The following is a 111500-nucleotide window of genomic DNA, read 5'->3' as shown; positions in this document are numbered from 1 at the left end:
AGCTGCAACAGCAGCCGGTCCAATCCCAGCTCCGGCCAGCGGGCCACGCGGCCGGCGTCGCCGCCGCGCAAGGCGATCCGCGCTTCCCGCAGCGACCGGTGCACGCCGGACAGCGGCGCGTGCGCTCCGCCGGCCCCGGCGTGCAGACCGGAAAAGGCGGGCTGTGCGAGGAGGGCCGACAGTCGCTCGGTGTCGATTTCGTAGGGCACCAGCAAGACGGCTTCGCTGCCGAGCACCGCGCCGACGGCTTTCAAGGTGGGGAAGACCGGGATGCTCGACAGCGCCCGGTCCAGCACGAGCCGGAGCGTCGCCGAACTGGGCTCGGCGCGCGGCGGGGTCGCGATCGAGATGACCGTGTAGTGCGGGACGGGGGAGAGCAGGCCGCTCGTGAGCAGTTCGTCGGCGGCCCGGACGCGCTGGCCGTCGTTGCCTTCGAGCAGCGCGGCGAGCAGGCGTCGCGCGCGGTCCTCGTCCTCCCGGTTGCCCAGTGCCATCGCCGCCAGCAGCAATCCGATCTGTGCCCGGCGCTCGCGCAGTTCGTCGTCGTCCGCGTAGGCGGATTCGTCGTCCTCGGGGATTGTCGAGGAGAGGTAGCCGACGAGCCGCCCCTCGTGCCGGACCGGTGCGACGAGCCGGGACTGCCCGCCCTCGAGCGGCGGAATCCGGACCGGGTCCCGCGCCTGGCCGACCCGGTAGTCCCGGATGGACTCCCGGGCGCGCGAAGATCCTTTGTGGGACAAGATGATCGCCAGCCGGGCGTGGTCGACGTCCTGGTCGTGCACGCTGAACGCGATCACCGTGAAGTCGGCGTCGAACACGATGATCGGCCGCCCGAGCCGGTCGGCGTAGGCCTGCACCTGTCCTTCGAGAGTCATGCTCGCCTCTTCCGTTGCCAGCTGCCGGAGATTTGATCTATATTCATTATAGACATTTGACGAGAGGGATCCGCATGGCACAGATGACAGGCGGTGACGCGCTCGCCAGGGCGCTCATCAGCGAGGGCGCCGACACGGTCTTCGGCATTCCCGGGGTCCAGCTGGACGGGCTCACCGACGGCATGTACCGCAAGCGCGACGAGCTGGAACTGGTCGTCCCCCGGCACGAGCAGGCGACCAGCTACATGGCGGACGGCTACTACCGCGCGTCCGGGCGGCCGGGGGTGGCGATGGTGGTGCCGGGCCCGGGCGTGCTGAACGCTGGTGCGGGGATGGCGACGGCGTATGCCTGTTCGTCGCAGGTGATGCTGCTGGCGGGGACGATCCCGTCGCCGCTCGTCGGGGCCGGGCTCGGGGCGCTGCATGAGATTCCCCGGCAGACGGACACGGTTCAGGGGCTGACCAAGTGGTCGGCGCGGCCCAAGCGGGTCGAGGAGATCCCGGATCTGGTGCACGAGGGGTTCCGGCAGATGCGGACCGGGCGGCCTCGGCCGGTCGCGCTGGAACTGGGGCCGGATCTTCTGCACGCGGTCGCGGATCTCATGCCGGGGGAGCCGTTCGGAGTGCGGGAGCCGGAGGCTCCGGAGCGGGAGGTCGCCGACCTCGTGCGGCTGCTGGCGGCTTCTGCGCGGCCGGTGATCCATGTCGGCGGGGGGATGCGGGATCCGCGGGCGTTCAAGCTGCTGGCTCGGCTTGCCGAGCTGCTGGACGCGCCGGTGGTGATGAGCGAGAACGGGCGCGGGGCGATCGATGCCCGGGATCCGCATGCGTTGCCTGCGTTCGCTTTGTGGGAGGTGCGCGCTACTGCTGACCTCGTGGTTTCTTTTGGCAGCCGGTTTTTGACGCCGTTTGGGCAGCAGCTGAATATCGGTGACGCCCGGCTCGCGTTGGTGAATATCGATGCGGCTGACCTTCGTGCGCCGCGACGTCCGGATCTTGCGGTCAACGCTGATGCCGTGGCGGTGTTGGAGGCGGTGGTCGAGCGGCTCTCGCCCCGTACTGCCTGGGGTGCCGAGCTGGTCCGGTTGCGCGAGGACTGTGCGGCGCGGATTCGGAAGCAGGTTGGGCCGCAGATGGAGTTCGTGGACGCGATCCGGGCCGCGTTGCCCGAGGACGGGGTTTTCGTCAACGAGTTGACGCAGATCGGGTATGTGTCGACGTATGGGTTTCCTGTGCAGGCGCCGCGGTCCTACGTGTGGCCGGGGTATCAGGGGACGCTGGGGTATGCGATGCCTACTGCGCTGGGGGCCGCGGTGGGGTCGGGCGGGCGGCCGGTGGTCGCGGTGACCGGGGACGGCGGGATCGGGTGGTCTCTGCAGGAGTTCGCCACGGCCAGGAAGTACGGGATTCCGCTGGTGACGGTGTTGTTCGAGGACTCCCGGTTTGGGAACGTGTGGCGGATTCAGCGGGATACTTATGGTGGCCGGTTTATCGGGTCTGATTTGACCAATCCCGATTTCGAGTTGCTTACCCGGGCGTTTGGGTTGGACTTCGCGCTGGCGGAGGATGCCGGGGCGGTGGAGAAGCACGTGGGTGCGGCGATCGCGGCTCGGCGGCCTGCGGTGGTGAAGGTGCCGGTGGATGTGTTTCCTTCGCCTTGGCCGTTGATTCACGAGAAGCATTGAGGGGTCGGCTCGTCGCCTGGCGGCGACATTGGCCCGATCGGGGGTGGGGCACCCCGAAGCCCGAGTGTCCCGCAGGGAGACTTCGTAGCGGGGTGCGGGGGAGGGGCTGGGTGCCTCGATAGCTGCGGTTCGGTTGTTGGTCGTGAGGGCCGCCCTGAGGGAATCAGAGTTCCTCAGGGCGGCCCTCACGTACGTGGCTGAGGGCGAGTGCTGCTAGTGCTGCTGACTGGTCGGACAGCACGCTGTCGTCGAAGGTTGCGCGGGGGGAGTGGTTCATTTCCGCTGTGCCGGGGTCGATCCCTTCCGGTGTGGTGCCGAGGAAGATGAAGGCGCCGGGGACCTCGTTCAGTACAGCGGAAAAACTTTCCGACGCCATTATCGGGTGCTCCAGTGGCACAGCTCGTTCCGTGCCGAACAGGTCGCCTAGCACGGTTAGCGCGTGTGCTGCTGCCTTCGGGTCGTTTGAGGTGACTGGGTAGACCGACCGGAACTCTGTCTCTGCTCGGCAGCCGAAGGCCGACGCGATTCCGTTCGCCAGTGACGGCAGTTCGCGGGCCAGGATTTCCACGCTCTCCGCCGACAGTGCGCGGATCGTCGCGGCTAGCGTTGCCTCGTCGGGGATGGCGTTGATGATGTCGCTTGCCTGCATTTTGGTCACTGACAGCACAACTGGGTCGAATACCGGGAACCGCCGGGTGACGTAGGTGTGCAGTGCCGAGATGATCTGTGCTGCGGCGGGGACTGGGTCCACCGCCTGATGCGGTCGCGAGCCGTGGCCGCTGCGTCCTAGCACGCGCACGGTCAGGCTGCTGGCCCCGGCCATGACCGAGCCGGGGCGGGTCGTGAACACGCCGGAGCGGCCGGGCAGGACGTGGATGCCGTATGCCGCCTCGACGCCGGAAAGGATTCCCTCGTCGATCAGTCGTTGTGCGCCGCCGCCGGCTTCTTCGCCTGGTTCGAACATGAACACCACTGAGCCTGCGATCTCGTCTCGGCGGGCGCTCAAAAGCTTCGCCGCACCGACTAGTGCGGCTGTGTGCAGGTCGTGGCCGCACGCGTGCATCAACCCGGGCGTCTGAGATGCGAACGGCAGCCCGGTTTCCTCGGTGACGCGCAGCGCGTCCATGTCCGCGCGCAAGAGGACCGCGGGGCCGGGTCGTGCGCCGTGCAGTACGGCGACGATTGAGGTGAAGTCGGGTGGGCCGGGGGTCACTTCCAAGCCCAGCGGGGCCATTGCGGTCAGGACGGCCCGCTGGGTCCGGGGGAGGGCGAACCCCGCTTCGGGGTGGGCGTGGAGGGTGCGGCGGAGTGCGACCAGCTCCGGTCGAAGGGCGGCGGGGACGAGGGCGGAAACCGGCATCGGGGCTCCTTGGGCAACGGTGCGTGCCGCACTGGTGACGCATGGGTCTAATGTCTACAATCAATATAGACGATGCCGGGTGTGCGGGGTTCCGGTGCGCCTCTAATCTGTCACTACGCGTGACCCGCGTCGGCGACGTCACCGGACTGAGTACTTCGGAGGACCCTTGCCGCAGATCACGAACACCGCCGCCGCCGTCCAGGTCGCTCGCGCGCTTGAGGACGAAATCGTCTCGGAGGGCTGGAGTGCCGGGCATTTCGTCGGGCGCCGTCAGGAGCTGATGGCGCGCTTCGGGGTCGCTCCGGCGACGTTGAGCGAGGCGATCCAGTTGCTGCGCGCCCGCGGCATCGTCGATGCGAAGCCGGGCCCGGGCGGCGGGATCTTCGTCGCGACGCGCTCGCCGTTCACGCACCTGAGCGATCAGCTGCTCCAGCTGCGCGAAGGAAAGGCGACCGTGGAGAACTGCCTGCGCGTCCTGGACGCGCTCGACGGTTCGGTGCTGCACGACGCGGTCGAGAACGCGAGCGACGAGGACATCGCTGATATCTCGGGGTGTGCCGACACGTTGAAGGCGGCCTGGGATTCCGCCGAAGCGCCGACGGCGATCTGGGCGCTGCACGCGCGGATCGCGCAGGTGTCGCCGAACGAGCTTTTGCGCAGCCTGTACACGAATCTCGTCGACTACATCATCGCCGCGCGGCTCGAAGGCGTCACCGCGCCGACCACGCGGGAGCGGTTGCGGACGCACCTCGACTTCGCCGAGGCGGTCATGAAGCGCGACCACGAGCTGGCCGAGTCGGCGATTTCGCGGCATCGCCGTCCCGCGGTGGCGGCCCGGCCTTCCTGATCTCGCAAGCCGGAGAACTGATGGATGTACACGCGCTCAGAATTATGTATATTCATTACAGTTAATCGTCCGGCTTGAGGAGGATGCATGCTGCTGGAGCTCCGCAGTGTGGTCGACCGCGTGCTCGCCGCCCCCGATCGCTCGTCTCGCGGTGCGCCGCCGCCGATCCGCTTGTCCCAGAACGAAATGCCGTGGGCTCCCGCCGACGTCATCGTCGCCGCGATGACCGAAGCGGCCCGGAATGCCCATCGCTATCCCGATTACCACCGTGCCGCGGCACGTGCCGCTGTCGCCGAGGCGATGGGTCTGGACGCCGGCCGCATCGCGATCGACAACGGATCCGGCACGCTGCTGCACGCGCTCGCCCGCCTGGTCTGCGAACCCGGCGTGCACGGTGTGCGCCCGGTGCCGTCCTTCGAGGCGTATGCGGCGGCGCTTTCGCTCGCCGGCGCTGAGTCCACAGAGGTCGGTCTCGACGAGAACGGCGCGATGGATCTCGACGCGATGCTCGCCGCGGTCGGCCCGGAAACCCGCATTGTCTACCTCTGCAATCCCAACAACCCGACGGGCGGGCTGCGCGGTGTCGAGGATATCCGCGACTTCCTGAAAAGCGTCCCGGCGCGCGTGCTGGTTGTTGTCGACGAGGCGTACCGCGAGTTCGTGTCTGCCGAACCAGCGGACGCGACTGCCGGATTGCTCGACGAGTTCGAGAATCTCGTGCTGCTGCGGACACTGTCCAAAGCGCACGGTTTGGCGGGCATTCGGGTCGGTTATGCCGCTGCCGCACCGCGGATCGCGGAAGCGCTGCGCCGTACGTCCGTCGGGTTCGCGCTCAACAGCGTGGCCGAGGCGGCGGTCATCGCGGCGCTGGGCGCGGAAGGATTGGCTGTGGCGAAGGAACGAACCGCCGTCATCGTCTCCGAGCGCGCGCGGGTCGAGGCCGCGCTGACCGCGGCGAACGTCGCGTTCGTGCCGAGTCAGGCGAATTTCCTTTTCCTGCCGGGAGACGCGGCCGAGTTGTTGTCCCGGTTGGCGGCTCGCGGCGTGCTCGCGCGGCCGTTCCCGAAGGCGGGCGGGGCGCGCGTGACGATCGGGCTGCCCGAAGAAAACGACGCGGTGCTCGCCGCCCTGATCTGATCAGCGGTTTCCTCCGACACCGTGTCGGAGGAAACCGGGAGGACTTCGGAGAGCCGCTCGATGAGCCGCCGCACCCGAGTTCTTACGCTAACCGGCAGGACGGAGCGGTCCGTCCCCGCGGCGGGTAACCGATCGCTCGCAGGAAGGAACGGTGCAGTGACCGAGCGCCTATTCGAGCACGACCGGCGGGCCTCGATGCGCCGCTCGGTGACCGGCGGTGTGCTCAAAGCGACCCTGCTCGCCGGGCTCACGCTGATTTTCGTCTATCCGGTCGCGATGATCGTGCTCGGCGCCTTCCGCGACGGGCTGCCCTCGGACAACATGCCGTTCACGATGAGCGGCCTGCTCGCCGCGTTCGCGGCCCCGGAAACGTGGCACACGCTGTGGAACTCGATCGTCCTGGTCGTCGTGTGCGGCACGATCTCGGTGGCAGGCGGCGGGCTGTTCGCCTGGATCGCGGCCAACACGAACGTGCCCGGCCGCAAGCTGCTCACGCCGATCATGGTGATCAACCTGTTCGTCCCGCCGCTGTTTCACACCCTCGGCTGGATCATGCTCGGCAACGCGCAGAACGGCCTGCTCAACCAGTTCGGCCGGGAGCTGGGCGCGCACGGCCCGCTGATCAACATCCAGGGCTGGGGCGGGCTGATCCTGCTGACTTCGCTCGGCTACCTGCCGTTCGCCTACCTGCTGCTGCTCGGCGCGTTCAAGAACCGGGACCAATCGCTCGACGAGGCCGCGGCGATCAGCGGCGCGGGCACGGTGCGGACGTTCTTCACCATCACCATTCCCTCGGTCGGCCCGGCGATCACCGGCGCGGCCCTGCTGATCGCAGTGCTGGTTTTCCAGTCGTTCGACGGACCGCAGCTGATCGGCAGGCAGGCGGGCATCTACGTCTTCTCGACGCAGATCTATCACTACGTCCGGGACGAGGCGCCCGCCGAGTACACCAAGGCGTTCGCGCTGTCGCTCGTGCTGATCCTGCTGGTGCTGCTGCTGTTCCTGGCGCAGCGCTGGATGCTGCGCGGCCGCAGCTTCACCACGCTTACCGGCAAGACGTCACGGCGCGATCCGCAGGAGCTGGGCCCGATCCGGTGGGTGCTGTCCGCGCTGATCGTCGTGGTGGTGCTGCTGAACTTCCTGCTGCCGCTGTTCGCGATGGTGCTCGGCAGTCTCCAGCCGATCTTCGGGGTGATGAGCACCGGGCTGACCCTGGACAACTACGTCACGATGCTCACCGACCCGCAGTTCAGCTCGAGCCTGGCGCTCACCGCGTGGCTCGCGGTCATCGGCGGCTTCGGCTCGATCTCGATCGCGCTGCTGACGACGTACGTCACCGCGCGGCGCCGGGGATTCCTGCGCGGCTACACCTCGTTCGCCGTCTGGATTCCGTGGGCGCTGCCCGGCGTCGTGCTCGGTCTCGCCTACATGTTCGCCGTGCTCTACCTCCCGGCGTTCCGCGGGCTCTACGGTTCGGCGTTCCTGATGACGCTCGTGCTGGTCGTCGCCACGATCCCGGTGTCCAGCCGGATCGCCGAGGGCGCGCTCGCCCAGCTGTCGCCCGAACTGGAGGAAGCCGGCCGGATGTCCGGCGCGAGCGCGGGACGGGTGCTGGTGACCATCGTGCTGCGCCTGGTCATCCCGAGCTTCCTGGCCGGCTGGTTCCTCTCCGCGCTGTTCATCTCGGGCAACCTCGCCGTGCCGATGCTGCTCGCCCCGCCCGGCCTGGAACCCGTGTCGCTGACGGCGTTCCAGCAGTTCCTCACCGGCGAGATGTCCCGCGGCGCGGCGCTGTTCATGATCATCCTGCTCGCCGCGTTCGCCGTCCTCGCGCTCGCCGCGCTGTCGGTCAAGCTCGGCGGCCGGATCCTCGGCCGCGACCGTTCCGCAGGTCCGCTCTCCCGGCTCACCCCCTGACCAGAGAGGAAGAACAATGAAGTTCTCCCGCACGAAACTGCGCGCGCCGGCGCTCGCGCTCACCGCAGGCCTGCTCGCCTCGCTCGCCGCCTGCGCGTCCGCGGGCGCGACCAAATCGAGCACGCCGATCGAGGTCCCCGGTGCCTCCGCCGCGGCCAACAAGTACCTGAACGAGCTGTACGACAAGGCGTTCGCGGCCAACCACACCCAGCTCGTGCTGTACGGGCCCGGGGTGACCGCGAACCAGGCGATGAACGACGTGTTCACCAAACGCTTCCCCGGGATCAAGCTGCTCCCGCAGGACCAGGCGGACGCGCAGATCCTCACCAAGCTCGACACCGAGGCGCAGAGCGGGAACCGGATCGCGGACATCTACGTCGGCGGCGAATCCCCGCAGGCGGCGGCGAAGCCGAACATCTGCACGCCCGCGGATGTGCGCACGGCCGACCCCGGGTTCAAGGTCCCGACCGACAACGACGGCAGGCTCACCTACTTCGCGTTGCGCTACTTCGGGTTCGTCTACAACACCGACCAGGTGCAGAAGCAGGACGCGCCGAAGAACTGGCACGACCTGCTCGACCCGAAGTGGAAAGGCAAGATCGCGGTCGGCGACATGACCGTGCCCGGCGGCATCCGGTACATCCTCGAATCGCTGATGCTGCCCGAGAACGAGAAGAAATGGGGCCGCTCCTACCTGGAGCAGCTGGCCGCGCAGGACCTGCAGATCTCGCAGTCCGAGCCGATGGTGCCCACCGACGTCGCCAGCGGCCGGTTCCCGGTCGGCATCGCCGTGTACCAGGGCTACTTCGAGGCGCAGAAGCAGAAGGGCGCGCCGATCGACATGGTGTTCCCGCTGGAGGACGGCGGAAACTACATGGCGCGTTCGGCACTGTGCCTGATCAAGGACGCGCCGCATTCCGAGGCCGCGCAGCTCTACGTCAACTGGCTGTACTCGCCGGAAGGCCAGAAAGCCTTGGCGGAGAAGGACAACTCCTACGGCCGCACACCGGCCGCGCCCGGCCCGCCCGGACTGCCCTCGCTCGACAAGCTGCCGCGGCTGCCGTTCTCGAACCCCGACCCCGCGTTCAACAAGCCGTACTTCGACTTCATCACCCAGGCGTTCACGAAGTAGCACCTCGCCTCCCGGCCGAAGAGAAAGCGCAGGTCACGATGACCGAGGTCCAGGTATCCGGACTCACCAAGAAGTACGGCGCGAAGGCGGCGCTGCACGAAATGGACCTGACGATCGAGTCGGGGCAGTTCGTGACGCTGCTCGGCCCCTCGGGCTGCGGCAAGACCACGACGTTGCGCTGCCTGGCCGGGCTGGAACGGCCGAGCGCGGGCCGGATCGTCATGGGCGAGCGGGTCGTGGTCGACACCGCGCGCCGCACGTTCGTGCCCGCGGACAAACGCCAGGTCGGCATGGTGTTCCAGAGCTATGCGCTGTGGCCGCACCTGAGTGTCACCGACAACGTCGCGTATCCGCTGAAGGTCGCCCGGATGCCCGGCCGGGAGCGGGCGCAACGGGTGCGGGAAATGCTCGACGCGGTCGGTCTTTCGGATCTCGGGAAGCGCTCGGTCACCGCCTTGTCGGGCGGTCAGCAGCAGCGCGTGGCGCTTGCCCGTGCGCTGGCCGCCCGGCCGGGGATCATCTTCTACGACGAGCCGCTGTCCAATTTGGACAGCAAACTGCGGTACCAGATGGGCCAGCAGGTGCGCTCGCTGCACAACCGGTTCGAGACGACGTCGGTCTACGTGACGCACGACCAGGAGGAAGCGATCACGCTGTCCGACCGGATCATCGTGATGAGCGAGGGCGTCATCGTCCAGTCCGGGACGCCGAGCGACCTGTACGACCGCCCGAATTCGGCGTATGTCGCGGATTTCATGGGCTTCCAGAACATCCTGCCCGGGACGGTCACCGGCGTGCACGGGAAGACCGCCGACGTGCGCGTTGACGACACCTCGCTGGTCTTTTCCGGGATCGCGACCGGCGAGGTTTCCATCGGGGACCGCGCCGACATCGCGTTCCGCGCGGCGCATGCCCGGCTGTCTCCGGACGGGTCTGGTGCAGGGCGATTCCGTGGCACTGTCGAGCGCACCACTTATCTCGGCAGCGCCGTCAACCTCCTCGTCCGGGCGGACGGACTCCCGATGCGCGTGCGCACCGAAACGGCGGAGTTGTCCGCGGAATCCGTCCCGGCCGCGGGCGAGGAACACACTTTCGCGGTCAGTCCGGACCGCGCCGTCGTCATCCCGCACGAGAACGCGGTCCCCGCCGGCGACGACTACCTGACCACGATGACCGATGCCGCCGTCGCGCCCCGCTGACGCCGGACGAAGGGAAGAATCCGTGCCCGATTTCTCCAGTCCTCGTTCCGACGGGCCGCGGATCCGGGAACTCGCCGAGATCGGCGGGCGCACCGACACCCGCGACGTTCTCGCCCACGCGACCAAGCAGGCCGAGCGCGAGTACGACGACTACTTCATTGTCGATATCGACGCGCACGTCTCGGAAGACCATTTCTGGGGTGAGGTGCTGGAACTCATCGACAACGATGTGTGGCGTCAGATCGGCATGGACCAGTTCGGCAAGTTCGCGGGCAACAACGCGTTGCTGAACATCCAGCCGGGGATGTCGCAGCAGAGCGTCGGCGGGCGGATCGGGCATCAGGGTCGCAAGGAACCGCTCGACGGGGTGTCCGGGCATCCGTTCGTCGCCGCTGCCCGGCGCGGCATGGATGCGATGGGGCTGGATTACCAGGTGGTGTTCCCCAGCGCGATGTTGCTGCTGGGCATGCATCCGCAGGACGAGATCGAGGTCGTGCTCGGGCGGGCGTTCAACCGGTGGCTGACGGAAGTCGTTCTGCCGCAGGACGATCGGCTCAAGGGGATGGTGTATCTGCCCTACAACACGCCGGAGGTCTGCGAGGAGCTGGTCGAGAAGTATGCCGACGATGACGGGATCATCGGGTATACGGTGTGTTCTACGCGCAATAATCCGGTGCACTCGGATGTCTATACCCGGTTGTACAAGCTGATTGAGGACAGTGGGAAGCCGCTTGCCTTTCATTCCGGATACCACTGGGGCGATCCGTCCTTCGCTCAGCTGAACCGGTTTCTGTCGATGCACGCGTTGTCGTTTACGCATTACAACCAGATTCATGTGACCAACTGGATCATCAATGCGATGCCGGAGCGGTTTCCCCGGCTGAAGATGGTGTGGGTGGAGAGCGGGCTGGCTTGGATCCCGTTCCTCATGCAGCGGCTTGACCACGAGGTGTTGATGCGGCCCAGCGAGGCTCCCGGGTTGACTCGGTTGCCCAGCGAGTACATGAAGGATATGTGGTATACGAGTCAGCCGATGGAGCGGACGAGCATGGAGCTGCTTGAGGCGGGGATGAAGGCGTTCAACGCGGAGACTCAGTTGTTGTATTCTTCGGACTGGCCGCATTGGGATTGGGACGCGCCGTCTACTATTACCCGGCTGCCGTTTTTGTCCGAGCAGGCCAAGCGGAATATACTTGGGCTGAATGCTGCTCGGGTGTTCAACTTGCCTGCTGACCGGCGGAAGCCTGCTGCGAAGAGCGTGCTTCATGAGCGTCCTGGGGTTTCGTGATGACTTCCGAACTGAGTTCGCTGGTGTCCCGGCTGGGCGAGGTGACCGCTGAGATCGCCTCGTCGGACCGGGCCGCCGCCGTCCCCGACGAAGAAATCGCCGATCTGCTGTACGCGGCGGCTCGGTTGTTCTCCGCCAAGACAGATCGGGTGGGGAAGATTTCCTGGCCGATTCGCGAGGACGCGTTGACTGCGACCGAGACAGTGGTTCTGGTCACCGCGTTGCTGGATGCCGCGGACGTGAATCTTTTCGACATGGCGATCTGGTATCGGAGGGCCGAATGAGTGCTGTGCGGCGGGAAGTCGTTGTGGCCGGGCTGGCGGATCTTCGGGTGCGCGGGCGGATCGTGGTGGAGGTCGACGGGCTGGAGGTGGGGCTTTACTTCCATGCCGGGGAGGTGCGGGCTTGGCATAACGTGTGCCCGCATCAGGGCGGGCCGGTTTGCCAGGGGAAGATCATGCCCCGGACCGTCCAGCCGGTACGGGAGGATCGGAAGAGCGCCGGGCCCGCGTTTCATCCGGCCGATCGGAATATTGTTTGTCCTTGGCATGGGTTTGAGTTCGATGTCTTGACTGGGCGGCATCCGGCTGACGCGCGAGTCGGGTTGAGGGGGGTTCCGGTTCGGGTGGCGGGGGATGAGATTGTGGTGAGTATCTGATTTCTCCGTCCCGGGGCTCGTCGCCTGGCGGCGACGGTGCCGCGGTTCTGGTTGGGGCCACCCCGAAGCTTGAGGGTGACTACGGCGCGGAGGTGCTTGTCAAGGCGGGAAAGATGCCTTGACAAGCACCTCCGCGCCGTGTTTGTGGCTTCGTATCGGGGTGGTGGGGGTGTGGGTGTCTTGATGGGTTGGCTGCGGTTGGGTGGCTGTGTTGAGGGGTGGGCGTTGGCTGCGGTTGGTGGTGGGGTGCGCGGTTTGGCTGGGTGGTCGCGGTGGGGTTCGCGGGCGGCGGTTTAGCGGCGGATGGGACCGGGGGAGGCGAGTGAGGGGAACCGCGCGGGAATCAGGGGAGGTGAGGGTGGCCCTCACGGACCGCTCGCGGGTTAGATCGTGGTGGGGTCTACGTCGACTGCTGCGAAGAGAGTCCGAGCGCAAAGGTCCCGCAGCTCTTGTGTGCTGATCTTCGGCTCGTCCAGCCAGTCCAGGATCAGCGTCGCCACAAACGAAAGCCATCCCCGAACTGCCAGGCGCGTCGTAGCGGTCACCGGGCGCAGCAAGCCCACCGCGGACAGGATGCGTTCGGCGTTCGCTGCCATTCCGGCCTCGCAGATTTCCCGGATTTCGCGGTCCGCGTCGCCTGCGCTGCGGTGCACGATGCGGTAGCCGTCGGGATGGGTGCGGGCGAATTCCAGGTACACCTCCAGCCCGGCGCGCAGTTGCTCGGCTACCGGCAGCGCCGGGTCGGGTTCGCTCATTGCCAGCAACTGGTCGCGCTGGCCGCGCACGATCGCGGCGAAGAAGTCCTTTTTGGTGGGGAAGTAGTGGTACAGCAAACCGCGTGAGACGCCGGCGATTTCGGCTACCTCTTCGATCCACACCTCGTCGTACGGGCGGCCCGCGAACAGGCCTGCTCCGATGGTCAGCAGCTGCTCGCGGCGCTGTTCGGTGCTCAGGCGCGTCCGCATCCTCCCATCTTACTTGACACCGGTTCAGTAGCGGGGGATGGTGACCTTATTGAATGTGGGTTCAGTAGGGAGCGAACTGTGGACACCACCGCGATTCCGCACCGGCCGGGCCGGTTGCCGGTGCTCGGGGACCTGCTCGGGACCAATGTGCGCACGCCGCTGCAGAGCACCATGCGAGCCGGCGCGGGGCTCGGGCCGATTTTCACCCGCAAGTTCTTCGGTCTCGAGATCGTGTTCGCCAGCGGGATCGACCTGGTCACCGAGCTGAACGACGAGACGAGGTTCGGCAAGCACGTCGGTCTTGGCGTCGAGCGGTTGCGCGGGGTCGTCGGCGACGGGCTGTTCACCGCGCACACGCGCGAGCCGAACTGGCGGCTGGCGCACGACATTCTGCAACCCGCGTTCTCCGCCGAGGCGATGCGCCGGTACCACTCGATGATGCTCGAAGTCGCTGGTGAGCTGACTGCGACGTGGGACCGCGCGGACGGTCCGGTCGACGTCGCTGCCGACATGACCCGGCTGACACTTGAGACGATCGGGCTCGCCGGGTTCGGCTACCGGTTCGGGTCGTTCGAGCGGGCCGAACCCCATCCGTTCGTCACCGCGATGATCCGCGCGTTGCGGTTCGCGCAGGTGGACAACGTCAAGCTTCCGTTCGTGCGGCGTGCGCTGGCCGGGTCGTCCGCGCAGAATCAGGCGGACATCGCGACCATGACGAACCTGGTCGACGAGGTGATCGAGGCGCGCCGCCGGGAAGGCGGCGAAGGGCGTGATCTGCTCGGTCTGATGCTCACCGACGGGCACCCGATGACGGGGGAGCAGCTCGATCCGGTGAACATTCGCAATCAGGCCATCACGTTTGTGGTTGCGGGGCACGAGACGACATCTGGCGCGCTGTCGTTCGCGCTGTACTACCTGACGCGCCATCCGGAACTGCTGGCGAGGGCTCGCGCCGAAGTCGACGCGGTGTGGGGTGATCGCGAACCGGCCTTCGGCGACGTCGCGAAGCTTCGGTACGTCCGCCGCGTGCTCGACGAGGCGATGCGGCTGTGGCCGACCGCGCCCGGCTACTCGCGGGAAGCCCGCGAAGACCTGGTGCTGGGCGGAAAGTACCCGATGCGCAAGGGCGATTCGATCATCGTGCCGCTGCCGATGCTCCACCGCGATCCGACTGTGTGGGGCCCGGATCCGGAGAAATTCGATCCGGACCGTTTCGAGCCGGCGGCGGTGCGGAAGCGCCCGGCTCAGGCGTACAAACCGTTCGGCACCGGGGAACGCGCGTGCATCGGCCGCCAGTTCGCGCTGCACGAAGCAGTACTGGCGCTGGGGATCATGCTGCAACGCTACGACTTCGAGGCGGACCCGGCGTACGAGCTGAAGATCGTGGAATCGCTGACGCTGAAGCCGAGCGGTTTCACTGTCCGGCCGCGGCTCCGGGAACGGGCGGCCGGTCTGACCTCAGCTGTTGCCCGCTAGCTCCACGGACAGCGTTTCGTGCATCGCCGCGCTGTGGTTTGGTCAGGCCGACGATCTCGACGGTCTTCCCCGCGCGCCTCGCACTTCGTCGCGATGGCGTCGAGCGCGGCCACGGTCGAGACGTCCCAGATGTGCGCGGCCGATAGGTAGACGACCACGCGCTCCGGGTCGCCGGCGTAGTCGAACTGGTAGACCAAGTCGTTGCCGGACGCGAAAAACAGCGCGGCACCGGGGTCGCCTCGACCAGGTGCGCGAAGATCACCATCGCGGTGATCGACCCGGCCACGACCCCGATCGCGAGGCTGCCGGTCGCCACCACGATGCCGACGGTCACCGCCATCACCGCGACCAGCGCCGACCGGCATCCGCTTCAGCGTCACGGGCGCGATCGAATGCCAGTCGAACGCGACCAGCACCATCGCCGCGACCAGCGCCGCGATCGGGATCCGCGACACGACCGGCCCGAACACCAGGCACAGCACCATCAGGAACGCTCCGGCGAGGAACGTCGACAGCCGAGTCCGGCTGCCCGCGACCTTGACGTTGATCATGGCCTGGCCCTTGGCCGACCGCCTCCCGGGTCTTGCTCGAACGCGCGTCGGCGAGGTCGGCGACCAGTTTGGCGGTCATCAGCGATTCCCTGAGCCCCACCAGCGCGTACGACGCGATCAGACCGAGTGAACGGCACGTCCGGGATTCCCGGTACGGCCAGCGCGTTCAGAAACCCGATCATCACGCTGCGCGGCACGAACCGCATCAGCCTCGCCACGCCCAGCGAGCCGAGCGCGATCTGGGACAACCCGCCCAGCACCGCTGTCGCGACGAGATAGCCGAACCTGCGTTTCCCGGCCAGTGGCGCGGCGACCAGGGCGATCGCCCCGGTCGCCGCGGAGATCATCGCCGGAGCGCTGCCGACGAACGCGATCACCGCCGCCCTGGTGAACGACGCGCACCGGCCCACGCGCGGATCGACCCCGGCGATCACGGAGAACGAGATCGCCTCGGGGATCAGCGCGAGCGCGACGATCAGGCCGCCGAGGATTTCGATGCGCTCGACTCGTGAGGCCGGACGCCGAATGGACACAGCGGACAGCGACGAGAGCACGGTGGGTTGCCGGTCGGTTTCGGGACGGGCGGAAAGAGCCGCTTCCGACGCTAGAGGACGGGACCGGACATCGCCGCCGTCTCCCGCCTTCAGGTGAGTTGCGGATCTCCCCGCTTCCCCGTCGCCGGAGACCGCGCTACTGTCAGGGCAGTCGTTCAGGACGATCGCCCTGAACGACTGCCCGGGACGATCGACCAGGAGAAGTGCGGAATGAATTCACCGGCAGCGGCACGGGGGCGTGACGTGCGGCAACGGTTGCTGGCAGCGGCGACGGAGCTGGTGCCCGAACGCGGCTGGGCAGCGGTGAGCACCCGTGTGCTGGCAGATCGGGCGGGGGTGACGCCGAGCGTGGTGCACTACCACTTCCCGTCGCTGCAGGCGTTGTTGCGCGAGGCGGTTCTGGACGCGATGCGCGAGGTGCTGGAGAGCGTCGGACCGGCGCTGGCCGCGACGCAGAATCCGGCTGACCTGGTGTCCGCGCTGTTCGGGTCGGTCGAGCCGTACACCGGGGTGGACCCGTTGTCGGTGCTGTTCATCGAGGCGTATCTGGCGGCGCGGCGCGACGACGAGTTGCGGGACCAGATCGGGGGGCTGCTCCTGGCGTTCCGCGCGCAGGTCAGCAGCTGGCTCGCCGAACGCGGCGTCCCCGATCCGGAGGCGACCACGGAGGTGCTGGTGGCGACCATCGACGGCTTGCTGCTGCACCGCGGCCTCGCTCCCGGAGGAGACCCGGCGGCGGTCACTGCCGTTCTGCGCGGGCTGGTCACGCTGCCTTAGGGAGGGGAAATGCGATGAGAATCCTGGTCTGCGGCGCCGCCATCGCCGGACTGGCCGCGGCGAACCGGCTGCCGGCGCTGGGCAACGAGGTCACGCTGGTGGAGCGGGCGTCTGGACCGCGCCCGTGGGGCTGCCTGATCGACTTCTTCGGTCGCGGCTACGACGCGGCCGAAGCGATGGGAGCGTTGCCCGCCGTCAAGGAGGCGGCGTACCCGATTTCCGAAGCGATTCTCCTTGACGCACAAGGAAAGTGCCGGTCCGGGATTCACTTCGGCCAGTTCGCGCGCATCGTCGGCGGCCGGTTGCCGAGCTTCCTGCGGCCGGATCTCGAACAGGCGTTGCGCGCGTCGCTGCCCACGGCGGCCGAGCTTCGGTACGACAGCGGGATAGTCGCTGTCGAGAACCACGGCGACCGGGTCGCAGCGACCCTCTCGGATGGTTCCGTGCTCCAAGCCGACCTGCTGGTGGGCATCGACGGGATCCATGCGACGGTCCGGCGGCCGGTGTTCGGCGAGGAATCCCGGTTCCCGCGCTACCTCGGCTTCCACACCGCGGCGTTCCTGTTCGCCTCGCCCGAGATCCATGCGGTGGCAAACGGACGGTTCTGCCTCACCGACACCATCGGTGAGGCAGATGGGTTTCTCCGGCTCGCGAGCCGGAACAGTCGCCGCCTTCGCCGTACATCGCACCCCCGATCCCGCTCGCCCGACGCCTTCGGGAGTCGCTGCCGGACACCTACGGCTCGCTGGGCTGGATGGTGCCGGAAGCGTTGCGGCGCTCCGCGGTCCGGGGAGATCTACTACGACCAGGTCGCCCTGATCGAGATGGCAACGTGGAGCAAGGGCCGGGTCACGCTGGTCGGAGATGCGGCGTACGCGGTGTCGTTGCTGGCCGGACAGGGTGCGTCGGATCGCGGGCGCGGACGTGCTGGCCGATCAACTGAACCGCGCGTCGTCGATCGCCGAAGGCCCGGCGGGATACGAGCGGCTGTGGCGTCCCGTCGTGGCCGGCGAACAGCAGCCGGCCCGCAACGGCGCACGGTGGTTCCTCCCGGGCAACGAACCGCAGCTCTACCTGCGGCGGCTTGTGCTCGAACTGGCCCGGTTGCCCGGAATTGACCGCCGGGAGGTTGACCGGGAAATCCACCGCGCTCATCACGAATCCGCACCATTCGGCGAGGGAAGGAGTCCGACCGTGAAACCGATCGCACGCACGGTCTTCAAGGCACCGGCGAAGCTGTACGACCGCGACCTGGGATGGTTGCTGGGCAACCGTTTCCTGTGCCTGACCCACTTCGGCCGCAAATCCGGCCGCCGATACCGGACGGTACTGGAGGTGATCGGTCTCCGTCCCCGATCCGGCGAAGTGCTGGCCATCGCCGGATTGGGCCCGTCCTCGGACTGGTACCGCAACATCCAGGCGGCCCCCGCGGCGGAGGTCGCGATCGGCCGCCGGAAGTTCGTCCCCGCGTACCGGATCCTCGGCGAATCCGAAGCCGCCGACGCGATCGCCGGCTACGAACGCCGAAACCGGCTGCTGCGCCCGGTTTTGCGTCCTGTGCTGAGCACACTGCTGGGCTGGCGCTACGACGGGTCCGACGCGGCCCGGCACCGGATGGTCCAGCAATTGCCGATCGTCGCCTTCCGTCCCCGCGACGAAGCCGAACCCGACCGAGAAGGTACTGACCGCTGATGAACTACATCGCCGAGCTGCGCGAGCTAGTCGGCACCCGCCCCCTGATCCTGCCTGGCACCTCCGTGCTGATCGCCGACGAGCGCGGCAGGCTGCTCCTGGTGTTCCGCGGGGAAAGCCAGGACTGGGGGCTGCCCGGCGGGTTCCTCGACCCCGGCGAGTCCTACGAGGACGCGGGCCGTCGCGAGGTGCGGGAGGAAATCGGCCTGGCGGTGCGGGACCTGGAACTGTTCGGCGTCTACTCCGGACCGGAGTACTTCTACCGGTATCCGCACGGCGACGAGGTCCACAACGTCACCGCCGCGTTCACCGCGACCGTCGAGAACGCCGAGGTCACCGTGGACGGCACGGAGATCACCGGCTACGAGTTCTTCGTGCTGGACCGGCTTCCGGACGACATCATCGCGCCGGAACGGCCGATCGTCGAGGACTACGTGAACCGGTTCGGCGGCTGACCGTCTGCTGCGGTCGTGGCTTGGCCGACGGGGCAGCCGCACCGTGCTGGGCGTACTCGCCGGACCCGGTTGATCGCCCTGGCCGCCGGGTCCGGTGGGTCTCACCGCAGCCGGCGAGGCCCACCGAACCTAGGCCGGGCTCACCCGCGGTCTTACTTGCCGAGCGCGTCCGCCCCCGCCTGGGCGAAGGTCTCGTCCTGCGCACCTGGGGGCGCACCGGCCACGCCGACCGCCGCGATCGGGGCGTTGTTCGCGTTCACCGGGACCACTCCGGCGCGGAACAGGGTGCCCTTGATGTCCTTCAGGGCCGGGTTCTGCTGCAGCCGGCCGGTCAGCTCCGAGGTCTTGGCGTTCCACGAAACCGCCGTGAACGCCTTCTCCCCGGCCGACGAGTACGACTGCGGGCCCGCACCGTCGCCGCGCAGGGTCACGATGGTGTTGCCGTCGCGGTCGACCACCGCGACCGACACCTTCCGGCCCGCCCTTTCGGCGGCGTTGAGCGCGGCCCGCGCGGCCTTCTGCGCGGCAGCGATCGCCATGTACGTGGTCTGGACCAGTCCCTTCGGCGCGGCCTGAGCGGCGGCCGGGGTGGCGGCGTCGGCGGCCAGTGCGCCGGTCGTGGCGGCTCCGAGCACGGCGAGTCCGCCGACGACGGTGGCGATGCGGGTCTTGGCGGTGAAGGTCTTCATCGGGTGCTCCTCGGCTTGTCCGGCTTGACGGATTCATCGTGCGTCCGGGACCGCCTCCACCGGATCGGAGTCCCGGCTCACCTCGCGCCGCGGAACGGCCGACACTCGTGTCATCCGATCGGCTGATGTCCGGGTTCGCACCGGTCAGGCTCCATATCGGACCGGAACACGGAGGGTGGCGATGACCGATCGGGACGCGCGGTGGCTGGCCGCGACCATGCACACGGCGTTCTTCCTGCTGCTGGTCGCGTCGATCGTGCGCTTCCTCGACCACGCCGAGCTTCGCGTGGTGCGCGGTCCCGCTGTTGGTCACCGGCCTGCGCACGCTGCCGATCGGACCGGCGTTGGTGCTGTGCGCACTGGTGACCGCTCTCGTAGAACCGGCTCTCGACCGGCTTCGATCCGAACCTGACTATCGTGCCGGTGGCCGTCGCCGCCGTGACCGCCGCGGTGATCACTTACCTGCGGCGGCAGGCGGTGCGGTTGCGGGAAACCGAGCGCCGCGCGGGGATGCTCGACGAACGCCACCGGCTGTCGCGCGAGATCCACGAGGGGCTGGGTGCCTCGACGGTGGGTGCGGCTGGCGGCGGTCCGTGAGGGAATCAAAGTCTGTGCGGGTGGCCCTCGCGTACCTGGGGGCGCGGCGAGTGTGACGTGGGGTGACGTGCACACCGCGCACTGCTAGCGTGGTTTCGCGCGTACCGGGAACTAGGGGTGGGGCTTGATCGACGCGGTTGCGATGTTTTCCTCTGAGGCGGCGAAACTGCTGGCCACCGCCTTGGTCGGGCGGGTCGACAAGGGGCTGGGGCAGCTGGCGGGCATCGCCAGGGCCAAGTTCGGGGCGAAATTCGGCTCCGGGCCGGTCGCCGTCGCGGATCTTCGCGAGCAGGTGCTGGCCGCTTGCCAGGACGATCCGGTGTTTCGCACTGAGCTGATGGGAGCCGTCGCGTTGGTGAACGCGGCGGGGCAGCGGCCGTCGGCCACCGAGGGTGTCGAGCCGTTCTTCAATCATGCCGAGCATCTTCGTGCGCCGCGCGAGTCCGGGACCTGTCTCGTCTACGGGCCGGCCGGGTCCGGGAAGACCGAGCTTGCCCGGCAGATCGCCGGGCGGGTGCGGGATCGGTTCCCGGGCGGCTGGATCGAGATCGATGTCGCGGAATCGCGTACTGGCGCGGTCGTCGATCTGGCGCTCGTCAAACGGCAGGCGCTGCTGAAGCTGGGCATTCCCAGCGGTGAGATCGCTGCCGACGACGCTGGTCTGGACCAGCAGTTCGGCTCCGTGCTGGCGACCCGGTTGTTCACCGTCATCCTCGACAACGTCGTGTCGGCGCGCGAGGTCGAGCTGTTCCGTCCGTTCCGGATGAACCTCGTGCTGGCGACCTCCGCCGCCCGCACCCGGGACCTCGACGCGCTCGACCCGTCGCCGATCCTGCTGGGCGGGCTCGAACTCGAGGGCGCGCGGGAAATGCTCGCGCACTATTGCGGCGCGGTCCGGCTCGACGCGGAACCCGACGCGACCGGCGCGCTGCTGGCGATGTCCGGCCGGATGCCGTCCGCGATTCGCGAAGTGGGCTTGAGCCTGGCGCGGCACGGCGGGGAACCGTATCCGGTCAGCGGGCTCCTCGCGCACTACCAGGCGAACGGGATCGTGGACGCCGAGGGCGTCATCAACGACTCGCTCGCCCAGACTTTCGCGACGCTCGCTCCGGAAACCGCCGAGGCGGTCGCGTTGCTGTCCGGATTCCCCGGGCACTGGTTCACCCGGGAAACCGCGGTCGCCTACCTCGGGATGCCGGACGAGGTCTTCGACGCGGTCGTCAGCGCGATGCTGACCGAACAGGTCGGTGGCTGGCATCGGCTGACCGCGCTGGTGTCCCAGTACGCGGCGAAGCTGCCAGCGGATCGCGACGCGGCGTTTCCGCAGCTGTTGAGCCATGTCCGCGATCGAGCGGTCGCCGCGGACCTCGCCGGGGATGCCGGGCGGTTGCGCGAATACGTGGTTCCGCCCGGTTTGTCGTGGACGCTCCCCGAGGACCGGATCAACTGGCTGCACCGGCATCTGGGGCTCATCACCGAGGTGGTCCGCGCCGCGGCTCGGCGGGGGAAACACCTGGAGGTGTGCCAGCTCGCCGGTGCGCTGGAAGTGCTGATCACCGCACGCTGGCTGTGGCGCGAGTACGCCGAAATCAGCGACCTCGCCGTGCGTGCGGCGGCGGCGCTGGCCGAGGGAGAACCGCAGGCGCTCTACGCGCGGACATTGTCCATGCGGGCCAAAACCTGGTTCCTGGCAAGGGCTTTCGACACCGCCGCCGCGGATCTTCAGCGGGCGTGGGAGCTGGCTGAGGCCGTCGACATCCGTCCGGCTCGGCGGGAGCGGCTGCAATCATCGGTGGCGGAGTTCCGGGCGCGGTTCTTCGAGGAACAGGCCGACACGCTCCCGGCCGAGCGCGCCAGCTTGCTCGCCGAAGCCGAAGCCTGGCTGCGGAAAGCCATCGCGCTCGACCAGCACCTCGACCACGGTTACGCGCTCGGCATTCACCATCGGATGCTCGCTTCCGTCCTGATCAAGGCCGGACGCCCGGCGGAAGCGATGGCCGAGATCGAGAACGGCCGCAAGCACGCCACCGGCCGCAACCTCAGCCGGCTGGACATGGTAGCTGCGCGGGCGTTCCTCGCGCTGGGAGACCTGGGGCGCGCCCGGGAGTGCTGGAGCCGCGCCCGCGCTGAGCTGAAATCCACCGGCGCGGATCAATACCAGTGGGAAGTCCGGGAAATCGAGGCGCGCATCCTGGCTGCGGAAGGGCAGCCGGAGGCTGCTCGGACGGCATGGGGGCAGCTGATCGGCGATGCCTGGAAGCTCGGTCACCCCCGGACGAACGAGTACATCACCGAGTTCGAATCGCTACGCTGACCCGGCGCCTGCCGAACTCCAGTTCGGTCCGTCCTAAATAGAGCATCGACACCGCCGCCAGCGGATCGGCCTGCCGGGAGCCCGGGACCAGTTCGTAACGGCGACCGTTGCGATCCAAGGCGAGGCACCGGTCTTCGAGCCGGGCAGCAGCGAATTGGGCGTCCGGCCACTGCTTGAGGACGGCGGCGGCCCAGCCGGGGAAGTCGACCTCGGTGTCGTCGGTGAACACGACGGCGGCCGCCGACAGTTCTCGCAGCGACGCGCGGGTGTGGTGCGCGATCACGTGCAGATGGTGCAGGTGCTGCGGCACCTCGGTCGCGGGCAGCCGGACGAGCACATCCCTCGACCCGTGTGCGCGGATGCCGGCGACGAACGCGACTGGTTCCGTCCGGGTCGGCGAGGCGACCGGATAGCTGCTGAATTCCGCTGGCCCCCTCGGTTCCGGCAGCTTCATCAAGCGGTAGCACGCGGCACGCAGCAGCTCCGCCGACTGTCCGGGGACCGCGACCGCCTGCTTGGCAACAGGTTCGTAGCTGCCCGGAACATGCCGGTCGATCGCGTCGTCGATCTGCGCGGCCAACGGCCGATCGGCGGCAAGCGCGTCCGTGCGTGCGGCCAGCATCGCGGCGGGAGAGCCGGGAACCGTTGCCGGAGAAGGGCTTCCCGCCATCAGCATCGGCCGGTCCAGCGCCGCGGCGTAGAGCGACACGGAGCTTTCGTCACCGATCACGCAGGAGGATGCGGTAACCGCGGCCTGCCATCCGGTTTCGGACGGAATCACCAGCAGCCCGGCCTGTTTCGCCTCGGCGAGCCACGCGTCGAGCTGCCACGAGCTGTGCGCCGCCGCGATGCCTGGATGCAGGATCGCGCACACCGTGGTGGTGTCGACCGGCAGTTCGGCGACCAGCCGGAGCGGAAGGCCGGGATGCTGTCCGAGAACCGACGACGGACCCCAGGTCGACGCGATGGTCACGAGCCGCTTGCCCCGTCCGGCCAGCGCCGCGCGGTACTCGGCCGCCCGGTGCGCACCGGCCACGAGCCGGTCGAGACACGGATCGCCGACGACCTCCGCTCGCTCGGCCGCTTCCGGGCTCGCCGCGCGGAGCTGGTCGCGCTGCTCGGCGTGGGCGACGGCGATCAGCGCCGGGACGACCTGCCCGTGGTGCACGAGCCGTTCCGGGTTGAGCCCGGCGACGACCGAGCTGCCGGGGTAGTACTTCTGGTGGCCGATCCCGTGCGGCAGCAGGACCACCGGGGCGCGGAGCAGGTGGAGATCGTCGTTTTCGCTGGCCGCGATCGCGAGGTCGAACTCGGTCGCGATCGCCTGCTGCCACGGGATCACCGCGACGCCCAGCCGTTCGAGCAGCCGGGGGACCCCTGCCCCGAGGATGGCCGGACGGTCGCGGTCGAAGGTGAAAACGGTCTGCACGCGATGGTCGCCGCTGAAGAGCGTGAGCACGTCGAGCAGCCGGTTGAGCGTCGTCACGGTCCGCACAACCACCAGGACCCGGCGCTCGAAGCCGACGGTCAACCAGTGGTCAAACCCAGGATCCACGGGCACTCTCCGTGACAAAAGTCCGGGGGGGGGGTAGGTATTTGCCATCAGACTGGGCACATCACCTGGCGAAACACTGGTGAAGCCTACCTGCCGCGCCCGGCCGGTCGCGGGAGCGCCCGTGACCACTGCCCGTGGTCGCGGGCGCGGCGATCACTCCTTCCGGGCCACCCCGGCGAGCAGCAGCGACTCGTTGGCCGCGTCGAGCGGGACGGTCGGGTCGTCCGGGCCGGCTTCCTCCGGATGCCACAGCGGGGTCCAGGTGACGCCGGGTTCGAGCAGGGCGAAGTCGCCGAACAGGCCGGTGATCTCGGCGCGGTCGCGGTAGACGAGGCCGGTGCCCGCGGCGGCGTACCGCTGCTTGGCATCGGCGAGCAGGTGCTCGCAGTGCGGCGGGACGCCCTCGTCGGTGACGTGCGACAGCGCCAGATACGACCCGGGGACGAGGAGATCGCGGTACTCGGCGGTGAGACGGGGGCCGAGGTCCGCGGTGCTTCCGCTGCCGGGCGCGGGAGGTTGCCGGAAGTGCAGAACGGAAATGAGCAGCAGCGCGATCGGCTGGTCGAGGTCGATGACGCCCGACCCGGCGAGCAGGGACCAGAGCCGCCGCGCGTCGCGCAGGTCGGCGTGCACGGCGAGCTGCCGGGCGGGGTCTCCTTGTTCGCGCAGCAGGCTGGTGGAATGCGCGACGGCGACCGGTTCGCAGTCGACATACGCGACCTTCACCTCGCCCGGCGCGATCTGCTCGGCGATTTCGTGCGCGTGCCCCATCGTGGGGACGCCGGAACCGAGGTCGACGATCTGCCGGACTCCGCCGCGCACCAGATGCCGGACCACCCGGTGCAGAAACCGGCGGTTGGCCCGCGCGATCGGGCGCACCATCGGATAATCGCGCAGCATGCGTTCGGCGAACTGCCGGTCGATTTCCCAATTCGCGGTTCCGCCGAGGTAACAGTCGTACACGCGGGCCACGCTGGGACGGCTGAGATCGATCCCCGGCGGCGGAAAGGACTCGTGCTCCAGGCCAGTCACCATTTTCTCCTCGTGGTCGACGGCGCGGGATCAGCGTAGCCTCTCTCCGGCCCTGCGGGGAGCGGGCGGGCGGACGCTGAGCAGGTCCGCCTCGGCCTCTTCGAGCAGAATCGCCGATTCCTCGGCCGATTGGGCGACACTCGAAAGGGATTCCCACGATTGCAGATCGGTCTCGTAGGTTTCGGTTTCGTTCATGAAGGTCTGGACGCCGTTCGACGTTTCGGCGAACGAGCGGTCGAGCTTGCTGTTGACGAACTGCAAAATGGTGAAATCGGGGCCGACGTGCAAAGGGCCGTTGTCGAACGGCACGAACCGGATCGTCGCCGCGGGATGGTTGCGGGCGAGATTCAGCAGATGGCGGACCTGGCCGAGCGCGACGTAGGGATTGTCCGTGTGCGCGCGGGTCAGCCGGTGGACCGCGCTTTCGCTGAGGAGGAACTTGTACGTCCGGTCCGGGTAGTCGTCGAGCAGCTTGGCCCGCAGTTTGCGCTCGTGGACGGCGTCGGTCACGTCCGTGCGGCCGTAGGCCTGGAACTGCTCCATCATGTAGTCCTCGGTCTGCAGCATCCCGCTGATGCGCTCGCCAGTCCACTTCAGGACGATCGCGGCCTCCTGCTCGGCCTCGAACACCGGATGGAACCAGGCCGGGCTGGCCGCGAGGCGCCGCGCGTTCCACACCCGGTCGGCGCGGGAGGCCAGGTTGTACTGGCGCATCCGCTCCGCCTCGGCGGAATCGATCTCCAGGACGTCGATCCATCGGTCGAGCAAATGCGGATGGATCCGGGTCTTGCCGCGCTCCATCTTGCTGATGTTCGGCTGCGTGTAGCCGAGGTCGTCGCCGAGTTCGCCCTGGGTCAGCCCGCGTTCGACGCGGGCGGTGACGAGGATGTTGCCCAGTTCGACAAGCTGGGCCTCGACGGAAAGCCGGCTCACGAGGGCCGAGCCGTCCGATCGGGGGAGAAAACCACACTTTTTCCGAGCACGAAATCATGATAGTCCCTCGCATTACCGCAGGCCAAGACGGACGGGTTCGCCCGGTTGTCCGGGAGGTTGTGCCGAATGGGGGACCGGGGCGGACGAGCTGTGCGCGATCAGCGGTCGAACTGTCCCGCGCGCAGCGCGCCGGAGAATGCGGCCCATTCCTGATTGTCGAAGACGAGCGCGGGAGAACGGCTGATCTTGGAATCCCGTACCGCGACGACGTCGGGATCGCTGAGATTGATCTCGACGCAGTCGCCGCCGTTGCCGCCGCACGCGGACGGCCGTTGCCAGGCCGCGTCGTCGAGCGAAGAACTCACGGTGTTCGGATCGTAAGAACTCATAATTTCGTCCTTGTCAAGCCGCTGACCTTCTTCGGAATATTCAGGCCTCAGGATCAGGGATGGAATATGCCGAAGCAAGGTGCTGACTTGCACAATGCCGAAATGGGCCGATAAGTTCACCTGTTTGGCGTCGGGGCAGTTTTCTCGGGGTGATCGCGGTGGCGGGTGCTGTCCTTTTCCTGGCCGGGATTTGTCCTGTGCCGCAGCGTGAGCGGCTGGCCGGCGGCTTTCCGGCGAACCGTGGCCGGGGTGCCGGAAGCCGTGCGGGCAAGGCATGTCAGAATATTCTGTCTCGTCCGGGCAGGCATGCATATTCCAGTCGGCAGATGTCGTAGGGCATGCGATAAGCGGAGAACTTCGCGACGGGCTGGCTGAATGCCGAATTTCTCCGGCGGTCGGGTTTTCGCGGGAAAGTCACTGGTCAGGGCTCCCGGTCGCGGTGTGTCGCAGTTCTCCTTGATCGGTGCTCGGCAAGCGCCTGTTACCACTCTTGTGAGTGATGAAAAGTTGTTCTCGATGCGCTAGTGATCGTCGCCGCCTTCCGGTTCGAGGAGTGTTTTCCTCCCGGGCGGGACCTCGCGTGCAGTGCTGTGCCGGGCCCGTTAACGCAGGCAGGCGCAGGCCGGAACCCGATTGGACGGCTGTGAACCGGAGTTCGGCCGAGGAGTTCGTTTTCGCCGAAGTTACCGGTGCGCCCGGGCAGAACCGGCGGACTGATATTGCGCACGGTAGTTCGTCGTATCTCTTTGCCGTTAACCGACCGCTGCCCGCCGCTCGGCGAGACGACCGTCAGTGGGTATCGAGGTCTGTGTGTGCTCGTGGCCAAGATGAGAAGTATCGAACTGGGACGCGTGCCCGGAGAGATAGAGGTGGCCCCCTGCGGGAACAGGGGGCCACGGGGATGTCTGAAACCCTCTTCTAGGCAAAGGAACAGACGAGATGACTGTACCGTTGGAGAACACCGGCCCGCTAGACGACGACCGCGCCGGACGGGTGGAACGCGTCGAATTCGGCGCCGCCGTCGCCCCGGCCCGCGGCGGGAAGCGGATCGCGACCCGTGACGAGATGGTGGCGGCCGCGACGAAAGTCTTCGCCCGCCGCGGCCCGGGACGGCACCGCAAGCCGGTCGCCCGGGGCCGATGGGTGTGCGCGGCGTCCGAGACGCTTTCGTGGCTGGCACCGGTCTTGTGGGGGTGCCTGCAGCTGACCTTCGCCGCGAGCGTGATCAGCGCGGTGGCGCTGCTGATCAGCCCGGTCGTCGGGGTCGCGGTCGCCGGGTTGGTGCTGATTTGCAGCGTGGTGCTGTTCAACCAGGCCAGGCCCAGCCATCGCCGGTAGCTTTTTCCGCTCCGCCGGCTCGCTACAGTGGGTTCCGTGCCGGAGTTCCAGCTGCCGCTCTACGGAGCCGACCTCGATCGTGGCGACCTCGCTCCCTGAGTCGTCCCGGTTTTCCGTCTCCGGCACCACTTCTCCTCTTCAGGGAGCGTCCTCCTGCCCGGCGAAAGCCTGCGCGCGTTCATCCATGCCCTGCCCAAAGCCGAGTCGCACGTCCACCTCGTCGGTTCCGCCGGCGTAGACACCGTTCCTATTCCGCGATTTCGACCATTTCCTCAAGGTCTACTGGGCCGTGCAATCGATGCTCAAAGACCGCCATGACATCCATGCGCTCGTTCTCGGCCTCGCCGCCGCACTCGCGCGCCAGAACGTCCGCTACGCCGAAGTGACGGTCACGCCGTACAACCACGTCCTCGACGGCATGCCGGGCGGCGAACTGCTCACTGGACTCGTCGAAGGCCGCGCCGCCGCGAAGGCGGAGCATGGCGTGGAGTTGGCTTGGTGCTTCGACATTCCCGGGGAGAAGGGCGTGCAAGCCGGCCGGGAGACCGCGGTGTTCGCACTGCGGGAGCGACCGGAGGGACTGGTCAGCTTCGGCCTTGGCGGCCCGGAGATCGGCGTCGGCCGAGCGCGGTTCGAGCCGTTCTTCACCGCCGCCCGCGAGGCTGGCCAGCACAGCGTGCCGCATGCCGGGGAAACGAGCGGTCCCCGCGACGATCTGGTCGGCGGTGCACGACCTGGGCGCGGAACGCATCGGCCACGGCACCAGTTGCGCAGCGGACCCGGCGCTGCTGGCGTACCTCGCCGAGCACCGCAGCCCGGCCGAGGTGTGCCCGACGTCGAACGTCCGGACCCGCCAGGTGCCCTCGATCGCCGCCCACCCGGTCCGGCGCCTGCTCGACCACGGACTGGTCGTCACCCTCGACCCCGACGATCCGCCGATGTTCGGCGCGACCTCGGAAGGCGAGTACCTGGCAGTGGCCACGACGCTCGGTCTGCGCACGGAGGAGGTGGCTCGGCTGGCGAAGAACGCGGTGGAGGCATCGTTGCTGGGCGAGAATGCCAAGGCGGCGATGGCGGCGGGGATCGACCAGGCAGTCGCGAGCGGAACCGGTGCGGAGGCTTGACCGGCGGCTTCGGGGTGCCAAGGCCGATTGGTCGGCCCGGTACCCGCGCCGGTTGGGCTGCGTCCGGCTTCCGGCTGCCAAGGCCGGTCGGTCGGCCCGGTACCCGCGCCGGTTGGGCTGCGTCCGGCTTCCGGCTGCCAAGGCCGGTCGGTCAGCCCGGTACCCGCACCGGTCGGCCCGGAACCCGCACCGGTCGGCCCGGAACCCGCACCGGTCGGCCCGGCACTCGCGCCGGTTGGGCTGCGTCCGGCTTCCGGCCGCTGACCTGCCGAAGCAACGTCAACGCCTCCTCCGAAGCCGACCCCTCCGGAGTCGTGCACACGATCAGCACCTGCTCCGGCGACCGCGCCACCGACAGGGTCTGCTGTGTCACCGTCACCCGGCCGACCACCGGATGCCGCAGCTCGGAGGAGTCGGCATCACAGGGTCCGACCCGGCGGCGGCGCGGGCGATCCGGCGCACCCTGCTCGGCCGGGCCGCGGAGGACAACGCGCTGCTCTTCCCGGCGCATTTTCCCGGTTCCGGAGCGGCGGAGGTCGAACGGGACGGGACGAAGTTCGCCATCAAGAAGTGGGCCGGGTTCTCCCGGATCTGCTGAAGGGATTCTCGTGTCCGAGCAAGAAAATCCGGTCGTCGAGACCGCGGCGGGCGCGGTGCGCGGCCTTCGCGACGCGGCAGGCGAGCTTTACCGGGCCATTCCCTACGCCGCGGCCCCGATTGGGCCGGGCCGGTTCACTGCGCCGGAGCCGCATCCGGGCTGGTCCGGAGTCCGCGACGGTACTCGCCCGTCGCCGGCCGCTCCGCAGCCCACGCGTGACTTCGGGCGGCTCGATCTGACCCCGTACTTCGGGCCGGGCTGGGTTCCCGGCGAGGAATACCTGACAGTCGACGTGCGTACGCCAGCAGCGGACGCCGGTGACCGTCCAGTCATGGTCTTCGTGCACGGCGGCGGGTTTGTCACGGGTTCGACCCGCGCCGCGCTCTACGACGGCAGTGCTTTCGCTCGCGACGGGATCGTCCTCGTGACGGTGAACTACCGGCTCGGCATCCCCGGTTTCCTCGCGCTGGAGGGAGCTCCGGACAATCGCGGGCTGCTCGACGTCCTCACCGCACTCCGGTGGGTGCGCGATTCGATCGCCGCGTTCGGGGGGAATCCGGGAAACGTCACGGTGTTCGGGCAATCCGCGGGGGCGACGCTCACCGGTGCGCTGCTCGCGACTCCGGAGGCTGCCGGGCTGTTCCGGCGCGCGATTGTCCAAAGCGGAAGCGGCACGGGCGCGTTCGCCCCGGAGCAGGCGCAACGGGTCACCGCGGCCGCGGCTGCCGCATTAGGCGTCGAACCGGCCGCGGCGGCGTTCGCGGAGATCCCGGACGAGCGGTTCCTGGAGATCCTGCCCGCCCTGGCCGGGCTGGACCTGCGCACCGCGACCGCCGCGGATCCGCTTGCCGGGCTCAGCCCGTTCAGCCTGGTTCTGCCGGTGCAGCCCGCCGACAGCCTGGTCGGCGGCCTCGACCTGCTGATCGGCACGAACACCGAGGAGGGGCGGCTTTACCTGGTACCGCAAGGAAAACCGGACCGCACCGCCGGCCAGCTGGGCGAGGTGCTGTTCGGCGCCGGCACCGCTCGAATGGTCCGAGCGCACGCTGAGACCGGCCGCACGTATGTCTATTCCTTCGGCTACCGCTCCACCGCCCTGGACGGACGGCTGGGTGCGGCGCACACCGTCGAGTTGCCATTCGTCTTCGATCTCGCGGATGAACCATGGCTGCACGGCGACACCGGCCTGCTGGGGCCGGACGCTGCTCCGGCCGGTCTCGCCGAGGAGGTGCACGGGGCGTGGGTCGCCTTCGCCCGGACCGGGGAGCCAGGCTGGGCGGAGGCTGAGCCGCGGCGATTCGGCGGCTGAGCCTCACCGAACCGTTGTGGCCTGGCGTCGAAGTCCGGCCTGGTAACTCCCCGGCGTCTGGCCGAGGATCGCGGAGAAGGTCTCGATGAAGCTGGTCGGGTTGGCCCATCCGCAGCGCAGCGCGGTGTCGGTCACCGAACGGCCCTGTCCGAGGTGCACCAGCGCGTGCTGGATGCGCAGCTGCGAGCGCCACTGCGAGAAGCTCATCCCCAGCTCGGCGCGGAACAGCCGGCTGAGTGTCCGCTCGCTGGCCCCCACCGGCCGGCCGAGTTCGCCGAGCGTGGCGGTCCCGGCCGGGTTCCCGCGCAGGAGACCGGTGACCGCGCGGAGCCGGTCGTCGGCGGGTTCGGGCAGGTAGATCGCCTGCTGCGGGAGTTCGGTCAGCTCGTCGGCCAGCACCCGGAGCAGCCGATCGCCGACGTCCGGCCGCAGGGTCGTGCCGCCGGTCAGTTTCAGGACCGCGGCGCGCAGCAACGCGGACACCGTGAAGACGGTCGGCGTGGCGGGGAGTGCGGAACACAGTTCGGCGGGCACTTCGAGAATGCTGATCTCGGTCGTGCCGTAAGCGCGGTGGCCGTGTTCGAAGGAGGGCGGCGTCCACGAGATGCGATCCGCGGGCGCGACCCAGGTGCCCCGCTCGGTGGTGGTGGCCAGCAGCCCGCTCGCCGCGTACAGCAGCTGTCCCCGCGCGTGCTGATGCGCGACGACCCCTTCCCCGTGGGCCAGCGACCAGCGGCCCTGGATGGGATCGTCGCCCGACCAGCAGAGGTGGCGGCGTTTCGGCATCGGTTTCCAGGATACCGCCAACCGGTCGGCCGGTGATCTTGGCGGAATACCGGTATCGGCTGTCCGGCGGGCGGTGGCAGCGGGCTCTCCGCCGGGCGATTCTGGTTAGGCAAGCCTAACTAGAAGAAGGGGGGCGCGGATGTCGATCGCGGTGCGGGAAAAACGGCCCGAGGAGGACGTCCGGGTGTGGCTGGTGCTGGCGCCGCTGATGCTGGGCGCGCTCACCTACGGCGTCCTTGGCGCCGTGGTCGTTCCGGCATTGCCGTTGCTGCAACGGGATTTGCACACCAACGAGAATGGCGCGACCTGGCTGCTGACCGCCTATTTCCTCGCCGCCGCCGCGGCGACCGCGGTGGTGGGGCGGCTGGGGGACATGGTCGGCAAGCGGCGGATGCTGCTGATCGTGCTGTCGGTCATGGCGGCGGGGCAGCTCGTGTGCGCGACGGCGGACTCGCTCGCGCCGGAGATCGCCGGACGTGCGCTGCAGGGGCTCGCGGGCGGGCTCTTCCCGCTGGCGATCGGGATCATCCGGGACGAGTTCCCGCGCGAGCGCGTCGCGGCGGGCATCGGCGCGGTGACCGCGACCATCGGGATCGGCGCGGTCGGGATCATCCTGCCCGGCCTGCTGCTGCCGGGGCTGAGCTGGCATTGGCTGTTCTGGATTCCCCTGGTCATCACGCTGGTGACGCTGGCGGGAACCTGGTCGCTGGTGCGCGAATCGCCGGTGCGCCCCGGCGGCCGGATCAACTGGCTCGCCGCGGTGTTGCTGGTCGCCGGGGTCACGGCGGTCGTGCTGGGCATCAGCGAGGGCGGCACGTGGGGCTGGTCTTCCGGCGGCACGCTCGGTCTGCTCATCGGCGGTGCCGCGGTGTGCGCGATCTGGTGCGTCGCCGAGGCGGCCAGCGGCAATCCGCTGATCAACGTGCGGCTGATGCGGCTGCGCGGCGTGTGGACGACCAACGTCGTCGCGTTCCTGTCCGGCACCGGATTGTATGCCGCTTTCGCCGTTTACCCGATCTTCGCCCAGCTTCCGGAATCCGCCGGATTCGGCTACCACGCGTCCATTCTCGCCGGTGGCCTCTATTGCCTGCCCATGTCGATTCCCTCGATCGTCGTCAGTCCGTTCGCCGGACGCCTGGCCGCCCGGACCGGCGCTACCGCCGCGCTCGTCCTCGGCACCCTGACCACGGCGGCCGGATTCGGCTACATGGCTCTCTGGAACGGCCATCCGTACGACATGATGATCAGTCTCGGGCTCATGGGGCTCGGCTTCAGCATCGCGTTCCCGACTCTGCTGACCGTGTGCGTGCATTCCGTTCCGGCGGAAAACGTCGCGGAAACCACAGGGATGAACACGGTCGTCCGCATGATCGGCGGAGCGATCGGTACCCAGGCGGCCGCCACGGTGATCTCCGGCCGCGACGGACTGCCCACCCGGGACGGGTTCACCGCCGCGTTCCTCATCCTGGCGGCATTCGCCGCGGTCGCCGCGAAATTCGTGTCCACGCGAGACTAGGAGATTCCTGATGACAGAAGAACTTCTCGCCGCCGACCGGCAGGCGATCGCCGACTTGACGACCGGCTGGATCCATCGCGACCGGGAGGACTGGGACGCGCTGGCGAATCTCTTCCACGACGACGCGACCCTGACGATCCTCTGGTTTTCCGGACCGGCCGGGGACTTCGTCGACGGGTCGCGCCGGATGAGCGGCGGACCGTTGCGCAGCAAGCACTTCATCGGCACCCCGGTGGTCGAGGCCGCCGGCGGCCGCGCCTTCGTGGAGACCAATGCGATGCTCGTCGCCGATCACCGGGAACTGGGAATCGGCGTGACCGTCCACAACAGATTCCTCGACCGGATCGACCGCCGGGACGGCGTCTGGCGCATCGCGCGCCGCGATTCGGTCTACGACATGGGCGGCTTCACCTACCCCTACGGGATTCGGCCCACCGACGATCTCGACCCGCTTCGGCATCCGCGCGAGTACGCCGCGTTGGCCTATTTGCTGGAGCGCAGCGGACACCAGGTGCCCGGCACCTGCCCGACTCTCTTCAGCAAGCGGGAACGGGAAATCGTCGAAGAAGGCCACGCCTGGTTGAGGGGAGCCCGCGCATGACCGGCGTCCACCGCCCGCTCCGCGATCCGGCCGTCAACGCCGTCATCGACAAGCTCGTCGCGGCACAACAGTACCCGGCCGACGACCCCCGCAACGGCCTTGAACGCGACCCGCACGAATACAGCGACTACGGTTTCTCGATCTCTCCGGAACAAGGCGACCTCATCTATCTGTTGTGCCGTGGCATCCGCGCCACCCGGACCGTCGAATTCGCCACCTCGGTCGGCCTGTCGACGCTTTATGCCGCGGCCGCGGTGCGCGACAACGGGGGCGGCACGGTGATCGGTGCGGAACTGGTGCCCGCCAAGGTCGCCGCGGCCAGCCGGAACCTCGCCGAGGCCGGGCTGGCCGACTACGCCGAAATCCGCGAAGGCGACGCCCGGGTCACGTTGCGCGACCTCGGCGGCGAGGTCGACTTCGCCCTGATCGACGGGTGGCTTGGCGCTGAACCGTCGCTTGCCCGCGAGGTCATCGAGCTTGTCGCACCGCACCTCAGGATCGGCGGTTACGTGCTGAACGACAACGCCGAACCCGATTTCCTGGCCTGGATCCGCGACCCGGCCCACGGATTTGTGTCGGTCTCGCTGCCGTTGCACGGCGGCACCGAACTGTGCGTCAAGGTCGCCGAGCGGAAGGAACGCTGAGATGGGACGGCTCAGCGGCAAGGCCGCGCTGGTCACCGGTGGCAGCCGGGGCATCGGCCGGGCGGTGGCGGAGCGGCTGGCTCGCGACGGCGCCCTGGTCGCCGTGCACTACGGCAGCAACGAGACCGCTGCCCGGGAAACGGTCGCCGCCATCACCGAGGCCGGCGGACGGGCCTTCCCGGTGGGTGCCGAACTCGGTCTTCCCGATGACGCGGCGACCCTCGCCGCCGCGCTGGACACGGACATCGACATCCTGGTGCACAACGCAGGCCGCTATTTCCTGCGCCGGCCGATCGAGGTCCTCACCCCGGAGGAATTCGACAAGATGTTCGCGGTCAACGTCAAAGCCCCGTTCTTCCTGACTCAGCGCCTCTTGCCCCGGCTGCGCGACGGCGGGCGGATCATCGCCGTCTCGTCGGTCGCCACCCGGGTCACGGCGCCGGACGGGATCGCCTATCCGATGACCAAGGGCGCGCTCGACGTGTTCAGCCGAACTCTGGCCAAGCACCTGGCTCCCCGCGGCATCACAGTGAATTCCGTCGGGGTCGGCTACACCCGGACCGACATGACAGCGGCGCTGCTGGACGTACCGGAAAACCTGGAACGCAACGTCAGCCGGACCGCGCTCGGCCGCATCGGCGAGGTCGAGGACGTCGCGGACGCGGTCGCTTTTCTCGCTTCGGACGACGCTCGCTGGATCACGGGCACGAAACTCGACGTGTCCGGCGGCGTCGGCCTGTAGCGGTCAGGAGTCCGCGGGGCTGATCTCCAGCGGCGCGGCGGTTCCGGCGGCGAGTTGCTGCCGCTGGGTGACCGCGTGGTCGAGCTGCCGCGCCAGATGCGGGACGTTCGCCGAGGTCAGGTAGGTTTCCGCGCCGGCGTCGAGGAGCCGGCGGACCGGTCCGTGGTAGCTGACGCCCAGCTCCGCGTCCTCGACCTCGGCGAGGACGACCCGGGCTTTCGGGAACTTCGCCCGGAGGCCGCCGATCAGCTGCGGGCTGACCGGCGGCACGAGCAGCACGTCGGCGGTGGCCGGCGCCGAGTGCAGGTCCAGCACGAGGTAGCCGGAGCCGAGTTCGGCCGACAGCGACATCCGGGCCGAGGCCGACAGCTTCATCGCGGTGGCGACCACTGTCACGTCGTCGTAGTCCGTCCGCGGCGGTTCGGGCCGGACACCAGTGCCGGAGACCATCGCGATCGGGTCGCCGTCCCTGGTGAGGACCAGGTTTTCGCCCGGCCCGAGTGCGTCGATGAGGTCCGCGACGTCCTCGGGAAGACGGCCGACGTCGATCTGCCGCGCCCGCTCGCCGGTCATGACCGGACCGGCCGGCGCGGCAACTCTCCGGAGCGCGGTGCCTGCGGTGGTGTCGTCATGGAACTCGATCATCCCACAACCGCGGCGCCTTGTCCGGCGCTTCGGGTGATGGCGGATTTCCGCCAGCGTTTCCGCCGCGTCCTTCCTACGCTCGGCCCGTGCATTCGGAAAACATTCGCGGTCCTGTCGTCTGGTTCATCTCGTTCGCCGCCGCGCTCGGCACTGCGGCCAGCTACCCGCTGCAGCCCGCGATCGCCGAGGTCGGCGGAGCGCTCGGCACGTCGCCCGGCTCGGTCGGCATCGCGCTCGCCTGCGGACCGGTCGGCTACCTGTGCGGGCTCGCGCTGCTGGTGCCGCTCGTCGATCAGTTTCCGCCGCGTCACGTCCTGTCGGCGCAGTTCGGTGCGCTCGCGGTTGCGTTGGGGCTGAACGCGATCGTCGGCCAAGTGTGGTTGCTCGGTCTGGTGCTCGGCGTGCTCGGTGCGTGCTCATCGGTCGGCGCCGGGTTGAGTTCGGTGACTGCCCGGTTGGCGAGCCCGGACCGGCGAGCTACCGCGCTGGGGATCGTCACCGCCGGAATCTCAGCGGGAATCCTCGCGGGCCGCATTGTCGGCGGCTGGCTGTCCGACTTGATCGGCTGGCGCGCGATGCTGGGCGTGTTCGCCGCCGGATGCGCGGTGGTCGGGGTGGCGGTGCTGCTGGTGCTTCCGTCGGCGGCCGGTGCGAACGATCGCGGCTACCTCGCCACGTTGCGCTCGATTCCGGGGCTATACCGGCGATATCCGGTGCTTCGGCTCGCGGCGGTCCGGGGGACGCTCTGGTTCTTCGCGTTCTGTGCGGTGTGGTCCGGGATCGCGGTCGCGCTGTCGAGGCCGCCCTTCTCGTACTCCGCCGAGCGAATCGGGTTGTACGCTTTCGCCGGCATAGCGGGAATTTTCGCTACCCGGATCGCGGGAGCGTGGACCGATCGGGTGGGCGCGCGCCGGGTGATCCTCTGTGGACTGAGTCTCGCTGGAGTCGCCAGCGCGGTGCTTGCTGTCGCGTTGCCGAGCACGGTTTCGACGTTGCTCTGCTTGGCGTTGTTTGACGCGGGGCTTTTCGCCGCGCAGGTGGCGAATCAGAGCACGGTGCTGGCGATTGAGCCGAATGCGCCTGCGCGGTTCAACAGTGCTTACATGGTGGTGTATTTCGCTGGGGGAAGCCTGGGTACCGCGTTTGGTGCTATGGCGGCTGAGCGGATCGGGTGGTCGTTGACCGCGTTGGTCACCGCTGTGGTGATCGTGGCCGCGGCTGTGCTTACCGTGGTTTCTGGAGTGCGGGTCGGTCAGCGTGTGAGGGGAGACCGCCAGTTCCCCGCACAGACAGCTGTCCCCGCGACAGCGGTGTGCCGTCCGGCGGAATCGGGGTGTCCAGCAGCGGTGCGTCGGGAAGGTGGTTCAGCATGAGGGCGGGCCGGGCGTCGGCGATGCCGATCCACGCGATGACGAGCTGGCGGAGTGGGGTCTCTTAGGGCGCGGTGCGGTAAACCGCCGGGGATCCTGTCGCGGCGGCTTCCTTGAGCAGGGCGACCAGGCAGGCCTCCTTGGAACCGAACTGCTCGCAGAAGCCGCGGCGGGAGGTGTGCGCGCGGCCGTCGAGGCCGCCGATCGTGATCTTCGGGAAGTGTTTTCCGCGAGCAGCGAATCCAGCGCGCCGGTGGAGCGGCTCTGCGGCGCGTGACACCGCGCGGGTCCTTCCTGTCCGCGGCAATCCGGCGATTCTCCCAGTCCGGCGGCGACTGGTATTCCGAAACGGGAGCGGCATATCGGCGGAATGCCGGGGAGAAAGAACGCGGCGGCGCTGGCTGGTCCGGGTGGTCGTAACGCCCGGCGACGCTCCGGGAGCGGCTACGCCATCTCAGTGACATCACGGAAAGACGTTTGGCCGATTGCGGGTACGTTCGGTAGTGTTTTGCCCAGCGTCAGATGGGGGAGTCGAGCGCTAAGGGGGATCCAGGTGTTTTCACCGTTTTTCTTCGCGCCGCGCACGAGACGCGGCACTCTGTGAAGAAATAGCTGTTACCGCAGGTCAGCGGGTTGCCGACGGATGCGTGCGCACCTGTCCTGATCGACCGCTCCTGCCCGCCGGAATGTTTCGGCGCCTACGTCCCGCCGGCGTCGGGGGCCGGCGGGGACGACGCGGCTGTTCTCGTCCCGGCATGACCGTGCCGAGGGTAAACCTGAATGTTTTTCGTTCAGGGTGCGGGAGCGGCCCGCTCCGGGGAAATCAGGAAAAAGAATGGGGAAATCATGACAATGGGGTCTGCGTCTCTGAAGATCGCCAGGGCGGCTTCGGTCGCTTCGCTCGCGGTCGTCATGTCCGCGGGGATCGTTTCGGCCGCGAATGCGTCGCCGTCCCGGGAGGCTGTCCCGGCGGGCTGCGGCAGCGCCGGCGGCGGCACCTGGTGCCACGGTTCCGGCAGTGACGGCATCTGGAAAGGCTGCTACTCGAATTACAACCACCCGAAGAACTACCACAGCTCGACGGCGGCCATCGGCGCCGCCAACGACAAGCGGTACGCGTCGGCGGGTTCCTGGTCCAACGCGCACGCCAGGGCCGGGTGGGCCTACACCTGCTACGCCTACTACAACCCCAACGCGTGATCGTGGCCTGACCTTGCGGGCATGATCACCGCGGTGCGGTGCCGGGCCGACGGGGTCCCGGCACCGCACCTCCACCGCAGCAAGCACGCAGCAGCGACGAGAGCGAGCTTTCCGTGCGACTGATCCTCTCTCTCCTTTTCGCGGGAATCCTGTTCGCTGTTCCGGCGGTCGTCCTGATGGACGTGGTTCTGGAGCAGGAAGCGCGCAGCGAGACCGCGGCGGACCGGATCGGAGTGCCGTTCGTGTGGCCGGAACGCCCGCAGGCGGCCGATCCGGAGACGACGCTGCGCATTCTCGCCGAAGCGGCGGAGGCGACCGGTGCCACGGTTGTGCGCACCGTCGTGAGCACTCAAGCGGACCGCGAGCGCATTACGCATTACATCTTGCTCGGTGGCGATCGGACGGCGTTGTTCGGCGAATTCACTCTCGCGCGGGGGCGGTGGCTCAGCCCGGCGGAGTCGCGGAGCGGTTCGGCGACGGTCTCGACGTCGGGCAACGCGGGAAGCGTCGGTGTGCCAGCGGTTTTCGCCGACCGGTACGACCTCACGTTCGCGCCGTTGCGTCAGGCGTTCGATTCCTTGCCCAGTTCCGGCCGGTACGTGGTGGACGCGGGGCCCGCCACGGGCCGTTTTCTCGGGCTCGTCCGCGAGCGGTTGGCCGAAGCGGGTGTCACGGTCTCCGATCTGACTTCGTCACCGCGCGGCGAGCAGCCGACAGAAAGTGTTCCAGGACTGCGAATCCTGGCGTACCTGCTGGCGGGCGCGTCCACTGTGGTCATTGCGTTCCGGTTGCTGCGCGAGGGAAAGCGGATCGGCGTGCTCCGTTTGATCGGTCATCCGGCCGCACGGATCTGGTACGAGGTCGTCGGGAGAACGCAGATCGGCGCCACCGTCTTGGGGCTGGGTGCGTGCGTCGCAGTCGTCCTCGTCGTTCCAGGCGTGGACCCGTCGTTCCTGTACGCGGTGGCACCGGTGACGGCAGCCGGATTCGCGGCGACGCTGGGCATCGGGCTGCTCGTCGTCCACCGGGTGCGCATTTCGGATCTCGTCAAAGGAAGTCTGCAGTGAATCACAGGACGCGACACCGTTCGCCGTTCGGCTTGGCGATCGCCGCACCGGCCGTGGTGAAGGCAGTATGCGGCGCGATCCTCGCGGTGCTGGCCGTGGTGGCCTGGCAGCAGTTCGCCGAACTGGCGAAGCAGCAGGAATTGCTGGCGCCGTGGGATAAAGTCCAGAGCTACGCGGTCTTCTACCCGCGCATGATCGGAAACGACCAGCAGGAAATGGAAACCGGGGGCGACGCCTCGTCGGTCGCGGAAGCCCGGGACCTCTATCCGGTGCTCGACCGGGCAGGCGCGCTTTTCGTCGACGCCGCCAACTACGAGCCGGGCACGCCGCCGGACCCGACGTCGCGGTGGCCGGTGCCGCCGATCCGGGTCAACACGCATTACCTTGAGCAGTACCCCATTCTGGACGCTTCGCGGAAGCCGATCGCGGTCGCCGCCGATGACCCGGCATGGGTCGTCGCCGTTCCCGAGCAGTTCAAGCCGCGCGAAGCCCAAATCCGTCAGCTCCTTCAGGAAACCCGCACCGGCGGCCCGGGAATCACCGGTGCGACGCGAGCGGAACAACGCATCACCGGCGACCAGCCGCGGTTCACGAGCCAGAGCGTCCGGATCGTCTGGACCGCTTCCGGGCAAGGCGTGTTCAGTTACGACCCGCAGGTCAATCCCGGGCACGGAAACCTGATCACCGACCCGATCGTCGAGATCATGACCCCGGCGAACAGCCTCACCGTCGACCGGCTCAACGCGATCACCGGCGGCCTGGACACCGGGCTGAAGGTCCGCGTCGGCGACGATCCGGCGGGCACACTGGCCGCGCTCGGTCCGAAGCTGAAGCAACTCAAGCTCGACGACAATCTCCAGCACCTCGTGACCGTGCACGAGGCGATGGCCGCGCAGATCGACCAGGTGCGCGGCGGCATCACCCAGATCGCCGTGTTCGCGGGTGCGGCGCTGTTCGTCCTGGTCGCCTTGACCGCGGTGATCGTGCTCATCGGCTCGGACCGGCTGCGCCGCCGGCTCACCGTGCGCAGGCTCCACGGCATCGGCTTCGCTCGTTCGTACCGGGAACTGCTGATCGCCCTCGGCGGGACGTGGCTGGGCCAGACCGTGCTGGCCGGGATCGGGCTGGCGGTGCTGGCGATGCACACCCTGTCTCCGGCCGGTGCCGCGGCGGGCCCGCTGGACCGGCTGCCGGAGCTGGCCGCCGTATCAGTGCTCTCGCTGGCGATCGAGGCGATGTTCGTGGTCGTGACCGCTCGCGTCCTGGAGCGCCGCAACACGGTCGACCGCTTGAAGGAGCTGTGACCCATGGAATTCTTGTGCGAACTCCGCGGAATCCGGAAACAGTACGATCTCCACCAGGTCCTGGACGACTTCGCCCTCAGCGTCAAGCCGGGCGAGTTCATCGCGCTGACCGGCGCGAGCGGGGCCGGGAAGTCGACCGTCCTGAATCTGCTCGGCCTGCTGGAATCGCCGGACGGCGGCGAGGTCCGCCTTTTCGGCGAGCGCGCACCCCGGCCGCGCTCCCGGGCGGCGAATCTGGCGCGCCGCGACCGGCTGGGCTACCTGTTCCAGAACTTCGCGCTCATCGACAGCGAGACGGTCGAGCACAATCTGGCGGTCGCGCTCACTTACGCCAAGCGGGGGACGCCGAAGCAGGACCGCGTCAAGGAGGCGCTCGCGCAGGTCGGGCTGCGCCGGTCGCAGCACCGGAAGATCCACTCGCTGTCCGGCGGCGAACAGCAACGCGTCGCCGTGGCGCGGCTGCTGCTGAAACCGTGCGACCTCGTCCTGGCCGACGAACCGACGGGCTCGCTGGACGCCAAGAACCGGGATCGGGTCCTGGACCTTCTGCAGAAGCTCAACGAGGCGGGCAAGACGATCATCGTGGCGACGCACGACGAAGCGGTGGCTGATCGGTGTTCGCGGATCGTGGAGCTTTCCGGCCGCGCAGCAGAGTCACCGCAGGAGCGCGTCGCCAGCGGTCACTGAAACACCTCCAGGTTCGTCGATCGGCGGCAGGATCCGCCGGATCCGCGCATACGCCGCGGATCACATCGGCGACCCGGAGCAGCACACCGAGCCAGGGATGATGCGGCGGCCAGGCGATCCCGATCTCGCACGGCGACACGATCTCGCTCAGCGAGAACCGCGTGCCGCCGGGATGCCGTTGGCCCCACGCCAGCTGCGGCACGATCGAATATCCGGATCGGTGCCGGAGACGTGGCTGGCGTACCGCGGCGCGAGCAGGCACAGCACCAGGATCGCCGCGGACACCATGACCCGGGTAGTGCCGAGCCGGGTCCGGAGGCCGCGTCGCCGCGGTCCGCCGCCGGACTCCGGTTCCGCTCGCGTCGCGAAGGCCTGGGGCTCGGTCACCTGGCCGCCCCCTCGGATGTCACCGTTCCTGTCGGCAAAAGCTAGAGAAGCTTCGCGTTTTCCGGCAAGAAGACCGGCGTCGCCTTCGCTAAGACGGCCTCATCGGCTGGTCGATGCGGCCCTGGCCGGAATGCTTTCCGGTACGCGCCGGGCGTCACCCCGACGACCTGGCCGAACTGGGAACGGAAGTTGCTCGTCGTCGGAAATCCGGTCTGCGCGGCGATCCGGTCGACGGTGTGGTCGGTCGTTTCGAGCAGCTCCTGTGCCTGGCGGATGCGCACGCCGGCGACCCACTGCAGGGGGCTTTGGCCGGTTTCGTCCTTGAAACGCCTGGTGAGCGTGCGCACGCTCAGCCCGGCCGCGGCGGCGATGTCCGCGAGCGCGAGGCCCCGGTACGCGTTGTCCTCGATCCACGGCAGGACCTGGTCGAGCGTGGTCGGCCGGCTGGGCGCGCGGTTGCGGACGATGTATTGCGCCTGTCCGCCGGGCCGGTGCAACGGCGCGACGGCAAGACGGGCGGCATCGGCCGCGACAACGGTTCCGTAATCGTTCCGGACGATGTGCAGGCACAGATCGATTCCGGCGACAGCACCTGCGGAAGTGAGGATTTTCCCGTTGTCGGTGTAAAGCACATCGGGATTCACCTGGACGGCCGGGTATTTCCGCTTGAATTCGTCGGCGGCGAGCCAATGCGTCGTCGCGTCCAGGCCGTCGAGCAAACCTGCTTCGGCGAGGGTGAATGCGCCGACGCAGATCGACGCGATTCGCGTACCTCGATCCGCGGCGGTTCGCAATGCTGCCAGAGCCGCGGGCGGTGCCGGTGCCAGCGGGTTCTCCCGTCCGGGCACCACGATGAGGTCGGCGCGCTGGAGGGCGTCCAGGTCGTCGTCGACTGTCAGCCGCAATGGGCCCGCCTCGATGTCGCGCTCCGGACCGGCGACGAGCGTCCGGTACCCCGGGCGGCCGTCCGGGAGCCGGACGCGTCCGAAGGTCTCGATCGGGGTGGCCAGATCGAAGGGGATCGCGTCCGGGAGGGCGAGCACCACTGTGGTGTACATCCCTGAAGGATAAGGCATCTCCCGGAGTGGCCAGATACCGGTGAAAGCTGTCCAGATAGCCATTGTGGAGATCATCTCCATTGGCTTTCGATGGACGAAAGCGTCCATCGAAAGGAACCACCCATGCTGCGGGCCCAGTTCGTGCTCTTCGACGGGTTCGACCCGCTCGACGTCGTCGCTCCGTACGAAGTGCTGTCGGCGAGCGGTGAACTCGCCGTCGAACTCGTGAGCGCGGACGGCCCCGGAGTCGTGCGCTCCGGCGTCCCCGGCCTCGCCCTCACCGCGACCGCCGCGTTCGACCCGGACATGCCCGGCTATGTGCTCGTCCCCGGAGCCGCCGGCCCGATGGACGGCGATCCCGATGCGGGCGTCGAGACCATCCCTGTGCTGCTGTCGCGCTTCGCTTCCGGGGAGGCGATGCCATTGATGCGTCGCGCGTTCGACAACCCGGACAGCACAATCGTGACCATCTGCGGGGGTTCGCTCGCGCTGGCGATGGCGGGTTTGCTCGAAGGCCGCACCGCGACGACGCATCTGCTCGGCGTCGACCAGCTCGGCACCACCGGCGCGAACGCCGTCCGCGCCCGCGTCGTGGACGACGGCGACCTCATCAGCGGCGGTGGCGTCACTTCCGGTCTCGACGTGGCTCTCTACGTGCTGGAGCGCGATTTTGGTTCGCGCACCGCGCACGCCGTCGAGCAGCTTTTCGCATACGAACGTCGCGGCACCACCTGGAAAGAAGACGGCGTACTTCAGGACAGCGCGAGCGGTTTCGGTGAAACCGCGTGAACGCTTTCCTGCTGTCAATTCACGTATTAGCGGCCATTCTCGCCATCGGCCCGGTCGCGGTCGCCGCGAGCATGTTCCCGAGTGCCGCCCGGCTCGCCTCCGACGATCCGGAGAAGGCCGCGACGCTGCAGGTCCTGCACCGGACCACCCGAGTCTACGCGGTGATCGGAGTGCTGGTCCCGGTCTTCGGTCTCGCCACTGGCGCGCGGATGGGGGGTGCTCGGGGACACCTGGCTGATTGTCTCGCTGATTCTGACCGCCGCCGCTGCCGCGATCCTGGTCGGGTTGATCCTTCCCGGGCAGAAACGCGTCGTCGGCGCGCTCGGTTCTGATCAACCGGTGACTGTTCGCTTGGGAATGCCGACCGGAATGTTCAACCTGCTCTGGGCGGCGGTCGTCGTGCTGATGATCTACCGTCCCGGTTCGACGACGGGGGTGGGGTGGTGAACCCGCGCCGGGTTCTGGAAATTATTGGTGCGGTGGAATTGGCGACGCTCGTGCTGATGCTGGGGAACGTCGTGACTGTGCACCAGCCGGAGGTATCGCGCGTGCTGGGTCCGGTGCACGGAGTGGCTTATCCGGCAACGGTGATCGCCGCGGTGCTGGTGCTGGGCGGCCGGTGCCGGGGGTGGCTGCTGGCTTTGGTTCCCGGAATCGGCGGACTTTTGGCGGCTCGGGCGGCGTCTCCGCCTAGTCCGCGTCGCGAAGATCAGGCATGTCCCTGAGCTGCCTCCGCGAGGTGATCCCGAGCTTCCGGAAGATATTCCGCAGATGGGCATCCACCGTCCGGGGACTGAGGAACAGCCGAGTAGCCACCTCCTTCGACGTGGCTCCCGCGGCGACCTCGCGCGCGATGTGCATCTCCTGCATGGTCAACCGGTCATAGGTATGCGCGGAACGGCTGCGCGCCACCTCCCCGGTCGCACGCAGCTCATCAGCCGCACGTCGGGCGAACGCCTCCAAGCCGATCTTCGACAGCTGCTCATGCGCCGCCCGTAACTGCTCGCGCGCGTCGCGGCGACGGCCCGCGCGGCGCAGCCATTCCCCGTACCGCAGATGCGCCCGCGCGATCTGTACGGAAAGCGGGCTGTCCGTCAGATACGAGAGCGCCGCGACGTACTCGTCTTCCGCGTCGTTGACCATCGCCCGCGCGCTCGCCGCGATGCCGAGTGCGAAGTTGGTGCCCGCGGGTTCCGTGCGCTCGACCACCGCATCCAGCGCAGACCGGGCGATGGCGTCTTCCCCGCACCGCACGGCGGCTTCGATTTGCTCGGGCAGCGCGATGCCGGTGAGAAAGAGGTCGCCGCTCGCGATCGCGTGGGTTGCGGCTTCGAGCGCGGCCGGGTACTCGCCGAGGCCGTTGTGCAGCACGGCCATCGCCCAGTGCGCGTTCGCGGTCAGCTGGCCGGTGCGTCGGCTCGTCGCCTCGGCGAACAGGCCGAGCACTTCCTGCCTGCGCCCGCGCATCGCCGCCAGGTGCACTCGCGGGTAGAGCTGCGGCGGGTCGCCGAGAGCGTCGGCGATGGCTTCTTCCTCGGCGATCGCGGCCATCGCCTGGCCGAAGTTCCCGGTGAGCACCGCGTAGACCGCGGCCTGCGACAGGCCGAGCCGGACGGTCATCGGCGATCCGGTCGCCTGCCCGGTCCGCGTTAGCCAGTCGACGATCGTCCGGTGCAGGCCGAGGTCCCACAGTTCGCCCGCGAGCACGGTGGCCAGGGCAGGCGTGCGGGTCCAGCCCTGGTCGTCGCCGGTGAGGGCCTCCCGGATCGCGGGCACCCCGGCGCGGTGGCCTTCGGCGGTCAACCGCACGAGTGCGGTGAGGAGGTCCGGCGGCCCGGCCGGGGGCGCGGCGGCGAGCACCCGGTCCAGCACTCCGGCGGCCCTTCCGACGACGAGCCCCATCTCCAAGGCGGCCACCAAGAACTCGCGCGACCGTTCGGGATCGCGGCCGGCGAGCTGCTGCGCGGCCCGCAGCATGATCTCTGGACCGCGAACCGCCCCGTCCGGGCCCTGGACGAAGGCGATCTGCCCGCGCAGCAGGTCGACGGAGGCGCGCTGCGGGACTGCCAACGTCGAGGCGTCGATGCTGGTCAGAAGCTCGGCGGCGGCGTCGGTCCGGCCTGCCGCGAGCGTTGCCCGCGCGGCGGCGAGCGTGCGTTCGACCTGCTTGCCGTGGTCGAGCGACAGCGCGGCGGCCCGTTCGAGGAACGCGGCGGCGGCCGCTACCCCGCCGCGGGCCTGCGCGCGGGACGCCGAGACCTCCAGCTCAGCCGCGACCTCCTCGTCCGGCCCGGCGGTCGCTTGCGCACGATGCCACGCACGGCGGTCGCCAGCGGTGTCCGGGTCGGTCGAATCGGCCAACGCCCGGTGTGCGGCTTGCCGCTGTTTTGGCTCAGCCGCGCGGTAAGCGGCCGAGCGCGCCAGCGGATGACAGAACCGCGCGCGGGTGTCGAACTGGATCAGCCCGGACGCTTCGGCGGCGGCGCTCGCGGCGGGCACGTCGAGGTCCAGCCGCCGGGCGGCCGCCCACAGCAAGCCCGGGTCTCCGGTGGGGTCCGCGCTGGCGAGAATCAGCAGCTCCCGCGCGTCCGGGGACAGGCAGGCCATGCGAGAGAGAAAACTCCGCTCGATCCGGCTCGCGATCGGCGACGGCGTCGGCAGCGCGAAACCGCCTGCTTTCGGCAGCTCGATCAGGGCCAGCGGGTTGCCGCGAGCCTCGGCGAGCAGGCGATCGCGCACCCGCTCGTCCAGCGTCCCGGTCTTCTCCTTGGCCAGCAGGTCGCGGGCGTGCGCGTCGCTGAGGCCGCCGACGGTCAGCCCGGGCAGCTCGTCCAGCCCGGGGACCGGTTCCTGGTCGCGGGCGGCGAAGACCATCGCGATCGGCTCCGCCGAGATGCGCCTGGCCAGGAACGTCAACGCGCGTGCCGAGGCGGCGTCCAGCCAGTGCGCGTCGTCGATCACGCACAGCAACGGACGTTCCGCCGCGGCCGTGGCCAGCAGTTCGAGGGCCGCGAGACCGGCGCGGAACGGGTCCGGCGCGCCTTCGGCCAGGCCGAACGCGACCAGGAGGGAATCGCGGCAGGGCGTCGAGAGGGTGCCGAGGTGCGCCAGGACGGGAACGCACAGCTGGTGCAGCGCGGCGAACGGCATTTCGCCCTCGTACTCCGACCCGGACGCCCGGATGCGCTGACACCCTTCCGCCGCCTGCTCGACGTGGTCCAGCAGCGCGCTCTTGCCGATGCCCGCCTCGCCGCGCAGGACGAGCACCCCGCCCTCGCCCCGCTCCGCCGCCCGGACCAGCGCGAGGAGGCGGTCGATCTCGTCGCGCCGGCCGATGAGGGAGGACGTGGTGGGCATAGGCGAAACCTTAGGGGCAGGCGAGGTAGGCGATTGTCACCGACGCGAGCGGCGGGGTGTCCGGGCGATGGTGGTGACAGGCCACCGGAGGAAAGGAAGTTCCACAATGGACACAGTGCTCGTCACCGGCGCGACCGGAACCGTCGGGTCCGCGCTGATCCCCGCTCTGCAGGACCGCGGCAGCACCGTCCGCGCCATGACCAGGGGCCGTCCCGTCGACGGCGTGGAGACCGTGATCGCGGACCTGCGCGACCCGGCCTCGATCGCGGTGGCGCTGAAGGGGGTCGACGCGGTCTTCCTCAACAGCCCCTCCGCTCCCGATGCCGCTGAGCTGCAGATCCAGTTCGCGAACCTGGCCCGCGACGCCGGCGTCCACCGGCTCGTGCTGCTCTCCCAGTACGCCGCCCGCGCCGATTCGCCGGTGCGCTTCCTGCGCTGGCATGCCGAGGTCGAGGCACGCGTCGAGAAGCTCGGGATCGACTACACCGTGCTCCGGCCCAACCTCTACCTGCAGGCGCTGCTCAACTTCTCCGCCACCGTCGCGCGAGGATTCATCGCCGCGCCCATCGGCGACGCGGCGGTCAGCGCCATCGACACCCGAGACATCTCCGCCGCCGCCGCTGCCGCGCTGACCGCCGACGGACACTCCGGCCGCACCTACACCCTCACCGGTCCGCGCGCGGTGACGCACGCCCAGATCGCCGACGCGCTCTCCGCCGCCACCGGACGGGACATCGCCTTCCACGACGCACCCGCCAGCCAGTTCGCCGCCGCGCTCGCCGGCTTGCTCCCGTCGTGGCAGATCGGCGGCCTGGTCGAGGACTACGCCCACTACGCCCGCGGCGAGGCCGCCGAGGTGCACACCGCCGTCGCCGACCTCACCGGACGCCCCGCCCGTGACCTCACCGATTTCGCGCTCGACTACTCCGCCGCGTTCGCGGCCCGCTGAAAGGGAAATTCCGATGATCTACCACAGCATTCGCTTCACGCTCAAGCCCGAGGTCACCGCCGGGGAGAAGACTGCTACCGCCGCGAAGATGCGCGAACTGTTCGACCGCATCCCGGCGGTCAAGGCACGCGTCGTCGGCCCTGACTTCGGCGGGAAGTACGAATTGGGCGCGGTCCTGGTGATCGAGGACATCGAAGGGTACGCGGAGTACATGAACCATCCGGCGCACCTCGAACTGGACCGGGTGGGGCTGCCGCTGGTCGAGCGGTTCATGTCGTCCGACATCACCGACGACCCGGACCCGGAGATCGGCGCGAAGATCGCCGAGGTCCACCGGAGCCGGTTCGCGAACGTGCCGGACATCGCGGAACTCATCTCCGGGCTCGCCGAGTACACCGGCAGCGCGGCACCGGGGCGGCACGCCAGCTGACGGTTCACCCGCCCCCAGTTTTCAGGTTCGTGAGGGTTCTCCTCACGTCCGTCGGCGGGGCCGCGGCGGTGGCCGTCCAGCAGAGACCGGGGTCAGCGGATCGCGGTGAGGAGCGTGACCGCTCCCGCCGCGATCAGCGCGGCGGCGAATCCCGTTCCGCCGCCGAGGTTGGCGATCGTGCTGAACACCGCGACCCCGCCGCCCGCGCCGATGGCGAAACCCACTTCCTGCGTCGCCCCGGCCGCTCCAGCGTGTTCGGCGGTCGCGGCTTCGAACAGCGCGGTGGTCGCCAAGGTGCCGATCGCGCCATAGCCGAACCCGACCAGTGCAACCGGAGCCACCGTGTGACTCAACGGGATCGCCGCGAGTCCGACAGCTTGGATCACCAACGCGATGGAGGTGGATGTCCGGCTGCGCAGCCAGTTCACACTGAACGGCGCGACCAGTCCGCCGACCGCGGTGGCCACGGCTTGCGGAGCGAGCGCGAAACCCGCCTCGATGGGCGTTTGCCCTTGGGTGTGCTGAAGTTCGAGGTTGACGAGATAGAGGCAGGCCGCGGCCGTCGCGGCGGAAACGACGATCCGCGCGAAGGCCGAGGTGAAACCCGGCCGCAGAAAAAGCCGGACCTGCAACAACGGTTGCCGAAGCCGAAGTTGCCTGCGCACGAACATCATCCCGGCAAGCACGCCGGCCGCAGTGCACACCACCCCGCGCAACGGTGCGACGGTGCTTTCCTGCAGCCCGTACACAATCCCGCCGATCGCCGCCACTGACCACAGCAGACTCGGGATCTCCCATCCGGCCGCCGCCTGTCCGACCGATTCGGGCAGCAACCACACCGCCAACGCGATCGTGAGCACCGCGAGCGGCACCAGGGCGAGGAAAACCCAGCGCCAGCCCGGCCCTTCGGTCAGCAGTCCGCCGACGACCGGCCCCAGCGCGTTGCCCGCTCCCAGCACGGTGACCCACATGCCGTTGGCGAACGCGAGATCCCGCCCGGAAAAGAGCGACCCGATCGTGCCGACCACCCCGGCCAGAATCACCGCACTGGCCACCCCGAGCAACCCGCGGCACACGATGAGCAACGCCGAACCGGCAGCGGCCGCGGCCACCGCGTTCAGCACGGCCGACGCGCTCACCCCGAGCAGCAGCACGCGTTTCCGCCCGTACCGGTCGCCGGCCCGAGCCGCCCCGACCATCGCGACCGCCAGCGCGAGCGGGTACCCGTCGACGATCCACGCCCGCGCCGGCGCGGACACCCGCAGTTCGTCCGCGATCCGCGGCAGCGCCGTGGTGACCATGCCGAGGGCGAGACTTCCGCCGAGGACTCCGGCCAGCAACGGAATCAGAACGAGCCCGCGCCGTGGCTCCACCCGGGTCGACGCCATGCGACGATCCTGTCCTGACACCCCCGCAATCGACAAGTACGGACGTCACGGTCTGGTACTAACCAAACGGATAGTGAGGAGGCCGGATGCGCCCGCAAACGGAAAAGGCCGTGCGAGCGTGGCGAACGAGCTGCGCCGCCGAAATCACGACGATGGTGCTGGGCGGCGCGTGGAAGCCGAGCATCCTGCACGCACTGGCCAAGCACGGCGTGCTGCGCTTCGGGGAACTTTCGCGGCTGCTGCCAGATCTCACCGACCGCGTCCTGACCCGCCAGCTCCGCGAACTGGAAGCCGACGGCCTGCTGCGCCGCGTGGTGTACCCGCAGGTGCCGCCGAAGGTGGAATACAGCCTGACGGAATGGGGCGAAAACGCGCAGGAGGTCCTGAATGTCATGGCGGTGTGGGGCCGTTCCTACGCTTCGTCCGTCGACGAGCGGCGGTAGCTTCTCCGTACGATCATGAGCATGAGCGAGCCGAACGACCTGCCGAGCAACTGGGGCCGCTGGGGCGCCGACGACGAACTCGGCACCCTGAACCTGATCACCGACGAGGTCCGCGAACGCGCCGCGCGCGAGGTGCGCACCGGCCGCTCGGTGTCCCTGGCGGTGCCGATCCAGCCGGCTCCGGTGCTCAGCGGCCCCTTCCCGCCGCGGACCGCCGAAGAATCGCCGGTCCAGCAGCTGATGCTGTACACCGGAAGCCCAGCGATCGCGTACGCGGACGCCCTGACCGTGACGAACCACCACCCCCTGTCCACGCACCTGGACGCGCTCGCGCACATCCCGCAGGACGGACAGGTGTATCCCGGCCGCCCGGCGAACGAGAGCGTCACGATGGGCGGCGTCGTGCACGGATCGACCACGGCATTCGCCGAAGGCATCGTGACCAGGGGAATCCTGCTGGATTTCGGCGCCGACGGCCCGGTGCCCGCCGACCGCGCGCTCACCGCGCAGGACCTCGAAGCCGCGGAGGAACGTTTCAACGTCCACGTCGAACCCGGAGACGCCCTCGTCGCGCGGTTCGGCTGGGTGCAGACCCGATACAGCGGCAACCCCATGCCCGGCATGAGCCTGGACGCGACGCGGTGGATGCACGACCGAGGGGTGTCCTTGTACGCCGGGGATCTCTCGGATGCCTACCCGCCCGTGTGCTCCCCGCCCGCGATGCACGGAGTGGCTCTCCCTCGGCTGGGGATGCCGTTGATCGACGCAGTGGACGCCGACGAATTGGCGTCGGTTTGCGCTGAGCTCGGGCGGTACAGCTTCCTGTTCGTGGCTGCTCCGCCTCGGATCCTCGGGCTGACGGGGGTGCCGGTCAATCCGGTCGCGGTCTGGTGAGCGGTCGCGTGGTGCCCTGCCGGCCGGGATTGAGCGGCTGGAAGGGCAGTCTTACCCGCACGGCCGGCTTTGCTCGGCACCGGCGGGCAGCAGGGTCCTCTCGGCCGGAGTGAAGACCCGGTCTCGTGTCAAGCGCCAGCTCTCCGTTCTCGACGGCCCGGTGGAGCGATTGGTCGCCGAGTTTGATGTCGGTGACCAGTCTGTGGCCGGGCCAGCGCCACACCGGGAAGTCGAGGGTGGCTTCCCCGAACAGGTAGTCGCCGTCGATGCCGTGCAGAGCGTTCATCGACGCCGGCAGCGTCCGGTTCGCGTTCAGGCCGAGGAGGACTACGCCGCTCTCCAGTCCGTTGACCATGGCCGCGAGGGAACCGGTGGGGTCGATGGCCGGGGTGCCGGGAACGTCTCGATCGCTTTCCGGCTCGGGAGATCCCACACCGCGGCCGTTTCCCGTCGTAGACGAAGAGCTGCCCGGGATGTCCTGGTCTTGCCTTCGCCTCGGCGACATCGGCTCGCGTGGTCAGCGGCAGCGGCGGCGCGGAGGTCGTTCGCCCGGTAGGTCCGCAGCGTGCCGTCGCCGCTGACGGACAGGAGGTGTTCCCTCTGGGATCAAAGGAAAGCGCAGTCGGCGAGGGCACTGAGACCTGCTTCAGCACCTGTTGCCGTGCGTCCAGGAGGGCGAGTTCTCCGGCCTGGGTGCGGGCTGCCCGGCGCTGGCCGTCCGGCGACCGGGCGTGCGGGTTCCACGAGGTGGTGGCGGCGGGCTTGGCGTCGGCCGTGGGCACGGTGCTGAGCTGCATCGACCCGTTCCGCACGATCAGCGCGGTCAACCGGCCGTCCGGGGCGGGGAGGAGGATCGGGGTCGGCGAAGTGTCCGCGGCTGCCCAGTTCACCGTTACCGTGGGATCGGCGACGGCGCGGTCCACTCCATGCTGACCGTGAAGTTCGCTTCGCCCGCGGTTTTGGCGCTCGCCAGGTTCGCCTCGCCGGTGACCCTGATGCCGAACTGCGGACTGACCTTGGACGGTTGCCACTCCATCGCCCGGAACTCGGCGAGCACGGCCTCGGCGGCGGGCCGGACGCGCTGGAGCGCCTCCTGGACCGACTCGGACGCCTGCTCGATCGACGCACCGCCGCCGACCGGCTGGTTTCCGCCAGCGGCCGGATCGGTCTCGAAAAGAATGGCGTCGCCGCCGTCGACCGGCATGCTGACCCCTTGCGTCATGACCTCGGTATCCCTTCGGGCCCGCGATCACTTCGTGCCGGTCAGTCAATCACAACGGCCGGGCCGGGGAGGGCGGAATCGGAGAATCCGGAGAGGTCGCGCGGGAATGCCGGTCGAAACGATGAAGCAGGACGCCGAATCCCAGCGTGACAACGACCGGTGCGGCGTAAAGAACGAGCGGCAGAACCGGGTAGACATCCAGGTATCCGAGCAGGCGCGCGGCGACTGGGACGACGATAAGCGGCGCAAGAAGGATCAACGCCGCACGGCGACCGCTTCGGACGCGAAGGCGGCAGGCGGCGAAGACACCGGCCACGAGCACTGCCAGTTGCACCAATTGGGCGAGCGGCAGATGCATGCCCCGGACGGTCGTCGTAAGCCCAAGCAGCACAACGACTGTGCAAGCGAGGACGGACAGTCGCAGTCGGCCCAGCAGAGCCAAGCCATGGCGTGGCCCCGGGGACGCGGTCATCGCGAGTGCCGCGAAAACGCTGAGCAGCACCCAGCCCGGAGCCACATCCACCGACCAATGGCGGGCGGGGTCGAGAAGTGCGACAGTGATCAAGGCGGCATTAGCCACCCACGCCAGGATCACCGAGGCACGACGCATGCCGCACACGCCGAGCACCACGGCGGCCAGCCAGCCCGACCACACCGGGACGTCGGCGAGCGCTCCGAACCACATCCGCAAGCCCGCACTGTCCAGCCGGGCCACGCTCCGGATCTCGCGGACTGTGGAGGCGGCTCCGGTCAGCAGCAGCACCGGTGCCAGCAGGCTGACTATCGCCAAAGTGTCTCGCCGGGAGTGCTTGCTCAAAGCGTGTCGCCAGTGGACTTGGGCGGCACCCCAGACGAGGTCAAGCGTCTCGGCAACCCCTGGCTTGCTTCGGTTTCCGGCACCGTCGAGCAATACCCCCAGCATTTCTTCGCCGTGCGCGGCTCGGTGCGCGAGCGGGTACAAAGCCAGCAGCCGCCGGTAGCGTCGCTTGAGGTCGCTCACGCCAATCCTCCCGCATCGCGGAGCTGAAGCCGTTGTTCGGCGGCAGTCGTGTGGCGTTGCCGTCGCTGGACTTCCGCGGCCAGTCGCGCGGCGCCTGGTTCGGTCAGGCGGTAGTAGCGGCGCAGCCTGCTGTCCACGACCTCTTCGCGATCCACTTCCACCCAGCCCTCCGCGTGAAGCCGGTCCAGCGCGGCGTACAACGTGCCGGCTCGCAGCTTGACTTGGCCGTCGGAGATCGTTTCGACATCGCGCAGCACGCCGTAGCCGTGCTGCGGCTGGGCGGCAAGCGCGGTGAGGACCAGGAAGGTCGGCTCGCGCAGAGCACCGTCATTCATGAGAGAAGCATATACCTATGAACTGTATATTGAGACCGAATCGGCGGCATCCTGGCCGAACAGTGTTCGGCGAACGAACGCTCCGCGATAAGGTGCACCGGTGGACCCCAAAGAACGGCGCGCGGCACGGCACCAGCCACCGAAATCCGGAACCGGCCCGAAACCCCGGCGGCGCACCGTTCCGATCACTGTCGAGCAGGTCGTCGAGGCCGCGTTGGAGATCATCGCCACCGAGGGGTACGAGGCGTTGTCCATGCGCCGCGTGGCCGACGCGCTGAACACCGGTCCCGCCTCGCTCTACGCGCACGTGGTCAACAAGACCGATCTCGACGAGCTGCTCATCGCACGGCTGTGCGCGAAAATCGTCCTGCCGAAGCCGGCCGCCGCGAACTGGCGCGAGCAGATTCGCGACGTGTGCGTCCAGCTGCGCGATCTGTACCTGGCCTACCCCGGGATATCCGGCGCGGCGTTCGCGGTGGCGCCCACCGACCTCGACACCGCGCGGCTCAACGAGGGGATGCTGGCGATCCTGCGGAACGGCGGCGTCCCGGCGCAGGCCGCGGCGTGGGGGGTGGATTCCCTGCTGCTCTACGTGGCTGCCTACTGCCTTGAGACGTCGATCGTGCACCGGCGGGTGGAGGAGAAGGACGCCGTATGGGTCGTCGGACGGGACGAGATGCGGCGGCGGCTCGCTTCGCTGCCCGCCGAGGAATTTCCGTACACCGCGAGCCATGCCGCCGAGTTGACGGCCGGCGAGGGGCATGACCGGTTCGACTTCACGCTTGAGGTGATGATCGACGGTCTGGCGCGTCGCTAGGCGATTGCCGCTGCCGTTGACCTTCGCGGGTTCGTTCCCGCCCTCGCCGGGCGCGCTTGCCCAAGCCGCCGAAGCACCTTGCGGGCCGGGCAGACTTTGCCGAGACGGCCGATCCGGGGCCGATCGGGCATTTCGTCGATCCCGGGAGCCGCCTGGCTCACCTCCCTGGCAGGGGAAATCAGATTCCCTCAAGGGTCCTTCACAGACCTGCGGCAGCCAGCGGTTCGGGCTGCCCGGCTTAGGCGTCCGGCGCGGGGAACCGGTCCGCGAGGGTGCACCCCGCGTTGACAGGAACACTGTTCGTTGATAGAACAGTGTTCGTGGAAGCAGAGACAGAGCGGCCGGTGGCGCAGACCGCCCACGGCCGGGTGCGCGGCGGGACCGAGGGAACCCTCGCGGTCTTCCGCGGCATCCCCTTCGCCGCGGCACCCGTGGGCGAGCTGCGCTTCGCGGCGCCTCAGCCGCCTCGTTCCTGGGAGAACGTCCTCGACGCCGAGGACTTCGGGCCGATCCCGGCCCAGGCGGAAGTGCCGTCGTCCGCGGTCGCGCCGCCGCCGAATCCGTTCGACGACGGGCGCGGCTGTCTCACCGCGAATGTCTGGACCGCCGAGCTGTCCGGCAACCGTCCGGTCATGGTGTGGATTTACGGCGGTGGCTACCTCGCGGGCAGTGCGGCCGATCCCGGATACGACGGGGCGGTCCTCGCCGAAGAGGGCGTCGTCGTGGTGACCTTCAACTACCGCGTCGGCGTCGAAGGCTTCGGGCAGCTCGCCGGGGCTCCGGCGAATCGCGGGCTGCTGGACCAGGTCGCGGCGCTCGAATGGGTCCGGGACAACGTGGCCGCGTTCGGCGGCGATCCCCGCCAGGTCACGGTGTTCGGCCAGTCCGCGGGCGCGGGCGGGGTCGCCGCGTTGCTCGCGATGCCGAGTGCGGCAGGACTGTTCCGTCGGGCGATCGCGCAGAGTGTGCCGGGCACGTTCGTCTCCCCGGAGCTGGCGGCGGATGTCATGGCCACGATCGCGGCGAGTGCCGGGACCACGGCCACCGTCGAGGGGCTCCGCGATCTCTCGCTGGTCGCGGCGGTGGACGCGCTTGACCTGCGCGAGCACGCCGACCGCTGGGGCGCCTTCGCGTACGGGGTGACGCCGTTCTCGCCGGTGGTCGACGGTGACGTTCTTCCTGCCACGCCTTGGCAAGCGCTCCGCGACGGAGCTTCCCGGGACGTCGAACTGATCGTCGGGCACACCCGCGACGAGTTCCGGAAGATGCTCGCCGGGCGCGGACTGCTCGGGCGGGTCACCGAGGAAATGACCGCGGACGCGCTCGTCGCGTTGGCACCGGAGGGCTACCGCGCGGCTTTCCCGGAGGCGACGCCGGAGCAGCTCTACGAGACGCTCCATTCCGACTGGCTGTTCCGCATGCCCTCGGCGAACCTCGCCCGGGAGCACACCGGCCGCTCGTACCTGTACGAGTTCGTCCTCGAAGCCCCCGGATCCGGCGGGGTGCTGGGCGCTTGCCACGGCGTCGACGTCGCGCTGACCTTCGGCAACCTGACCGGGCCGTTGGCCGAGAAAATGCTGGGGCCGCCGCCGCCGAATGCCGAACTCGCCGCACTCTCGGCGGCGATGAGGGCGGCGTGGACCGGCTTCGCGCGCGGCGAGGGCCCCGGATGGGGCGAATTCGACGCCGCGGGGACGACCTGGGTGATCGGCGCCGACCCGATCGTGCGGTCCTATCCGGAGCAGCTGTCGGCGAACCTGTGGGCGGGCCACGATTTCCCGTGCCTGCCTCTGCGATCCCCGGCCTCGGGCCGAGAAAGGACGACCTCGTGAAATCGGTCCGGTTCAGCACCTTCGGCGGCCCGGAAGTCCTCGACCTCGTCGACGTCCCGGATCCGCATCCGGGCCCCGGCGAGGTCCGGATCTCGGTGCGCGCCGCAGGAATCAACGCGAGCGACTGGAAGAAACGCCAGGGCCTGATGGACCAGGAACTCCCGCAGACCCTGGGACACGAGGCGGCGGGCGTCGTGGACGAACTCGGCGAGGGGGTCACGGATGCCGCGATCGGTGACCGCGTGTTCGGATTCTCCGCTTCCGGTGGCGCACAAGCGGAATTGACCGTGTTGTCCTGCTACGCGCCCATCCCGCCGTCGCTCAGTTTCGCCGAGGCGGCCGCATTGCCCGCCGCGGCGGAGACGGCCGCGCGTGCGCTCGACCAGCTCGGTGTCGAGCGTGGCGCCACGGTGCTCGTCAACGGTGCTTCCGGCAGCGTCGGCGGTGCCGCGGTTCAGCTTGCCGCGGCTCGGGGCGCACGGCCAATCGGCACGGGAAGCCCTGCCACACATGACTTTCTGCGCTCGCTCGGTGCCGAACCCGTTGCCTACGGACCGGGTATGGCAGACCGGGTCCGCGCGCTCGCACCCGACGGTGTCGACCTGGCGCTGGACGTCGCCGGAAGCGGCGTCCTGCCGGAGCTGATCCAGCTCGCGGGCGGTCCGGAGCACGTCATCACCATCGCCGACTTCGCCGGTGCCGAGCAGTACGGCGTGCGCTTCAGCCGCGGCGACGGCGGGCACGCGCTTTATGTCCTGGCCCAGCTCGGCGAACTGGTCGAAGCCGGAAAATTCACCCTGCCGGTCGGGCGGACCTTCCCGCTGGCCGACGTCGCGGAAGCGCACCGGGTCGGCGAATCGGGCCGCGTGCGCGGAAAACTCGTCCTGCTGCCCGGCTGACGGGCCAACTCAACCGAGAGAACTTCATGACTTCTGACCCCTCGCCGACCGGGATCGCCCCGTCGGCTCCCCGAAGCGCGCCCGGAAACGCCGTGCGCCACCAGCATCGCTGGCTGACGCTCGTCGTGCTGAGCCTCGCCCAGCTGATGGACATCCTCGATTCCACGATCGTCAACATCGCCCTGCCGAGCGCACAGCACGACCTCGGGTTCCCCGCCGACTACCGGCAATGGGTGCTCACCGGCTACGCGCTCGCGTTCGGCAGCCTCCTGCTTCTCGGCGGAAGGCTCGCTGACTACTTCGGACGGAAGCGGCTGTTCCTCGTCAGCGTCGGCGGGTTCGCGGTCGCCTCCGCCGTCGGCGGCGCCGCCGGGAATTTCGCGACCCTGCTGGCCGCGCGAATCGGTCAGGGCGCGTTCGCCGCGCTGCTCGCGCCGGCCGCGTTGTCCTTGCTGTCCATCACCTTCGCCGACGACGCCAAGGAACGCGGCCGTGCGTTCGGCGTCTTCGGCGCGATCTCCGGTGCCGGCGGAGCCGTGGGATTGCTGCTCGGCGGCGTCCTCACGCAGGGCCTGTCGTGGCGGTGGTGCCTCTACGTCAACCTGATCATCGCCGCGATCGCGTTCGCCGGCGGGCTGATCCTCCTCCACGACGGCGATCGGCCGCAGCGGGCAAGGCTCGACGTCGCGGGCACCGCCGCGGTGGTGCTCGGTCTGATCGGGATCGTCTTCGGCCTCGGCACCGCGGAACGGAACGGCTGGCACGACCTCCGGACACTCGGGCCGGTGCTCGCGGGCGGCGCGCTCATCGCCGCGTTCGTGGTCGTCGAACGCCGTACCGCCCATCCGCTGCTGCCGCTGCGGGTGCTCCTCGACCGGGTCCGCGGAGCCGCGTACCTGACCTTGGGCATCACCGGGACCGGGATGTTCGCGATCTTCCTGTTTCTCACCTTCTATCTCGCGAACACGCTGGGGTTCGGCCCGCTGCAGACCGGGGTGGCGTTCCTGCCGATGATCGGCCTGGTCATGGTGGGAGCGGTGTTCTCCGGGGCGGTGCTCCTGCCGCGCTGGGGACCTCGGCCGATCGTTCCGTCCGGCTGTCTGCTCGCCGCCGCCGGCATGGTCATCCTCACCGGAATCGGCGCGGACTCGAGTTACGCCGCGAACATCCTGCCCGCCCTGCTCGTCACCGGGATCGGCTTCGGATTCATCTTCGGCCCGGTGCAGAACGCCGCGACCAGCGGTGTCCAGCCGCACGACGCCGGGGTGGCGTCCGCGATGGTGACGACGGCCCAGCAGATCGGCGGGTCGATCGGAACCGCGGTGTTCAGCTCGCTCACGACGTCCGCGATCGCCGGATACCTGGCCGCGCATCCAGCGACCGGGACCCTTGCCGAGGCGACCTTCGCCGGATACCGCCTGGTGTTCTGGATCGCGGCGGCAGTCTTCCTCGGCAGCGCGCTGCTGGCCGCGCTGCTGTTCCGCAGCGGTCCCTTGCCGTTGCCCGCTGACCCGGCGGCCTGAGCCGCGAACGCTAGCCTGGTCCTATGGCAGACACCCGTCCTGGAGGCCGTACCGCTCGTACGCGCGCCGCGGTGCACAACGCCGTGCGCGAGTTGTTCGCCGAGGGACGCGATCAGCCGTCGGTGCGGGAAGTGTCCGAACGGTCCGGTGTGCACGAGGTGACGATCTACCGGCGGTGGGGCCGGATCGAATCGCTCGTTCTCGACGTCGCCGTCACGCAGCTCAACGAGGAAGCCCCGTTCCCGGACAGCGGCGATCTGCGCCGCGACCTGCTCGACTGGGCGCACGCGGTCGCCGGGCAGGTGAAGACGCGCGAGGGGTTCGCGTTGTTCCGCGCGCTGGCCGCGGCGACCTCCCCGCTCGGGGGCGGGCAGGGCGAGCAGCCCGCCGCCGATGCGGCCGGGTATCTGCGGCAGCGGACCGCGCAGTTGCAGCGGGCACTGGACCGGGTCGCGGAGGCGGGCGGCAAGCCGCCGACGGTGGCGCATGTCTTCGATGTGGTGCTCGCGCCGATCTACCTGCGGGCGATCTTCGGTTACGAGCCTCCGGACACCGAGCTGGAGGCGTTGGTGGACCGGGCCCTCGCCACTGCCTGAACACCGGTGCTTCGCCACTCCGGCACAGCTGTCGGTGAGGGGCTCCTTGCGGGAATCTGATTCCCGCAAGGAGCCCCTCACCGACGTCTGAGGGCTGCTGGAAAAATCTAAGTGCAGGATCTCTTGCATTAGTGGCCATCCCTTCGCATACTTCTCGTTAGTGCAAGTTTTCTAACGTTAAGAGCGGAGTCCTCATGGCCAGCGCACACCCGCTTCGCGATCGGATCGCCGTCGTCACCGGAGCCAGTTCCGGGATCGGGGCGCAGATCGCCCGCGAACTCGGCTCCGCCGGGGCGCGGATCGCCCTGGTGGGACGGGATTCCCAGCGGCTCGCGGCGGTCGCCGGGGAGCTGACGGCGATGGGCGCGGAGGCCGAGCCGATCGTCGCCGACCTCGTCGCCGCGTCCGGTCCGCAGGAGGTCGTGGACCGGACGCTCGCCCGGTTCGGCGGCATCGACGTGCTCGTCCACGCGGCCGGAGTCTTCCTGCCGACACCGTTCGCCGACACCACCGACGAGTTGCTCGACGCGCAGTGGGCGACCAACGTCCGGGCACCGTTCCGGCTGACCCGCACGGCCGCCGGGCATCTCAAAGACGGCAGCAGCGTCATCTTCGTCTCCTCCATCTGCGGGCACGTCGGATTCCCGAACTCCAGCGCCTACTGCGCGACCAAGGGCGCGGTGGAACTGCTGGTCAAGTCACTGACCGCCGAGTTCGCCCCGCAGGGCATCCGGGTGAACGCCGTCGCCCCCGGCAACGTCCGCACCAGCATCAACGCGCACCTGCTCGCGGATTCCGGCTACGAGCGCCAGATGCTCGACTCCACCCCGGCGGGACGCGTCGGCGAGGTCGGCGACATCGCACCCGCCGTCGCGTTCCTTGCTTCCCCGGCCGCGTCCTACATCCACGGCGTCAGCCTGCTGATCGACGGCGGCTGGGTCGCGTCGTGAAGCCCGGCTTCGGCGAACTCGTGACCGCGAGCGGACTCGACGCGGTCATCGAACCGCTCGACGAAGCGTCTGTGCTTGGCGCGCTTGGAGAACTGCACGGGTTGTCCGGCCGGCTGGAGCGGATCGCGTCGGAGAAGGACGAGACGTTCGTGTTGCACGCGGCGGATGCGCGCTATCTGGTCAAGGTGAGCGGCGAAGCGCGCGAGGACCTGGCATTGCAGACGGCGGTGTTGCGGCATCTTGAGCGCGCCGCACCCGAACTGCCGGTTCCTGCGGTGAAGTCCGGTGTGGACGGTGCGGATCTGCACGAGGTCGCAAGTGGACGGTCGTTGCGGGTCCTCTCGTTCTTGCCGGGGGAGCCGCTGGCCGAGCGCGCGGCGGCCCCGGAGCCGTTCGGGCGCTGGCACGGGCAGCTCACCCGTGCGCTCGCCGGCTTCCGCGGCGGGAACCGGACCTTGCTCTGGGACCTGCGCTACCTCAGCGCGCTCGACACCGCGAACGGGCTCGCGCAAGAGGTCCTGGCGGAGTTCGCCTCCCGGGTCCGTCCGGGCGAACTGGAAACCCAGCTGGTGCACAACGACATGAGCCCGCACAACATCCTCGTCGGCGCGAGCGGGGAACTGGCCGGGATCCTCGACTTCGGCGACGTGCTCAGCACCGCCGTGGTTTTCGACCTCGCCATCGCGTTGTCCAATCTCCTCGACGCGGACGCGCCGGACCTGTGGGCGGCCCCGCTCGGGTGGCTGCGTGGTTACCTCCAGGTCAGACCGATCGTCGAAGAAGAACTGGCGCTGCTTCCGTTGCTGGCCGTCGCGAGACTGGTGCAGCGCGCACTGATTTCTTCCTGGCGGGCTCGACGGGACCCGGCCCGCGCGGAGTACGTCCGCTCGCACGCTTCCCGTGACTGGGTCACCGCTCGCGCCGGGTACGCCGGCCTCGGCGCGGCAGCCGAACGAGTGCTGGAGGTGCGGCGATGACCCGGCCGGAAATGGTCAACGGCTTCACCGGCGAGCATCTTTCCGCTCAACCACAGCACATTCGCGAGCTGATCGCCCGGCGCGCGAACGTGCTCGGCCCGGGTTATCAGCTGTTCTACACCAACCCGGTCGAAGTCAGCCGGGGCTCGGGCGTGCATCTTTACGATCCCGCGGGCAACGAGTACCTCGACGCCTACAACAACGTCGTCTCGCTCGGCCACTGCCACCCGGCCGTCGTCGAGGCGGTGACCAGGCAGTTGTCGACGCTCACCACGAACACCCGTTACCTGCAAGCAGATCTGCTCGACTTCTCCGAACGGCTGCTCGCGACCTTCCCGGCGGAACTCGACCGGGTCACCTACACCTGCACCGGTTCGGAAGCGAACGACCTGGCGTTGAGAATCGCACGGGCGCACACCGGAAACACCGGGATCATCGTCACGCGCAACGCGTATCACGGCGTGACCGCTGAAGTCGCCGCGTTCTCTCCCTCTCTCGGGCCAACGTCGCCGCTGGGGCCGCACGTGCGCACGATCAGCGCGCCGGATCCGTTGCGGCACGACAACGTGACGGACCTGCTGCGCAACGAGATCCGGGCAGTCATCGATGATCTCCAACGGCACGGCTTCGGTGTTTGCGCGCTAGTCGTGGACAGCATCTTCTCCTCCGACGGAGTGCAGCCGTTCCCGACCGATCTGCTGGGCGTCCTCGCGGCTGAGGTCCGCGCGGCAGGCGGCGTCTACCTCGCCGACGAAGTCCAAGCCGGATTCGGCCGCACCGGGGCCGGATGGTGGGGATTCGGCAGACACGCCGTCGTGCCCGACCTGGTGACGCTGGGCAAGCCGATGGGCAACGGGATTCCGGTGGCCGCGGCCGTGCTGCGGCACGAGATCGGCCGGGAATTCGGTCAGAAAGTCCGTTACTTCAACACTTTCGGCGGCAGCAACGTGCCGATCGCCGCGGCCTCGGCGGTGCTCGGCGCCATCGAGGGCGAAGGACTTATCGACAACGCCCGGGAGATCGGCGCCCACCTGTTGCGCGGTTTCACCGAAATCGTCGAGAGCAATTCCTGCCTCGCTGAAGTGCGCGGCACCGGACTGTTCCTCGGCATCGAGGTCACCGCACCGGAAAGCACCGAACCGGACCGGGGGATCGCCCAGTCCCTTGTGGATGATCTGCGCGAGAACTTCGTGCTGGTGTCGGCGTCCGGACCGCACGGCAACGTCGTCAAAATCCGGCCGCCGCTGGTGTTCTCCGCCGCCGACGCCGCACTGCTGCTCGACCGCTTCGCCGACGCGGCCGCCCGAGTCCTGGCCCGGAGACGCGCATGACCGCACCGACGATCGACCTGAACGCCGACGCCGGCGAAAGCTTCGGCCGCTGGACCCTCGGCGACGACGACGCTCTCTTCCAGCACATCACGACCGCCAACATCGCGTGCGGTTACCACGCCGGCGACCCGGCGACCATGCGTTCGTCGCTGATCCGCGCCCGGAACGCCGGGATCGCCGCCGGTGCCCACCCCGGCTACCCGGACCTGCTCGGATTCGGCCGCCGCGCGCTGCCTGCGACCGATTCCGACGTGGTCGACTACATCCTCTACCAGGTCGGCGCGCTCGCCGGATTCGCCGCGGCCGAGGAAGTGCCGCTCACGCACGTCAAACCGCACGGCGCGCTGATGGGCCGGATCTGCCGTTCGCCCGGGCTGGCGGTCACGGTCGCGCGAGCCCTCCAGTCCGTTCTGCCCGGGGCGCCGCTGATGTTCGCGCCGACCGAGGCGTTGCGCGCGGTGGTCGAGGCCGGGTTGCCGGTCATCCCGGAGAACGCCGCCGACCTCGGCTTCGACCAGGACGGCATCAACATCGTCGAACCGGTTCCGCAGGCCAAGGAGCCGGCGACGGTAGCCGACCGGGCACTGGAGATGGCACGCGGCACAGTCCGGACGGTCGAGGGCACGGTGATTCCGATGCCGGTGCGCTCGGTGTGCGTGCATGGCGATCGGCCGAACGCGGTGGCGGTCGCGAAGGCCGTGCGCCGTCGCCTGGAGGCGGCCGGGTTTGTGGTGCGTGCGGCATGAGCTACCAGTTCTTCGCCGACGGCGCGCGGGCCAGTTTCGGCGGCGACGAGTTCCTCTTCGTCGAGGTCTGCGAAAGCATGGATCTCGCCCAGGCGATGCGCATTCAGGCGATCACCGGCGAGCTTTCCCGGCGCGAGCTGCCCGGAATCCTCGACGTCGCCCCGGCCAACGCCAGCTACCTCGTGCGCCTGGACCCGGATGTGCTGCATCCGCGCGAACTGGTGCGGGCGCTCGCGCGGCTGCACGAACGGTTCGAGGACGCGGGATCAGTCGCGCTGGACACCGAGATCGTGGAAATCCCGGTCTGGTACGGGGATCCGGAGACCGAACGGGTCTGCCTGAAGTTCCGCGACCGGCACCAGTCGGCGGGGGAGACCGACCTCGCGTACACCGCGCGAGTCAACGGGCTGACCTCGGTGGAGGATCTCGTAGCCGCGCATTCGTCGGCGCCTTTCATCGTCACGTTCCCGTGTTTCAAGCCGGGCAACACCGAATGCGTCCAACTCGTGCCGCGCGAACGGCAGCTCCAGGTCCCGAAGTACCTGCGACCGCGGACCGAGACCCCAGCGCGGGCGGTCGCGCACGGCGGCGCTTTCACCGTCGTCTACCCGACCGCGGGCGTCGGCGGCTACCAGTTGCTGGGCCGATCCCCGGTGCCGGTCGCCGACCTCGCGCAGCGGACCCCGGGGTTCGAGACGTCGAAAGTGCTCGCCACGATCTCCACGCTGCTGAGCTTCCGCCCTGTCCCGGGCGAGGAGTACGCGCAGCTGCACACCGATTCCCGCGAAGGCCGCTACCGATACCGCCGCGCGCCGGTCCGGTTCGCGCTCGCCGAGTTCCTCGCCGACCCGGTCGGCTATCCGCCTAGGTTAGCGGCGGCGTTGCCATGCTGACCGTTCTCGCCACGGGCGCGCGCACGCTCGTGCAAGATCTCGGTCGCGCCGGGCAGTACGCCCTCGGGCTGCCGCCGTCCGGTGCGCTCGACCAGTATTCGCACCGCTGCGCCAATCTGCTGGTCGGCAACGACGAAACCGCCGCGACGCTGGAAGTCACGATGATCGGCCCGGAACTGCGCTTCACCGAACCGGCGACCGTGGCGGTCACCGGCGGCGAAGCCGAGATCAGCATCGACGGCACGCGCGCCGAAGGCTGGCAGACGCTGTCCGTAGAAGCTGGTCAGGTACTGCGGATCGGCACACTGCGCACCGGCTGCCACGCCTATGTCGCGGTGCGCGGCGGGATCGCGACGGAGCCGTTCCTCGGCAGCCGGTCCGCCTATCAGAGTTCGGCGATCGGCGGTCCGCTCGCCACCGGCGGCACCCTGCCGATCGGTGACGCGACCGACGGGTGCTGTCCCGGTGAGGGCAGCACCGTCGATCCCCGGTTGCGTCCCGCGCTCGGCGGACATCAGCAGCTGCGGCTGGTCGAAGGACTGTGCCGGTACCGCTTCACCGACGAGAGCGTCCGCGAGTTCTTCTCCTCGGCGTTCACTGTCTCCGCCGAATCCGACCGCACCGGACGGAGGCTGCTCGGCCCGGCGCTGCGGTTCGTGGACCGCGAAGCCCCGTTCGGCGCGGGCGACAACCCCAGCAACGTGGTCGATCTCGGGTACCCGGTCGGATCGGTGCAGGTGCCCGGCGGCGAGGAGGCCATCTGCCTGCTGCGCGACGCGGTGACCGGCGGCGGTTACGCCACGATCGGCACCGTCGTCAGCGCCGACCTCGACGTGCTCGCCCAGCTCAAAGCACCGGACACGGTCCGTTTCGTGCCGGTGTCGCTCGATCAAGCAGTCGCCGCCCGCCGCGAGAGCCGCCACCGGCTCGACCACGTGCGGCGCGGGCTGCGGCTGCTCTCCCTGTACTGACCTCCGGCAGCACCCGGCCGTCCCCGGAGGACGGCGCGAACGCCCGTTCGCCAGCGCCGCTCGTACCCGCCCCGCTCCGAGGAGCCCCGCCATGACCACGCCCGCACTCGCCGGCACCACGCGGAAATCCGCTTCGCCGTGGACCGTCCGGACCCTGCTCGTTCTGCTCGTGCTCGACCTGACCTACCTCGTCAACGCGATGGACCGGCAGGTGTTCGCCATCCTGCTGCCGGACATCAAGCAGACCTACCTGCTCACCGGCAACCAGGCCGGGACGCTGTCGACGATCTTCACCCTCGGCATGGGGCTGGCCGGCATCCCGGCGGGGTACCTGGCCGACCGGATCGGCCGCAAACGGGTGATCGTCGCGAGCCTGCTGCTGTTCTCGATCACCTGCGCACTCCAGGCGACGGCGCACGGGCTGGTCGACCTGACCGCGTGGCGGATCCTGTCCGGCGTCGGCGAAGGTGCGCAGAACGCGGCGCTCTACGCGGCGGTCGGCGCGTACTTCCAGCGCAATCGCGCGGTCGCGATCGGGTCGATCAACGCGGCGTTCGGGCTCGGCGCGTTCGCCGGTCCGCTGTGGGGCGGGGCATTGCTGTCCTCGACCGGTGACTGGCGTGTTCCGCTGCTGGTGTTCGGCGGGCTCGGCCTGGTGATTCTCGTGGTCATGCTGTTCACGGTGCCGCGGTCGGTGACGGAAACCGGACGCCAGGAGGCACCCCGTGCGACGCCGGCCGCGAGCGGCGAGATCCGGTTCTTCAACCGCCGGGTCGTCTGCTGCGCCATCGCCACCGCCGCCGCCGGCTTCGCGATCTACGGCTATCTCGGGCTGTATCCGACCTATCTCCGCGAGGCGCACGGCTACTCCGGCGGCCAGCTCTCGGTCGCCGCGGGCATGTTCGGGCTCGGCGCGCTCACGTCGGTCTTCTGCGGCATGTTCGCCGACCGGCTCGACCAGCGGCTGGTCAACGTCGCCGGGTTCGCCGCGATCGCCGCGTGCGGAGCGGGGATTTTCGCCTTCGCCGACGCTTACCCCGCGCAGCTCGTGCTTTCCCTGGTGCTCGGGATCGCGTTCACCGGGATCGTTTACACCAACACGAACGCGCTCATGCAGCGTTCGGTGCCCGCCGCGAAGGCCGGACGGGCGAGCGGACTGTTCGTCGCGGCCATGTATCTCCCGGCGAGTGTGTCCGGCTATTTCTTCGCGGCCGTCAAGTCCGGTCTGGGCTGGCACGCCGCCGGAGTCATCCAGTTGTGCGCGATCCCGGTCGCCGGCCTCGTCGCGATGGCCGCGATGGGAAAACCGCGCGACTGACCACGAAGGACAGAGAGGAAATCCATGACACAGCACTATGAACCGTACTCCGAAGTGCGCGACGGCATGCGGGTCGACTGGGACGTCCGGCTCGCCATGAGCGACGGCGTGACGCTCGCCGCGGACATTTTCCGGCCGGACGACGACCAGCCGCATCCGGTGCTGCTCGCGGCCAGTCCGTACGGCAAGGGGCTCTCGTTCGCCGAAGGATTCCCGACGCAGTTCTCCGCTCTGGTGCGCGACCATCCCGAGGTGGTGGCCACTTCGACGGGCGCGTATCAGGTCTGGGAGTATCCGGACCCGCAGCGGTGGGTCCCGGAAGGCTATGTGTGCGTGCGGATCGACGTGCGCGGCACCGGCGGCAGCGAAGGATCGATCGATTTCTTCTCGCCGCGGGAAGCCCAAGATCTCTACGAGGCGATCGAATGGGCCGGCGTGCGGGATTGGAGCAACGGCAACGTCGGCATGCTCGGCATCTCCTACCTCGCGACCAATCAGTGGCTGGCCGCCGCGCTCTCCCCGCCGCACCTCAAGGCGATTTGCCCGTGGGAGGGTGCGTCCGACTATTTCCGCGAATACACCCACCACGGCGGGATCCCGACGGAATTCATGCCCAGCTGGGCGCCGAACCAGGTGCTGCGCATCCAGCACGGCCGCGCCGACGCGCCGGTCAACCCGAACACCGGCCGCCGCGTTTCCGGGAAACCCGTGCGCACCGGGGAAGAGCTGGCGGCGGCCGCGATCTCGATCTCCGACGTGCTGCTCGAACGACCCGTCGTCGACAACTACTACCGGGACCGGACCGCGGTGCTGGAGAAGATCACCGTGCCAGTGCTGTCCGCCTCGAACTGGGGCGGCATGGGTCTGCATTCGCGCGGCAATTTCGAGGGCTTCCAGCGGGTTTCGTCCGAGCAGAAGTGGCTGGAGGTGCACGGGCTGGAACACTGGACGGAGTTCTACACCGACTACGGCCTCGACGTGCAGCGCCGGTTCTTCGACCATTTCCTCAATGGCGCGGACAACGGGTGGGAGGCTCAGCCGCCAGTCCAGCTGCAGGTCCGGACGCCGGACAGCTTTTTCCCGCGCCACGAAAGGGAATGGCCGCTCGCGCGTACGGAATGGACCTCGCTGAATCTCGATCTCGGCACTGGTGCGCTGACCGGCCACGCTCCGGCCGGCAGGCGGCAAGCGGAGTTCGCCGCGCGGTCGGAAGGGCTCCTGTTCACCTTGCCGCCCGCTTCGCACGAGGTGGAATACACCGGTCCGGCGGCGCTGAAACTGTTTGTTTCGTCGACGACCGAAGACGCCGATCTTTTCGTGACGGTGCACCTGTTCGATCCCGAAGGCGTCGAAGTGCTTTTCCCGACCGCGTTCGAACCGCACGGTCCGGTCGGTCAAGGCTGGTTGCGGCTGTCGCAGCGCGAACTCGATCCGGAACTGTCGCGGCCGTACCGTCCTTGGCAGCGGCACACCGCGGTCTCGCCGCTGGCGCCGGGGGAGGTGTACGAGGCGGACGTGGAGATCTGGCCGTTCTCGATCGTGGTTCCGGCCGGATACGCCCTCGGAGTGTCCGTGCGCGGGCAGGATTACGAACACCGCCTGCCCGGTCCGCACGAGCTGACCTACGGCCGTGAAGTGCGCGGCAGCGGTGCGTACTGGCACGAACTCCCCGGCGACCGCGACCGGGCGGCGTATGACGGGCGGACTACCTTGCACAGCACCGAAAACCAGCGGCCGCAGTTGCTGTTGCCCAGGATTCCGGGAGCCTGACCGCGCACTTCCCGGACCGGCGTCATCCACCGAACCCGCGGAACCGCCGGTCCAGCGAAGCACCAGACGCCGCCCGCGCCGGGCGGCGTCTGGTCGCGGAGATTCCCGGACAGCCGGGTTGACCGGATGCACGGTCCGCCGGGGTGGCCCGCGGCATAGGCTGGGCGGCGTGACCGGCCAAGCGCTGCTGGCTTTCCTTCGCGAGCTGCGGGCGACCACCGCGTGGACGGTGGCCGCCGACGACGCCTCGGTGCGATGGCGGCTCAGCGGGTTGACGTGGCAGGCCACGGTGATCGTCGACCGGCGCTGGCTCGGGGTGGAGTTCGAGGCACGGGACCCGGCGACCGGCAAGCTCGTCACATATGACATCGACACCGATCTGTACGACATCTCGCAGGAGGGCCAGCGCGAGTTCGCCGCGGAGATCGAACGCGACATCATCGAATTTCTCGGCAACCTGCGGAAGGGCTCGATGCTGCGCGGCACCGGCGGTGTGCTCGTCTTTCCGCTCGACGGTTCGTGGATCCGCGTCGTCCGCGGGCGGTTCCTGACCAGCGCGTCCGCGCACGCCGATCTGGCCGTGGCCCGGGGCAATGGCGACTACGTCGTGGTTCGGTGACGGCGCTACTGGTACTTCACGGGGTCGCCGTCGTCCAGCGGAGCGAGCCCGGTGTCGCGGAAGATCTGCAGCTCGCTGCCCAGGCTGAAGACGACCTGCGCGTCCGCGAGCAGCAGGACCCGGCTCATCACCGCGCGCTCGCCTTCGCCGGTGAAAAGCACGCGCAGGTAAAAGTGGATCGACGGTGATGAGCCGCCCTTCTCGCCAGAACACGGCCGTGCTGTTGCGGTCCAGCGCCGGGTACGTGGTGTAGTAATCGCGCGACAGCGGTCCGCCGAACAGCGTGTCGTTCTCGGCCAGGCCACGGAATCGCGAACGCATTCAGCGAATGTTTTCGGATTCGGGACCGCGAATGCCGCCGTTCCGATCGATCGGCAGCAAGGCGTGGCTGGGCCACTGTCGCACGGCCGTTCCGGCGCGATCGTGCCCGCGTGGTGCGGAAGATTCCGTAGCCCCGCCTGCCGATCAGGAATCCGCCAGGCACCCCGATGGCGCAGCGGCTGCGCGGGCCTGGGCGAGCACGGTCCCGTCGGCAGCGCCGAGGAAGAAGGTCACACCGATCCTGCTGCCGTCGTCGGCGAAACCGGCTGCGATGCGGTCCGCGGAGATCAGCAACTGCCAGTGCGCCACGGCGAGCGTCCGGGGCTCCAGTGGCGAGTCCGGGTCGGTGTCCTCCGGTTTCAGCGAGCCGAGCGGGGATGGTGACGCGCGTCCCGGCGGGCGATCCGCACTGTCTCGTTGACGCTGACCAGCGGCGGGTACGCATCGCCGTCAGCCCGGTGCTGCCACGCCCCGGAGCTGGCCGGGCACGCGATCGGCGAACAGTTCTCGCGCAACCGGCCCGATTCCCGCTATCATTTCCGGGCTTACCTCGACCTGCCGAGGTCTGGTCAATCCGGCTGGAAAGCGGCGAAATGCGGTACGGCCGAAAGAATGAGCAGCGGTGCGCCGAACGGCCGGGCGGGCTAATCCCTTTTGCCGAGAATGGAGCGGGTGATCAGCTGTCATGAGAAAAGCTGTTGTCGCACTGGTGTGTGTTCTTGCCCTGCTGGGAGCGGGTTCCGTCGCGAACGCCGACCCGGCGCCGTCGAGCACGGTGAGCGTCGCCCCGGCCAGTGTCGCGCCGGGCGCGGCCGTGACCTTCTCGGTCACCCTGTCGAACGCGGACGCCGACCCGCTGAAAGGCGGAAAGCTGGGCCTCGGCGTGGCGAACGGCGCGATCAATCAACTCTTCGACGTCAGCACCTGCGCGCTGTGCTACCAGGCCGGAAACACCATTCGCTACGACGTGGGCGACGTCCCGGTCAACGGCAGCAAAACCTTCACCTTCTCCATCGGGGTTTTCGCCAACGCACAGCACGGCCAGTATGTGATTGAGCACCAGTTCGTCGGCGACAATTACTCGTACGAGACGCTGGAAGGCCCGACGGTCACCGTCTCCTGACAGCGAGCGGAGGTCCGTGAGGGGAACCCTGAGGGTCAGATTCCCTCAGGGTTCCCCTCACGGACTCGGCGGGAGAGGGGATTACGCGGCGGTGCCCTCGATGTGCGCCTTCAGCAGTTCCAGCCCGGGCTGGATGCGGGCCGAGTCCTCCACCGGGTGCGGACCGGCCGGTTCGGTGGGCGGGACCAGCCGCTCGAACAGGCGGCAGAACAGGGTCGTCCCGTCGCCGAGGTCGAAGGTGGTGAAGGTGGCGATCGCGTGCATCGTCGGCGCCAGGGTTCCGTCGTCGAGCACGTCGCGGCCGACCACCGTCCACAGTTTGCCCGGGACCCGCGCGACGACGGTGTACAGCTTCGGCTTTTCGTTCAGGTCCGGCACAATGGTTTCGAGCAGCACGTCGCCGAGCTCCGCGGGGACGTCCGCCGTGCCGCGCCGGACTTCGGTTCCGGACGCCATCGGCAGCCACTTCGGCAGGTTCGACCAGGTGGTCGCCCAGTCGTAGACCTCCTGCGCCGGGCGGTCGACCACGATGCGGTTTTCGACGAAGCGGATGTTCAGGTTGTCCGGGATCTGCGGAACGTACAGTGCGGTGGACATGATTTTTCTCCTTTTCGGGGTTATTCGGGGGAATGCTGTCCGGTCATGAGCGCGCCGAGGTCGTCCGGTTCGAGGAACGACGGCGGCGGGGGCGGGCCCCAGCTGAACAAGCCCTGTGCGCCTTCGAAAACCTCCGGCGTCCAGATCTCGTCCTCGGGGACGCAGTCCATGTCGGCGTAGTACTCGCTGAAGTTGCCCGCCGGGTCTTTGAGGTACCAGAAGAAATTGGAACCCGCGTGATGGCGGCCGAGTCCCCAGACGTGCCGGTCGGGATGGCCGCTCAGCATCGCCGCGGCGCCGCGGCCGACGTCGTCGATGTCGTCGACCTGCCACGACGTGTGGTGCAGGAAGTTCACCGGCGCGGCGAGCGCCAGCACGTTGTGGTGATCGACCGAGCAGCGCATGAAGGCGCCCTTGTTCCCGATGTAGTCGCTGACTTTGAAGCCGAGCGCCTCGGTGAAAAAGCGCATGGTGGCGTCGAGATCGGTGGTGCCCACGACGCAGTGGCCGAGTTTCTTCGGGCGAATCGGGTGCTCGCGCAGCACACCGGGCGCGCGGCCGGACCGTTCGATGCGGCCGGGTCCGTTGTACGGCGTGGCCAAGACCGGTCGCTGGGTGATCCGCGGCGAAATCTCGACCCGGACGGTGAATCCGGAGACCGGCTCGATCGCACAGACCGCGGTGCCGGTCTCGGTGCAGACGACGCCGAGCCGGTTCAGGCGCGCCGCGGTCCGCGCGAGGTCGTCGGCGTCGTCGACTCCCACGCCGAGTTCGAGCAGCTGCCGGTAGGGCGCGTGCCGGACGCGCAGCTGCTCGCCGCCTTCGAGGGTGGTGAAGGATCCGTCGCCGACGTGGGTCAGTCCGAAATCGGCGTAGTAGGCAATGGTTTCCGCGACGTTCGGCACGCCCATCGTGACCCGGGTCAGCCGGTGCATCCCCATGTCAGGCCTCCGGTTCCGCGACGAAGGTCTGCCGCATTTCGCCGAGGCCGCCGATCCGGCTGACCAGCTCTTGCCCGGCCCGCAGGAATCGTTGCGGCGTGCGGCCGACGCCCACTCCGGAGGGCGTCCCGGTGAACACGAGATCGCCCGGATACAGGGTGATCGTCCGGGACAGCGCGGAGATCAGCTTCCCGACCGGGAAGATCAGCTCGCCGGTCCGGCTGTCCTGCACGGTCTCGCCGTCGACCGCGCACGACAGCGCCAGGTCGTCCCGGTCCGCCAGTTCGTCCGGCGTGACCAGCCACGGCCCGACCGGGGCGAAGTCCGGGAAAGACTTGCCGAGGCTGAACTGCGGGGCCGGGCCGGCCAGCTGCGAGACGCGTTCGGAGAGGTCCTGCCCGATCGTCACCCCGGCGATGTGCTCCCACGCTTCGGCTTCCTCGACGCGGTGGGCGGTCCGGCCGACGACCGCGACGAGTTCCACCTCCCAGTCGACGTTGCCTCCCGGCGGCAGGACGACCTCGGCGTCGGGACCGGTCAGCGAGGAAACGAACTTGGTGAACACCGGCGGAAGGCCGCCGGGAGCGGCGAAACCGGACTCCGCGGCGTGCGCGTCGTAGTTGAGCCCGATCGCGACGATCTGCCGCGGGGCGGGGGAGGGCGGACCCAGCTGGGCACGGGTGAAGGCGACGTCGGGTTCGGCGGTGAGCTTTCTCGCCCAAGCCTGGAATTCGGGCCAGTTCCGGTAAACGGAGCCGAGGCCGAAGAGGCCGCCGGATGCCCTGGCGACGTCGATTCCCTTGTCCGCTGCGGTCAGCAGGACGGCCTGGCCGTCCACATTGGCCAGTTTCACGGTTTTCTCTTTTCTAGGAGCAGAGCGTCAGATTGGTCCGGACGGCGAGGGGGAGACTGACGACGAGGCCGGTCCCCTCGGCCCGGGTGCGCGGGCCGGGTGATCCCGTCCCGGCGGAATCGGCGGCGAGCACGTCGTCGCGGAACAGTTTCCAAGGCCGGTCGACGTTGCCGATCCGCAGCGTCACGTCGGCCGGTTTCCCGGCCACCCGGCGCAAAGTCAGTGCCAGCAACGGCTTTTCCCGGTCGTACCAGGAACGGAGAACCTCGGCCGCGCCCTCGATCGCGGTCACGCCGGGCTCGCGGAAGTGTTCCGCGGTCCACGGGTGGTGGTACATCTTCCACAGCCCGTCCTGGACGTTCAGCCGGGCGTTGCCGGTCAGCCGGTCCGTGAGGATCATGGTGCCGTTCTCGTCGAACGACCAGTCCTCGCGCGGGTAGAACAGGCCGCCGTTCCCCCGGGCCGGGTTCAGGTAGGCGTCGGCGTAGCCGAGCAGGTCGCGCAGGTTCTCTTGGTCGCCGGCCGTCCGGTTCGCCGACGCGGCGGGCGGCCAGAAAAGCACGCAGGGCCTCCGGGGTGTCGCGTTCCGGATAGACCGTTACGTCAAGGGCCTGTACGCGATTCCCGAGTTCGTCGAGCGCCCGGTCGATCCGAGCCGAGGCCGGCGGGCACACGGTCTGGCAATGCGTAATGCCGAAAAGACGAGCAGGTATTTTCCGAAATAGGACCGTTCGGTGACCGCGGTGCCGGAATCGTCGATCAGCCGGAAACTTCCGCCGACTGTCGGAACCGGGCGCGTAATCGTCGCGGAACCGGAACCGGCAGGGGTGCGGCAGGAGGAATTCATTTCCATGACGCACACGCTAGGAGGCGTGGCCATGCCCGTCCAATACCGCGTTGGCGCTCGACTATGTCGGTGGGGCATAGCCGGTGATCGCCGCCCGGATGTCGGCCGCCACCTCGTCCAGTTTTCGCATCATGAGCAGCATCGTCGGGGTGAGCTGCCTGCCCGCGGGCAGCGTGACGCCGACCGATTCCACGATGCCCAGGTCGATCGGCAGCGCGGCCAGCTCCGGTTCGGTCTCGGCGACCAGCTGCGGCATCACGACCAGGGTGTCGGTCTCCCGCGCGATCGCGCGCACGGCCAGGAACGAACCGCATTCGATGCGGTTGGCCGGGGTCGAGAGGCCGCGGCTCAGGAGATGTTCCTCCAGCTGCCGTCGCTGCGGGTTGTCGGCGGGCGGCAGCGACCAGAGCTCGCCGATCAGGTCGGCGATCGTGAGTCCCGGCCGCCGGTGCGCGGGATGCTGGCTGCGCGCGACCACGCGCGCGGGCTCGTAGTAGAGGTGGTGCTGGCGCAGCCGGTCGTTGCTCGCTGGTTCGAGCGTGCCGACGACCAGGTCGACGTCGCCCGCGAGCAGCGCTTCGTACAGCGCTTCCGGGCCGCCGTGCCGGATGATGACGGTGAGGTCTGGCGCGACCGCTTTCACTCGCGCGACCGCGCGGGGCAGCAACACGCTCGCCCCGGCGAGGAAAGTCCCGATCGTGACGGTGCCGGCGTGGCCGTCGGCCAGCTCTTCGAGATGCCGCCCGGCCTGGCGGAGTTCGGCGAGCACTGCCCGGGCGTGGTCGACGAAGACCTCGCCGAACAGCGTCGCCGTCATCCCGCGCGGGCCGCGTTCGAACAGTTCGACCTTGAGGATCGACTCGAGTTCGCGCAGCCCGCGGGTCAGCACCGGCTGCGTGACGTGCAGCCGTTCGCCCGCGGCGACCAGCGAGCCCTGTTCGGCGATCGCCACGACGTAGCGCAGATGGCGCAGCTTGAGCCTGCCGTCGACGAGATCGGTCATCGGGCACGCTCGGCTGGTCGCATGCGCTCGATTCTGCCGGTCCGCTCAGTGGTGGCCGCCCACCGGCACGACGAAACTGACGGTTTTGCTGTCCAGGACCTGGTGTGTCGGGTCGGCCAGCCCGATCCACACCTTGTGCGGGCCGGGCGGCAGCGCCTGGATGATCAGCGGTTCCCCGCTCCCGTCTGCCCAGTGCCATGGCGCGTCGTCGACCGTGACGTGGATGTGGCCGATGCGCGGGGAGACCTCGAGTGCGGCCGGGCCGTAGACCGGGACGATGCGCAGGTTTTCCGCCCGGTAGCGCAGGACGACCAGGCCCTTCGCGAGCTGCTCCGGCAAGGGCGCGTCGACGGCGAGCGCGGGCGGCGGCTGGGACGGCAGCGGTACGACGGGGGCGGGCGGCCACCCCGGGGCCGCGGCGGGAGGAGGGGCAGAGGCGACCGGAGGCGCGGCGGAGGCGGAGCACGCGGTCGCCAGCAAAACGGCTGAACCGAGGATCGCGGCGCGAAGAAAATGCGGCATGGAAAGAAACCTAGGCGGCTGTTGATCATTTTCGCGTCTGTCAGGTGACCGCATCGCGGTAAGTCGTGCGGGAAGTGCCGTGCGTGCCGCTGGGGTCGGCACGCACGGCACAGGTCAGCGGCAGCGGTAGCTGGACGCGACGGCGGGGTCGCCGTAGCCCTTGTACCGCGAGACCCGCGGGTACGCGCACAGGTCGCGGGTTCGCTTCCCGTCCGCGGTCGCGGCCGCCAAGGCGGCCGGGGCCTTGCCGTGCTCGACCCAGTCGACCAGCGCGCCGAGCGGGTTCGCGGGCGTCGCGCCCGTCCCGCCGCCGCAGTGTTCGACGCCGGGCGCCAGGAACAGCCGGTAGAAGTCGTTCACCCGGTGGGAGCCGCCCATCGCCCGTTCGACCTCGGCGCGGTAGCGCAGCGTGCCGCCGGGCGGGATGAGCTGGTCGTCCGTGCCGACGAAGGTCAGCAGCTTGCCGCCGGTCCGGTGGAAGGCCGACAGGTCCGGGTCGGCGGTGCCGATGACGTCGTCGTACTCCCGCACCGACTGGCGGAACACCTGGGCGAACTGGGCGTAGCTGAGCTTCGAGACGTCGAAACCTGCCTGTTTGGCGACGAACGACTGGACCCAGCTGACCGCGACCGGGAACCCGGTGGCGTACGGGCTGTCGCCGGTTCCGGCCAGCCAGGTGAAATCGGCGCCCTTCGGGAGGCCGTCCCACAGCTTCCGGCCGCGTTCGTCGGCCGGCCCGGCCCAGATCTTGCGCATGACGTCGGCGTCCTTGGCGGTGACGGCGATTTCCTCGCCGTCGCAGCTGACCTTCGTGCCGATCAGCGAACGCGGGTCGTAGCTGCATTCGTCCGGCCGGTCGACGATGCCGTTTTCGACGCCGTCGTCCGCGTCGCACGCCTTGACCGCGGCCTGCCGGAACGCGGTGAAGACACAGGCGCTCGGGAAGTCGTGCTCCTGATTCATCACGACCTGCGGCCAGAGCGTCGCGACCGCGAACTGCGTCCAGTGGACCGCGGGCGCGTTCGCCAGGACGCCGTCGAAGTCGCCGGGGTAGTTCTGCGCCTCGGAGTAGCCCTGGCGGCCGCCGGTCGAGCAGCCGTTCCAGTACGAATAGGTCACCGGCCGGTGGTAGAACCGCTGGGTGACGTCCTTGCCGAGCAGCGCGGCCTCGTGCACCGATCGGCTGGCGAAGTTTGTCAGCAGCGGCCGGTTGACCTTGCCGGGCGCGGTCAGCGCCCACGAGGTGTCGAGTTCGGTCAGGACGCCGGCGTCGGTGGTCACGCCCGCGTAGCCGTCCTTGGCGGCCTGGGCCAGCGGAGCGCCGAAGTTCCCGGCGGCGTACGCGCTTCCGCCGACCGCCTGGAGCCGTCCGGTCCAGCCCGTCTGCGGCAGGGCCACCCCGACCTTGACGTGGTCATTGGCCCCGAAATGGGTGAGCGTGACGGTGATTTCGCAGTAGCCGGGCTGGGGTTCGGCCCGCACCGATTCGATCTTGGCGCCGCTGGGCGCGGTGACCGGCACAGTGGCGCAGGCGGTGGTTCCGGCCGCGGCGGCGCTGGGCGCGAGCTGGGTGACGGTGGCCGCCAGCAGCGCCGCGAGCGGCAACGCCGAGAGAAGTGTTCGGGTGCGTCTCATCGCTTTCCTTTGTGGAGGGTCGCTTTCGTCTGAAGCTAAGACAGTCGCCGCACCCCTCGCGCCCGTCGGACGACGCCGTTGACGTACGTCGTCTCCCGGTATCGTCAGGGATCATGACGCTGCGCGGACGGGACGCCGAGCTCAAGGAGCTGACCGAGCTGGTGGACGGCCCGGCAGGACGCGTCGGCGTCCTCATCCGGGGCGAGGCGGGCATCGGGAAGTCCGCGCTGGCCGCCGCGGCGGCCGCGGCGGCGTCGGTCGCGGGGACGCGGGTGCTGCGGACGACCGGCGCCGTGGCCGAACAAGACCTCGCGTACGCCGGGCTGCACCAGCTTCTGCACCCCATTCGCGCAGGTGTGGCCGGGTTGCCCGGGCCGCAACGGACGGCGCTGGAGACCGCGCTCGGGCTCGCGGACGGACCGGAACCCAGCGCTTACCTGGTCGGGCTCGCCGCGCTGACGCTGCTGGCCGACAGCGCCGCCGCGAAACCGGTGCTGGTTGTCGCCGAGGACGTCCACTGGCTCGATCGCGCCAGCGCGGACGTCCTGGCTTTCCTCGCCCGGCGGATCGAGACCGAACCGGTCGCCCTGCTCGCGACGCTCCGGGACGGCTCCGGTCCGCTGCTGGACGCCGGGCTCTCCCTGATGCCGCTCGATCGCCTTCCCGACGACGCCGCCGCGGAGCTGCTGGACTCGGTCGCGCCCCGGCTCGACCCGATGGTCCGTACCCGGCTGCTCGCCGAGTCCGCGGGCCATCCGCTCGCGCTGACCGAGCTTCCGGCGGCGGTGGCTGACCTCGACGTGCTCGATCCGGTCCTGCCGCTGACCGAACGGCTTGCGCGGACCTTCGCCTCCCGGGTCGCGACGCTGCCGGAACCCACCCGTGCCGCGCTGCTGGTCGCGGCGCTCAACGAGACCGGGTCGATCGCCGAAACCCTTGCCGCGACGGGGGTCCTGCTCGGCGCACCGGTCGAACCCGAGATGCTGAGCCCCGCTGTCGACGCTCGGCTGGTCGAGTTCGCGGTCGGTTGCCTCACCTTCCGGCATCCGCTGATGCGGTCGGCCATCCCCGCCGCGGCGACGCTCAGCGACCGCCGGCGGGCGCAGCTCGCGCTGGCCGAGACGGTCCGCGAACAGCCGGATCGGCGCGCCTGGCACCAAGCGCGGGCAGCCGCCGGTCCGGACGAAACCGTGGCCGCGGCCTTGGAATCGGCCGCCGGCCGAGCGAGGCGGCGAGGCGGGGCGGACGCGGCGATCGCGGCTCTGGAGCAGGCCGCGCAGCTCAGCGAAGACCCGGACGCGCGAGCGGATCGGTGGCTGCGAGCCGCCGAACTGGCGGTCGTGTCCGGTCGCCGCGAGACCGCCGAACGGCTGGTGCGCGAAGCCAGGAACGGGCCGCTTTCCGCGCGCCGGAGGGCCACCGCGAGCCAGTTGCTCAGCGGTTTCGAGGACGGCGTCCGCGAGGATCCCGCCCGGATCGGGGAGCTGGCGGCACTCGCCGAATCCGTCGCCGCCGACGGGCAGGACGACGCCGCGATGCGAATCCTGTGGGGCGCGGCGATGCGGTGCTTCTGGGCCGAACCCGGCGCGACGGCCCGCCGGACGCTCCTGGACGTCGCTGACGAGCTGCCCATTCCGGACGACGACCCGCGCCTGATCGCGGTCGCCGCGTACGTCGCGCCGTTCGAGCGAGGCGCCGCAGTGCTGGAACAGCTTCGGGTGCTCGTGGGCGCGACCGGGGCGGATCCGGAAACCGACCGGTACCTGGGCAGTGCGTCCTTGCAGGTAGGCGCTTTCGACCTGGCTGCCCGCTTCTCGACGGCCGCGGTGCCGGGCTTGCGGGCGCAGGGCAGGCTCGGGTTGTTGCCGCGGGCGTTGGCCGTCCAGGCGTGGAGCCGGGTCCGGCTCGGCGACCTGGCCGGGGCCGCGCCGTCCGCCGCGGAGGCCGTTCGGCTCGCGCGGGAGACCGGGCAGCCGTTCATGGGCGGGCTGGCGCTGGCGGTCCAGGCCGAGATCGCCGCGCTTCGCGGTGAGCACAAGCAGGCCACCGCCCTCGCCGACGAGGCCGAACGCGCCGGGCTCGCCGCCGGAGCGCGTCCGGTGCTGGCCACCGTCCAGCTCGCCCGCGGGCTCGTGGCGTTGAGCGAAGGCCGGTACGAGGACGCGTTCGCCGACCTGCGCCGGTTGCTCGACCCCGCCGATCCGGCTTACCAGCTGGCCCTGCGCGCGTACTGCGTCGCGGAGCTGACCGAAGCCGCCGTCCGGGCGGGGCAAGCGGACGCGATGCGGGAAATCCTGGCTGAGCTGGAGCGGCTGGGCGCCGCGACTCCGGCGCCGGCGTTGCACATCGGACTCCGGTACGCGCGGGCCGTGCTAGCTGCCAAGAAAACCGCCGAAGACCTGTTCACGGAGGCTTTGCGGGCGGACCTGAGCGGTTGGCCTGCCGAACGCGGCCGGGTCCACCTGGCCTTCGGCGAGTGGTTGCGCAGGCAGCGCCGCGTCGTGGAATCGCGGGCGCACCTGCGTACCGCACGGGAGACTTTCGACGCGCTCGGCCTGACGGCGTGGGCCGAGCGGGCGCGGCGCGAGTTGCGCAGCGCGGGGGAGTCGAGCCCGAACCGGAGCCCAGACGCCCGCGACAAGTTGACGCCGCACGAGCTGAGCATCGCGCAGCTGGCCGCCGAAGGCCTGACGAACCGCGAGATCGGGCAGCGGCTCTATCTTTCGCACCGGACCGTCGGGACCCATCTGCACCGGATTTTCCCGAAGCTCGGCGTGAGCTCCCGCGCTGAACTGGCCGACGCGGTGAAGACACTCGGCGGCTGACTTACCTCGGTTGCGTCATCCGACGGGCGCGGGCGGCGGCCGGGCTGCTTAGCGTCGAGGCCGTCCCACGGTCTTGCCCCAGGAGTTCAGATGATCAGCAGGAGACGATTCACCCAGGTGTTCGCGGCCGGGGTGGCGGCGACCTCGCTCGCCGCCTGCTCCTCGCCGCCCGCGGCCCCCGATTTACGGGCGGGTTCGGGCGAGCACACCTCGCTGGGCACGATCAAGCACGCCGACGCCGGTGTCGTGAGCATGGCGTACGCCGAATTCGGCCCGGCGGACGGCAAGCCGGTGATCCTCCTGCACGGCTGGCCGTATGACGCCCACAGCTACGCCGATGTCGCGCCCTTGCTTGCCGCGCAAGGGTTCCGGGTGCTCGTCCCGTTCCTGCGCGGGTTCGGTCCGACGGTGTTCAAGTCCGCCGAGACGGTTCGCAACGGGCAGCAGACGGCCATCGCGCTCGACGTCGTCGCGCTGATGGACACGGTGAAAATCGGCAAAGCGATCCTCGGCGGATACGACTGGGGTTCCCGGACGGCCGCGGTGATCGCGGCGCTGTGGCCCGAGCGGTGCCAGGCGGTCGTCCCGGTCAGCGGGTACATCGTCGCCGACCTCAAGACGAACCTCCAGCCGCTGCCCCCGGCCGCCGAACTGGGCTGGTGGTACCAGTACTACTTCGCGACCGAGCGCGGCCGCGCGGGTTACGCGGCGAACCGGCACGACTTCGCCAAGCTGATCTGGAAGACCGCTTCGCCGACCTGGCATTTCGACGACGCGACCTACAACCGCAGCGCCGCGGCGTTCGACAACCCGGACCACGTCGCGATCGTCATCCACAACTACCGCTGGCGGCTCAGTCTCGCCCCCGGCGAACCGCAGTACGAGGCGCACGAACAGAAACTCGCCGCGGGCGCGACCATCGGCGTCCCGGCGATCACGCTGGCCAGCGACTTCGACGGTGCGGCCAAGGACGGCAGGGGCTACCGCGCCAGGTTCACCGGAAAGTACGAGCACCGGATCCTCGACGGCATCGGGCACAACGTGCCGCAGGAGGCGCCGCGGCCGTTCGCGCGGGCGATCGCGGACGCGGCCAAGCTCTGAGGATTCATCGAGGTTTGATCGAGAGCGAATACGGTGCGCACGCCTCTCGCCGGGAACCCGGCGACCGCCGAGCTGAGGAGTGCGATGAGACGCAAAGCTTTCGGAGCCGTCGCGGTGGCCGTGGCGGCCGCCTTGACCGGCCTGGCCGGCCCGGCTTCGGCGGAGACCCCCGCCGAAATCCTCCAAGCGGGAGCCCAGGCCGGCGTCAGCGCGGGATACCCCGGCGTGATCGGACTCGTCCGGAACGGCGAAAGCACGCAGTACATCCACGCCGGGTACGGAAACCTCACCACCAAGACCCCGGCGGACCCGAAAGCGCAGTTCCGGATCGGCAGCGACACCAAGGCGTTCACCGCGGCGGTCCTGCTGCGATTGGAAGCCGAAGGCAGGCTCTCCCTCGACGACACCGTCGCCCGCTGGCTGCCCGGCGCGGTGAACGGCAACGGGAACGACGGAACCAAGATCACCGTCCGGCAGGTGCTGCACCAAACCTCCGGGCTGCCGGACTACGCGGGCGACTCGCGGTTCCTCGACTCCTACGTCGCGAACACCAATCCGCGCCAGGCGTGGCCGTCGCAGACGCTGGTGGACATCGCGACGTCGCATCCCTCCTTGAGCGCGCCGGGCGCGGCGTTCCACTACTCGAACACCAACTACGTCCTCGCCGGCATGGTGATCAAGGCGGTGACCGGGAACGAACCGGCCGCCGAGATCCAGCGGCGGGTCTTCGAGCCGCTCGGGCTGGGCAACACCTCGTTCCCGGCCGCCGACCCCGGCCTGAGCGGCAATCACCTGAACGGCTACTACATCTCGCTCGGCGTGTTCTACAACGACTTCACCGTCTCGAATGTGCAGGCGTTCGGTACCGCGGGCGCCATTGTGTCCACAGAGGACGATCTGGCGACGTTCGAACGCGCGCTGTTGAGCGGAAAGCTCCTGCCGCCGCAGCAGCAGACCGAGCTGAAGACGACGGTGCCGGCCGACACCGCGGGCAACCGGTACGGGCTGGGAATCGGCCTGTCGCCGACGGCCTGCGGACTGGCGTGGAATCACAGCGGCGGCGTGCTCGGGTACTACAACCTGTGGCTGACCAGCGACGACGGCAGCAAGCAGGTGCTGGTCGCGGCCAACGAGAACCATCTGGCCGGAGCGGCGACCCGAGGCCAGACCACGCTCGGCAACGCCGCGCTGAAGTCCTACTGCGCTTCCTAGCCCCTCCGCTGGTCCGTGAGGGCCACCCTGAGGGTGGCCCTCACGGACAGTCCGCCGGGAGGGGGGGAGTTCCGGTCAGCGGCACCTGTCCCGCGTGGATTCCCAGCACCAGGGGGCCGCTGCGGATTTTCTCCAGCTCACCTCGTGACAGCGGCCGGTCACGGATGGTTCACTATGTTAGGAAGTTTTCCTAATGAAGGCTGGAGGTCGCCCGGTCATGTCATCCTCCCGTAGGCGTTTCGCTGTGGTCGGCGCCGCTCTGGCGCTCGCCGTACCGCTCGCGGTCAACTCCGCGCACGCGGAAACCGCCGATGCCGCCGCCAAGTCCTATACGGCCGCGCAGGTGCTGGCCGGCGTCAAGAAGAACAGCACGGACGCGAACAAGGTCAATTCCAAACCGCACATCAACACCATGACGCGGGCCAAGAACGTCAACGTCTACCAGGTGGCGAAGGGCGTCTACGCCTACGGTTCCGGGCTGGCCGTCGACACCGACGGCAGCGACCCCGACCCCGATCCCGACCACCAGGGTTCGACGACTTTCAAGGACAGCAACGGAAAGTCGCTCGGCGCGCACCATGTGCCGTTCTACGTCCTCGGCGACGACTGCTACGACAAGAAGAGCCCTTGCCCGCATTTCTTCTACAAGGAACACGGCATCAAGGGCCGTCAGTTCGCGCTGATATTCTACAAGAGCAAGGTGATCGGCGCGATCTTCGGCGACACGCAGACCGCGAACGACCAGGACACTTCGGACAACGACTCGCGAGAATTGGGCGAGGCGTCGGTGAAGGCGGCTTCGCTGCTCGGCATGAACAGCAGCGGCACTGACGGCGGCGTTGACAACGGCGTGACGGTGGTGATCTTCTCCGGTTCGGACTGGGTCGTGAACGGCACCAACTCCAACCTGAACGCGACTGCCCAGGGCATGGTCACCAAGGCGCTGGACAGCCTCGGCGCGAGCATGGGCATCTGATTTCGGCGCTGCGGAAGGTCTGTGAAGGGCCCCTTGCGGGAATCAGATTCCCGCAAGGGGCCCTTCACGGACATCGGCCCGGCCTCAGCGCGTCCGCCGTTCGACGTGTTTCCGCAGACGGCTGGCGAAGAACGACCAGATCTCCCGGTCCGCGTCATCGAACTGATGTCGAGGTTGTGTCTTTCGGCGTCCTCGACGGAACTGAAGTGGACCGGCGCGAGCGGGACGACCGCGCGGATCCGCACCCTGGCGGGCTATTCGGGCGCGTGCTTGTCGGAGGCCTGCCACAGCTCCAGGCGGTTGTCGACCAGATGGGCGCGCGAGTAGCAGTCCTCGTCGCCGAACAGGTACGCGTTGATGGCGTTGGCGCTGATCGACACGACGATGAGGCCCCCGCTGGGCCGGCTTCTCGCCAAGGCAGTCGTAGCCGCGGAAACTCGGCAGCGATCACTGTCCAGGCAACTCGACCAGCTGCCGCGACGGCCACCGTGGCCAGCACCGGCGCGGCGACGGCCGGGCGAAGGAAAGCCATGCCGCTCAGGGTGCCGAGCCAGGGGCACGGACTCGTGAGCGCCGGAGGAACGTGCCCACCCGCTGCCCGGCGAGTCCCGAATCACGGTTTCCGGGCTTGCTGCGTCTCCGCTTCCCGGCTTGTCGCGCGCGGGCCATAGCGGGTCTTGGCTTCAGCGATCAATTGACGCGCTTCACCGAGATGATTCCGCCAATCGTTCTCCGTGAAGGGAATCGCGCCCACTGGATAACTGGTACCACCGAGTTCCGCGGCAGTGTCGTACCAGCGACGATTGCTCTCCACCATCTGCTCGGCGGCAGCTCCGGTCGCCGCGTAGCGGAGTGCCGCGACGAGGAAGACCGTCGGCGCGTCCGGTACGCGGAAGAGGGGCGTGGTGAGCACGTCGGCGGGAACGGGATAGGTCAGGATCAGCCCGGAATCTCCCAGGTCGGCGCGGGTGAGGCCGGACATGATTCCGTCGAGGAAAGTGCCGGTGGCGCGGTCGGGCAGGAACAGATTGGCCCAGGGATGAGGCGCACGCCATTCGCCGGTGGTTTCGAGATAACCGACGGTTTCGTCGAGCCGGGCGGCGAACTCCGCATAACTGAGGTCTTCGGTCTTGTCCCGAGCCGCGTCGAAGCCGAGGCCGTCGAGCAAGGCGTCGTCCGGTTCCGCGGGCGGAGTGTGGAAAGCGGCGACGTCGAGCAGATGGAGCCAGCCCGCCTCGCCGGGAATGATCTGTCCTTGAAGAAAGTCGAACCGGCGCTCGCGGAGGAGTTTCCGTTGCTGCGCGCGCAGTTCGGCCGCGGTCGGGTAGTAAACCTTGATCCGCCGCACCCGGGCCGGCGCGGGAATGAGGGGAATGGTCGCGCGCACGATCACCCCGCATCGCCCGAACCCGGCGAGCACTGCTGCGAAAAGGTCCGGTGCTTCGGTCGGTGAACAGGTCCGCAGTACCCCGTCGCCGGTGACGACGTCGAGGGACAGCACGTTGTCGGTCTGCGCCCCGTACCGGTGACTCGTGCCGCCGATCCCGCCGACGGACAACGTCCCGCCGACGGAGAGGCCGAGATAGTCGGTGAGGACGCGGGGCGTCAACCCGTGCCGGAGAGTGGCCGCCAGGAGTTCGGCCCACGTCGCACCGGCATCGACGACTACGCGGTCGTCGCTGATGTCGTGCACCGTACCGAGACCACTGAGGTCGAGCACGATGCCGGAAGCGGACTGGGCCTGGCCCATGCCGGTGTGGCCTTGTCCTCGTGGCGTGACGGAAAAACCGTGCTCCGCGGCGAAACGGAGGACCGCGCTGACATCTCGTGACGAGCTGACCCGCGCGACGGCCGACGGGGGGCGGGAGACGATCCCGCCGAAGTCGGCAGCGGCGTAGGCGATTTCCCGCGGGTCGGTGGACAGCGTGCCCTCGAACTGGAGTCCTGCGAAGGGTTGCTCGGGCATGCACTGCCTCCCGGTGTCCGTCCATTGAGCGCGCCGCATCGGCCACGGTAGCCCGGGGAACGCGGTTCCGGTTCCGCGGCCGAAGCGCGCGTGGTCAGGACACCGACTTGGCGGCGGAGGCGTCGACTCCGCGCGCCGCCACTACTTCGGCGCTGCCGTCGGCCAGCCGGTAACGCAGGCCGACCACAGCGGCCCGGCCGTCCGCGACCCGGTCGGCGAGCACGCGGGAGCGATCCAGCAGCAGGTCGACGGTGTGCTTGACGTGCTCAGCCAGAATCTCGTGCGGTTCGACCCGTCCCGCGGCCCGCGCGGCGAGGACGCTGGGTGTCACCTTCTCGACGACATCGCGGACATATCCGACCGGCGCGAGTCCGTCTTCGAGAGCCGCGCGCGCCGCGCCGACGGCACCGCACGAATCGTGGCCGAGGACGACGACGAGCGGGCAGTCCAGCAGGTCGACGCCGTACTCGATGCTGCCCAGGACCTCCCCGCCGATCACCTGGCCCGCGGTGCGCACGACGAACAGGTCGCCGAGGCCGCGGTCGAAGATGATCTCGGCGGCGAGGCGCGAGTCGGAACACCCGAACAGGACCGCGAACGGATGCTGATTAGGCGCGATCGCCGCCCGGCGGGCAGCGTCCTGGTTGGGGTGCTCCGGGGCGCTGCTGACGAAGCGGTGGTTGCCTGCCATCAGCAGGTCGAACGCTTCCTGCGGAGTCGGCGGTGTCGTGTCGGCCATGGCCTCAGCCTAAACCGGCCGTGGTGGCGATCGGTGTTGCGATCGTCTCGCCGGGCGCAGGTTTCGACCGGGCCGGAGCGGGTCAGCGCCCCCGGCCGAGCGCGGCCCGTTTGACGAAGCCGACCGCGGCGGTCGCCAGGAACAGGACCGCGCCCACGACGACGAGCCAGAACAGGCCTTTGATCACCACCCCGAGCACGATGCACACCAGCCAGATCACCAGAAGCAGACCGAGCAGTGCCAGCATGGAGCCCTCCTGACCGTTCGCCGGGAAACCGCGGTTCTCCGGAGGGATACCCCAACGAGGCCGGGCTATGCGAAGGTCCGGGTGTTTGGCGGAGGCGGGTTTCGCGATCAGCCCCGCGATGGGACGTCGTGCGGGACGCCGGCAGCGGCATGACCTGGCCGGCATCGTCCCCGGCCGCCCGTGGAAGGAGACCGGGGCCGACGCGGGCGTCGGGGTGCCAGGAGCGGGCAAGTGGCGGGTGGGTGTCGCGGGCAGGCCCGGCTGGGTCCAGGCGGAAGCGGGGAACTACTGCCTGAGCAACGTCGAGGGAGGGCGGGGAACCCAGTTCAGCGGCCGGTCGGCCAAGAAGGACGTGCCGAAGCCCCGCGAATGCGACCGGTCCGTCCCGGACGCTCGGCCGGCGATCAGGAACAGCGCCAGGTGTAGGGGTGGTAGGTCCCGTCGGAGTCCGCGCGTGCCCCGGCCACCGTGCCGTCGTCGCCGATCCGGGACGGGAGGTCGCGCGTAATGTCGCCGAAGTTCGACACCCACGCGCCCTGCTGCCACACGCCGTAGCCGGTGCCGTTGGAGTCGTTGCCGCCGTGTGCCTCGTCGATCCGGCCGGTGATCAGGCCGTCCCGATTGATGTCGATCTGCGGGTTCCCGTTGGACAGGTTGTAGCTCGACTTGGGCAGTACGTGCGCCGCGCCCTGCTGGTCCCAGTAGACGCCGACCTTCTTGTCGTTGTACGTGGCGTCGCCGGCCACGCGCCCGTTGGAGAACGCCCTCCCGGCGGGAAAGCGCAGGCCCGGCAGCGTGCCGAGGCGGGTGATCGTGCCGGCTCGCCAGATCGCGAGACCGGAGTCGCGCAGCAGCAGCACCGAGCCGTCCTCGTCCACCGCCTGGGGCTGGGTGGGGTCCGGAGCCAGGCCGGGGAGCGCGGTGACGGTGCCCGGTTGCGCGGCGGGCCAGCGCACCACCGTGGTCAGGCCGCTGCTGTCGCCCCAGACGTATCCGGTGATGTCGCCCGCGTCGTTGATGCCGAGCGCGGCGGCCTTGGTGTTGTTCCCCAGCTTCGGCAGTTCCTCCAGCACGTCGCCCCGAGAGCGGAACGCCCTGCTCACGGAGACCCCCGGGAAGCTGACCCGCGCGGTGCCGACGATCGTGCCCGCGCGGTTCTCGCTGGCCACTTCGTAGCCGAGCCGGTCGCCGATCCCGGAGAAGACGGAGTACGCGCCGTTCTTCCAGGCGATCGGCCGCTGGCCGTCGGCGGTGTCGGCGACCCCGGCGAAGCCGCCCTGGTGGTCGGTCGCGGTCGGCAGCCCGCCCCGGCCCGGCACGGGAAGCGCCGTCGGCCGCCAGGTGCAGGCTGCCGCGGCGGACGCGGCCGAGGCCGGGACGAGCAAGGCCGCCGCGACCAGCAAGGCGCCGCCTAGTAACCGGTATCTGTGCACGTTTCCCTCCAAAAAGTGGCGGTGAACGCCACCAAGGATCTCGTTCACGGCCGTGGGAGGGGGCGATGATAGGGGTGCTTTCGCGTGATCAGGGGCACGATCGTGGTCTGTCGCCGAGTCCGGCGGCGTGGGCATGGTGCTCGTCAATCCGGCCCTGCTCGCCGCGGTGAACCACAAAGGACGGTCGAGTCCGGCACGTCGATGGCCACCCCGCACATCGCGAGCCTCGCCCGGACGCAGACGGTGACCCGCACCCTCGCCAACCTGAGCCGCCGATCCCGGTCGTGCCTCCCGGCGCGAAGCAGAAGTTCACCCGAACTACCGCCGCGGCCGGCAAAGTTCGGCGGAACCAGCGGCAGTGCAACGGTTTCCGTGCGGCCGGGATACTCCGCGACGGTCGACGGACCGGCTCCGGCGGCGGAAACCGCCGCGCGCAACTGAAGCATCTCGCCGGTGCGACCTTCCCGCTGGTGCCCCGCGGCGAACGACCATGTCGCGACGTTCACCGTCACCGCGCCGCCGGGCACGACCGATCTGATCGCGCCGAGTTCTCTCGCCGGGTCCGGCAAAGCGCGCCGAGCGGTTCCTGCGACCTGTACGCAGACCCGGCGACCGAGTCGGTCCGCACTGCCCGCTGGAGCGGTTCCGAACCCTGCTGTCCTATTCGGACGGATCGTCGGTCGCTCCGGCCAGCACCCTCGTACCGGTCACGACTTACCGAATTTTTCGTGAACTGCCTGAGGAATCGGGCGAACCGCGACGATTCGGTCTCCGTATTGCGTGCGGCCGCCTCGCTGTTAAGGTTAGGTATGCCTAACTTCTTGACGGGGCTTCGTCGACGCCCGGAACGGCGCCGGCGGGGCGTGGTCCTGCTGGCGGCGGTTCTGGCCGCTGGGGCGTGTTCGGCGCCGCAAGGGGCGGACTCGGGCGCTGTCAGACAGACGCTCACCGACGTGCTGGGGCGGAAGGTCGAAGTCCCGGTGCCGGCGAAGCGGATCCTGTTCGACGGAGCGCGGATGCTGTACACGACCGCCTTGCTGGACAAGGAGGATCCGCTGCGAGGGATCGTCGGGCTGCCGAACGACCTCGAACAGAACGACCCGGATTCGCTGCGGCAGTACCGGAAGAAGTTCCCTGGCATCGACAGGATCCAGCGCACCGGGCAGGTGTACGACGGGTCGTTCTCGGCGGAGGAGGCGATCCGGCTCCGGCCGGACGTGTTCGTCATCAGTGCGGCGAACTTCAAGGCGGCGCAGGATTCCGGGGTCGTGGACAAGCTCGGCCGGGTCGGCGTCCCGACCGTCGTGGTCGACTACTTCGAGAACCCCCTCGGGAACACGGTTGCGTCGGTGCGGCTGATGGGCGCGCTGACCGGCCGGACCGCCGAGGCGGACGCGTTCGCGTCGTATTACCAAACGGCCATGGATCGGGTCCGCTCGCGGCTCGCCGCCGCGCACCAGCCGCCGACACCGACCTTCCTGTGGCGCGCGCCGGGATACTTCGAATGCTGCTCCAGTTTCGCGAAGTCCAATCTCGCCGAGATCGTGACGTTCGCGGGCGGGACGAATCTGGCCGACGACGTGCTGAAAACGAAACAAGGGACGGTTTCCCCGGAGGCGATCCTGAGCCGCGACCCGGAGGTGATCATCGCCACCGGCGCGGACTGGGCGCCAGGGAGCCCGGCGAAGGCGGGCTCGTTCATTCCGCTCGGGTACGACGAGAAACCGGACGCGGCCAAGGCACAGCTGCGGTCGATTGTCGAGAAGCAGGCCGGATTCTCTCAACTGAAAGCGGTGAAGGACCACCGGACGTACGCGGCGTGGCACCACTTCTACGACTCGCCCTACAACTTCCTCGCCGTGGAGTGGTTCGCGAAGTGGCTTCATCCCGACCTGTTCCGGGACGTCGATCCGGACGCGACGATCCGTGAGCTGCACGCGAAATTCCTGCCGGTTCCGTACCAGGGCACGTTCTGGACGGAGCTGCCGTGACGGCTCAGGCCGAACTGGCGAGCCCGGAAGTCCGCGTCGCGGAGGTCGTCGGCGCGCACCGCGGCCGGGTCCGGCGCAAACGGCTGACCGTGACGGTGCTGGTGCTGCTGACCATCGCCGCGGCCGTGGCGGACGTCGCGGTCGGGGGCGAGGCCCTCGGGATCGGGGACACCGTGCGGGCGATCTTCACGCCATGGGACGCGCCGGTGATGGACACGGAGATCGTCTGGCACCTCAGGATGCCGATGACGGCGACCGCGGTGCTCGTCGGAGCCGCGTTGTCGTTGGCCGGGGCGGAGATGCAGACCGTGCTGAACAATCCGCTGGCCGAGCCTTACACGCTCGGGGTGTCGGCAGCGGCGAGTTTCGGGGCGGCGCTGAGCCTGGTGGTCGGCGTGTCGGCGATTCCGGTCCTTGGCCTGGCCGGCACGGCCGGGACAGCGTGGATCTTCGCGATGCTGACCAGTGCGGTGATCATCGGCTTCAGCGTGGTGCGCGGCCCGCACACGGAAACGATGGTGCTGCTGGGGATCGCGATGGTGTTCCTGTTCACCGCGCTGCTGTCGCTGATGCAGTATGTCGCGTCGGAGGCGCAACTGCAGCAGGTCGTGTTCTGGACCCTGGGCAGCCTGAGCCGGGCGAGCTGGCCGCAGGTCGGGATGCTCGCGGTCGTCTTGCTCGTCGCGGTTCCGCTGGTGCTGCGGGCTTCCTGGAAGCTGACCGCGATGCGGCTCGGCGACGATCGGGCGCGGGCGCTGGGCGTGCGGGTCGAGCGGATCCGGATCGTGGCGCTGGCGGGGATTTCCCTCGTCGCGGCGACGGCGGTGTCGATCGCGGGCAGCATCGGGTTCGTCGGACTGGTCGGCCCGCATATCGCGCGGATGCTGGTGGGGGAGGACCATCGCTATTTCGTCACCGCGTCGCTGTTCGGCGGGGCTTTTCTGCTGTGCGCGTCGTCGCTGGTGGCGAAACTGCTCGTGCCCGGCGTGCTCGTCCCGGTCGGGATCATCACCTCGATCGTCGGGGTGCCGGTCTTTCTCGGGCTGATCCTGTCCCGCAGGAGGGCGCTGTGGACCTGACCCTGCACGTCGAACGGCTCGGGTTCGGCTACGGCCGCACTCCGGTGCTGCGCGAGGTGACGCTGCCCGAGGTGCGGGCGCCGGAGGTGACCGCGATCGTCGGGCCCAACGGTTCGGGGAAGTCGACGTTGCTGCGCTGCGTCGCGGGGTTTCACCGGGTCCGCGGGCAAGTCCGGTTGTCCGGGCGCGCCGCAGGCGAACGCCAGGGCAGCGGCGGAATCCTTTACCTGCCCCAGGATCCGCCGCCGCCGAGTTCGCTGACGGTCTTCGAGGCGGTGCTGGTCGCCCGGAAGCTGGGCGGTGCCGGCGGCGGAGGGGAGCACGACGCGCGCGTGGCGGCGACCCTGCTGACGCTGGGCCTGGACGGGCTCGCCACCCGGCGGTTGTCCGATCTGTCCGGAGGGCAGCGCCAGATGGTCGGCCTGGCGCAGGCGATGACGCGCAGACCCGACGTGCTGCTGCTCGACGAGCCGACGAGCAATCTGGACCTGCGCAACCAGCTCCGGGTGCTGCGGCTCGTCCGCGACCTCGCCCGGGACCAGCCCGCCGCGGTGGTGGCCGTGGTGCACGATCTGTCGCTCGCGGCCCGGATCGCGGACCGGATCGTCGTGCTGCACGAGGGAACGGTGCATTCGGCGGGATCGCCCGCCGAGGTGATCACCGCGGAGATGCTCGGCGAGGTCTACCAGGTCGAGGGAACCGTCCAGCACGCCGCCAACGGGGTGCTGACCGTCGCGATCGCCGACAGTCTCTGAATTTCTCTCGCTTTCTTGTGCCGCAACGGTTTTGACCGGCGAGACGGCGTTGTGAGGTGTTTCACGGTGCGCGGGCGCCGGGGAGTGTCGTTTCCCAGGCCGGGGCCGGGGAGCGGCACCGGAGGGTACTTCAACGGACGGAGAAAGTTAGGTGAGCCTTGCCTTAGTGTGACGGGTCGGTTACCGTCGCTGCGACGCGGTCGGCGCAACTGCCCGCGGACCGCCGGGAATGTGCTTCCCGGCCGGAGGCCCGATTTCCACGCGCACGGTTCCCCGTTTCGATGGTGAGGGATTTTTCAGATGACGCAGCCCGATTTCCACGTGTTCACCCGCAGCGATCTGGCCGACGTAGAACTGGGTCCGGAGGAAGTCATTTCCGCGGTACGGCAAGGATATCTCGCACTGGCGGCCGGAGATTCCCGCTGTCCGACAAAGCTGATGATGCCGCTGCCGGACCAGGCGCGGGACGCGGTCGCCTACTCGATGCTCGGATTCGACGCGAATTCCCAGCAGGTCGGATTCAAGACTTCGTACCGGCAGGGAAACGACAACCGGGACAAGTACTACACGGTGATCAGCCTTTACGACGACACGACCGGCATGCCGTTCGCGCTGATGGACTGCGACCGCGTCGGAGCGTCCCGGACGCCGGCGACCACCGCGCTGATCGCGCGGGAATGCGCCAAGCCGGACGCGCGGTCGGCGTTGCTGATCGGCACCGGGGTGCAGGGCCAGCTCACGCTGCCTTATCTGCAGACCGCGCTGCCCGGCCTGGAACGGCTGATGCTTTTCGGCACCGCGCCGGAGGGGATCCGGGCGTGTGTGGACGCGTTTCACCGGTATTTCCCGGACCGCGAGGTCGAAATAGTCGACGACGTTCCGGAAGCGGTGGCCGAGGCGGACATCGCGGTGGCGGCGTCCGGGCGGGCCGCGCATCCGAAGGTCAAGACCAGCTGGCTGAAACCGGGCGGACTGCTGATCTCGGTGTCCAGCAAGGGCGTCGACTCCTCCTCGCTGCGGGACGCCGACTACGCGCTCGCGACGAGCGAAGGCCAGCTCGGCGTGACCGGTTCCCGGTTCGACGACGGGGAGGGGAAGGCGAGTATCGACGCGGAGTTCCCGGACGTGCTCGCCGGGCGCGCACCGGGACGGCGCGATCCGTCGGACCGCGTGTTCGCCTTCAGCAGCGGAATGGTGATCACCGACATCCCGGTGGCGCACGCGTTGGCGACCCGGGCGATCGAAGCGGGCCGAGGGACGCGGGTGCGGCTGTGGAGCTGACGATGTCGACGATCTCCCTGCCCGCGCGCCAGGCGGACTGGGCCCGGCAGGCACAAGAGGATCCGGTGCTGCTGGGCGAAATCGCCCGTGCCGTGGGCGGTCCGTTCCACGTGCTGCACCCGCCGCGGTTCGCGGAGAACCTCGTCGCGTTCACCGGCGCGCTCGTCGCGGCGGGGGTGTCCGGGCAGGTGTATTTCGGGAAGAAGGCGAACCGGTCCGCGTGCTGGGCACCCGAATGCGCGAACGCCGGGGCGGGCGTCGACGTGGCCAGCGCGGCCGAACTGGTGGGTGCGCTCGCCGGCGGGGTCCGCGGCGAGGACGTCATGGTCACCGGGGCGGCGAAAAGCGGCGACCTCGTCTGGCTGGCGGCCCGGCACCGGTGCGTCGTGGCCGTCGACGCGCTCGACGAGCTGGACCGGGTGCTCGCGATCGGCCGCTCCGCGGGGCCGGTCCGGATCCTGCTGCGGCTGGTGCCGGACAACGCGCTGGGGAGCCGGTTCGGACTCACTCCGGACGAAGTGACCGAGGCGCTGCACCGGTGCGCGGACGCGGGATCCGCGGTGCGGATGGAGGGATTCTCCTTCCATCTCGGGGGATACGAGGTCGCGCCGCGCGCGCGGATGGCCGCGGCGGCGCTCGCGCAGTGCCTGCGGGCGCGGGAGTTCGGGCTGCCCGCGGTGTCGGTGTCGATCGGCGGCGGGTTCGCGGCGAGCTATCTCGAAGCGGAGGACTGGACGCGGTTCACCGAGGAGTACCGGCCGTCGTGGTTCCACAATGGACAGACGTTCACCCACTTCTACCCTTACCATCAGTCGCCGGCCGGTGCGGACATGCTGGCCGGGGTGCTGGCGAGCCCGACGCCCGGCGGGGCCACGATCGCCGCCGAGTTCGCCCGCACCGGAACGGAGCTGCTGCTGGAACCGGGGCGGGCGCTGCTGGACCAGGCCGGGTTCACCGTCTTCCCGGTGCAGGGCTTCAAGGAACGCGGCGGCTACGGGATCGTGACCGTGGCCGGGCTCAGCATGAGCGTCTCGGAACAGTGGAAGGGCAGCGAGTTCCTTCCCGACCCGGTGCTGTGGCCCGCGGACGGGCCCGGCGAGCCGGTCGCGGCGTGCGTGGGCGGGTCGAGCTGTCTCGAATACGACATGCTCAGCTGGCGGAAGGTCCCGTTCTCGCGCCCGCCGGGGCACGGGGACCTGCTCGTGTACCCGAACACCGCCGGATACCAGATGGACAAGAACGAAACCCGCTTTCACGACCTTCCGCTGCCCGCGCGGGTCGTGCTGGACCTGCCCGGCGCGGGCTGGCGGATCGAGGGGGAGGGCCGGTGAACGAGTTCATCCCGCGCCGCGGCCGCGGCATCGTCTCGCACGTGTCGGAGCTGATCGGGCGCACGCCGTTGTTCGAACTGTGCACGACCTCCTCGGGCGTCCGGTTGCTGCTCAAGCTTGAGCAGTTCAATCCGACCGGCTCGGCGAAGGTGCGCATGGCCGAGCAGATGATCGCCGACGCGGAACGCGAGGGCAGGCTGGCACCGGGCGGCCGGATCGTCGAACCGACCTCGGGCAACACCGGGCTGGGCCTGGCGCTGGCCGCGCTCGAACGGGGCTACCGGTTCACCGCGGTGGTCGATCACCATGCCAGCAAAGACAAATTGCGCGCCATGAAGGCACTCGGCGCGGAACTCGTCTACGTGGCCGACGACGGCGGCGGGACGCTCCGCTCGGTCGAACGCCGCCGGGTCGCCGCCGCGCTGGTCGCGGCGGACCGCGAGGCCTACTGGCCCGACCAGCACAATCACCCGGGCAACGGCGGCGGCTACCGGGAACTGGCGAAGGAATTGCTCGCCGACGCCGGACAGGTCGACTGGCTGATCGGCGCGATCGGCACCGGCGGTTCGCTCTGCGGCACCGCCGGTGAACTGCGCCGCCTGCGCTGCCCGGCGCGGACGGTCGCCGTGGAGCCGGACGGGTCGATCATCTTCGGCGCACCGCCCGGCCCGTACCGGCAGACCGGAAGCGGCAGCCCGGCCGGGTTTCCGGTCGGGACGAACGTGCGCCAGGAGCTGATCGACGAGGGCGTGCAGGCGAGCGACGTGGACGCGTTCGCGACCGCACGGGCATTGGCCCGGCACACCGGGCTGATGGTCGGCGGATCCGCGGGCGGCGCGATTCACGTTGCGCTGGAACGGATCGAGACGATGGCTCCGGGCAGCACCGCGGTGGTGCTGGTGTGCGACGCTGGCGAGAAATACCTGGACAGCGTCTACGACGACGAATGGCTGCGCGGGCACGGGTTGCTCGCGCCGGACGTCGAAGACGAGGTTCTGGCCCGGCTGACGCGGTACGCGGACGCCGGCCATGCACTGCAATGGGTGTCGTGAACACCGGGAAGGACCGCGCGATGCTCCTGACGCGCTGGCTGGCGGGCTGCCGCCCGCTGATCGCCGTGTCCATGCCGATCGCCGGGATCCAGCTCGCGCAGGTGGCGCTGACCACGACCGACCTGGCGATGCTCGGCGGGATGAGCGTGCGCGCGATCGCGGCGGGCGGACTGGCGCTCACCCTGTACAACCAGGTCCGCACGATGTGCGTGGGCACCGTCACCGCGGTCGGCAACCTCGTCGCCGGCGCGGCGGGCCGGGGCGAAACCCGCGCCGGCGACGACCGGCTGGACGAACAGGCGAGCACCGAGGTGCGCGACATCGTGCGCGCCTCCTTCCTGGTGGCGACGGCGGTCGGCGTGCTGGCCGCGCTGGTCCTGATCGCGCTGGGCTACGTCCTCGCGTGGTTCGGCCAGGACGCCGAGGTGCTCGCACTGGCCCGGCCGACGATGCTCGCGCTCGCGCCGGGGCTGATCCCGATGCTGTGGCTCAACGTGCTGCGGCAGTTCGCCGTCGGCATGCGCAGGCCAGGATCGCTGCTGGGCGTCACGATCGTGTCGGTCGGGGTGAACATCCTGCTGGACGGGGGATTCGGCTACGGCTGGTTCGGGTTTCCGGAACTCGGCGCCCCGGGCGTCGGGCTGGCCACCACGATCGTGCAGTTCCTGAACTGCTTCGCGTTCCTGCTGATCCTGCGCCGCGACGAGTACCTCGCGCCCCTGCTGTCGGTGGGTTTCCGCCGCCGGGAACTGCCGATGGCGCGGGAGATTCTTCGGCTGGGAATCCCGATCAGCCTCACCTACGGTTCCGAAGCGGGCATCACCTCCGTCGCCACGGTGCTGATGGGCAGCTTCGGCCCGGCGACGCTGGCCGCGCAGAGCGTGGTGAACCAGCTCGTCTACATCGTGTACCAGCTGAACATCGGCCTGTCCCAAGGCTCTTCGATCCTGATCAGCCGCGCGGTGAGCCGCCACGACCGTCCGGAGGTGTCCAGGATCGCGCGGCAGGCACTGTCCCTGTCGGTTTCCGCGATGACGGTGGCGGGCCTGGCGTATCTCGTCGTGCCGGGCTGGGTGCTGGGACTGTTCCTGGAAAAACACCCGCCGCCGGAAGTGCTGTCGCTGGCGCACACTCTGCTGTTCTTCGGGATCGCGCAGCAATACTTGAAGGGCGCGCAGAACGTCTGCGTCGGCCTGTTGCGCGGCCTGGGCAACACGAAGAGCGGCTTCCGCGCGACCTTGCTCGGCTATTGGGTGATCGGCATCCCCGTCATGGTGCTGTGCGGCTTCGGGCTGAGCCTTGCCGGGCCCGGGGTCTGGCTCGGGCTGTGCTTCGGCTTCGGCGCCACCGCGGTGCTGCTGCTCCGGAAGTTCTCCCGGGAACTGGCCAGCACGCCAGCGCTTTCGGCGGTTCCGGGAAGAACTTGAACGAAGACGAACGTGCCGAGCAGCGTGCGCATTAGTCGTCCAGCTTACCGAAACTTTGCCTTCGAAGGCTTCAGTCGAATGGCGATCGAATTTACAATTCGGTTATGTCGAAAGCGCGCGGGCACTCGCCGGCTGATCCGGTCCACCGGCCGGAAATGGCGTGTTCGCTGGAACGAGCGTTGGACCTCGTGGCCAACCGGTCGACGTGGCTTATTTTGCGCGAGATTTTTTACGGTACGAACCGGTTCCTGAAGCTGGTGGAAAAGACCGGACTGAGCACCCCGGTCGTGGCCGACCGGCTCCGGCGGATGACGGCGACCGGCCTGGTGCGAAAAGTGGCGTACCAGGATCCCGGTCGGCGGGCTCGGGAGAGCTATGTGTTCGAGCGGCCGGGCCTCGAATTGATGCCTGCGCTGTTCGCGCTGACGCAGTGGGGCGACCGGTACCTCTCCGATGCCGGAGGGCCGGTCGCGCCAGTGCACGCGGGCTGCGGTTCGGCGATCTGGGTCGTGCCCATGTGCGATGACGGGCACGTGGTGGAACCCGACGAGATCGGAGTCGCGCTCAGCCGGATGTTCGAACCTGAGGTGGTTTCCCGGCCGGGCTGACGGAGTTCGCCGGAAAGCTGTCAGTTCTTGAGATGCTGCCTGAGCACACGAAGCACGTCGCGGAGGCTTGCGGCCCGGCGTTGAGGTAAACACGTCGTCGCCGACGGCGTTCCGGACCGGCGAGGACAGCCTCCGCGCTGTCTGTCCTCGCCGGTCCGGTCGCTACCAGGTGACGGGCAGTTCGTGGAGCCCGTAGATCACGGCGTCGTACTTGAACTTCACTTCGTCCAGCGGGACGGCGAGGCGGAGGGTGGGTACGCGCCGCAGCAGGGCCGGGTAGACGACCTGCAGTTCGAGACGGGCCAGCGGCTGGCCGACGCAGTGGTGGGTGCCGCCGCCGAAGGCCTGGTGCCTGCGGGCGTTGCGGGTGAGGTCGAGCCGGTCGGGGTCGTCGAACACTTCGGGATCGCGGTTGGCGAGTTCGCCGAGCAGGATCACTCCGTCGCCGGCCGGGATGGTGCGGCCCGCCACTTCGATGTCCTCCAGTGCGGTGCGCCGCCGGCCCAAGTGGACGATCGACAGGTACCGCAGCAACTCCTCGACCGCGCCCGTCACCGCCCGCGGGTCGTCGGCGTCGCGCAGCAGCGCCAGCTGATCGGGGTGCTGCAGGAGGGCGAGGGTGCCGAGGCTGATCATGTTGGCGGTGGTTTCGTGGCCGCCGAGCAGCAGCAGGACGCCCATCGTCGCGGCTTCGCGCGCGGTGAGTTCGCCGACGCGGATCTGAGCGCCGAGTTTGGAGAGCAGGTCGTCGCCGGGTTCGGCGGTTTTCTTCGCCACGAGCTCGTCGAGGTAGCCGGCCAGCGCCGAGTGCGCCGCTCCGCGTTCGGTGCCGGTGGCGGTGGCCGAGACCATGATCTTGCTGTTGGCCTGGAAGAATTCGTGGTCGGCGTAGGGCACGCCGAGCATTTCGGAAATGACCAGCGAAGGCAGCGGCAAAGCCAATGCCTGGACGAGATCGGCTGGTGTGGGCCCGGCGAGCATCCGGTCGAGGAACTCGTCGGTCAGCCGCTGGATCGCGGGACGCATCGCCTCGACGCGTTTGACGGTGAAAGCACCGCTGATCATCCGGCGGAGGCGGGCGTGCTCGGGGTCGTCCATCCCGACGAAGCTCAGGTCGGTCCCGCCGCCGTGGCTGTGGGCGGGGTCGATGGGACTGGGGAAGTTGGGGGCGGCGAAATCGACGCTCAGCCGCGGGTCGGCGAGCAGCGTTTTCTGTTCCGCGTGCCCGGTCACCGCCCAGGGGGTCGAGCCTCCCCAGGAACGGACCTGGGTGACCGGTCCGCGGCCGGCGAGTGCCCGCAGTTCCGGCGACGGGTCGAACGGGCAGACCGCGGAGCGCGGCGGCGGGAATTCGGGGATGGTCTCGTCGACGTCGGTTCGAGCGGTCATCAAGCACTCCTGATCGAAGATGGGCCTGGCAGGAAGGATCGGCGCTTACCCGGCGTCGGCAGTTTCCCGGGGCAGGGTGTATCGGCCGGTCAGTTCGACCCGCCGGAGACGGGTCTGCCGCGGCATGTTCCAGCCGAGCACGCCTTCCGGCCCGTCGGATCCGGTGTAACGGACGACGAAGCGGCCTGCCCGCGGGTCTCCTTCGACGATCTCGGCCCGGGCGTCCGGCGAGATGATGCCGTGGATCTGGAGCCTGGCGTCGAACTGGTCGGTCCAAAAATGGGGAACGGGCCGGTAGGCTCGCCTGTTCCGAGGATGTCCGCGGCGACGGCGCGGGCCTGGTCGCCCGCGTTGGTCCGGTTTTCCAGGCGCAGCGAGCGCCCGAGCCCTTCGTGGTGCCAGCGGGCTACGTCGCCCGCTGCCCTGAAGCCATTCGGTGGCCGGACGGCAGCCGATCGCGACGATCACGACGGCGGCTTCCAGCTCTGTCCCGTCGCTGAGCCGCACTCCTGCGACCCGGCCGTCGCGGGTGTGGAGGGTGTCCGGCAGAACACCGCCCAGCAGCCGGACCCCGTTGCGACGGTGGAGTTCGGCGAGTTGCCCGGCGGCCAGCGCGCCGAGGTGCCGAGCCATCGGAACAGTCTGGGGGCCGACCAGGGTCACAGGCCGGCCGCGTTGCCGCGCGGTAGCGGCGGTCTCGGCGCCGAGCGCTCCGTCGCCGATCACCACCACCCGCCGCGCGGACAGCAGCTCAGTGCGCAGAACCGCGGCGTCGCCCAGCGTGCGAATCACATGCGTGCCGCGGACTTCGCGCCGGGCCGGCAGCAACGACGCGCCGACGCCGGTCGCGATCACGACCGCGTGCAGCACGCGCCCGGAAGCCGTGCTGACTTCCCGGCGCTCGGCGTTGAACGAGATCGCCGCGTCCCCGAGCACAAAGGCCGCGTCCAACGCGTCCAGCGCCTGCGCCGAGCGGAGTTGCGCGCGGGTCTCTTCCCATTGCCCGTTCAAGACCTGGTTGGACAGCGGCGGACGATCGCAGGGCAGTTCCGGTTCCGCTTCCAGCAACGTCAACGCGCCCTCATACCCCTTGCGGCGCAGGCCTTCCGCCGTAGCCAGACCAGCCGCTGAGGCGCCGACGACGAGGACGCTCCCGACGGGGCTCATGTGGTGTGGTCGAGGCGGATGCAGGCGGCCGGGCAGACCTCAGCGGCTTCGACGACCTGCTCGTGCAGGTCCGCGCCCGGCGCTTGTTCGAGCAGGAAGACGATGCCGTCGTCCTCACGCTGGTCGAAAACCTCAGGAGCGATCAGCACGCATGGACCCGCGCCGCAGCATTTGTCTTCTTCTATGGCGATCTTCATGGTTCCCCTTTCCGAACGCCAGCGGCCTGAGCACATCGGCGATGTCCGGCGCATGCGCCGGACGACGCCGATGCCCAAGCGTGCTCGGCTTCTTCGCTTCCGTGGCTTCTTGCGATGCAGGCCGTCCTGTGGGGCAGTTGAACGGATCGGCTACTCAGCGATGGCTGACCTCCGCGGTCAGCAACCCGGTCAGCGCGTCCTCGAGCGTTCTCGCGGTGTGTTTCCAGGCTGCGACGGGTCGGGCGGTCCCCTCGGCCAGCATTCGTTCGCGTTCGGCGCAGGTATGCGTGATCACATGGCGGGCCATTTCGCCGCGTTCGCGGCGAACTTGAGCGGATACCTTGTCTTTCAAGCAGTTTCCCAGCTCGCGCAGGGTGTGCTGAAGGCTGGGGCGGGTGAGCGAGTCGTCGGTGATCATGGCGCGCATCATCGGGTCGGTCAGCACCAGAACGGCGAACCGGGCGTGCCAGGACGGGACGCCAAGGGATTCCAGGTGCTCGGTGACCGGCCGCACCAGGCACCGGACCCAATCCCGCACGTCGTCGCTTGCGCTCGCCGCCGAGACGTGCCGCTGGCGGATGGCATCGATCGCTTTGCTGTGTTTGGTCATGATCTCGCGCACTAGCGTGGTTTTGCTGCCGAAGTGGTAGCTGACCACTGTGGTGTTGTTCTGCCCGGCCGCTTCGCCGATCTGCCTGTTGGACACGGCGGACAGCCCGTGCTGGGCGTAGAGCCGTTCTGCTGTTGCCATGATCGCCTGACGGGTGGCGGCAGAACGGGGCGTGGCGTCTTCGAGATTCGCGGATTTGTTCACCATGCGGGAATTTCCTCCTGTGAAGGCGCGTTCGGCATGCCCTCCTGGCGCTCGAGTTCACCGGTGCCGATGACTGGCCCGGGTACGGGCTTGCTGCTGAACGCGATGTCCCCGCCGGCGCTGCGAAGCCTCTCGCATCCGCTGCGCTTCGCGGCTGTCGTCGAGCGCTCGCGGTCAGTGAATTCCTGATGCACCGCGCCGGTTTGCTCGCTGGCATGCTTCGCCAAAATCAACGAGCCTGTTGACCGTCCTTGACCGGATCCCGTTCTCGTCCGGGCAAGCCGGGCATCGTGCGGATCAAGGACGCGAACGTCTCCTTGACGGCGAATCGCTTGCCGTCCAGGCGATGCCAATACTTGCGGCCTGAGGCGTTCGACGTCTTCTCCGCGCGGCCGCCGAAGGCGCGCCACCCGCTCCGCGGGACACCAGGAGGCATCCAGCGAGGCGGCCGGAGGTGCGATCGGCACAGTGAGGCACATGCTCGTCATGGTGCTTTCCTCCGCTCCGGCGCGACACCACCTCATCATGAATCATCAATTAAGTCAACTGAATGAAGATTCGCCGCCTTGGGGTGGTCGCTCCGGCTTCGACCTGCGCGGCGGCGAGGGCGTGCCGGCTGCCTCGGCCCGGCGGTTCGCGGTGCCTGACCGCTTCGCCGGAGGCGATCAGCGTCACGGGTTAGTTGTACAAGGCAAGCAATCTGCTACGTTGAAATAAGTCACTTGATTTAACTGCGATTTCGACGAGAGATGAGAGATCCAATGCCTGCTTCTGCTGGTCTTTCCTCCGCGCCCGAAGGGAAGCCCGGTGCGATCGTGGCGGTCCTGGCTCTGGCGGGGGTGGTCGTGTCGTTGATGCAGACCATGGTGATCCCGATCGTGCCGAAGCTGCCGGTGTTGTTGCACGCGACGGCGGCGGACACGACGTGGGCGGTGACGGCGACCCTGCTGGCCGCGGCCGTCGCGACGCCGACCGTCGGGCGCTTGGGCGACATGTACGGCAAGAGGCGAATGCTGCTGCTGAGCGTGCTGCTGCTGGTGTCGGGATCAGTGCTCGCGGCGGTGAGTTCGAGCCTCGTGCTCATGATCGCGGGCCGGGCATTGCAGGGGCTCGCGGCCGGAGTGATCCCGCTGGGGATCAGCATCATGCGCGACGAACTGCCTGCGGACCGGCTGGGCTCGGCGACCGCGTTGATGAGTGCCTCACTGGGCATCGGCGGTGCGCTCGGACTCCCGGCGGCGGCTCTGCTGGCGGAGAAGGCCGACTGGCACCTGCTGTTCTGGACCTCGGCCGGATTGGGCGTGGTGGTGTTCGCGTTCGTGGCGGCATTGGTGCCGGAATCGCGGGTGCGCGCGGGCGGCCGGTTCGACTTCGTGGGCGCTGTTGGGCTTTCGGCGGTGCTGGTGGCGTTGCTGCTTGCCGTCTCCAAGGGCTCGGACTGGGGCTGGGGCAGCGGCGTGACGCTCGGTTTGCTGCTCGGCGCGGTCGCAACGGCACTCTTGTGGGGGCGATGGGAGCTGCGCGTTCGGCAGCCTCTGGTCGACCTGCGCACCACCACGCGGAAGCAGGTGCTGCTGACCGACATCGCGTCGGCGGTGTTCGGGTTCGCGATGTTCGCGATGTCCTTGGTGCTGCCGCAGTTGCTGCAGCTGCCGGAAGCGACCGGATACGGACTCGGGCAGTCGCTGCTGACGGTCGGTCTGGTGATGGCGCCTAACGGGTTGGTGATGATGGCCGTCGCGCCGATCTCGGCGCGCGTTTCCGCGTCGCGGGGCCCGAAAGCGACGTTGATGCTCGGCGCGCTGGTCGTCGCCGCGGGGTACGGGCTGGCGATCGTGCTGATGTCCGCGGTGTGGCAGCTGATGCTCGTGTCGTGCGTGATCGGCGCGGGGATCGGGCTTGCCTACGGCGCGATGCCCGCACTGGTGATGAGCGCGGTGCCGGTGTCGGAGACCGCGGCGGCCAACAGTCTCAACACATTGATGCGTTCGATTGGCACATCGGTTTCGAGCGCAGTGGCGGGGGTCGTCCTGGCTCAGCTGGTGATCTCAGTCGGTCCGGCGATTTTCCCGTCGCAGAACGCTTTCCGCGTCGTACTGGCGATCGGGGCCGGTGCGGCACTGGTCGCGCTCGCGGTGGCGTATTTCATCCCCGGCGGCCGCGGCGCCGTGACGGCAGCGGTTCGCGCCGAGCAGCCCGAGGCGAGCGGCTCGCCGAGTCGCTGAGGCGGGATCCGCTGATCAGGCAATCATTTTTCTCGAAGCGAGGGAGTGTTGTGGACACTGGACTGGCTGGCAAGGTCGTGATCGTCACCGGGGCCACCGCCAACATCGGCCGCGGCATCGCACTGGCTTTCGCGGCCGAAGGCGCGAAGGTCGTCGTCGTGGGAAGAGACCACGATGCCGGGAAACGGGTGACCGCCCTGGCCCTGGAGACCGGTGCCGCCGGTGCGATGTGGCACGCGGCCGATGTCACCGAGCGCGACGCTGTCGCCGGAATGGTGTCCAGAACCGTCAGCGAGTTCGGCGTGGTCGACGTGCTCGTCAACAACGTCGGAGGGAATTCCCCGATGACCCCGTTCGCGGGATCCACGCCGGAGCAATGGCGGGCGGATCTGGACGTCAACCTCATCAGCACGCTCTTGTGCACTCATCAGGTCCTGCCGCACATGCTCGAACGCGAGTACGGCCGCATTGTCAACATCGGGTCCATGGCCGCGCTGATCGGCGATCCGCACCTGGCGGTGTACTCGGCGGCGAAGGGCGCGGTACATTCCTTCACCCGCGTTCTCGCGCTCGAGACGGGCGGCAGCGGCATCACGGTCAACGCGATCGCCCCTTACGGCACGCTCCCGCAGGATCCGGCCGCGGAGACGAGCAGCGGCAGCCGGTTTCATCCTGGCACTGGCATGTTCGGGCCGCGGCTGCGGGCGGGCAGCGGCGTCCACGAAGGGTTCCGCCGTTCCACCGCGCTGACGCGTGATTTCGCCCGTCCCGCCGAGATCGGCGCCGCCGCGGTCTACCTGTCCTCGGAACACGCCGCGTTCATCACTGGCCAGGTGCTGCCGGTCGAAGGAGGCGTCTCGCTGACGTGAGGGCCGGCCGGGTGCGCACGGGCCGCTTCCTCTGCCGAACCGTGCGCATCAACGACGGCCAGACAACGAAAAGCGCAGGGGCGAGTGCCGAAACGACTGAAGATCTGCTGAGGAGGAGCGCGCAGACTGGGATTCTCCCGCGAAGACGAGATCGCGATCGTGTTCTGTGGTCGAAGAAGAGCCTGGCAAGCGGGGTGCCGATGGCGACCGTGCTGTTCCCCGCAACTGCAGTGGGGCTTACTGTGCTGCCGTTGATGCTGTTCCAGCAGATCCAGCTCATGGTATGCGCTTGGATGGCGCGCCGCTACGCGAATCGGCGTGCGCGCACGGCTGAACAGCGAGTCATTCGGATAGTCCTCGACGTCGCTGTGTGACAGCGGGCGCGGCGTGTCGTAGGCGTTGCGGTACCGGTGAAAACGCGGATCTTCGGCAAGAACGTTGGCTCGGCCAAAGATCGGCTTCGCCGGAGCCTCTTGTTGATGGTGCGGCTGGGACTCGCGAACCTGATCAGACGTGGCAAGTTCGCGTGTGTATCTCGGCAGACAGGAGCTACTGAGACACATGCGTTCATCCGCCGAGCACGCGAGACGACTCCGGCAGCGCTTTGATCCGTTCTCGCGCGCCCGAGGAACCGGCCCTGGGGCCGACCGATGCGCGACGGACTCGCCGGGCCCGAACGTCGTGCGGGACGGCAGCCGGTCCCGTATCAGGAACTCATCTGCAGCCTCCGTGCGCCGCGCTGAACCAGCGTGTGCTCGACGATCAGTCGTCAGACGTCGCCTTCGCTGCACGCGGCGGCCGAACAGCCGTGGCACGCGTTTGCGAGGGAACAGGCTGCCGCCCCTCTGCTGGCGAAGCGCGCGCGGTGCCGTTTGCCAGCAAGCAACGTCGTCGGCTCGAACTAACTAGGACGTTCACGTCGCGCTCTCGGCGATGCCGGTATCGCGAGGTCGGCGCCGCTGCGGGGAGGCGAAGGACGTCCACGCCGAGATCCTGCGGTCGTGGTCGTTGAGCCGTCTGGAACCCGCGAAGTGAAATCTGAGTGAGCGTAGTTGCTGGCGGAAGAACGCTCCGATATTCGGGTAGAATTTCTACATCGACGTAGTTTTTGGAGGCGGGATGAGCCCTCTGCCCGATACGAAGGGCCCTGGTCGCGAGCTTCGGCACTGTCGAGGCGTCCGAGCCGGGGTTCTGCCGCGGCCATCGGCGCGCTTTTGCCGGCAACTCTGATCGTCGGGAGGACAGGTGACAGCAGAAGATCGCGTGCGCTGTTCCGACGCTGAACGCGAAGAAGCGGTTCGGGCGTTGCAGAACGCTGCGGCGCAAGGGCGGCTTACCTTGGCCGAGACCGACGAGCGGACTGCGGCGGTCTATTCCGCGCGGTATCGGGACCAGCTGCGGGGCGCGCTCGCGGAGCTGCCCGCGCCGGAGTCGCGACGGGAGCGGGCGCCGGCCGGATGGATGCCGGTACTGGTTATGTCGGGCCGGCAACTCCTTTCGGACTTGGCTCTGCTGGCCGGAAGCGCCGGGGTGCCCGCGAATCGTCGGCGCCGGGTGGTGCTCGCCGCGCTCACGGCAGCGGGGTTGTTGTTCGTGGTGCTGCTCGCGGTGCACGGCATCGCGGGTGAAGGGCACGAGCTCGAGCGGCATTGAGCCGATCGCAGCCTCTCCGGGGCGGGGTCAGGCTTCGCGGTGCAGTCCGGCGGCGAATCGGCGCAGCAGCAGTGCCGCGGTCGCGGTCAGACCGGTCGCGAGGCCGATCCAGACGCCCGTGGCTCCCCAGCCGGCCGGCACTCCGAGCAGAAACGCGACTGGCAGGCCGATCGCCCAGTATCCGATGAGGGAGATGCGGAAGCTGCCGCGTGTGTCGTCCAAGCCGCGCAGCAGGCCGACGCCGATGTTCTGGGCGGAGTCAGCGAACTGCAGGACCGCGGCGACAGCCAACAACGGGATCGCCGCCGACACAGTGCTGCTTTCGGCGGTGAAAAGATGCAGAAGGCGAGTAGGCGCGGCGAGGTAGACAGCCGCGATCGCCGCAGCGAGCACAGTGCCGGACGCCAGTGCGGTCCGCGCGACCTTCGCCGCAGTCCCGCGGTCAGCGTGCGCGCGGTGACGGCTGACGAGGATCGACGCACCGTGCGAGATGCCCACCGAGACCTGGAAAACGATGTAGACCAACTGGTTCACCACGGTGTGCGCGGCGAGCGCCGCAGGGCCGAAGCTGCCGATGAGCAGTGCGACGACGGAGAAAAAACCGGCTTCGGAGCCGTAGGTGGCGGCGATGGGCACTCCGAGCGACAGCAGGCGGCGGACGGCCGGTTGCCCCGAGGGGCCGCGTCCTCGCTTCAGAGACAGCACCGGCGCGAGGATGGGGTCGCGTCGGGCCGCGAGCAGGAGTGCGGCGAAGGACAGCAAATGCACGATCGAGGTGGCGAGACCGATCCCGGGCAAGCCCAGGGCGGCCAGGCCGGCTCCGCCGGTGACAAACGCCCAGTCGAGTCCGGCGTTCAGGGCGACGGACCCGATCGTGATCCACACCAGTGCTTGGGGCCGGCGCATGCCGACGGTGAACTGGCGGATCACCTGGAACCAGAGACAAGGAACGAGCCCGGGGGCCAGCGCGGCCAGCACTGGGCGGGCGCCCGCGAGGACGCCGGGATCCTGACCGAACCAGGACAACGCGTAGCCGAGGGAGAGCATCACCGCGCCGCCGAGGACGCCGGCGGCGGTGGCGACAACGAAGCCCGCCCGCACTGCCGAGGTGATCGTTGCCTGCGCGGAGCGCGGGTCGCCCGCAGCCTCGGCTCTCGCCTCCGCTGTCGCGACCTGGTTGCCGACGGCGGTGACGAGGCCCACGCCCATGGTCCTCAGCTGGTTGAACAGCACGACCGCGAGCCCGCCCGCGGCCAGGGCTTCGGTGCCGAGCAGCCCCATCATCACGGTGTCAGTGGTGGTCAGCGCGACCTGGGCCAGTTGGGTGAGAACGATGGGCGTGGCGAGCGCGGCGAGTTGCCTGCCCGCCGATCCGTGCGCGGAGAAAGTCAACGGCGCGGGCTCCGCCCGATGGCGGCAAAGCCCGGAAGGGCGCGATTGTCGATCGAGGTCTCGTCGAACACCGCCCCACGATATATTCCGGTCGCGTGTGCGCTTCCGGTAGTTGCGGCTCAGCGGCTAGAAGCGCGCGGCTTCGGAGAGTTCGACAGCACCATAGCTGTATGCGGCGATGATTGCCGTGCTGATCCTGTGGGGTTCCAGAAGTCGGTTCACGTGTCCGACTTGCGGAAACAGACACGTGGCGGGCAGGGCGTGATCGCCGGTCGTGACGTTGCGTTTTGTTGTATCTGATCTTTCTGCGGCTGCTGGGTCTGCTGGTGTTGCTCGGTCGCTCGTCGGCGTCGAAAGACGTCGAGTTGCTGGTGCTTCGCCACGAGGTGGCCGTGCTGCGCAGAGGAAACCCGAAGCCGCGCCTGGACTGGGCCGACCGGGCGGTGATTGCTGCGTTGGTCCGCCTACTGCCCACAGGGTTGCGGCTGCGCCGGTTGGTCACCCCGGCCACGATCCTGCGCTGGCACCGGCGTCTGGTCGCCGGAAAGTGGACATATCCACACCGAGTCGGCCGTCCGCCTGTCGACGAGGCGCTCACCGAGTTGATCGAACGAATGGCCACTGAAAACCAGCACTGGGGATACAAGAGGATCCAGGGTGAGCTGCTGAAGCTTGGTCACCGGGTCGGTTCTTCGACGGTCTGGCGGGTCCTGAAGCGGGCGCGGATGCCTCCCGCGCCGGACCGCCAGAACGACACGACCTGGCGGCAGTTTCTGCGCACGCAGGCATCGACGATGCTGGCCTGCGACTTCTTCCATGTCGACTGCGCGCTCACCCTGAAGCGGATCTACGTGTTGTTCGTGTTGGAGGTCGGCAGCCGTTACGTCCACGTTCTCGGCACGACCACCCACCCGGACGGCGGGTGGACCACGCAGCAGATCCGCAACCTTGTGATGGACCTCGGTGATCGAGTCGGCGAGTTCAGGTTTCTTGTCCGTGACCGGGCCGGCCAGTTCGCGGCCGCGTTCGACGCTGCCCTGGCCGACGTGGGCATCACGACAGTAAAGATCCCACCGCGTTGTCCACGGGCGAACTGCTATGCCGAACGGTTCGTGCGCACCGCCAGATCCGAACTCACCGACCGCATGCTGATCCTGAGCCAGCGGCATCTGCGCGCCGTGCTCGCCGAGTACGTCCGGCACTACAACGGTCGACGGCCCCACCGGTCCCGCGAGCTTCGCCTGCCCCGGCCCACCTACCCCGTGGCAGACCTCAACACTCAGCGGATCAAGCGACACCGACTTCTCGGAGGCCTGATCAACGAGTACGAACGGGCCGCGTAGAGCCACTGGTCAAGGCCAGTTACTGACTTTTGGAACCCCACAGGTGGTGGCGGCGTGTCCGCCGGTGGCGTTGTTGTTCGCGGTGGAGCTGTTGAACCGTGCGTTGAAGCAGCAGACCGCCGAGACTTGCTCCGAGACCGTGGCTGAGCCGGACGAGACCGAGACGTCTGTGGCCGAAGGTGAGACCGGGGTCGCGCTGGCGAACCTAAACGTGGTCTCGGACGATCTCGGCAGGGCCGATGTGTTGACCGCGCAACAGCGAATGTGGGTCTACTATGCGGAGCAGGTAGCTGCGGGACGTTCGCCGAGCGGGGCAGAACTGGACCGGGTGGCTGGGACGCACAACTACGGTCGTCGTGTCCTGCGCCGGTGGCGGCGGTCGGGCCGCCTGGCCGAGGCCGATGCAGCTGCTGCTACTGCGTGAGATGCGCTTTGCGCCGGCGGCTCGCCGCGGTCATCGTTGACGGCAAGGGTGTTGCCGTGCCGTTCGCCGGAGTTGGGCGTACCCGTTTGCTCCAGGTTTGCTCCAGGTCAATTCGTGAGAAGGCGTGCGGCGCGGGTCCTTCGCCGCCGCGTCCGGGGCGGTGCCGGCGGTGGCGTTTCGTCGTCTAGCTTGAGGGGCAGGGCGAGCCGGATGCGCACGACCGGTCGGGGTGAAATCGGCGGTCGCGGAGGTTGGACCAGGCTTCTTGCAGGCGATTGGCTCTACCGGTCCGGCCGAGACTACAGCCGATGGCGACAGCATCACCGTCTCCGAGGCAATAAGCGTCGAAGCTGACGCACTGCGTGTTCGGCTGGGGACTGGTGCCACCTCAGCTCGACGACTCGTCAAGATCGTTCGTGCAGAGTTCGAAGCGAACGGTGCTCCCGACAGAGAAGACGGGTAGCGCACGCGCGAGTTCCAGAACGCTGACGCAACCTTGGCCGCGTGACGTGGGCTGCCACTGTGCATCGCCGCCGGCGGCCGACCTGCCGCGACAGCTTCACGGGCTGGGAGCGAACCAGCCCTACTTCATGTTCGACGGTTTGGTTCGGCTGCCAGGAGCGTCTACGGTGACGATGTGCCTCGGGGCGCCATCGCTGGGCACATCGAACACCGCGAACCCATCGGCAGACTACCCACACCATCATCGACGGGACACGCTGCTTGACGTCTCAACGCGTTTCGGTTCCGGCCATGTCGGGCGGCTCTGGTAGTACTGTGACGCCTCCGGGGTCTCGTTGAATTCCAGGATGTTGCCGAGTTTCGCCGCTAGCGCGATGCGGATCTCCTGCGGTGTGACGAAGAAGAACTCCCGGCGTAGATTGACCCGGTTCAGCCTGCGGTCGGCGAACATCTTGTGCAGTTCACTTTCGAGCGCGACCGCATCCTTCGAAAAATGCAACAGGTGAGTATCGAAGGGGAACGGCACCGAAGCGTCGCCGAGTTCCAGAATCCGGTCGCGGGGTTCGAGGCGGCGGGTCATTCCGATCTTCACGACTTTTTCGCCGAAGGCTCCGATGTTGCTGATGACATAGACATAGCCCGCTCGGATGTTGGCGATTCGGTAGTCGTTCTGCTCTATCGCGTCCTGGATGGCGGACAGGCGTTCGCGCACCTCGTCAGCTTGCTCCTGCTGGCCCTCCGCCGCTAGTTTCGCCAGTGCGTTGGTGTAATGGCCCAGCTCCTTCTCCAGCTGTTCGCGCTCGGCCTGCAACTCCGCCTCGGCACGTTTCTCTTCACGAAGCCGTTCGCGTTCCGCCCTGGCTGCTTCGCGTTCCTCTTGGACCTTGATCTGATAGTCACCGGTCATCTCGATCTCACGGAGGCGGAGCAGGTGGTATTCGGGAGCGACGCGCATTTCCATCATCTTGCCGAGTTTCGCGATCGACTCGACTGATCTGTCGAGGCGCTGCTTCGCCGACGCCACCGTGCCCGCGCGTACAGATCGGACGCAGTTGTCTGCCTCCGAGTTGTAAGCCCGCAGCATCAGCTTCGAGAAGTCGGCAGTCATCTTCCTGCCCTGCGCAAGCGAGTTGTTGTAGGCAAACCGATCGCTCGCGAGGATCGCGGTGCCGTTCTTGACGAACGCCTTCGCCGCCAGGCGGATCTCGGCCAATGCTTCCTTGTACTGCTCGGCGGTCTCGAGCGGATGGTGGTACTCGTAGATTCCGACTTGTTGGAGCAAAATCGCGTCGTCGAGTTCTACCAGTTCACGTTTCGCCTGGTCGATCTGCTCGCGGATCGCCTGCAGCTCCCGCCGGGCCGCGGCGCTGGGCTCCGCCTGCCTGCCAGCATCTCGTGCGGTGTCATCGCCTGATGCGGGTACCGCCGCAGGCGAATCACTCTCGGCCGGCGGGTCCGCAGCGTCGGGCAGCTTCCGCTCGTCGGATTCGTCGGAGACCCAGAACTGCCAGTCCGGGGGTGCCGGAGGCCATGAAGGGTGCGGCTGCCAGCCCTTCGGCGGCACCCATCCGGGATCCGATGGCGGCCATCCCGGAGGCGCGACGAATCGAAACTTGCTCACCGAGTTGCTCCGCTGGGGCAGGAAGTCATCCGCGAACACCGTTCTTGTCATCGATCGGGGTAAGGCGATGCGGTGTCTTCGACACGATGGCTCGAAGGTGTTTCAACGTTTCGGACGGGGTGATCCGGGACAGATCGATGTCCACGAAGCCGGCGCGATCCACGGCCAGCGCGACGAGCTGGACGAATACGTCCTTGCCCACGGCGGGATCGACGTGGTTGACTCCGCCGGCCAGCGAGATGCTGTCGATCTTCTCCGCTCGGTCTGACTCCCACACCTCATGCACGGTCCGGAGCGTCATGTTGTTGATCAGGTCGGCATATCTCGTCGCGATGTCCCTTTGCGTCAGCTTGCTTTCCGTGATCTCGTCGGAACTGCGGACGTACCGGAACGATTTGGTCGACGGAATCGCCTCCGGCGGCGGGAACACGAGCGTGATGGACAGTTCCCGCAGGTCCGAGCTGTACGAGAAGTCGACATCGCTGCTGGCGGCGATCACGTCCGGATAGATCGAGTTGCCGAACACGATGCCGATGTACTCTTCGACTGCGTCGGATTCGCCTGCTGAGAGCCGCTTGATCAGATCGTCGAGTCGTGCATTCTCCGCGTCGACGATCCGTTGGCGCTCCTCGCATTCTGCGTCGTAGCGCTGCCGATCACTGGCAAGCTGGCGCAACCGTGCGTTCTCGGCGGCCTGGTGGGCCTGCACTGCGGCCAGCTGCCGGCCCGGGATCTGGGCGACCACTGCTCGCCAATCCGTGTGCGCTTGCTCGAACTCCGCCTGCGCGACGGCGACCGCCGCGGCGTGCTTCTTCCTAGCGAAGACTGCCGAGATCCCGGTGGGAGGCACCGGGGGCCAGAAGCGAGGCTCGGGAGGAGCCGGGATCGGCGTGGGTGCGGGCAACGCCGCCAGATGCGCTGATTCGAACTGAGGATGCTCCGCGACACGGCGAAGCTTTTCCAAGTCAACGAAATCGTCGACAGCAAGTGTCGATTCGAGCACGCTGTCGATGGCCGCGAGCTCTTCGCGCAGGTCCGCGTTCAGCGACTCGGCCCTTGACTGCTGCGCCTCGACGTGAAGCCGCTTCGCCTCACGCACCGCTTGTGTCGCCGCCTGGGCCTTCGTACGCGCCAAGCGCTCGCGCGCCGCTGCCGCGGCGGCCTGGGTGCGAAGCATTTCCCTGTGAAGACGCATCCGTTCCCGTTCGGCGGCCGCCGCTTGTCGTGCCTGCTCCTTCTGCGCCTTCGCCGCCTGATACTGCAACTCGGCGAAGAACCCCCGGCGACGACTCATCGATGTTCCTCCGACTTCAACAATCTCAGTGCTACTTGCTATCGCAGGGGAGAACAAAACGTTTCACGTCGAGGTCAGCCCGCCAGGGGGCCAACTGGCGTCCGGGGAAGGATTGATCTTCGAGTCTGCTGGGCCCGACGAGGTGGCCCGGGTGGAGCGGGCCGGCAGTCCTAGTGTCCTGCGCCGGAAATTCGTCGGCAGAAGTTCGCCAGTGACTCAAGGATCTCTGCGGCGGTCTTGGTCCAGATGAAGGGCCTGGGGTTTTCGTTCCGTTCCTTGATCC

At 68.9% G+C, this 111500-nt stretch carries 112 protein-coding genes and 5 pseudogenes (1 of these 117 running past the window's edge); 71 read left to right on the top strand and 46 right to left on the bottom strand.

Translation table 11 applies throughout. The annotated features are described in order from the left end of the window. On the bottom strand, window positions 1-875 hold the 5' portion of the coding sequence (locus tag BM362_RS09450; RefSeq protein ID WP_198545303.1) for a PucR family transcriptional regulator. 277 nt of this gene lie to the left of the window's left edge; the window shows 875 of its 1152 coding nt (coding positions 1-875); its start codon is at window positions 873-875; the stop codon falls past the left edge of the window. Window positions 876-889: 14 nt separating this feature from the next. Between BM362_RS09450 and BM362_RS09445 the strand changes: the two genes are divergently transcribed. Beyond that, the gene (locus tag BM362_RS09445; protein ID WP_244287095.1) at window positions 890-2560 is read left to right on the top strand and encodes a thiamine pyrophosphate-binding protein; all 1671 of its coding nucleotides are present in this window, start codon (window positions 890-892) and stop codon (window positions 2558-2560) included. A 163-nt stretch (window positions 2561-2723) separates the two neighbouring features. On the opposite strand, the gene BM362_RS09440 is transcribed toward BM362_RS09445, so the two are convergent. Beyond that, entirely contained in the window at window positions 2724-3920 is a 1197-nt protein-coding gene (locus BM362_RS09440; RefSeq protein ID WP_067580814.1) for a M20 metallopeptidase family protein, read from the bottom strand. A 166-nt stretch (window positions 3921-4086) separates the two neighbouring features. On the opposite strand from BM362_RS09440, the gene BM362_RS09435 reads away from it, so the two are divergent. The 8 genes from BM362_RS09435 (at window position 4087) to BM362_RS09400 (ending at window position 12098) form a co-directional block, all read left to right on the top strand. Continuing rightward, window positions 4087-4767 (top strand): FadR/GntR family transcriptional regulator, encoded by a 681-nt coding sequence (locus BM362_RS09435; RefSeq protein WP_093572856.1) that lies wholly within the window; start codon window positions 4087-4089, stop codon window positions 4765-4767. A gap of 87 nt (window positions 4768-4854) precedes the next feature. Continuing rightward, window positions 4855-5904 carry a pyridoxal phosphate-dependent aminotransferase gene (locus BM362_RS09430; protein ID WP_093572855.1) on the top strand — a complete coding sequence of 350 codons (1050 nt, stop codon included), beginning with the start codon at window positions 4855-4857 and terminating at the stop codon, window positions 5902-5904. 156 nt (window positions 5905-6060) lie between these two features. After that, entirely contained in the window at window positions 6061-7821 is a 1761-nt protein-coding gene (locus tag BM362_RS09425) for an ABC transporter permease (RefSeq protein WP_093572854.1), read from the top strand. A 16-nt stretch (window positions 7822-7837) separates the two neighbouring features. Next, a complete protein-coding gene (locus BM362_RS09420) occupies window positions 7838-8953 on the top strand; it encodes an ABC transporter substrate-binding protein (RefSeq protein ID WP_067580823.1) in 1116 nt (371 codons plus the stop codon). A 38-nt stretch (window positions 8954-8991) separates the two neighbouring features. Further along, window positions 8992-10152, top strand: a complete 1161-nt coding sequence (locus BM362_RS09415) for an ABC transporter ATP-binding protein (RefSeq protein ID WP_067580825.1) — start codon at window positions 8992-8994, stop codon at window positions 10150-10152. A 22-nt stretch (window positions 10153-10174) separates the two neighbouring features. After that, window positions 10175-11440, top strand: coding sequence for an amidohydrolase family protein (locus tag BM362_RS09410; RefSeq protein ID WP_232791629.1), 1266 nt, complete (start codon window positions 10175-10177; stop codon window positions 11438-11440). Continuing rightward, complete coding sequence (locus tag BM362_RS09405) at window positions 11440-11724, top strand: hypothetical protein (protein WP_067580829.1); 285 nt, start codon at window positions 11440-11442, stop codon at window positions 11722-11724. Before BM362_RS09410 ends, BM362_RS09405 begins: the two co-directional genes overlap by 1 nt. After that, a complete protein-coding gene (locus BM362_RS09400) occupies window positions 11721-12098 on the top strand; it encodes a Rieske (2Fe-2S) protein (RefSeq protein WP_093572852.1) in 378 nt (125 codons plus the stop codon). The genes BM362_RS09405 and BM362_RS09400 overlap by 4 nt, the downstream gene beginning before the upstream one ends. 383 nt (window positions 12099-12481) lie before the next feature. Here BM362_RS09400 and BM362_RS09395 read toward each other — a convergent pair whose 3' ends face one another. Then, window positions 12482-13063: a TetR/AcrR family transcriptional regulator gene (locus BM362_RS09395; RefSeq protein ID WP_067580833.1), complete on the bottom strand. Its 582-nt coding sequence runs from the start codon at window positions 13061-13063 to the stop codon at window positions 12482-12484. Window positions 13064-13141: 78 nt separating this feature from the next. Between BM362_RS09395 and BM362_RS09390 the strand changes: the two genes are divergently transcribed. After that, complete coding sequence (locus tag BM362_RS09390; RefSeq protein ID WP_067580835.1) at window positions 13142-14539, top strand: cytochrome P450; 1398 nt, start codon at window positions 13142-13144, stop codon at window positions 14537-14539. Here BM362_RS09390 and BM362_RS50240 read toward each other — a convergent pair. Then, window positions 14536-15090, bottom strand: coding sequence for a SulP family inorganic anion transporter (locus tag BM362_RS50240; RefSeq protein WP_342029796.1), 555 nt, complete (start codon window positions 15088-15090; stop codon window positions 14536-14538). The genes BM362_RS09390 and BM362_RS50240 overlap by 4 nt on opposite strands. Continuing rightward, window positions 15087-15623 carry a SulP family inorganic anion transporter gene (locus BM362_RS50235; protein WP_342029795.1) on the bottom strand — a complete coding sequence of 179 codons (537 nt, stop codon included), beginning with the start codon at window positions 15621-15623 and terminating at the stop codon, window positions 15087-15089. The genes BM362_RS50240 and BM362_RS50235 overlap by 4 nt, the downstream gene beginning before the upstream one ends. A 231-nt stretch (window positions 15624-15854) precedes the next feature. Here BM362_RS50235 and BM362_RS09380 point away from each other — a divergent pair, with 231 nt between their 5' ends. The 4 genes from BM362_RS09380 to BM362_RS09365 all read left to right on the top strand — a co-directional run bounded on the left by BM362_RS09380 (window position 15855) and on the right by BM362_RS09365 (window position 18568). Continuing rightward, complete coding sequence (locus BM362_RS09380) at window positions 15855-16421, top strand: TetR/AcrR family transcriptional regulator (protein WP_093572851.1); 567 nt, start codon at window positions 15855-15857, stop codon at window positions 16419-16421. A 14-nt stretch (window positions 16422-16435) separates the two neighbouring features. Then, a complete protein-coding gene (locus BM362_RS09375; protein WP_093572850.1) occupies window positions 16436-17539 on the top strand; it encodes an FAD-dependent monooxygenase in 1104 nt (367 codons plus the stop codon). A 76-nt stretch (window positions 17540-17615) separates the two neighbouring features. Beyond that, complete coding sequence (locus BM362_RS09370) at window positions 17616-18113, top strand: nitroreductase family deazaflavin-dependent oxidoreductase (protein WP_244287094.1); 498 nt, start codon at window positions 17616-17618, stop codon at window positions 18111-18113. Further along, a complete protein-coding gene (locus BM362_RS09365) occupies window positions 18113-18568 on the top strand; it encodes an NUDIX hydrolase (protein WP_093572849.1) in 456 nt (151 codons plus the stop codon). The genes BM362_RS09370 and BM362_RS09365 overlap by 1 nt, the downstream gene beginning before the upstream one ends. A 152-nt stretch (window positions 18569-18720) precedes the next feature. Here BM362_RS09365 and BM362_RS09360 read toward each other — a convergent pair whose 3' ends face one another. Beyond that, entirely contained in the window at window positions 18721-19257 is a 537-nt protein-coding gene (locus tag BM362_RS09360; RefSeq protein ID WP_093572848.1) for a GlcG/HbpS family heme-binding protein, read from the bottom strand. Between the two features lie 181 nt (window positions 19258-19438). Between BM362_RS09360 and BM362_RS09355 the strand changes: the two genes are divergently transcribed. The 3 genes from BM362_RS09355 (at window position 19439) to BM362_RS09345 (ending at window position 22168) form a co-directional block, all read left to right on the top strand. Continuing rightward, window positions 19439-19669 carry a hypothetical protein gene (locus tag BM362_RS09355; protein WP_143132398.1) on the top strand — a complete coding sequence of 77 codons (231 nt, stop codon included), beginning with the start codon at window positions 19439-19441 and terminating at the stop codon, window positions 19667-19669. 11 nt (window positions 19670-19680) lie between these two features. Continuing rightward, complete coding sequence (locus tag BM362_RS47325; protein ID WP_167545260.1) at window positions 19681-19854, top strand: hypothetical protein; 174 nt, start codon at window positions 19681-19683, stop codon at window positions 19852-19854. A 124-nt stretch (window positions 19855-19978) separates the two neighbouring features. Further along, window positions 19979-22168: a hypothetical protein gene (locus BM362_RS09345; RefSeq protein ID WP_093572846.1), complete on the top strand. Its 2190-nt coding sequence runs from the start codon at window positions 19979-19981 to the stop codon at window positions 22166-22168. Here the strand turns inward: BM362_RS09345 and BM362_RS09340 are convergent. The 4 genes from BM362_RS09340 to BM362_RS09325 form a co-directional block, all read right to left on the bottom strand. After that, entirely contained in the window at window positions 22143-23723 is a 1581-nt protein-coding gene (locus BM362_RS09340; RefSeq protein WP_244287093.1) for a hypothetical protein, read from the bottom strand. The two genes, BM362_RS09345 and BM362_RS09340, sit on opposite strands and share 26 nt — an antisense overlap. 153 nt (window positions 23724-23876) lie before the next feature. Next, complete coding sequence (locus tag BM362_RS09335; RefSeq protein WP_093572844.1) at window positions 23877-24758, bottom strand: SAM-dependent methyltransferase; 882 nt, start codon at window positions 24756-24758, stop codon at window positions 23877-23879. Window positions 24759-24785: 27 nt separating this feature from the next. Then, window positions 24786-25688 (bottom strand): Scr1 family TA system antitoxin-like transcriptional regulator, encoded by a 903-nt coding sequence (locus BM362_RS09330; RefSeq protein ID WP_093572843.1) that lies wholly within the window; start codon window positions 25686-25688, stop codon window positions 24786-24788. A 158-nt stretch (window positions 25689-25846) separates the two neighbouring features. Beyond that, complete coding sequence (locus BM362_RS09325; protein ID WP_067580854.1) at window positions 25847-26077, bottom strand: DUF397 domain-containing protein; 231 nt, start codon at window positions 26075-26077, stop codon at window positions 25847-25849. Between the two features lie 939 nt (window positions 26078-27016). On the opposite strand from BM362_RS09325, the gene BM362_RS09320 reads away from it, so the two are divergent. Together BM362_RS09320 and BM362_RS09315 are read left to right on the top strand one after the other, a co-directional pair. Next, entirely contained in the window at window positions 27017-27415 is a 399-nt protein-coding gene (locus BM362_RS09320; protein WP_067580857.1) for a hypothetical protein, read from the top strand. Window positions 27416-27583: 168 nt separating this feature from the next. Further along, window positions 27584-28539: pseudogene (locus tag BM362_RS09315) on the top strand (adenosine deaminase family protein). A 151-nt stretch (window positions 28540-28690) separates the two neighbouring features. On the opposite strand, the gene BM362_RS09310 reads toward BM362_RS09315, so the two are convergent. Continuing rightward, the gene (locus tag BM362_RS09310; protein ID WP_425285692.1) at window positions 28691-29050 is read right to left on the bottom strand and encodes an MmyB family transcriptional regulator; all 360 of its coding nucleotides are present in this window, start codon (window positions 29048-29050) and stop codon (window positions 28691-28693) included. On the opposite strand from BM362_RS09310, the pseudogene BM362_RS09305 reads away from it, so the two are divergent. Together BM362_RS09305 and BM362_RS09300 are read left to right on the top strand one after the other, a co-directional pair. Next, window positions 28970-29137 (top strand): annotated as a pseudogene (locus BM362_RS09305) (MBL fold metallo-hydrolase); the annotation flags it as partial. The gene BM362_RS09310 and the pseudogene BM362_RS09305 overlap by 81 nt on opposite strands. 10 nt (window positions 29138-29147) lie before the next feature. Then, complete coding sequence (locus BM362_RS09300) at window positions 29148-30446, top strand: carboxylesterase/lipase family protein (protein ID WP_093572842.1); 1299 nt, start codon at window positions 29148-29150, stop codon at window positions 30444-30446. A gap of 3 nt (window positions 30447-30449) precedes the next feature. On the opposite strand, the gene BM362_RS09295 is transcribed toward BM362_RS09300, so the two are convergent. Further along, window positions 30450-31232 carry a helix-turn-helix domain-containing protein gene (locus tag BM362_RS09295; RefSeq protein WP_093572841.1) on the bottom strand — a complete coding sequence of 261 codons (783 nt, stop codon included), beginning with the start codon at window positions 31230-31232 and terminating at the stop codon, window positions 30450-30452. 139 nt (window positions 31233-31371) lie between these two features. On the opposite strand from BM362_RS09295, the gene BM362_RS09290 reads away from it, so the two are divergent. From BM362_RS09290 to BM362_RS09275, 4 genes are read left to right on the top strand one after another with little or no spacing between them, the layout of a single operon-like run. Further along, the gene (locus tag BM362_RS09290) at window positions 31372-32748 is read left to right on the top strand and encodes an MFS transporter (RefSeq protein ID WP_093572840.1); all 1377 of its coding nucleotides are present in this window, start codon (window positions 31372-31374) and stop codon (window positions 32746-32748) included. A 10-nt stretch (window positions 32749-32758) separates the two neighbouring features. Next, window positions 32759-33349 (top strand): nuclear transport factor 2 family protein, encoded by a 591-nt coding sequence (locus tag BM362_RS09285; RefSeq protein WP_093572839.1) that lies wholly within the window; start codon window positions 32759-32761, stop codon window positions 33347-33349. After that, a complete protein-coding gene (locus BM362_RS09280) occupies window positions 33346-33993 on the top strand; it encodes an O-methyltransferase (RefSeq protein ID WP_067580870.1) in 648 nt (215 codons plus the stop codon). The genes BM362_RS09285 and BM362_RS09280 overlap by 4 nt, the downstream gene beginning before the upstream one ends. 1 nt (window position 33994) lies before the next feature. Next, window positions 33995-34735: an SDR family oxidoreductase gene (locus BM362_RS09275; protein WP_093572838.1), complete on the top strand. Its 741-nt coding sequence runs from the start codon at window positions 33995-33997 to the stop codon at window positions 34733-34735. A gap of 3 nt (window positions 34736-34738) precedes the next feature. On the opposite strand, the gene BM362_RS09270 is transcribed toward BM362_RS09275, so the two are convergent. Beyond that, window positions 34739-35380: a hypothetical protein gene (locus tag BM362_RS09270; protein WP_338080310.1), complete on the bottom strand. Its 642-nt coding sequence runs from the start codon at window positions 35378-35380 to the stop codon at window positions 34739-34741. Window positions 35381-35466: 86 nt separating this feature from the next. On the opposite strand from BM362_RS09270, the gene BM362_RS09265 reads away from it, so the two are divergent. Then, on the top strand, window positions 35467-36753 hold the full coding sequence (locus tag BM362_RS09265) for an MFS transporter (RefSeq protein ID WP_093572837.1): 1287 nt from the start codon (window positions 35467-35469) through the stop codon (window positions 36751-36753). A gap of 61 nt (window positions 36754-36814) precedes the next feature. On the opposite strand, the gene BM362_RS09260 is transcribed toward BM362_RS09265, so the two are convergent. After that, complete coding sequence (locus tag BM362_RS09260; protein ID WP_093572836.1) at window positions 36815-37030, bottom strand: hypothetical protein; 216 nt, start codon at window positions 37028-37030, stop codon at window positions 36815-36817. A 572-nt stretch (window positions 37031-37602) separates the two neighbouring features. On the opposite strand from BM362_RS09260, the gene BM362_RS09255 reads away from it, so the two are divergent. From BM362_RS09255 to BM362_RS09240, 4 genes are all read left to right on the top strand, one after another. Continuing rightward, window positions 37603-37950, top strand: coding sequence for a lactococcin 972 family bacteriocin (locus BM362_RS09255; protein ID WP_067580875.1), 348 nt, complete (start codon window positions 37603-37605; stop codon window positions 37948-37950). A 113-nt stretch (window positions 37951-38063) separates the two neighbouring features. Beyond that, complete coding sequence (locus BM362_RS09250; RefSeq protein ID WP_093572835.1) at window positions 38064-39017, top strand: hypothetical protein; 954 nt, start codon at window positions 38064-38066, stop codon at window positions 39015-39017. Continuing rightward, on the top strand, window positions 39014-40321 hold the full coding sequence (locus tag BM362_RS09245; RefSeq protein WP_093572834.1) for a hypothetical protein: 1308 nt from the start codon (window positions 39014-39016) through the stop codon (window positions 40319-40321). The genes BM362_RS09250 and BM362_RS09245 overlap by 4 nt, the downstream gene beginning before the upstream one ends. Before the next feature lie 3 nt (window positions 40322-40324). Continuing rightward, window positions 40325-41008, top strand: coding sequence for an ABC transporter ATP-binding protein (locus tag BM362_RS09240; RefSeq protein ID WP_067580882.1), 684 nt, complete (start codon window positions 40325-40327; stop codon window positions 41006-41008). A 147-nt stretch (window positions 41009-41155) separates the two neighbouring features. On the opposite strand, the gene BM362_RS09235 is transcribed toward BM362_RS09240, so the two are convergent. Continuing rightward, entirely contained in the window at window positions 41156-41395 is a 240-nt protein-coding gene (locus tag BM362_RS09235; RefSeq protein WP_208865150.1) for a hypothetical protein, read from the bottom strand. A gap of 41 nt (window positions 41396-41436) precedes the next feature. Then, window positions 41437-42453: a GlxA family transcriptional regulator gene (locus BM362_RS09230; protein ID WP_093572833.1), complete on the bottom strand. Its 1017-nt coding sequence runs from the start codon at window positions 42451-42453 to the stop codon at window positions 41437-41439. Window positions 42454-42576: 123 nt separating this feature from the next. Here BM362_RS09230 and BM362_RS09225 point away from each other — a divergent pair, with 123 nt between their 5' ends. The 3 genes and pseudogenes from BM362_RS09225 to BM362_RS09215 all read left to right on the top strand — a co-directional run bounded on the left by BM362_RS09225 (window position 42577) and on the right by BM362_RS09215 (window position 43967). Further along, window positions 42577-43242: a DJ-1/PfpI family protein gene (locus tag BM362_RS09225; RefSeq protein ID WP_093572832.1), complete on the top strand. Its 666-nt coding sequence runs from the start codon at window positions 42577-42579 to the stop codon at window positions 43240-43242. Next, window positions 43239-43689: pseudogene (locus tag BM362_RS09220) on the top strand (hypothetical protein). Before BM362_RS09225 ends, BM362_RS09220 begins: the two are co-directional and overlap by 4 nt. Continuing rightward, the gene (locus BM362_RS09215; protein WP_093573385.1) at window positions 43686-43967 is read left to right on the top strand and encodes a hypothetical protein; all 282 of its coding nucleotides are present in this window, start codon (window positions 43686-43688) and stop codon (window positions 43965-43967) included. Before BM362_RS09220 ends, BM362_RS09215 begins: the two are co-directional and overlap by 4 nt. Here the strand turns inward: BM362_RS09215 and BM362_RS09210 are convergent. Continuing rightward, entirely contained in the window at window positions 43933-46599 is a 2667-nt protein-coding gene (locus BM362_RS09210; protein WP_067580901.1) for an AAA family ATPase, read from the bottom strand. The two genes, BM362_RS09215 and BM362_RS09210, sit on opposite strands and share 35 nt — an antisense overlap. A 106-nt stretch (window positions 46600-46705) precedes the next feature. Between BM362_RS09210 and BM362_RS09205 the strand changes: the two genes are divergently transcribed. Both BM362_RS09205 and BM362_RS09200 read left to right on the top strand, forming a co-directional pair. Continuing rightward, window positions 46706-47548, top strand: coding sequence for an NmrA family NAD(P)-binding protein (locus BM362_RS09205; RefSeq protein WP_093572831.1), 843 nt, complete (start codon window positions 46706-46708; stop codon window positions 47546-47548). Between the two features lie 13 nt (window positions 47549-47561). Continuing rightward, window positions 47562-47978 carry a Dabb family protein gene (locus tag BM362_RS09200; RefSeq protein WP_067580904.1) on the top strand — a complete coding sequence of 139 codons (417 nt, stop codon included), beginning with the start codon at window positions 47562-47564 and terminating at the stop codon, window positions 47976-47978. Between the two features lie 92 nt (window positions 47979-48070). Here BM362_RS09200 and BM362_RS09195 read toward each other — a convergent pair whose 3' ends face one another. Next, window positions 48071-49366: an MFS transporter gene (locus tag BM362_RS09195; protein WP_067580905.1), complete on the bottom strand. Its 1296-nt coding sequence runs from the start codon at window positions 49364-49366 to the stop codon at window positions 48071-48073. Between the two features lie 86 nt (window positions 49367-49452). Between BM362_RS09195 and BM362_RS09190 the strand changes: the two genes are divergently transcribed. Both BM362_RS09190 and BM362_RS09185 read left to right on the top strand, forming a co-directional pair. Further along, window positions 49453-49809, top strand: a complete 357-nt coding sequence (locus BM362_RS09190) for a winged helix-turn-helix transcriptional regulator (protein WP_067580908.1) — start codon at window positions 49453-49455, stop codon at window positions 49807-49809. Window positions 49810-49830: 21 nt separating this feature from the next. Then, window positions 49831-50703: a cyclase family protein gene (locus BM362_RS09185; protein ID WP_067580910.1), complete on the top strand. Its 873-nt coding sequence runs from the start codon at window positions 49831-49833 to the stop codon at window positions 50701-50703. Here BM362_RS09185 and BM362_RS09180 read toward each other — a convergent pair. The 4 genes from BM362_RS09180 to BM362_RS09165 form a co-directional block, all read right to left on the bottom strand. Next, on the bottom strand, window positions 50681-51136 hold the full coding sequence (locus BM362_RS09180; RefSeq protein WP_093572830.1) for a hypothetical protein: 456 nt from the start codon (window positions 51134-51136) through the stop codon (window positions 50681-50683). The genes BM362_RS09185 and BM362_RS09180 overlap by 23 nt on opposite strands. 459 nt (window positions 51137-51595) lie before the next feature. Next, a complete protein-coding gene (locus tag BM362_RS09175) occupies window positions 51596-51925 on the bottom strand; it encodes a CU044_2847 family protein (protein ID WP_093572829.1) in 330 nt (109 codons plus the stop codon). A gap of 49 nt (window positions 51926-51974) precedes the next feature. Beyond that, window positions 51975-52925: a hypothetical protein gene (locus BM362_RS09170; RefSeq protein WP_093572828.1), complete on the bottom strand. Its 951-nt coding sequence runs from the start codon at window positions 52923-52925 to the stop codon at window positions 51975-51977. Continuing rightward, window positions 52922-53260: a PadR family transcriptional regulator gene (locus tag BM362_RS09165; protein WP_067580920.1), complete on the bottom strand. Its 339-nt coding sequence runs from the start codon at window positions 53258-53260 to the stop codon at window positions 52922-52924. Before BM362_RS09165 ends, BM362_RS09170 begins: the two co-directional genes overlap by 4 nt. A 100-nt stretch (window positions 53261-53360) precedes the next feature. Here BM362_RS09165 and BM362_RS09160 point away from each other — a divergent pair, with 100 nt between their 5' ends. The 14 genes from BM362_RS09160 to BM362_RS09095 all read left to right on the top strand — a co-directional run bounded on the left by BM362_RS09160 (window position 53361) and on the right by BM362_RS09095 (window position 68502). Next, a complete protein-coding gene (locus BM362_RS09160) occupies window positions 53361-54077 on the top strand; it encodes a TetR/AcrR family transcriptional regulator (RefSeq protein ID WP_067580922.1) in 717 nt (238 codons plus the stop codon). Window positions 54078-54397: 320 nt separating this feature from the next. Then, complete coding sequence (locus tag BM362_RS09155; protein ID WP_167545259.1) at window positions 54398-55909, top strand: carboxylesterase/lipase family protein; 1512 nt, start codon at window positions 54398-54400, stop codon at window positions 55907-55909. Next, complete coding sequence (locus tag BM362_RS09150; protein ID WP_093572826.1) at window positions 55906-56808, top strand: NADP-dependent oxidoreductase; 903 nt, start codon at window positions 55906-55908, stop codon at window positions 56806-56808. The genes BM362_RS09155 and BM362_RS09150 overlap by 4 nt, the downstream gene beginning before the upstream one ends. 26 nt (window positions 56809-56834) lie before the next feature. Further along, window positions 56835-58331: a DHA2 family efflux MFS transporter permease subunit gene (locus BM362_RS09145; protein ID WP_093572825.1), complete on the top strand. Its 1497-nt coding sequence runs from the start codon at window positions 56835-56837 to the stop codon at window positions 58329-58331. Window positions 58332-58354: 23 nt separating this feature from the next. After that, window positions 58355-58927: a TetR-like C-terminal domain-containing protein gene (locus BM362_RS09140; protein ID WP_067580929.1), complete on the top strand. Its 573-nt coding sequence runs from the start codon at window positions 58355-58357 to the stop codon at window positions 58925-58927. A 194-nt stretch (window positions 58928-59121) separates the two neighbouring features. After that, complete coding sequence (locus BM362_RS09135; RefSeq protein WP_093572823.1) at window positions 59122-59877, top strand: SDR family NAD(P)-dependent oxidoreductase; 756 nt, start codon at window positions 59122-59124, stop codon at window positions 59875-59877. Beyond that, window positions 59874-60854 carry a phosphotransferase gene (locus tag BM362_RS09130; RefSeq protein ID WP_167545258.1) on the top strand — a complete coding sequence of 327 codons (981 nt, stop codon included), beginning with the start codon at window positions 59874-59876 and terminating at the stop codon, window positions 60852-60854. Before BM362_RS09135 ends, BM362_RS09130 begins: the two co-directional genes overlap by 4 nt. Then, entirely contained in the window at window positions 60851-62185 is a 1335-nt protein-coding gene (locus BM362_RS09125; protein ID WP_093572822.1) for an aspartate aminotransferase family protein, read from the top strand. The genes BM362_RS09130 and BM362_RS09125 overlap by 4 nt, the downstream gene beginning before the upstream one ends. After that, a complete protein-coding gene (locus BM362_RS09120) occupies window positions 62182-62931 on the top strand; it encodes a 5-oxoprolinase subunit PxpA (protein WP_093572821.1) in 750 nt (249 codons plus the stop codon). The genes BM362_RS09125 and BM362_RS09120 overlap by 4 nt, the downstream gene beginning before the upstream one ends. After that, entirely contained in the window at window positions 62928-63824 is an 897-nt protein-coding gene (locus tag BM362_RS09115; protein ID WP_067580941.1) for a 5-oxoprolinase subunit B family protein, read from the top strand. Before BM362_RS09120 ends, BM362_RS09115 begins: the two co-directional genes overlap by 4 nt. Then, entirely contained in the window at window positions 63818-64795 is a 978-nt protein-coding gene (locus BM362_RS09110) for a 5-oxoprolinase subunit C family protein (protein ID WP_067580944.1), read from the top strand. The genes BM362_RS09115 and BM362_RS09110 overlap by 7 nt, the downstream gene beginning before the upstream one ends. 91 nt (window positions 64796-64886) lie before the next feature. After that, on the top strand, window positions 64887-66113 hold the full coding sequence (locus BM362_RS09105; RefSeq protein WP_067580946.1) for an MFS transporter: 1227 nt from the start codon (window positions 64887-64889) through the stop codon (window positions 66111-66113). Window positions 66114-66137: 24 nt separating this feature from the next. Next, entirely contained in the window at window positions 66138-67883 is a 1746-nt protein-coding gene (locus tag BM362_RS09100; protein ID WP_093572820.1) for a CocE/NonD family hydrolase, read from the top strand. A gap of 169 nt (window positions 67884-68052) precedes the next feature. Next, complete coding sequence (locus BM362_RS09095; RefSeq protein WP_093572819.1) at window positions 68053-68502, top strand: hypothetical protein; 450 nt, start codon at window positions 68053-68055, stop codon at window positions 68500-68502. Between the two features lie 5 nt (window positions 68503-68507). Here the strand turns inward: BM362_RS09095 and BM362_RS47320 are convergent, their stop codons facing one another. Both BM362_RS47320 and BM362_RS47315 read right to left on the bottom strand, forming a co-directional pair. Continuing rightward, the gene (locus tag BM362_RS47320) at window positions 68508-68663 is read right to left on the bottom strand and encodes a hypothetical protein (protein WP_167545257.1); all 156 of its coding nucleotides are present in this window, start codon (window positions 68661-68663) and stop codon (window positions 68508-68510) included. 304 nt (window positions 68664-68967) lie between these two features. Next, window positions 68968-69132: a hypothetical protein gene (locus BM362_RS47315; RefSeq protein WP_157904885.1), complete on the bottom strand. Its 165-nt coding sequence runs from the start codon at window positions 69130-69132 to the stop codon at window positions 68968-68970. Window positions 69133-69508: 376 nt separating this feature from the next. On the opposite strand from BM362_RS47315, the gene BM362_RS09090 reads away from it, so the two are divergent. Continuing rightward, the gene (locus tag BM362_RS09090) at window positions 69509-69946 is read left to right on the top strand and encodes a COG1361 family protein (RefSeq protein ID WP_143132396.1); all 438 of its coding nucleotides are present in this window, start codon (window positions 69509-69511) and stop codon (window positions 69944-69946) included. A gap of 81 nt (window positions 69947-70027) precedes the next feature. Here the strand turns inward: BM362_RS09090 and BM362_RS09085 are convergent, their stop codons facing one another. The 8 genes and pseudogenes from BM362_RS09085 to BM362_RS09055 form a co-directional block, all read right to left on the bottom strand. After that, window positions 70028-70543: an SRPBCC family protein gene (locus tag BM362_RS09085; RefSeq protein WP_093572818.1), complete on the bottom strand. Its 516-nt coding sequence runs from the start codon at window positions 70541-70543 to the stop codon at window positions 70028-70030. A 20-nt stretch (window positions 70544-70563) separates the two neighbouring features. Further along, window positions 70564-71484 carry a VOC family protein gene (locus tag BM362_RS09080; protein ID WP_093572817.1) on the bottom strand — a complete coding sequence of 307 codons (921 nt, stop codon included), beginning with the start codon at window positions 71482-71484 and terminating at the stop codon, window positions 70564-70566. Between the two features lies 1 nt (window position 71485). Beyond that, on the bottom strand, window positions 71486-72337 hold the full coding sequence (locus BM362_RS09075; RefSeq protein ID WP_093572816.1) for a fumarylacetoacetate hydrolase family protein: 852 nt from the start codon (window positions 72335-72337) through the stop codon (window positions 71486-71488). Between the two features lie 13 nt (window positions 72338-72350). Continuing rightward, entirely contained in the window at window positions 72351-72899 is a 549-nt protein-coding gene (locus BM362_RS48770; RefSeq protein ID WP_244287092.1) for a hypothetical protein, read from the bottom strand. A 43-nt stretch (window positions 72900-72942) separates the two neighbouring features. After that, window positions 72943-73011: pseudogene (locus BM362_RS50465) on the bottom strand (hypothetical protein); the annotation flags it as partial. A gap of 234 nt (window positions 73012-73245) precedes the next feature. Continuing rightward, window positions 73246-74187, bottom strand: a complete 942-nt coding sequence (locus tag BM362_RS09065; protein WP_093572815.1) for a LysR substrate-binding domain-containing protein — start codon at window positions 74185-74187, stop codon at window positions 73246-73248. A 45-nt stretch (window positions 74188-74232) separates the two neighbouring features. Continuing rightward, complete coding sequence (locus BM362_RS09060; protein ID WP_244287091.1) at window positions 74233-74709, bottom strand: DUF6130 family protein; 477 nt, start codon at window positions 74707-74709, stop codon at window positions 74233-74235. Between the two features lie 114 nt (window positions 74710-74823). Beyond that, window positions 74824-76344, bottom strand: coding sequence for a tannase/feruloyl esterase family alpha/beta hydrolase (locus BM362_RS09055; protein WP_093572814.1), 1521 nt, complete (start codon window positions 76342-76344; stop codon window positions 74824-74826). A gap of 113 nt (window positions 76345-76457) precedes the next feature. Between BM362_RS09055 and BM362_RS09050 the strand changes: the two genes are divergently transcribed. From BM362_RS09050 to BM362_RS09035, 4 genes are all read left to right on the top strand, one after another. After that, window positions 76458-79169 carry a helix-turn-helix transcriptional regulator gene (locus tag BM362_RS09050; protein ID WP_093572813.1) on the top strand — a complete coding sequence of 904 codons (2712 nt, stop codon included), beginning with the start codon at window positions 76458-76460 and terminating at the stop codon, window positions 79167-79169. A gap of 90 nt (window positions 79170-79259) precedes the next feature. Beyond that, window positions 79260-80270 carry an alpha/beta fold hydrolase gene (locus BM362_RS09045; protein ID WP_093572812.1) on the top strand — a complete coding sequence of 337 codons (1011 nt, stop codon included), beginning with the start codon at window positions 79260-79262 and terminating at the stop codon, window positions 80268-80270. Between the two features lie 84 nt (window positions 80271-80354). Next, the gene (locus tag BM362_RS09040; protein WP_067580972.1) at window positions 80355-81482 is read left to right on the top strand and encodes a serine hydrolase domain-containing protein; all 1128 of its coding nucleotides are present in this window, start codon (window positions 80355-80357) and stop codon (window positions 81480-81482) included. Window positions 81483-81699: 217 nt separating this feature from the next. After that, window positions 81700-82458, top strand: a complete 759-nt coding sequence (locus tag BM362_RS09035; protein WP_244287090.1) for a glycoside hydrolase family 75 protein — start codon at window positions 81700-81702, stop codon at window positions 82456-82458. A 254-nt stretch (window positions 82459-82712) separates the two neighbouring features. Here the strand turns inward: BM362_RS09035 and BM362_RS49890 are convergent, their stop codons facing one another. The 5 genes from BM362_RS49890 to BM362_RS09015 all read right to left on the bottom strand — a co-directional run bounded on the left by BM362_RS49890 (window position 82713) and on the right by BM362_RS09015 (window position 86843). Beyond that, complete coding sequence (locus BM362_RS49890; protein WP_280142718.1) at window positions 82713-82838, bottom strand: hypothetical protein; 126 nt, start codon at window positions 82836-82838, stop codon at window positions 82713-82715. A gap of 233 nt (window positions 82839-83071) precedes the next feature. Next, window positions 83072-84424 (bottom strand): FAD-binding protein, encoded by a 1353-nt coding sequence (locus BM362_RS09030; RefSeq protein ID WP_167545256.1) that lies wholly within the window; start codon window positions 84422-84424, stop codon window positions 83072-83074. Window positions 84425-84518: 94 nt separating this feature from the next. Continuing rightward, window positions 84519-85163, bottom strand: a complete 645-nt coding sequence (locus BM362_RS09025) for a carbonic anhydrase (protein ID WP_067581021.1) — start codon at window positions 85161-85163, stop codon at window positions 84519-84521. An 82-nt stretch (window positions 85164-85245) separates the two neighbouring features. Further along, complete coding sequence (locus tag BM362_RS47310) at window positions 85246-85410, bottom strand: hypothetical protein (RefSeq protein ID WP_093572809.1); 165 nt, start codon at window positions 85408-85410, stop codon at window positions 85246-85248. Window positions 85411-85814: 404 nt separating this feature from the next. Further along, window positions 85815-86843 carry a hypothetical protein gene (locus BM362_RS09015; protein WP_143132395.1) on the bottom strand — a complete coding sequence of 343 codons (1029 nt, stop codon included), beginning with the start codon at window positions 86841-86843 and terminating at the stop codon, window positions 85815-85817. A 953-nt stretch (window positions 86844-87796) separates the two neighbouring features. Between BM362_RS09015 and BM362_RS09005 the strand changes: the two genes are divergently transcribed. The 8 genes from BM362_RS09005 to BM362_RS08970 all read left to right on the top strand — a co-directional run bounded on the left by BM362_RS09005 (window position 87797) and on the right by BM362_RS08970 (window position 96367). After that, on the top strand, window positions 87797-88834 hold the full coding sequence (locus BM362_RS09005; protein WP_167545255.1) for an ABC transporter substrate-binding protein: 1038 nt from the start codon (window positions 87797-87799) through the stop codon (window positions 88832-88834). Continuing rightward, entirely contained in the window at window positions 88831-89913 is a 1083-nt protein-coding gene (locus BM362_RS09000; RefSeq protein ID WP_208865149.1) for a FecCD family ABC transporter permease, read from the top strand. The genes BM362_RS09005 and BM362_RS09000 overlap by 4 nt, the downstream gene beginning before the upstream one ends. After that, window positions 89904-90668, top strand: coding sequence for an ABC transporter ATP-binding protein (locus BM362_RS08995; RefSeq protein WP_208865148.1), 765 nt, complete (start codon window positions 89904-89906; stop codon window positions 90666-90668). Before BM362_RS09000 ends, BM362_RS08995 begins: the two co-directional genes overlap by 10 nt. A 300-nt stretch (window positions 90669-90968) precedes the next feature. Next, on the top strand, window positions 90969-91949 hold the full coding sequence (locus tag BM362_RS08990) for an ornithine cyclodeaminase (protein ID WP_093572804.1): 981 nt from the start codon (window positions 90969-90971) through the stop codon (window positions 91947-91949). Window positions 91950-91951: 2 nt separating this feature from the next. Further along, window positions 91952-93280, top strand: coding sequence for an alanine racemase (locus BM362_RS08985; RefSeq protein ID WP_093572803.1), 1329 nt, complete (start codon window positions 91952-91954; stop codon window positions 93278-93280). Then, window positions 93277-94332, top strand: coding sequence for a PLP-dependent cysteine synthase family protein (locus BM362_RS08980; RefSeq protein WP_244287089.1), 1056 nt, complete (start codon window positions 93277-93279; stop codon window positions 94330-94332). Before BM362_RS08985 ends, BM362_RS08980 begins: the two co-directional genes overlap by 4 nt. After that, complete coding sequence (locus BM362_RS08975; RefSeq protein ID WP_244287088.1) at window positions 94329-95759, top strand: MATE family efflux transporter; 1431 nt, start codon at window positions 94329-94331, stop codon at window positions 95757-95759. The genes BM362_RS08980 and BM362_RS08975 overlap by 4 nt, the downstream gene beginning before the upstream one ends. 104 nt (window positions 95760-95863) lie before the next feature. Beyond that, window positions 95864-96367, top strand: coding sequence for a winged helix-turn-helix transcriptional regulator (locus BM362_RS08970; RefSeq protein ID WP_093572802.1), 504 nt, complete (start codon window positions 95864-95866; stop codon window positions 96365-96367). A gap of 162 nt (window positions 96368-96529) precedes the next feature. On the opposite strand, the gene BM362_RS08965 is transcribed toward BM362_RS08970, so the two are convergent. The 6 genes from BM362_RS08965 to BM362_RS08940 all read right to left on the bottom strand — a co-directional run bounded on the left by BM362_RS08965 (window position 96530) and on the right by BM362_RS08940 (window position 100370). Next, the gene (locus BM362_RS08965; RefSeq protein ID WP_067581033.1) at window positions 96530-97756 is read right to left on the bottom strand and encodes a cytochrome P450; all 1227 of its coding nucleotides are present in this window, start codon (window positions 97754-97756) and stop codon (window positions 96530-96532) included. 45 nt (window positions 97757-97801) lie between these two features. Further along, on the bottom strand, window positions 97802-98923 hold the full coding sequence (locus BM362_RS08960; RefSeq protein WP_342029794.1) for an FAD-dependent oxidoreductase: 1122 nt from the start codon (window positions 98921-98923) through the stop codon (window positions 97802-97804). Continuing rightward, entirely contained in the window at window positions 98920-99120 is a 201-nt protein-coding gene (locus BM362_RS08955; RefSeq protein ID WP_067581035.1) for a ferredoxin, read from the bottom strand. Before BM362_RS08955 ends, BM362_RS08960 begins: the two co-directional genes overlap by 4 nt. Before the next feature lie 154 nt (window positions 99121-99274). Then, on the bottom strand, window positions 99275-99937 hold the full coding sequence (locus BM362_RS08950; protein ID WP_093572801.1) for a TetR/AcrR family transcriptional regulator: 663 nt from the start codon (window positions 99935-99937) through the stop codon (window positions 99275-99277). Continuing rightward, a complete protein-coding gene (locus BM362_RS08945; RefSeq protein ID WP_143132394.1) occupies window positions 99931-100167 on the bottom strand; it encodes a hypothetical protein in 237 nt (78 codons plus the stop codon). Before BM362_RS08945 ends, BM362_RS08950 begins: the two co-directional genes overlap by 7 nt. Beyond that, entirely contained in the window at window positions 100164-100370 is a 207-nt protein-coding gene (locus BM362_RS08940; protein WP_067581042.1) for a hypothetical protein, read from the bottom strand. Before BM362_RS08940 ends, BM362_RS08945 begins: the two co-directional genes overlap by 4 nt. A 41-nt stretch (window positions 100371-100411) precedes the next feature. Between BM362_RS08940 and BM362_RS46795 the strand changes: the two genes are divergently transcribed. The 5 genes and pseudogenes from BM362_RS46795 to BM362_RS08920 all read left to right on the top strand — a co-directional run bounded on the left by BM362_RS46795 (window position 100412) and on the right by BM362_RS08920 (window position 104681). Beyond that, complete coding sequence (locus BM362_RS46795) at window positions 100412-100651, top strand: hypothetical protein (protein WP_143132393.1); 240 nt, start codon at window positions 100412-100414, stop codon at window positions 100649-100651. Between the two features lie 44 nt (window positions 100652-100695). Then, window positions 100696-102159, top strand: coding sequence for an MFS transporter (locus BM362_RS08935; RefSeq protein WP_208865146.1), 1464 nt, complete (start codon window positions 100696-100698; stop codon window positions 102157-102159). A 50-nt stretch (window positions 102160-102209) separates the two neighbouring features. Next, window positions 102210-103028 carry an SDR family NAD(P)-dependent oxidoreductase gene (locus BM362_RS08930; protein WP_093572798.1) on the top strand — a complete coding sequence of 273 codons (819 nt, stop codon included), beginning with the start codon at window positions 102210-102212 and terminating at the stop codon, window positions 103026-103028. A 114-nt stretch (window positions 103029-103142) separates the two neighbouring features. Further along, window positions 103143-103402: pseudogene (locus BM362_RS08925) on the top strand (bile acid:sodium symporter); the annotation flags it as partial. Window positions 103403-104273: 871 nt separating this feature from the next. Then, entirely contained in the window at window positions 104274-104681 is a 408-nt protein-coding gene (locus BM362_RS08920; protein WP_244287087.1) for a DUF1707 SHOCT-like domain-containing protein, read from the top strand. Window positions 104682-104708: 27 nt separating this feature from the next. Here BM362_RS08920 and BM362_RS08915 read toward each other — a convergent pair whose 3' ends face one another. Further along, on the bottom strand, window positions 104709-106073 hold the full coding sequence (locus BM362_RS08915) for an MATE family efflux transporter (protein ID WP_093572796.1): 1365 nt from the start codon (window positions 106071-106073) through the stop codon (window positions 104709-104711). A gap of 386 nt (window positions 106074-106459) precedes the next feature. Here BM362_RS08915 and BM362_RS48765 point away from each other — a divergent pair, with 386 nt between their 5' ends. After that, window positions 106460-107416, top strand: a complete 957-nt coding sequence (locus tag BM362_RS48765; protein ID WP_244287086.1) for an integrase core domain-containing protein — start codon at window positions 106460-106462, stop codon at window positions 107414-107416. Window positions 107417-107480: 64 nt separating this feature from the next. After that, on the top strand, window positions 107481-107840 hold the full coding sequence (locus BM362_RS08905; protein ID WP_208865145.1) for a hypothetical protein: 360 nt from the start codon (window positions 107481-107483) through the stop codon (window positions 107838-107840). Window positions 107841-108543: 703 nt separating this feature from the next. Here BM362_RS08905 and BM362_RS08900 read toward each other — a convergent pair. Next, window positions 108544-109923 carry an SNIPE associated domain-containing protein gene (locus BM362_RS08900; protein WP_208865144.1) on the bottom strand — a complete coding sequence of 460 codons (1380 nt, stop codon included), beginning with the start codon at window positions 109921-109923 and terminating at the stop codon, window positions 108544-108546. Between the two features lie 25 nt (window positions 109924-109948). Next, window positions 109949-111217: a hypothetical protein gene (locus tag BM362_RS08895; RefSeq protein WP_093572793.1), complete on the bottom strand. Its 1269-nt coding sequence runs from the start codon at window positions 111215-111217 to the stop codon at window positions 109949-109951. Between the last annotated feature and the right edge of the window lie 283 nt (window positions 111218-111500).

Source organism: Amycolatopsis rubida, from assembly GCF_900115345.1.
GTDB classification, from domain to species: Bacteria; Actinomycetota; Actinomycetes; order Mycobacteriales; family Pseudonocardiaceae; genus Amycolatopsis; species Amycolatopsis rubida.
Note: the sequence above shows the minus strand (reverse complement) of the source record. Positions and strands in the feature narration are given on the sequence as shown.

What these genes read in the sequence shown, in the direction of transcription:
- BM362_RS09110 (WP_067580944.1), top strand. Translation starts at nt 63,818, where the DNA reads ATGCTGACCGTTCTCGCCACGGGCGCGCGCACGCTCGTGCAAGATCTC.
- BM362_RS47310 (WP_093572809.1), bottom strand. Translation starts at nt 85,410, where the DNA reads ATGCTGGCACTGCTCGGTCTGCTTCTGGTGATCTGGCTGGTGTGCATC.
- BM362_RS09290 (WP_093572840.1), top strand. Translation starts at nt 31,372, where the DNA reads ATGTCGATCGCGGTGCGGGAAAAACGGCCCGAGGAGGACGTCCGGGTG.
- BM362_RS09375 (WP_093572850.1), top strand. Translation starts at nt 16,436, where the DNA reads ATGAGAATCCTGGTCTGCGGCGCCGCCATCGCCGGACTGGCCGCGGCG.
- BM362_RS09200 (WP_067580904.1), top strand. Translation starts at nt 47,562, where the DNA reads ATGATCTACCACAGCATTCGCTTCACGCTCAAGCCCGAGGTCACCGCC.
- BM362_RS09355 (WP_143132398.1), top strand. Translation starts at nt 19,439, where the DNA reads ATGACCGATCGGGACGCGCGGTGGCTGGCCGCGACCATGCACACGGCG.
- BM362_RS09090 (WP_143132396.1), top strand. Translation starts at nt 69,509, where the DNA reads ATGAGAAAAGCTGTTGTCGCACTGGTGTGTGTTCTTGCCCTGCTGGGA.
- BM362_RS09285 (WP_093572839.1), top strand. Translation starts at nt 32,759, where the DNA reads ATGACAGAAGAACTTCTCGCCGCCGACCGGCAGGCGATCGCCGACTTG.
- BM362_RS09120 (WP_093572821.1), top strand. Translation starts at nt 62,182, where the DNA reads ATGACCGCACCGACGATCGACCTGAACGCCGACGCCGGCGAAAGCTTC.
- BM362_RS09440 (WP_067580814.1), bottom strand. Translation starts at nt 3,920, where the DNA reads ATGCCGGTTTCCGCCCTCGTCCCCGCCGCCCTTCGACCGGAGCTGGTC.
- BM362_RS08965 (WP_067581033.1), bottom strand. Translation starts at nt 97,756, where the DNA reads ATGACCGCTCGAACCGACGTCGACGAGACCATCCCCGAATTCCCGCCG.
- BM362_RS09325 (WP_067580854.1), bottom strand. Translation starts at nt 26,077, where the DNA reads ATGAGTTCTTACGATCCGAACACCGTGAGTTCTTCGCTCGACGACGCG.
- BM362_RS09185 (WP_067580910.1), top strand. Translation starts at nt 49,831, where the DNA reads ATGAGCGAGCCGAACGACCTGCCGAGCAACTGGGGCCGCTGGGGCGCC.
- BM362_RS09280 (WP_067580870.1), top strand. Translation starts at nt 33,346, where the DNA reads ATGACCGGCGTCCACCGCCCGCTCCGCGATCCGGCCGTCAACGCCGTC.
- BM362_RS09030 (WP_167545256.1), bottom strand. Translation starts at nt 84,424, where the DNA reads ATGCCCGAGCAACCCTTCGCAGGACTCCAGTTCGAGGGCACGCTGTCC.
- BM362_RS09420 (WP_067580823.1), top strand. Translation starts at nt 7,838, where the DNA reads ATGAAGTTCTCCCGCACGAAACTGCGCGCGCCGGCGCTCGCGCTCACC.
- BM362_RS09145 (WP_093572825.1), top strand. Translation starts at nt 56,835, where the DNA reads ATGACTTCTGACCCCTCGCCGACCGGGATCGCCCCGTCGGCTCCCCGA.
- BM362_RS09165 (WP_067580920.1), bottom strand. Translation starts at nt 53,260, where the DNA reads ATGAATGACGGTGCTCTGCGCGAGCCGACCTTCCTGGTCCTCACCGCG.
- BM362_RS09380 (WP_093572851.1), top strand. Translation starts at nt 15,855, where the DNA reads ATGAATTCACCGGCAGCGGCACGGGGGCGTGACGTGCGGCAACGGTTG.
- BM362_RS09065 (WP_093572815.1), bottom strand. Translation starts at nt 74,187, where the DNA reads ATGACCGATCTCGTCGACGGCAGGCTCAAGCTGCGCCATCTGCGCTAC.
- BM362_RS09310 (WP_425285692.1), bottom strand. Translation starts at nt 29,050, where the DNA reads ATGCGCCGGGAAGAGCAGCGCGTTGTCCTCCGCGGCCCGGCCGAGCAG.
- BM362_RS09100 (WP_093572820.1), top strand. Translation starts at nt 66,138, where the DNA reads ATGACACAGCACTATGAACCGTACTCCGAAGTGCGCGACGGCATGCGG.
- BM362_RS09175 (WP_093572829.1), bottom strand. Translation starts at nt 51,925, where the DNA reads ATGACGCAAGGGGTCAGCATGCCGGTCGACGGCGGCGACGCCATTCTT.
- BM362_RS09125 (WP_093572822.1), top strand. Translation starts at nt 60,851, where the DNA reads ATGACCCGGCCGGAAATGGTCAACGGCTTCACCGGCGAGCATCTTTCC.
- BM362_RS09395 (WP_067580833.1), bottom strand. Translation starts at nt 13,063, where the DNA reads ATGCGGACGCGCCTGAGCACCGAACAGCGCCGCGAGCAGCTGCTGACC.
- BM362_RS09035 (WP_244287090.1), top strand. Translation starts at nt 81,700, where the DNA reads ATGTCATCCTCCCGTAGGCGTTTCGCTGTGGTCGGCGCCGCTCTGGCG.
- BM362_RS50240 (WP_342029796.1), bottom strand. Translation starts at nt 15,090, where the DNA reads ATGATCAACGTCAAGGTCGCGGGCAGCCGGACTCGGCTGTCGACGTTC.
- BM362_RS08955 (WP_067581035.1), bottom strand. Translation starts at nt 99,120, where the DNA reads ATGAAGATCGCCATAGAAGAAGACAAATGCTGCGGCGCGGGTCCATGC.
- BM362_RS09045 (WP_093572812.1), top strand. Translation starts at nt 79,260, where the DNA reads ATGATCAGCAGGAGACGATTCACCCAGGTGTTCGCGGCCGGGGTGGCG.
- BM362_RS09190 (WP_067580908.1), top strand. Translation starts at nt 49,453, where the DNA reads ATGCGCCCGCAAACGGAAAAGGCCGTGCGAGCGTGGCGAACGAGCTGC.
- BM362_RS09140 (WP_067580929.1), top strand. Translation starts at nt 58,355, where the DNA reads ATGGCAGACACCCGTCCTGGAGGCCGTACCGCTCGTACGCGCGCCGCG.
- BM362_RS09400 (WP_093572852.1), top strand. Translation starts at nt 11,721, where the DNA reads ATGAGTGCTGTGCGGCGGGAAGTCGTTGTGGCCGGGCTGGCGGATCTT.
- BM362_RS09060 (WP_244287091.1), bottom strand. Translation starts at nt 74,709, where the DNA reads ATGCCGCATTTTCTTCGCGCCGCGATCCTCGGTTCAGCCGTTTTGCTG.
- BM362_RS09335 (WP_093572844.1), bottom strand. Translation starts at nt 24,758, where the DNA reads ATGGTGACTGGCCTGGAGCACGAGTCCTTTCCGCCGCCGGGGATCGAT.
- BM362_RS08950 (WP_093572801.1), bottom strand. Translation starts at nt 99,937, where the DNA reads ATGGTGAACAAATCCGCGAATCTCGAAGACGCCACGCCCCGTTCTGCC.
- BM362_RS09115 (WP_067580941.1), top strand. Translation starts at nt 62,928, where the DNA reads ATGAGCTACCAGTTCTTCGCCGACGGCGCGCGGGCCAGTTTCGGCGGC.
- BM362_RS08940 (WP_067581042.1), bottom strand. Translation starts at nt 100,370, where the DNA reads ATGCCTCCTGGTGTCCCGCGGAGCGGGTGGCGCGCCTTCGGCGGCCGC.
- BM362_RS09240 (WP_067580882.1), top strand. Translation starts at nt 40,325, where the DNA reads ATGGAATTCTTGTGCGAACTCCGCGGAATCCGGAAACAGTACGATCTC.
- BM362_RS09270 (WP_338080310.1), bottom strand. Translation starts at nt 35,380, where the DNA reads ATGATCGAGTTCCATGACGACACCACCGCAGGCACCGCGCTCCGGAGA.
- BM362_RS46795 (WP_143132393.1), top strand. Translation starts at nt 100,412, where the DNA reads ATGCTCGTCATGGTGCTTTCCTCCGCTCCGGCGCGACACCACCTCATC.
- BM362_RS08990 (WP_093572804.1), top strand. Translation starts at nt 90,969, where the DNA reads ATGACGCAGCCCGATTTCCACGTGTTCACCCGCAGCGATCTGGCCGAC.
- BM362_RS09275 (WP_093572838.1), top strand. Translation starts at nt 33,995, where the DNA reads ATGGGACGGCTCAGCGGCAAGGCCGCGCTGGTCACCGGTGGCAGCCGG.
- BM362_RS08960 (WP_342029794.1), bottom strand. Translation starts at nt 98,923, where the DNA reads ATGAGCCCCGTCGGGAGCGTCCTCGTCGTCGGCGCCTCAGCGGCTGGT.
- BM362_RS08985 (WP_093572803.1), top strand. Translation starts at nt 91,952, where the DNA reads ATGTCGACGATCTCCCTGCCCGCGCGCCAGGCGGACTGGGCCCGGCAG.
- BM362_RS09295 (WP_093572841.1), bottom strand. Translation starts at nt 31,232, where the DNA reads ATGCCGAAACGCCGCCACCTCTGCTGGTCGGGCGACGATCCCATCCAG.
- BM362_RS08935 (WP_208865146.1), top strand. Translation starts at nt 100,696, where the DNA reads ATGCCTGCTTCTGCTGGTCTTTCCTCCGCGCCCGAAGGGAAGCCCGGT.
- BM362_RS09105 (WP_067580946.1), top strand. Translation starts at nt 64,887, where the DNA reads ATGACCACGCCCGCACTCGCCGGCACCACGCGGAAATCCGCTTCGCCG.
- BM362_RS09025 (WP_067581021.1), bottom strand. Translation starts at nt 85,163, where the DNA reads ATGGCCGACACGACACCGCCGACTCCGCAGGAAGCGTTCGACCTGCTG.
- BM362_RS09360 (WP_093572848.1), bottom strand. Translation starts at nt 19,257, where the DNA reads ATGAAGACCTTCACCGCCAAGACCCGCATCGCCACCGTCGTCGGCGGA.
- BM362_RS09405 (WP_067580829.1), top strand. Translation starts at nt 11,440, where the DNA reads ATGACTTCCGAACTGAGTTCGCTGGTGTCCCGGCTGGGCGAGGTGACC.
- BM362_RS08895 (WP_093572793.1), bottom strand. Translation starts at nt 111,217, where the DNA reads ATGAGTCGTCGCCGGGGGTTCTTCGCCGAGTTGCAGTATCAGGCGGCG.
- BM362_RS09230 (WP_093572833.1), bottom strand. Translation starts at nt 42,453, where the DNA reads ATGTACACCACAGTGGTGCTCGCCCTCCCGGACGCGATCCCCTTCGAT.
- BM362_RS09205 (WP_093572831.1), top strand. Translation starts at nt 46,706, where the DNA reads ATGGACACAGTGCTCGTCACCGGCGCGACCGGAACCGTCGGGTCCGCG.
- BM362_RS09050 (WP_093572813.1), top strand. Translation starts at nt 76,458, where the DNA reads ATGACGCTGCGCGGACGGGACGCCGAGCTCAAGGAGCTGACCGAGCTG.
- BM362_RS09415 (WP_067580825.1), top strand. Translation starts at nt 8,992, where the DNA reads ATGACCGAGGTCCAGGTATCCGGACTCACCAAGAAGTACGGCGCGAAG.
- BM362_RS09365 (WP_093572849.1), top strand. Translation starts at nt 18,113, where the DNA reads ATGAACTACATCGCCGAGCTGCGCGAGCTAGTCGGCACCCGCCCCCTG.
- BM362_RS09135 (WP_093572823.1), top strand. Translation starts at nt 59,122, where the DNA reads ATGGCCAGCGCACACCCGCTTCGCGATCGGATCGCCGTCGTCACCGGA.
- BM362_RS09195 (WP_067580905.1), bottom strand. Translation starts at nt 49,366, where the DNA reads ATGGCGTCGACCCGGGTGGAGCCACGGCGCGGGCTCGTTCTGATTCCG.
- BM362_RS09210 (WP_067580901.1), bottom strand. Translation starts at nt 46,599, where the DNA reads ATGCCCACCACGTCCTCCCTCATCGGCCGGCGCGACGAGATCGACCGC.
- BM362_RS09430 (WP_093572855.1), top strand. Translation starts at nt 4,855, where the DNA reads ATGCTGCTGGAGCTCCGCAGTGTGGTCGACCGCGTGCTCGCCGCCCCC.
- BM362_RS09320 (WP_067580857.1), top strand. Translation starts at nt 27,017, where the DNA reads ATGACTGTACCGTTGGAGAACACCGGCCCGCTAGACGACGACCGCGCC.
- BM362_RS08970 (WP_093572802.1), top strand. Translation starts at nt 95,864, where the DNA reads ATGTCGAAAGCGCGCGGGCACTCGCCGGCTGATCCGGTCCACCGGCCG.
- BM362_RS09055 (WP_093572814.1), bottom strand. Translation starts at nt 76,344, where the DNA reads ATGAGACGCACCCGAACACTTCTCTCGGCGTTGCCGCTCGCGGCGCTG.
- BM362_RS09085 (WP_093572818.1), bottom strand. Translation starts at nt 70,543, where the DNA reads ATGTCCACCGCACTGTACGTTCCGCAGATCCCGGACAACCTGAACATC.
- BM362_RS09255 (WP_067580875.1), top strand. Translation starts at nt 37,603, where the DNA reads ATGGGGTCTGCGTCTCTGAAGATCGCCAGGGCGGCTTCGGTCGCTTCG.
- BM362_RS09040 (WP_067580972.1), top strand. Translation starts at nt 80,355, where the DNA reads ATGAGACGCAAAGCTTTCGGAGCCGTCGCGGTGGCCGTGGCGGCCGCC.
- BM362_RS09225 (WP_093572832.1), top strand. Translation starts at nt 42,577, where the DNA reads ATGCTGCGGGCCCAGTTCGTGCTCTTCGACGGGTTCGACCCGCTCGAC.
- BM362_RS09080 (WP_093572817.1), bottom strand. Translation starts at nt 71,484, where the DNA reads ATGGGGATGCACCGGCTGACCCGGGTCACGATGGGCGTGCCGAACGTC.